We start from the raw sequence: 115,343 nt of genomic DNA on the forward strand, positions 1-115,343 counted from the left end.
AAGCCCACCAGCGCCGATGGTACTGCGAAAGCGGGAGAGTAGGTCGCCGCCAGTCTTTTTTTTAAAGCTCCTTTATCATCCGATAAAGGAGCTTTTTTTTTGTTATATCCTTTTTTACTTTATAAAAAGTAAAATAAAACTTCAATATTCAAAGTTATATATTCCAGTATGAGTTTTTATACGAGATCATAATTAAAAGCTCTGGCTCTAAAATTACAGTTTAAAGTTCATTTTTATTGTATCAAGTACAATATAGTTTTCGGGTTTATTGGGATTGTTGTTAGCAAATAAGTAATTATAGCCATTGCTCTATCGAATAAATAAGCAAACGTCATTCATCTAAATGTTAGAGGAATAGAAATAAAATTACAGGATACAATGAGCTTTAAGAGTAATATTTAAATTATAATTTAATCATTTTGCTTATTAGATTAAATCATAATAATTAATTGATTTCTTAAACCCTTATTTCCATTACTTAAGCCATTGTATATATCTGTCAAATTCAATCTGAAAATATAGACAAAGTTTCATTTAAAAAATAAATAAATACTTAATGAGATTCAGTAAATCCAAATAATTAAAAACAAGTTTAAAATCTACTCAGAATTCCCCAGTGAATTTTAATATCATTGAATTTAAAAGGATTCCCGAATTCGTTACCATTTGATAATTGGAAACTCATCAAGCCTATCGGAATAAAGAAGTTAAAACCAAGCCCGACACTATACAATTTAGGCTTTACATTAAGCGATTTGTTGTTAAGCTGACCATATTGTCCAAAAACGTCAAAAAAAGCCTGATTTCCGATGAGATAGCGGTATTCTAAGCCTCCATAATAATAAAAATCTGCTGCGAGAGAACTTTCATTAAAACCTCGCAGGGAATTCCAGCCACCAAAGCGGTAGAGTTCGTTGGCGGAGAAATCTATTTTAGAATCCATCATCGCACCTTCGGCTTTGATGTTCAGAAAGTGATTTCCGTTGATGTGATAATTGTGTTCTCCAAAAAAGTAAAACTGATTTTGTGGAGCAGTAATATTGTCTTTTGTATAGATCGTGGTAAGATAATCGTATCCTGCATTGATCTTAGTTTTATAGAGAAAAAGATCAATATCTGTGGGTTCCACCATTTCAAACCAGATTCCGATTCCCTTTTTGTTATAATCTTTTCCCTGAACATAAAGTGAGTCAATGATTGTTGAGTTTTCAAAAGTCCCTCGGAGACCAATTTTATTTCGGCTGTTCAGATGATAATATAATGCCGGAAGTGCTTTTACGTTAGCAAAAGTAGAATCCTGTCTGAAGATATTGACTTTCATATTCAAACCGACATTAGATTTAAAAAGGTAAGGAATGTCTGCCTGAAGATCAAAATTCTGACCTTTATCAGGATTTCGCTGCCAATATAAATTCACAGTTTCAAAACCGTTGAACATATTCCTGAAATTGACATTCAGCGTTCCGTTTAAAGTGAATTTTTCCGTTTTATCATTTCCAAAACCAATAACACCGTCAAAACTGTTTGTCTTTTTCTTTTCCATAAAAAGATAAATCTGCGTAGAATCTTTGGTGAAAAGAGTTTGTGGTGGTCGTTCAAGACTTACAAATGCATGACTTTGGAAGTTTTTATTTATCGAAATTAAATTTTTATCGTCGTACGTTTTTCCTTTAAACTCTTTCTCCAGATTTTTTATAAACCTTTTAGGAACTCTTGAGTAGCCTTTTACTACAAACCCATCAATCGTTCGTTTGTCATTTTTATTAATGTCGAGTTCTACAATAGGATAGCCATCTTTCTGACCTTTATATTTAGACTTAATTCTGCTGAATGCGAAACCTTCATCAATATATTTTTTGTTGATTACTTTTTTGGTTGAATCTAAATTTTTAGTGAAAAATTCTCTCTCTGTTTTATGTCTTCTGACAATAGAATCTGAAAGAGTAACAAATGTCTCGTTGAAATTTTTTCCCTTGTTATAAAAGATTTCTGTGCTGTCTCCTTTTACTTTTACGTCTTTTAATTCGGTAAAAAAGTAATTACTTTGCGCCAAAGAATCGAGAAATTTCACCGCAGAAGCAGAATCTTTGACCTTTTTCTTGACCTTCGTTTCAGAATCGATCAGGAAATATTGCTTCTTCTGCGCTTGTACAAAAACGCAGAACAGCACAAAAAATATGTTTAGAAATAATTTCAACTAATAGAAAATATAATTTTTGTTTGTCATTCCGTAGAATCTACGCAGTGGTTATTAAAAATAAAAAGCTTAGATTCCTAAGGAATGACAAAAATGCAGTTTTAATTTGGAAAATTTATATTTAAAACTTGTTTAATAACTGAATCTATGACAGTTTATTATATTTCTTCATTAAATTCTCATAAGTTCCCTGCGGAAGAATCCATTTCAAAGGAACTCCGATTTTCTGACCGAATTTACCGAAATAATAATGAGCTTTCCACTTATTTTTAGTTAAAAGTGTATCAACATATTCTGCAACTTCCAAAGGTTCTGTTCCGTCACCGACATGAGAATTCATTAAAGCATAGACTTTGTCGAAAACATTTCTGTAAGGCTCTGACACTTTTGTTTTCACTCTGTTTTCTGCAATATTTGTTTTGATGTCGCCCAAATGAAGCGAACACACATCAATATTCCAAGGATAGACTTCATATCTCATCGCCTCGGTAACTTTATCTAAAGCCGATTTTGAAGCCGAGTAAAACCCACGAAATGGCAATCCCATCTCACTTCCGATACTGGAAACATTAATGATTTTCCCGAATTTATTTTCTCTCATTTTCGGTAAAACAGCGCTCATCATTTGAACGGCTCCAACCAGATTCAGGTTGAATAATTTTAAAATATCTTCTTTAGTAGAATCCTCTACAGAACCTACCATTCCCATTCCTGCATTGTTGATCAGAACATCAATTCTGGTTTCTGTTTTTAAAACTTCAGCAATAGCATTCTGTACGGCATCGTTGTCTGTAATATCAGTCGGAATTGATTTGAAATATTGACTTTCGGTATATTTTCGGCTCAAACCGTAAACTTTGTGACCTTTTTTCCCGAAATATTCTGCTAAAACGAAACCGATTCCTGAAGAAGTTCCGGTGATGATAATTGTTTGTGACATTTAATAATAGAAATATTTATTTGAATTAGGAATTTTGAATTTATTTTCTCTTGGTGTAAAATTATTCATTTTTACAAGAGAACCGGGTTTATGAATGAATTCTTTATGATAATCATTGAACTCAGTTTCATTTTCTCCACAAGAAGAATATTGTTCATCAATAATTGTTTTTCCAGGTGAAAAATTAATTTCATTTAATTTGAATTTAAAATCTCTGCTAAATCTTCCCAAAACATCGGGTACGATTTTTCCACAACATTTTCATCCTCAATATTTAATTCTTTGACTAAACAAAACGGTGCAAAGCTCATTGCCATTCTGTGATCTTGATAGGTTTTTATGGAAATATTTTTTTCCGCATTCTTAAACGCCAAAGATTTTATCGTTGAATCTGTAATTTCAGTTTCTGTTCCTAATTTTTTTAATTCGTTATGTAAAGCTAAAAGTCGGTCAGTTTCTTTTACTTTCAAAGTTCCCAGCCCTGAAATTTCAAAAGGTATTTTCAATGTTGCCGCTGTTACACAAAGTGTTTGTGCGATGTCCGGACAATTATTCATGTCCAAAACGATGTTTTCAGGGAACTGAAAATTTTCAATGGGTTGAAGCGTCAATTTATGCTCGTCTTCCGTAAAAATGGTTTTAATTCCAAAAAACTTTTCATAGATATCAGCAATCACAGAATCTCCTTGAGTAGATTGTTTGTAAAAACTTTTCAGGTGAATAATTTCTCTTCCAATTGCCGAAAATGAATAAAAATAAGAAGCAGAACTCCAGTCGCTTTCTACTTCGTAATTTATAATTGATGAATGATTATTGATAAATGATTCTACTTTGATTGTGTTACCTTGAAAAGTATTTTTAATTCCGAATCGGGTTAAAATATCCAACGTCATTTCAATATAAGACCTTGAAGTAACTTCACCAACCAAATTAATTTGTAATCCGTTTTCTAATTTTCCAGCAATTAAGAGGAGGGAAGTGATAAACTGGCTCGAAATATTTGCGGGAACATCTACTTTTGACTGAGTAATGTTCTTTCCTGTAATTTTCAAAGGCGGAAAACCTTCATTTTCTAAATATTCAATGTCTGCTCCCAAATTTTGCAAAGCCGAAACAAGATTTTTGATCGGTCGTTCTTTCATTCTTCCGGAACCAGTAAGGATGGTGGTTTTTCCTGCCTGAATCGAATAATAAGAGGTCAAAAAACGCATCGCAGTTCCTGCGTGATGAATATCAACAGTTTCAGAATCTGAAGACAATGCCTTTTTGAGTAATTGTGTATCCTGAGAATTGGATAAATTCCCGATTTTTATATCAGAAAATAAACTTTCCAAAATCAACAAACGATTCGAAATACTTTTCGAACCGCTGATTTGAATGGTTTTATTTCCTGTTAGTTTTGATTTTTCTAGCTTCTTCATTATTTCTTCAGATTTAAGATTCAAGACAGCAGATTTCAGACTTTTAATAATCTAATGTCTGAAATCTGACATCTAATATCTTATTTTAATTTTTCATTATTCTGATGACGGTCTTTATCACGGTCAGTTTTTACTTTCATTTTTTTATCAAAAGCTTCCTGTAAATTCGTTCCGGTTTGGTTGGCTAGACATAAGGTGACAAATAAAACATCAGCCAATTCTTCACCAAGATCTTTGGTTTTGTCGCTTTCCTTTTCGCTTTGTTCTCCGTATCTTCTGGCGATAATTCTTGCAACTTCGCCTACTTCTTCGGTCAGCATTGCCATATTGGTCAGTTCGTTAAAATAACGAACGCCAATGGTTTTAATCCATTCGTCAACTTGCTGTTGGAGATTTGTGATTTCCATTTTAAAGAATAAGGCTAAACGTTTTAAATTATCTTACTGATAAGCTCCCAGAGTTGGATTAGTAGTTCTCGTAACACCTGCAATATCTGTCGGAACAGTTGCAGCGATTAAAACCGAACCCTTATTTCTTGCAGGGGAATCTGCTTTTACACGTAAATCCATCTGGGCTGTGAAATAATTGATAAATTTCGGATCTTCATTTTTAACGGTTTGAATAACACTGTTCGTAGGATTGTTATCAAACATATAACCTGCACCGGAAACTCCGCTGTATTTTATGGATGAGTTTTGAATTAAGTACTGAAACTGGTTCATACCAACTTTTTCCAGAATTATTGAATTATCTCTGTCCGAATAAACAATACTGTTGAGAATATTTAAATTTTGCAATGCTCCGTAAACGGTTTGTCCGTTTTCCTCTTTAAATTCATTGGTTGCAAAAATTCCCAATCGGTTAAGAGAACCCATGGTTCCCGAATAATTCGCAATCGTTGCGTGGGTGTAAGAATGATTTCCTCCTTTGAAAATTCCGATAGCAGATTCTCCACAGTTATTCATGACTAAATTATTTGCATTGACCGTCGATGCAACGGCATAAATTCCGTATTCCTGGAATGTATGGATGAATGAATTTTTAATCGTTGCGGTGCTTTCTCTTAGATCCAGACCTTTTGTTCCTCCGAAAAGCCTAGTGTGATTCATATTTAAAAGAGAACCGGCTGCCATTCTGATAGAGTTCCAGTTTTTAGGAATTGTATCGTAATAAGGATCATTTCTGTCTCCCCGCATGATTACCTGCTCACTCTGAGTCCCATTAATATTTAAAGTTCCCCCTCCGGCAACTTTCATTCCGCTGTTTTTATGAAAATACACTTTTGTTCCCGCCTCAATATTTAAGGTAACACTTTGATCGATGGTAAGATCACCATATATGATTTTAGCTTTATTATTTGTCCAGGTTGTATTATTGCTTAAGATATTAGGATTCGAAGGGGTCTGAATAAAAAACTCCGCATCCTGAACCACAGAAAATAAAGTGACGTGTTGCTGACCAGCCGGACTTGTAAAAATCACGCGGTCTTCAGCAATTGCTTCAGGACCTGTCGCCTGTGGTGCAATTTCAACGAAAATATATAAGCTGTCTTTCTTTCTCAAAGGCACATTGGTAAATTCATGTCCTGTTTTTCCATCAACATTGATCTTATATAAAGAAGCAGAGCCTTTTTCAAGATTGATCTTGGGGATCATGATGTCTTTGTCTTCGTTATTGTAAACTTTCACAGCATAGGTTTCAGATCGTACCTGATGATAAACCGTATCACAAAATACGGTGTCTCTTGAGAAACTCAGTTCCTGAGACGGCGCATCAAAAGAAATCTCATCTTTATTACAAGAAACTGCAAAAACAAGCATCCAGAAAGAACAAAACAGAAGTAATTTGAATTTCATCGAAAGTAAAATTTAATATAGATTCCAAATTTAACGAAAATACTTCAATTTTCATATCCTTAAAAAATTATTGCTCAAGTATTTGTATATTATAAAAAATATTGTATTTTTGCAACCTAAAATTTAGCAGAGAAATACCATTACTATTTCGAAAGCAAAACTTTAATTTTTTTAAAAAATTGTATTATGAAAAAAGGAATTCACCCAGAAAATTATAGACTTGTTGTTTTCAAAGATATGAGTAACGACGAGGTATTTGTAGGAAAATCTACTGCTGAAACAAAAGACACTATCGAGCACGAAGGTGTAGAATACCCATTGATCAAAATGGAAATCTCTTCTAGCTCTCACCCTTTCTACACAGGAAAGACTAAGTTAGTTGATACTGCAGGTAGAGTAGATAAGTTCATGAATAAATACAAAAAATTCTCTAAGTAATTTTTTGTTTTAAAGATATTTAAAGTCTCCTAAATTTTGGGAGACTTTTTTTATTGACTTTTTATTGATGAATTCTTTAAATTGACACATTTTTTAATTTTTAAAGTAACGTTTGTTATTCCGGAGGAATCTAACTCTGTAAATTATTTAATGCTTACATCATAAGAATAACTGAAGTTTTCCCTTTTACTATTTTTAGTATTTGTATTTTTGTTGAACATTGAATATCTCAAATTATAAACTTTAAATTTAAAACTGAACGATGCAATTAGTATTTTCAGATGCACAATATTGGGAAGATTTCCTTCCGCTTACTTTTACCCGTCCTGTTGCAGAAATGCGATGTGGAATTCTTACGTTCTCAGAAAGATGGCAGAAAATCTTGGAAAAATCAGAAGTTTCTTACTTTACCGAAAATTATCTTCAGGGTAAATTTAAAAATCCGGAAGATGTTGAAAGTTTGTTTTTGGTGACGAATTTTTTGCCGACTGAAGCGGTGATTCAGCAAATTAAAGATTTGAAATTGGGTGAAGCTTTGGTTTATGAAGATGAGTTGATTGCTGCAAAGATCAATATGAAAGGTTTTTCTCTGAATCAAATCGAGAAAATGACCGACATCAAAGAAGAATTGATTTTCTTTAAAAAACCAACCGACCTTTTTACATACAACGATAAAGCAATTGATTTTGATTTTGAATTATTAACGAAGGGAAAAGTCTCTCAGCAATTATCTTCAACCAACGGATTTTTAGGTGACAAAAAAGATTTGTTCATTGAAGAAGGGGCGCAAATTGAATTTTCAACAATCAATACAAAACCCGGAAAGATTTATATCGGAAAAAATGCAGAAGTAATGGAAGGCTGCAATCTTCGCGGTCCGATTGCGTTGTGTGAAGAATCCAAATTTAATTTAGGAGCAAAAATATACGGTGCAACTACGGTTGGTCCCCACTCTAAAGTAGGTGGCGAGGTGAATAACATCATTATTTTCGGATATTCTAACAAAGGTCACGATGGTTTTGTAGGGAATTCTGTAATCGGAGAATGGTGTAATCTCGGTGCCGACACAAATTCTTCAAATCTGAAAAATAATTATGCTAACGTAAAACTTTGGAATTACAGAACCAAACATTTTGAAGATACTGGTTTGCAGTTTGCCGGTTTGATTATGGGAGATCATTCTAAAACTGCCATCAATACTCAATTAAATACGGGAACGGTGATTGGCGTCGCTTCCAATATTTTCAGAGAAGGATTTCCGCCAAATTTAATAGAAAACTTTTCTTGGGGTGGATTTAAAGATGATGAAAGATTTAAATTAGACAAAGCCTACGAAGTTGCCGAGAAAGTAATGGCAAGAAGAAAACTGCCTCTAACAGACGATGACAAGGCAATTTTGAAACATATTTTTGACGAATATTAAACAAGATATTAATGAAACTTCAAACTTTTTTGAAGTTTTTTTGTTTTACATGTAATATATTTCAGTTTTTAGATGTCTTACTTATAGAAACAAACTTATGACCCAAGAGACTTTCAAAAATACGGTTTTCACTCTCAAAGATGAGATGTATCGTTTTGCGAAAAGGTTTGTCATGAGCAGCGATGAGGCAGAAGATGTAGTGCAGGATTTAATGATCAGGTTTTGGCAGAAAAAAGAAGAATTGGAACAGTTTGGAAATTTAAAATCCTACGCATTAAAATCTGTAAAAAACGAATGCCTCAACCGATTGAAACACCACGACGTGAAGTTAGGTTTTGCGGATCTGCAGCTTCACAGGTCGGAACTCTACAGTATGGATGTGAATAATCTGAAGGAGCATATTATTGGTTTTATCAATCAGCTTCCTGAAAAACAGAAAATGGTCATTCATTTGAAAGATGTAGAAGAGTATGATGTGTCTGAAATTTCTGAAATGCTGGAAATGGAAGAAAATGCAGTAAGAGTCAATCTTATGCGGGCAAGACAAAAAGTAAAAGAACAAATCTCACAACTGATGAGCTATGAGCAACGAACAATATCAGGATAAATATAAAGAAGTCTTAAAGGACTTAAAAGACGAAAAAATGAACTGGGATTTTGAAGATTTTCTTCAAAAGGCAGAAGGTAATGCCAATGATAATGCTGAAATTATTCCTATCAGCAAAGCAAAACCTTCATTTCCAAAATGGTTTTGGATGGCAGCAAGCGTAGTTTTGATTTTTTCTGTCGGTTTTATTTTTAATAATAACCAAAATGCAGACGTAGAAAATCAGGCACAATTGGTTGCTAATGAAATTCAAAAGCAGAAATCTGATTTTATTAAGGAAAATCACGAGCGTCAGACTCAGGTTGCAGTCCTTAGCAGTGACTCAGTTTCAGGAGCCAAAAAAGATTCCATCTTTCAGGAAAGTTCTCTGGCTGAAGTAGATGTGTTAGATAAAATTCTTTCTAAGAAAAGCAGAATTAAAAAGGAAACAAAGCCAAGATATGTCAGCAATACGGCTGTTAAAAATATAAAAGATTCCACCGGATACAGAGATTCTTATGTCATTGTCAACGGAAAAAGAATCGATAACATGGAAGAGGCCATTAATGTTACAAAATATTCGTTTCAGGTAGTTGCAAACAATGTCAATCAGGCATTGGCACAGCCGAAAGTAATGGATAATGTAGAATACTAATAGAACAATCAATATAGATTACGCAACTGATCAGGCGGCTTGTAGTCAACTAAAATTTAAATTAAAGTCATGAAAAAAATATTCATCATATTCGCACTCGCTTTTTCACATTTTTTCAATGTGTACGGGCAAAAGGAAAAACTGGATCAGCTTTTTGATAAATATCAGGAAGTAGAAGGTGTCACCTCTATCAAAATTGCAAAACCAATGTTTGGGATGCTCAGCAATCTCAATATTGCAGATTCTGAACTGGATCAGATTAAACCTCTGCTTGCCAAAATCAATGGTTTGAAAGTTTTAATCACCGAAGATTCTGACAATGCAAAAAATCTTATCAATATTTCCCAGTTAAATAAAGAAATCACATCTTACCTTAAAAACATGAATTATAGCGAAATCATGTCGGTGAATAATGGTGAAAGCAAAATCAAATTTCTGTCTTCTGAAGCTAAAGACGGAATTCTTGAAGATATTCTGTTGAGAATTGACAGCGGTGGAGGCGAAAATATTCTCGTAATGCTTGATGGTAAACTTTCAATGGATGACGTCAATAAAATCATCAATTCAAGTGAAACTCATACAACTTCATCTATAACTTCGACAACAAGAAGCAGCTTTAATTCAGAAAGCACGTCGTCTTATCTTAACGGAGAAAACAGAAATGTTGGCAATTTTTCAGGAATCGAAGTGAGCACAGGTGTAAATGTGGTTTTCAAACAGGAAAATGCAACCAGCGTAAAGGTTTATGCAGATTCAGATAAACTTCAGAATATTATTACAAAAGTGGATGACGGTGTTTTGAAAGTGTATATTGATAATAAAGGTGCAAAAAAAATGAAATTTAAAAACCTGAGCGTTAATATTTCTTCTCCAAAAATGGATGGTATAAAAACATCTTCAGGCTCTACTTTTACGGTTGTAAATTCTATTAAAGAAAACAATCTGAAAATTGATGCTTCATCAGGATCTAGTGTTGTGGGAAAATTTACGGTCAATAATACAACAGACCTTACCGTAAGTTCGGGTTCTAATGTAAAAGCCAATATCACTTCCGGAAAGATCATGCTGAAAAGCTCAAGCGGTGCAAGTGCAAATGTAGAAGGAAATGCAGATTTCGGAATGTTTGATGTGAGCAGTGGGGCGGTTTGTAAAGCAGAAAACCTTCGTGTAAATGTTGCAGAAGTAGAATCTACATCAGGAAGCAGCGCTTCAGTAAATGTTCAGGATAAAATGAGAGTGAAGGCATCTTCAGGAGGATCCGTAAAATATAAAGGAAACCCAAAAATTGATTCTGATGTCAGTAAAGTATCTGGCGGAAGTCTTTCATCAATCAACTAAATAATTCTATTGCCATGAAAATCTTAAAAACAATCTTCGTTACCATTTGTATAATGTTTCTGATGCAGTCTTGTATCGTCTCAGAAAAACCAAATATGGCTTTTTTCTCAAAATCAGAATATGATTATAAAGGAGCAAAATTCGTAAGCATCAATGTGCCATTATTTTTAGCTAAACCTTACATCAAAAAAGCTTTGAGGGAAGAAGGTGACAATGAAGCCGTCATTGCATTGGTGAAAAAAGTCTCTAAAATAAAAGTGCTCACCGTAGAAAACGGAAACAAAAAGATGCTGAAAGATTATGCCAGTTATTTAAATGATAACAATTACGAAGACTGGGCAACGATAAAACATGATGGCAATAACGTCAACATAAGAGTAAAACAGAAAGGTGAAGACATTAAAAATATGCTGATCACGGTGAATTCAGATAAGGATCTGGTTTTTGTAGATGTAAAAGGAAGTTTTACAGCGGATGATATTTCTCAGATGATCAGTCATGTTTCAGACAAATAATTCATATTAACTTATTTTTATATTGTTGAAAGTTGCAGTCATTAAGATTGCGACTTTTTTAATAAATATAATTGATTGTTAAGTTTTATTTAAACTATTAAATTGGATTTTCGTATCTCGCTAAAAAGCCTTAATTTTGCAAGAAAGTAAAGATGTCTATTCATAACAAAATTGTAGAGACAGCCATCACTTTCGATGACGTTCTTCTCGTACCTTCTTATTCAGAAGTTTTACCTAATCAGGTTTCTTTAAAATCAAGACTTACCGATAAAATCACGCTTAATGTTCCGATAGTTTCTGCAGCGATGGATACTGTAACGGAAGGCGAACTCGCTATTGCACTGGCAAGAGTGGGTGGATTAGGTTTCATACACAAGAACATGACGATTGCTGAGCAGGCTGCACAGGTAAACCGTGTAAAACGCTCGGAAAACGGAATGATCTCTGATCCTGTGACTCTTACAAAAGATCATACTTTGGCTCAGGCTAAAGATACAATGGCTAAATATAAAATCTCAGGTCTTCCTGTTGTAGATCCGGATAATGTTTTAATCGGAATCATTACCAACAGAGACGTGAAATATCAGGAAAATCTTGATATGAAAGTCGAAGAAATCATGACGAAAGAACATCTGATTACTTCCGATAAAAGCACAAACTTAGAAAAAGCCAAAGAAATTCTTCTTAAAAACAGAGTGGAAAAACTTCCGATTGTAGATAAAGAATATAAATTGGTTGGTTTGATTACTATTAAAGATATTGACAATCAGCTAGAATATCCAAATGCAAACAAAGACGAAAATGGTCGTCTGATCGTGGGAGCCGGAGTTGGAGTAGGTGAAGATACAATGGACAGGATCGCTGCTTTGGTAAAAGCCGGAGTAGATATTATTGCCATTGATTCTGCACATGGTCATTCTAAAGGAGTTTTAGATAAAATTTCAGAAATCAGAAAAGCTTATCCGGATTTGGATTTGGTAGGTGGAAATATCGTAACTGCTGAAGCTGCGAAAGATTTGATCAAAGCAGGAGCAAACGTGCTTAAAGTGGGTGTTGGTCCGGGTTCTATCTGTACAACGAGAGTTGTTGCAGGTGTTGGAGTTCCTCAATTATCAGCTATTTACAACGTTTACGAATATGCTAAATCTAAAAATGTAGCCGTAATCGCTGATGGAGGTGTTAAACTTTCAGGAGATATCGTAAAAGCAATCGCAAGTGGAGCAGGAGCTGTAATGGTTGGTTCGCTTTTAGCAGGTACTGACGAATCTCCGGGTGAAGAAATTATTTATCAGGGAAGAAAATTCAAAGCATATCAGGGAATGGGAAGTCTTTCTGCAATGAAAAGAGGCGGAAAAGAAAGATACTTCCAGAGTGAGGCTAAGAAATTCGTTCCGGAAGGTATTGAAGGCAGGGTTCCGCACAAAGGGAAGTTGGAAGATGTGATTTTCCAGTTGACAGGAGGTCTTAGAGCCGGAATGGGTTACTGTGGAGCAAAAGATATCGAAGCTTTACAGAAAGACACTAAAATGGTGATGATCACCGGAAGCGGATTGAAAGAATCTCATCCACATGATGTTATCATTACTTCAGAAGCTCCGAATTATTCTTTATAAGATTAATCATAAATAAAATAAAACTCACAGAATTTTCTGTGAGTTTTTTATTTTGTTGAAAATTAATTTTTTAATTTGAAAGTAAAGAAGAAAGAGAAGCTCCAGTTCCGTCATAGCCTTCCCATTTTTCGCCATTCACGAAAAATGAAGGCGTTCCGTTGACTCCGCTTCTTACACCGCCCTCGAAATCTTCTTCGATTTTCTTTTGTAATCCGTCGCTTTTGATGTCTTCATTCAACATATCATTGTCAAGTCCAACCGTTTTTACCAGTTCTTCTAAAGATTCTTTGTCAACACTACCGTGATTTTGAAAAATCAAATCATGCATTTCCCAAAATTTCCCTTGTTTTGCCGCAGCTTCGGCAGTCGTAGCCGCAGCCATTGCGTTTGGATGAGCATCTTTCAAAGGGAAATTTCTGAAAACAAAAGCGACTTCTTTTATATTTTCATCAACAAATTTTTTAACGACCGGAAAAGCATCTCCGCAATGAGAACACTCATAATCTCCGTATTCCACCAAAACTATTTTTGCGGTATTCGGATCACCTACAATGTGATCATTTTCATTTACTGGTATGGTTAAAGACATATTTATTGATTTTTTGTTAATGTTTCTAATGCTTCGATGATTCCGTCTGCGCCTGGATTAATTCCGTCCGGAGATAAGTAGCTCCATTGGATGATCCCTTCACCGTCGATTACAAATAAGGCTCTTTGTGAGGTTCCGTTTTCTTCATTGTAAACGCCGTACGCTTTCGAAACTTCACCTTTCGGGTTAAAATCTGCTAAAAGAGGATAATGCAGTTTTCTGTCTGAGCTGAATGCATCATGACACCACGAGCTGTCAACAGAGATTCCTACAATATCAGCGTTGTATTTGTGGAAAATACTGAGCATTTCGTTATATAGTACGACCTGATCTCCACAAACGGGGCTCCAGTCTGCTGGATAAAAAACTAAGATTAAATTTTTACCTAAAAAATCAGAACGTTTAAGTTTCTGATCCGGAGTTGCGTTCAGTTCAAAGTCGGGAGCGGAGGTTCCTTTTTCTAGTATCATAGTATTATTTTGTAATTGGGTTTTAATTTAATTAAGATATTTTTCTGAATCTGAATTTTCGTTTGATAACTGCATTCAGAAACTGTCCTTTTGATTTTGCCGCTCTGAATTTCTCAAAAATCTCCTGCGGAACTTTTAAGTAATCATAAATCGAGCCTGACTGATATATAATTCTTAATATTTCAGTTTTGGGGAAATAGAAATAATGATTGACGACACTTGAAGGCATAGTTTGTTGTCTGCAAATAATATTCCTTTCACAAGATTTAGAATAAATTTAATGTTTAGATTTCATTGATTGAAACAAAAAAGCCTTTCAGTTTTATTGAAAGGCTTGTATTAAAATTATTTTTTGAGATTATCTTTAAAATCATCGATCCGGAAATCGGTGAGGTAATTGCCTTTTTCGATTTTTTCTTTTGAATATAATCTGAAGTCATTTTCAGTTTTTTCTAAAAGATAATCATAAGGTCCTACTTGTGAAATCAACTTCACTAAAACTGGAGAAATCTCAAGACAGATAAAGAGTCCCATAATAAATGCAGCAGCTGTTGCAATAATGGCTGAGTTTTTTCCTAATTCATCCAAAGCCTGAAGTCTCGCTGCAAAACCATTAAATTTATCCTCAATAGTTTCTGTGGATTTTCTTTCAGTTTCCAGATTGGTGTAGACTTTAGAAATTTCTTTATCTAGATATTCCAATCTCGGAGCGGTCTGTTTCTGGTAGTTTTCAAGATCAACCCTGCGTTGTTCTTTTAGTTCCTGTTTTCGTTTGGCATTGGGCCCGAAGCCTTCTTTCCCGCTTGTCAAATCTGACTGTTTTCCTAAAATTTCTTTCTCTAATTCCACAGCAGCAGAATCGTACGACTTCTGATATTGAGCGATTTTTTCTGAAATTTGTTTTTTCTCTGTATCAAATGGACCGCTTTGTTGCAGAATTCTTCCGCTCATCTCGCCCTGAAGCTGTTTTTTGTTTCTCTGAATAATGGTATTCAGTTGCTTATTCACTTCCTTTTCGAAAATTTTAAGCTCTAAAGGTTTCGAAATAATAATTCCTAAAAATGTAGCCAAAATCAATCTCGGGATTGACATCAGGATCTGGTTCCACCAAGTACCTGTTTTTTTAATAGATGAAACAATATACCGGTCAAGATTAAAGATCATTAATCCCCACAAAATTCCGAATCCTACGGAAATCCAGAGGTCATCGAATACGGTATACATTGCGTAACCTGCAGAAAGTGTGGCGAATATTGCTGTAAATAATACGATACCGCCGATACCGGAGAATTTATTCCATTCGCTGGGCGTTTTTCTGAGGATATGAATGTTACCCCCTGAGCAGATCATCAGAAATTTCTGAAACCAATTAATGTGATGACTGTTCTGATTTATAGTTTGTTGAATGTTTTTCATTATTGAAAATTTATACAAAATTAGTATTAAAAATCATACCGTTGTTACAAATAGTAATATGTTTTGCCAAGTATAGAGAAATTGCTATTCAAATGTTTAAATTTTAATTTAATATCTATTAATTAATGTTAAATATTAAGGTATTGTTAAATTTTATCACTTTGTATAATTAATAATTGGTAAAAAAATGATAGGTTTGCAGCCAAATATTTAAAAATAATAGGAAAAATGAAAAGAATCAGTACCATTTTAGTACTTATGTTTTTTATTAATTCATTTTCGCAGGATTTACATAAAGACTGTGGATTTGATGTGGTAATGAAAAGAAATGATGAAAGATATCCCGATTTAAAAAGGAAAAGAATAGAAGCTGACCAAAAATTTTATGATGATAAACAATCTCTTCTTACAAAATCTGGGGCTACAACATCATGGAACGGACTTTATACAGGGCAAGTTTATGAAATTCCTGTCGTAGTACATGTTATAGAATCCCAAGCTGCGGCGAATACTAATCTTGCAGTTACTGATCAGGAAATTATTGATTGGATTGGCAGAGCAAACAGTATGTATGCCACAACTTTTGGTAATGGTTTCTATCCGGAGGGGAATGGTCCTACAGGAGGAGCAGTAATGCCTTTCAGACTTGTATTGGCAAAAAGATCACCGAGCTGTATGCCAACTACAGGAATCATACGATACAACGGAAGCACAATTCCTCTGTATGATACGAGAGGTGTAAGAATGTCAAGTAGCAGTGGTGCAAGTGATTATGCTATCAAAAACCAGCTGGCTCCGCATTGGCCGGAAAATTCTTATTTTAATATTTATGTAGTAATCGGTTTTGATGGGCAGCAGCAATTATCATACGGATTAATGGGATATGCAATGTTCCCGGATTCGTATGATTATAGTTACGAAAGTTTCATGAAAGTTGCAACAATCAAGAATACTAATGATACAACGCTTACTCATGAGCTGGGTCATGCCTTTGGTTTGTATCATACCTTTCAGGGGGTTGCTTACACCAACCAAACCAGCTGTCCTGTAAACAATAATTGTGCAACAGATGGTGACAGAGTGTGTGATACCTCTCCATCAAGAAGTATGTATGGCGTGAATGTTCCAAATAATAATGCCATCGATCCTTGTACAAGTCAGAATTATGACGGTACACAGTATAATATTATGAATTATACAAATGTTGAGCGAAAGTTTACTGACGGGCAACGTGACAGAGCAGTTTTGATGATGATGGAGTACAGAAAAAATCTTCTTAATTCATTAGGAGCCAAAGATCCGGCGACAATTATTCCATCACCGGTTTCGGTAGTAAATGCACTATGTAATCCTGCAGGTATTGTGAATGCTGCTAATAATAATTTTGCGATCGGACCGTACAGAGTGGTTTTCGGAAATATCAACAGTCTTACAAACGGATATGATTCTGATGAAGCCAATCCTGTTTATTATGCAGATTATGCAAATGCAAATTGTATACGACCTGCTTATGCTACAGAAATTCCGGCTACAACTGCAACTCCTTTGAAGGTAACCTTTATGAATGGTTTTAATCAGGCAGATAAATTCAGAATTAAAGTCTGGATTGATTACAACAATAACGGATCTTTTGAAGATGCAGAATTGGTTACCAACACTTTGTCTGGTGTTATGACAGCGGGTGCGGCAAGTACGCTGACTGTGAATGTCATTCCATCAGCAACTGCAGTACAAAATACATATTTAAGAATGAGAGTTGGGGTTGATGCTGCTACATTAAACTCTGCGGTTCTTCCGGAATTTACAGCTTGCTCTCAATTACAATACGGACAGGTTGAAGATTATGCAGTTAAAGTATTGGGATCGTTATCAACTTCTGAGATTAAAAATCAATCAGAAACTAAGATTGTTTATGTAAAAGCAGACAACAAACTTCAGCTTTTTGGTAACAGCAATGCTAAGTTTGGTGATTATCAAATCTATGATATGAGCGGAAAACTGATACAGAAAGGAAATGCTAAAACAAATGAAATTCAGATCAACCAACAGTTAACTAAAGGAACATACATTGTCAGTTATGCTGACGGCGATCAAAAAGGATCAAAGAAATTCCTTAATAATTAATTGACAAGAAGCCCTTTTTTTAAAGGGCTTCTTTTTTATATCTAAATTAGCAATATGAAAAAATTGTTGAGCATATTATTTTTTAGCTTACTTACAATTAGCTGTCAATCACAGAAGATTACAAATAACACAACAGATGAAAATAAGGCAAAATTTTTCTTAGGTTCCTGGAAGTTTGTGCAGAAAAACTATAAAGACGGAAATGAAACAAAAATTTATCCTCTTCATGAATGTATGAAAGAATACGAACTGGTTTTTAAAAATGAAAATCAGAAAACACTGATGACTAAAATATTTGCGACAGGTAAAGACTGTAAAATCAAGAGCCAGTCAGATGATTTTCCTGTTACAATCAGTGAAAGTTCTGTTTCTTACACAGAATATGATCTTAAGAAAAACGAACAGTATAAGATCTACTCACAGAATAAGTTTTCAGTCATTTACAATGATATTATTAATGGAAAGGTGACCGAAATTGAAGACGTTTATCAAAGAAAATAATTTACTTCAACCGATCAGGATTTTGCTTCAGAAAGCTATCCCATCCCGTGTAAGACTTGGTATCAGCAATCGTTCCTGAATTAAAATGATGACAGACGGCAACTGCCAATCCATCAGAAGCATCAAGATATTTGGTGGGAAATTCTTTTAAATTTAAAAGGCTTTGAAGCATTCCCGCAACCTGTTCTTTACTTGCATTCCCATTTCCGGTGATGGCCATTTTTATTTTTTTTGGAGAATATTCAGTAATAGGAATATTTCTGTGAAGACTTGCCGCCATTGCAACACCTTGAGCGCGGCCTAGTTTCAACATCGACTGTACGTTTTTACCAAAGAAAGGAGCTTCCAGTGCTACTTCGTCCGGATGAAACTCGTCAATAAGAGCCAATGTTTTGTCGAAAATATATTTAAGTTTTGTTTCATGGTTCGGATATTTTTTCAAAATAAGCTCGTGAATAGAAATCATTTCCATCTTCCCCTTTTTCACCGAAATCAGACCAAAACCCATAATGGCTGTTCCCGGGTCAATACCTAAAATTATTTTCTCTGTTGGAATCATTGGGTCAAAGATATAACATTCTTCATTTTTATTAATTATTTCAATCAACATATCCATACTTTTTATAAATTAGTAAAAAAACTACCATGATAAAGTTGATTAGTATATTGACTGTCAGTATTTTGTTTCTTTGTGGAACAAGTCACATCAAAAGCCAGTCTCAGACTGTACAAAAAACAGGTGTTCAAAGCAAAAATCAAATTTCTTATTTGTTTTTTAAGATCTATAAAGACAGTTCCGGGTCAGAAAAAATTTCTTTAGTGGAAAGAAAAACCGTTCAGGGGAAAATGAAATCAATACCTTTTTTTAATGCTGATGAAGTAAAGAACGGTGATTTATTGATCACCTTGGCTGATTCGAGAGGAAAAGAAATTATAAGACAAAATATTGAAGATCCTTTGAATCCTGAATTGGAAAGCTTTGGTGATAAGATGGAACGACACAAATTGAAACTGAACGAAAGTGAATTTAGCATACGATTTCCATATTCCGAAGAGATAAAGTCTGTGAAAATTGAAAAAATCACCGATTCTACGAAACAATTACTTTTCACTCAAAACTTTTAATCATGAAAAAATATTTATCGATTCTTTTGATGAGCAGCTCATTTTGTTTTTCGCAGACATTTGACACTGTACCATTATTACAAAACGGATCAAATGATAAACGAATCAATATAGCGGTTTTAGGAGACGGTTTTACTTTGGCTCAGCTTCCAGCTTTCGTAACTTCGGCGCAAAGTACTGTTGATTATCTGTTTACAAAAAGTCCTTATACGGAATATAAAAATTATTTTAATGCTTATGCTGTAAAGGTGATTTCTGCTGAAAGTGGTGTAAAACATCCCGGAACCGCAACAGATGTTAATGAACCGGTAATTCCGATATCAAATCCCAATAATTATTTAGGATCTACGTTTGATGTGAATGTTCACAGATGTATTTACAGTAATACCACAAACAAAGTTGCTCAGGTTTTGGCGGCGAATGTTCCGGATTATGACATTACTTACGTTCTTGGAAATTCTACTGAATATGGTGGTTGTGGGGGAACTTATGCTTTTGCATCATTAGCTTCAGCTGCAAACGAAATTGTAGTGCACGAATTAGGGCATTCTTTTGGAAATTTAGCCGATGAATACTGGTTTTCGGGTACCGGAGAATCTCCCAATAAAACCCAGAATTCAAATCCCGCCACGATAAAATGGAAAAACTGGGTGGGTCTGAATTCTGTAGGTATTTTTCCTCATGCTGAAAGCCCGGCATGGTTCAGACCGCATCAAAGTTGTGAGATGAGGTATCTCAATCAGCAGTTTTGCTCAGTTTGTAAAGAAAGAATCATTGAAAAAATCCATACATTGGTTTCTCCGGTAGATTCTTACACTCCTGCAAATACAAGTACAGTCAATGCAAATGCAAACGTTACTTTTACTGTGAATGAAATCCTTCCGATTCCCAATACATTGGTTAATACATGGACTTTGAATGGAACGGCTTTAGCTGCAACTACAAATACATTAACAATCACCCCGGCTCAATTGAATAACGGAAACAATACCTTGCTTTTTTCGGTGACAGATAACACAGCTTTGGTGAAAACCGACAATCACAGCGCTGTGCATTTTACCAACGTTTCCTGGACTTTAAACAAAACGACTTTAGGTACCGCAGAAATAAAAGCGGAAGAAAGAAGATTTACAATGTATCCGAATCCTGCAAGTACAGAATTTTTCATCAGAGGAAAATCGGATTTTTCTAAAGATTTAAAGATTAATCTATATGATGCATCCGGAAAAATGATTCCCGCAAAATTTGAGTTGAAAGATGTTGCAACGGTCTATGTGAATATTCAGAATCTACCTTCAGGAGTTTATACGATAACAGCAACTGAAAATAAAAATTTAATTATTTCTCAGAAAATTATCAAAGAATAAAATTTTTAGATATAATTAAAACTAAAACCGGCTCGAAAAAAGTCGGTTTTTTAATGCTGAGAAAGTTTCTTTTCTGCAATTGGAACCCATTTTCCGTCGTGACGAAGAAGTGTGATTTTATCAACGAGGAATTTAGTTTTAAATTCTTTTTCTTTATAAATTTCCCAGGCATTCAGATAATTTTCCCAGGTCAGATCTCTGTAACCAACCGTAACGTGAGGATTAAAAGAATAATTTTTAAAATTAAATCTTTCTTTTACCTTTAAATATAATTCCGGTAGACTTTGATTTTCTTCCGGTTTTAAAAATAAAACAGGGTTTTTGGGATTCGGAAAACTGCCGAAACCATTTAATGTAATTTCAAAAGGTGAAATGTTGGTGTCAATTTTTTGAAAAGCCTCATGAATATCATTTTCTAAATCCAATTCTCTTTCGAAAGGCGGAAATAAAGTGATATGCGCATCATTTTTCAATGCTTTGGAATTACTAAAATTTAAAGCTAAATCTTCCTTAAAAACCTTTACCTCATCAATAGTTTTCTGAGGCGGATAAATAGCAATGAAATACATTTTTTTCATACTATAAAAATAAACTTTTTAAAATTATTGAGTAAAATTTTATACATAAGAAAATTATACATAGATTTGTTATGTATAAAATCAAAAATTGAAAAAGAACAGTCTTTATAAAGGAACATTACAAAACATTATTTTGAAGTTACTTTCAAAAGAGGTAAAAATGTATGGTTACCAAATGACTCAACGTGCAAAAGAACTGACAGAGGGCGAGCTTGAAATGACAGAAGGTGCACTTTATCCTTTGCTGCACAAGTTGGAAGGTGACGGTTTGATTACTTCTGAAATTCAGAAAATCAACGGAAGAGACCGGAAATATTATCTTTTAACAGATAAAGGAAAAAAACAGCAGGCTACTCAGGAAGCCGAAATGAAAACCTATCTTTTTAACCTTAATACTATTTTCAATATATGATCAGCATTATTCAACAGCAGGAAATCAAATCTTTTCTTCAGAAAAGAAATCTGAGTCCCGTTATTTCTAATGAAATTTACGATCATTTTATTGTTCAGATTTCAGAACTTATGAAAAATAATCTGAGTTTTCAGGAAGCATTTCTCAAAACAAAACTCGATTGGCAATCTGAACTGGAGATGGTAAAAGCAGATCTTTTTTCGTTCAAAAAAATTGCGAAAATTGAGAAAACCGTTTTACAGTCGAGATTCAGAAATATTATTCTTTCATCAACAGTTTTTACGATGTTTGGATTTGCGGTATTATTTTTTTTGAATGATTATTTTTATCTGATGCAGATTGGTCTGTTGGTGACACTGGTTTGTCTTCTTCTTTATAATTTTATTTTCAAAAAAATGAAATTCAGAGAGTATTATGAGTTGAGCTTTCATCCGTTAATTTTACAAAACCTTATTTTAGGATCTGTTTTGTTTTTTGGAGTAGGCTATTTTACTCAAAGTACGAATTTTTGGGAAGTGGGGATCAACAAAATATTTCTGATTTATGCAATAGCAGTACAGATTCAATTATTGTATTTCAGAACTAAAAAAGTAAATGTTTTATTATAAAATTTACAATAATGAACTCTGCAGAAGAAAAAGAAATTGATGATTACCTGATTCTAAACAGACTTCCGCTTGATATTTTGCTGGAAGTGCGTGATCATATGATTTCGCAGGTTTCAGATGTTCAGATCAGGGAAAATCTGAGTTTCGAAAAGGCTCTTTTTAAAACTAAAATTGCCTGGGAGTCTGAATTTAAGATGACGAAATATTTCTTTTTTTATAAAGAAGAAATTCCTGTGATTGTAAAGAAAATTATTAAGGCAAAATATAACAGTATTTTTAGAAAATCTTTGGCGATTGCATCTTTGCTTTTTGTCATCAATTTACTTGTGATTTATCTTTCTGAGACACAGGGATTTTACAGTGTTTTGTTTAAAATTCAAAACGGATTGGTCTTTTTAGTACCTATTACACTATGGTTTTTGTACTATAAAAGAAGAAAATTTTTTAAAACAGATTATAAATACAAAGGGAAATTATTTTATACGATGTACCAGCAGAACATCAATCTGCTTATAGTATGTCTATTCTCAACAGGTCAGCTTATGATGCGCAACGGAGGTTCGACTTTTCAATTTTTCAAAACAGGTTTGCCTGTTGATGCCGTTTCTGTTTTATTGACACTTCTGATTCCTTTTATAACCCATATAATTTTAATTTTTGGAACCATTAATTTTCTTGACCATAACAGGACTTTAGATAGAATTTATAATTTCATTAAAGTTTCGGAAGCTGATTAGGGTTCGAAAATTATTTTTCCTTTGCGCTTCGTGGGGAGTATGAAAAGTAAATCTTCGGATTTTATTTTGAAATCAAATCACAAAACCAGAATACATATTCTTCATTCTCTTCATTATCATTAGCCTTCGGTTTTGAGTAAGTTTTCTTTACAATTTCTCCAATTTTGAAACGAATTGGATTTTTAAAAATCGGTCCATCAAAAGTAAACGTATGAAATTCTCCGTTTTCTCCGCAAGGATCAACGTTATCCGGCAAATCATTAATGAAATCCTTATTAATAATTCTTCCCGCAAAGCTTTTATCCAAATAAGTTTCGTTTACACAAGTTACAATCGTTTTGAAACCTAAATCTAAAAACTCGTTGATGAGGTTGGTTGTATTAATCTTCCAAAGTGGGAAAACGCCTTTCATTCCGATGGATTGTAATTGATCTTCACGATATTTTCTTAAATCTTCCAGAAAGATATCTCCGAAAATAGAATGAGTAACGCCTTGAGATTGTATTTCCTCCATTGTTTTGCTCATAATTTCTCGATATTCTTCCATAGAAGGCTCTTTTGGAAGTTCCATTTTAATTAAAGGAATTCCTAAACTTTCAGCCTGTTTTTCTAATAATGAAACGTGAACACCATGCATCGAGATTCTTTGAAATTCCTGATTTATGCTTGTCAGCAAAGAGGTAACTTCAAATTGGTTTTCTTTTAAAGTTTTGTATAAAGCTAATGCAGAATCTTTTCCGCTGCTCCAGTTGAAGATGGCTTTTGGTTTCATTGAAAAATATTGATTACAAATTTAATTATATGAATCTGTAATTTCAATAATTATTTATTCTTAAATTATCTCTTAGGTTTTTCTATATTTGAAAATATATATTTCGAAATGAAACAAATATTCATTCTGACTTTTCTTATTGCAAGTTTATTTTCCTTTGCTCAAAGTGTTAAAGTGCTAAGGCAGGAAGCCGTTAAAGCGATCAATAATAATGACTTTTCAACAGCTAAAACTTACTATGAAAAAATTTTAGAGAAAGGTCATAAAACCTGGGAGACCTATGTTCTTTTGGGAGACTGCGAGTTTAAATTAGGTAATGTTGATGCAGCTTGGAATTATTATCAAGAAGGGTATAAAAAAGCTAAGGTTCAAGATTATGCAACTATAGATATTAGAACAGGAACTATTTTAATGCAACAAAAAAAATATGAAGATGCTTGGGTGAAATTTCTAAAAGTAGAAATTACAAGACCAAACGATCCTGTCGCAAAAAAATTACAGGCAACTGCTCTGTATCATATGGAGAAATATAATGATGCATTATTTACTCTCAATCAAGCGGAAAAGTATGATGATTCTGACTTAGAAATTAAATATTATAAAGGTCTGATTTTATTTAAACAAAATAAAATTGATGAAGCTTGTGAAAATTTCAAATTAGCAAAAGACTTAGACATTCCTGATCTTAAAATCTTGACAGCACAACATTGTAGCAAGCCCTAATAAAAGAAAAAGCCGTAGAAATTTAATCTACGGCTTTTTTATTTAAATTGTCTGTCTGACACGGACTACATATTCCGTCTATACTTACCACCCACTTCAAACAAAGCGTTGGTAATCTGCCCAAGCGAACAATATTTAACGGCATCCATCATGACATTAAATAAATTTTGTTGATTGATTGCTGCGTGTTGTAGTGTTTTTAAAGCGGCTTCAGATCTGTCTTCATTAGATCTCTGGAAATTATGAAGTGTTTCAATCTGCACCTGCTTTTCTTCCTCAGTCGAACGGATTACTTCTCCCGGACGAACTGTTGGTGAACCGTCTTTTCCAAGGAAAGTATTTACCCCGATGATCGGATATTCTCCTGTATGTTTCAACCATTCGTAATGCATCGATTCTTCCTGGATTTTTGAACGTTGATACATCGTTTCCATTGCACCAAGAACACCACCTCTTTCTGTAATTCTGTCGAATTCTGCATAAACAGCTTCTTCTACCAAATCCGTTAATTCTTCAATAATAAATGAACCTTGAAGCGGATTTTCGTTTTTCGCTAATCCTAATTCTTTATTGATGATCAACTGAATCGCCATCGCCCTTCTTACAGATTGCTCAGTTGGAGTTGTAATTGCCTCGTCATAAGCATTGGTGTGCAATGAATTACAGTTATCATAGATCGCGTAAAGTGCCTGTAAAGTTGTTCTGATATCGTTGAAATCAATTTCCTGTGCGTGAAGCGAACGTCCTGAAGTTTGAATGTGATATTTCAACATCTGGCTTCTTTCGTCTGCTCCGTATTTCAGCTTCATGGCTTTTGCCCAGATTCTTCTTGCCACACGTCCGATCACTGAATATTCAGGGTCGATCCCGTTGGAGAAGAAGAATGATAAGTTTGGTGCAAAATCATTGATATTCATTCCTCTTGACAAATAATATTCAACATAAGTGAAACCGTTTGCCAGTGTAAATGCCAACTGAGAAACCGGATTCGCACCCGCTTCTGCAATATGATAGCCTGAAATAGAAACCGAGTAGAAGTTTCTTACTTTTTCTGTGATAAAATATTCCTGAACGTCACCCATCAATCTCAGGGCAAATTCAGTAGAGAAAATACAGGTATTCTGAGCCTGATCTTCTTTTAAAATGTCAGCCTGAACGGTACCACGAACGGTCGCGATTGTTTTAGCTTTAATTTCAGCATAAGCTTCAGCAGGGATTACTTCATCCCCTGTGATTCCTAATAATTTTAACCCTAAACCATTATTGGAAGGAGGTAATTCACCGTTATATTTTGGTCTTTCTAAGCCTTTATCGTCGAATTTTGCTTTTAAAGCTTTTTCAACATTAGCTTCAAGTTTGTGCTCAGCAATATATTTTTCAACATTCTGATCAATGGCAGCATTCATAAAGAAAGCCAGCAGCATTGGCGCCGGTCCGTTAATGGTCATTGAAACAGAAGTCATTGCATTCACCAAATCAAATCCTGAATACAATTTTTTAGCATCATCTAATGTTGCGATAGAAACACCCGCATTTCCGATTTTACCATAAATATCCGGTGGTAGGGCAGGATCTTGTCCATATAAAGTTACAGAGTCAAACGCTGTTGATAAACGTTTAGCATCCATCTCCGCTGAAACGTAGTGGAATCTTCTGTTGGTTCTTTCAGGACCTCCTTCTCCGGCAAACATTCTGGTTGGATCTTCTCCGGTTCTTTTGAAAGGATAAATTCCGGCTGTGTAAGGGAATCCTCCAGGAAGATTTTCCTGACCTTTCCATTTGATCAAATCACCCCAATCGGTGTATTTTGGTAAAGAGATTTTAGGAATTTTTAAATGTGATAAAGATTCCGTTGAGGTTTCAACTTTAATTTCTTTTCCACGAACGAAATAAGAATAAAACTCAGCTTTGAAAGCTTCTTTCGTATCATCCCAATTTTTTAAGAAGTCGATATTTTCCTGTTGAAGGTCTTTTTCGGCTTTTTGATATTCTGTATCTAAAGTTTCATTGGAAAGGAAACTTTTTACACCTTCAATGTGATACATTTTTCTGGCTAATTCAGCCTGTTTTTCAACGTTGGCGTCGTACTGTCTGTTATTTTCAACGATTTCAGAAAGGTAACGGACTCTTTTCGGTGGAATAATCGTGATATCTTCAGAAACTTCCTGTTCAACAAATCCTTGAAACTTTGGAGCATTGTCACCCTGAGCCTGTCGAAGGGTTTCGTTAACTTTTTCGATTAATCTATTATATAAATCAGTTGTTCCGTGGTCGTTGAACTGAGATGCTTTCGTTGCATAAACCGGCATATCATCCAACGGACTTTCCCACAACAGATGATTTCTCTGGAACTGTTTTCTTACGGCTTGAAGTGCATCTAAAGCACCACGTTTGTCAGATTTATTCAAAGCAACTAAATCTGCATAATCTAACATGTCGATTTTTTCCAACTGCGTAGAAGCTCCATATTCAGGAGTCATCACATACATTGAAACATCAGCAAAATCCGAAACTTCCGAACCTGATTGTCCGATACCCGAAGTTTCCAAAATGATAACATCAGGATGAGCCAATTTCAATACATTCAATGCTGAATGAATGAACGGAGAAACAGAAACGTTGTTTTCTCTTGTCGCCATCGAACGCATATAAACTCTCGGATCATTGATCGCGTTCATACGAATTCTGTCTCCCAACAATGCACCTCCGGTTTTCTTTTTCGAAGGATCAATGGAGATGATCGCGATTTTTTTATCTGTATTGGAACGTAAAAAACGTCTTACCAACTCGTCTGTCAAAGAAGATTTTCCGGCTCCACCTGTACCTGTGATACCGATGATCGGGATATTTAAGTCTTTAGATTTTTCGTCAATCGCTTTTACCAATTCAGGCTTTTCTTCTGAGAAGTTTTCAACCGCAGAAATGATTTTAGCAATGCTTGTTGAGTTTTCAAAACTGATAGAATCTAAATCTTCAGCCGTCACATCTTTTCCTGTTGCGAAATCTGATCTTTTTACCAAATCATCGATCATTCCCTGCAAACCAAGTTCACGGCCGTCGTCCGGAGAATAAATTCTGTCGATTCCATATGACATAATATCTTCGATTTCTTCTGGTAGAATTACACCACCACCGCCACCGAAAATTTTGATTTGCGGAGAGTTTTTTTCTCTTAAAAGGTCGTAGATGTATTTAAAATATTCGTTGTGACCGCCTTGGTATGAAGTTAATGCAATGGCGTTTGCGTCTTCCTGAATGGCAGTGTTTACCACCTCTTCAGCTGATTTGTCGTGACCAAGGTGGATAACTTCGCATCCTGTTCCCTGAATGACACGACGCATGATATTAATCGCAGCATCATGACCATCGAATAACGATGCAGCAGTCACGATTCTTACTTTGTTTGTTGGAGTATATTTTTGGGTTTCCATATTGATTGTAGAAAATTTCTAAGTTCCCAAATATAACAATTTAATAAAAACTTATTTTAAATATTCAAGATGTTGATTTTTAAATATTTAAATAAAATTTTAGAAATGAAAGTTTCCTGTTTTGACTTTTATAATAGCTGCGCCAAATTAATCACCTAATTTAATTCTTATAGTTCCCACTCAAAATAAAATTCGTTATTTTTGCATTATATTAAAATAGTATGCAGAGAGCATTGATGTATTTTGCCTTGGGAACGGTTCTCAGTTTCGTGATCAATTATTTTTTCATGAGCAGTGAAAATATCGCTTTGGATATTTTTTATGCAGTTGCTTTCGGCTTGGCTTGGGGATTATCTTATTATCTGGATACACCTAAATTTACTTTAGTTCAGAAATTGCTCAGTTCTTTCGCTGCAATGGGGCTTTTGGTCTTAATTGGTTCGCTGATATTTAGCCTTGAATTGGCAATTCCTGCCATTCTGAAATTCTCTACAGTCTTTGTAGCGTATTATTTGATTGCAAGTTTCAGGGCTAATAAGTCTTTGCGTAATTAATATTGAGTCAAAAATTCTTCTTGAGAACATTTAAATCTGACCATATATATAGATGCAGATTGATTAAGTTTAAATATGTTTTCACAATCTAAAAATAATTTGTACCTTTGCACACCCTTATGGGGAAAATTATGTTTAATCTTTAACTAAAACGTGTGAATACATTAAGTTACAAAACTGTTTCAGCGAACAAAGCTACTGCAAATAAAGAATGGGTTGTGGTAGACGCTGAAGGACAACCGTTAGGAAGGCTAGCTTCTAAGGTTGCAAAGATTTTGAGAGGTAAGCACAAAGCAAACTTTACACCTCACGTAGATTGTGGTGATAATGTTATTGTTTTGAATGCTGGGAAAGTTACCCTTTCCGGAACCAAGTGGGAAGACAAGACTTACATTTGGCATACAGGTTATCCTGGAGGTCAAAAGTCTATGACGGCTACTGAACTTCTAAAGAAAGATTCTTTGAAAGTATTGGAAAAATCTGTAAAAGGGATGCTTCCAAAAACTAAATTAGGATCTGCTTTGTTCAAAAACCTTTATTTATATGAAGGAACTGAGCACAAGCATGAAGCTCAACAGCCTAAAACACTTAATATTAACGAATTTAAATAATTAATATGTCTATAGTTCACAAAATCGGAAGAAGAAAGACTTCTGTAGCAAGAGTTTATGTAAAACCAGGTTCTGGTGTGATTACAGTAAACGGTAAAGATGCTGCAACTTATTTCTCTACAGACGTAATGGTTTATAAATTAAATCAGCCGTTTATCCTTTCTGAGACTGCAGGTCAGTATGATGTTACCGTAAATGTTTTCGGTGGTGGTAATACAGGTCAGGCAGAAGCTATCAGATTAGGTATTTCCAGAGCGCTTTGCGAAATCAATGCTGAGTACAGATTGTTATTGAAGCCTGCAGGTTTACTTACAAGAGATGCAAGAATGGTAGAAAGAAAGAAACCAGGTCAGAAAAAAGCAAGAAAGAGATTCCAGTTCTCAAAACGTTAATTTTCAGACTTCAGATTCAGGATATCAGATTTCAGAATTTTTTCTGTCTGTTGTCTTATATCTGAAAGCTATTTATCAAAACAAAAAAATTGCCCGTTACGTTTAGCATCCAAACACTTCTCCCATCTAAAGAAGTTGTTGATTGTTTAAGAAACGGAAAGTAAACTAACAAAAACAGAAAACATGGCAAAAGCAAATGTAAAAGACCTTCTAGAGGCTGGTGTACACTTCGGTCACATGACTAGAAAGTGGAATCCAAATATGGCTCCATACATTTTTATGGAGAAAAATGGTATTCACATTGTAGACTTACATAAAACAGCTGTTAAATTGGATGAAGCGTGCAGCGCTTTAGAAAAATTAACTTCTGCAGGTAAAAAAGTTCTTTTCGTAGCTACCAAAAAGCAAGCGAAAGAAGTAGTTGCTAAGCACGCTGCTGAACTTAATATGCCTTATATTACAGAAAGATGGCCGGGAGGTATGTTAACGAATTTCGTTACGATCAGAAAAGCTGTAAAGAAAATGAACTCTATCGACAAAATGAAAAAAGACGGTACGTTCGAAACTTTATCTAAAAAAGAAAGATTACAGGTTGACAGACAAAGAGCTAACTTAGAGAAAAACTTAGGTTCTATCTCTGACATGGTGCGTCTTCCTTCTGCAATCTTCGTTGTAGATATCATGAGAGAACACATCGCTGTAACTGAAGCTAAGAAATTAGGTATTCCAGTTTTCGGTATTGTTGATACAAACTCTGACCCAAGAAAAGTAGATTTCGTTATCCCAGGAAACGATGATGCTTCAAAATCTATCGATATGATCCTAAACGTAGTTTCAGATTCTATCAAAGAAGGTCAGTCTCAGAGAAAAGCTGATAAAGAAAAATCTAAAGAAGAAGGAGAAGTAGTATCTGCTGATAAAGATGCAGATTTCGACGCTGCTGCTGAATAATTAAGGTTTTATCTTTAAAATAATAAAATCCGCTAAACTTGTTTAGCGGATTTTTTATGCTTTAATTTAAATATCTTAATCTGAAAGCTTTACAGAATAAGAATCTGAAATGAATTTCGAGGTCTGATAAGAAGATGTACAAACCATTCCTGAAAGCTTATAGGTCTGATTTTTAGGAATCATTACAGAACCGATTTTTCCTTTACCGATCGGGATTCTTTTAAAATAATTATTTCCGCTCACGGTTAAAACCATATTGCAACGTGAAGTATTTTCTACAGTTAATGCTGTTTTTGGGCTTTCCGGTGCTTCACCATTCAACAGATAAGTCAGCACTTCCGCAGTTTCAGATTTGTATGTTTTTAAAACTTCCTGATATTCCCGTTCTGTGTTTGACGAAGAATTTGAGCCGGGATAATTATTGTATGTGGGAACACAACTGTTTAATATAAATACAATTGCTGAGCATACAAACAATCTTTTCATATTTACTTTTTCTTCTTTTTTTGTTTGGCTAAATTAGTCTTTTTTACTGGATATTTTTCGTCTGAATCCTTTCTTTGATTACTGTTTAAAGCTAAATTTTTATTTTCATTAAACTGTTTATACTCAGGATTATTGATCACGACCTGAATATTTTTCCTGATCTGTTTTTGTGAGGTATATTTTACATCGCAGACATTTCCGGAAATAGAGTAGTTATCTTTATCTAATACAATAAAATTTTCGTTGTGAGAAGGAACAGCGAGATTATAAAACTTTTTACCATTGATTCTTAAAACCATATTGCAATCAGAATTGTTTCTGAAAAGCAATATCGCTTCATTGCTGCTGATGTCTTCATTGAACATCGTATTAAGCAGTTTTATGGTTTTCTCCTTATGCTCAGAAGCCGTTTCGGCGATTAGCTTTTTAAACTCTTCAGAGTCATCAGATAAGCCCTTTCCTTTCAGTTTTTGGGGAAATTCAGTAATGATGGGGCGAACTTCCATTGGTTTGGCTGTAAGAGCGCCTTTCGTCCATTCTTTATTTTTGAGTGCAATCAGCTTAGACTGCAAAATATGCTTTTTAGGATCTTCGGGATGTGCGTTTTTCAAATATTCTTCAATCTCAGTAATGTTTGTGTTTTTTAAAATATCATCCTGATTTGTGGTTTGTGTTGAGCAGGATAAGGTGAGAGAGAAGAATAAAATGATGAGGGAATTTTTTTTCATCAAGTTATTTTTTCATTAATTAATTCTGAATTTTATATAAGTTATTGTTTTTCCTTTAGCAGAAAAAAGTTCTTCGTAATAGGTTCTGATGTCTCTTAAATGAGGTGTATTTGGGTCATATTCCAATGCTCCGTAAATATCATGGTGAGCTGAGATAATTTCGTAGCCTGCGCCCTGCAGATAGCCCAAAGTATACCCATGCAGAAATTCTGAATCGGTTTTGAGATGAATGATCCCGCCTGGTTTCAGGAATTTTTTATATCGTTCAAGGAAGTCTGGGTGAGTCAGTCTATGCTTTGTGCGTTTGTATTTAATCTGCGGATCCGGAAAAGTGATCCAGATTTCGTCAACTTCATTTTCAGCAAAAAAATAGTCTACCAATTCGATTTGGGATCTTAAAAAAGCAACATTCTTCATTCCGCTTTCAAAGGCTTCTTTTGCTCCAAACCAAAATCTGGCACCTTTGATGTCAATTCCGATAAAGTTTTTTTCAGTAAAAGTTTTGGCAAGTCCTACTGTATATTCGCCTTTTCCGCAACCTAATTCTAAAACGATAGGTCTGTCGTTTTTAAAGAAATCTTTTCTCCAATTCCCTTTGAGTTCAAAACCGTTAATGGCTTCTTCTCTTGTCGGTTGAATAACGTTTGGTAATATTTTATTTTCTGCAAATCTTGCTAATTTGTTCTTGCCCATGTTTAAATATGAAATCTGGCAAAATTAGCAAAAATAACACAGAGTTCGTTGTTATTTAACGCTAAAAAGAAATGGCCCAAATCTGTTTTTTGGGAAACTACTTTTTTGATGAGCTTCCCAATGCAACCATAAGCGGTTTTTGGATAGTTTTCTGAGAAGCATACTGAGCACCGCAAACAATACTTGTCAATAGGTAATCACCTTTTTGTATTACCAGAGAATTATCACCTCCGGCAGGAACCGGAAGTCGGTATTTTGTAGTTCCGACACCTTCAATTCTTACGATAATATTGCAATCTGATTTATTTTCAATCATGATGATGCATTCTTTTGCGTTGGGATCATTATCGAATAAGGAATTAAGTATTTTAACCGTCTTATTTTTGTGTTCGACGGGATTATCCGCCATCAGCATATTAAATTCTGAAGCTTCTGTATCGGCAATTGCTGTGGTGGTTTTGGCTACTGCCGGAGACGCTACAAAAACATTTTTTGGTGAACTCGGCGTGTATACAACAGCTGACTGACCAACCTGCAGCTCTCGCTGATATTTTGCAATCTGTTTCTGCTTGATGATGGCATTCATCTCATCAAAAGTAATTTTTGTAGATGGTTTTCTTTTGAGCATAGCCAGCCAATCCTGCATCTGTCTTACTTTCTGATCACCAGGAGCAGCATTTTTGATGTATTCTCTCATCAGATCCATCACTTTGGGTTTCATCACCGATCTTCTTGGGTCATCAGGATGAGCGTCTCTGAGGAAAGCATTGATTTCGTATATGTTTTTACTTTTCAAAATGTTGCTGTAATCTTTACCCTTTTTTTGGGCTGAAAAACAGATAAACATCAGTGTAGTAAAGACTAAAAATATTTTTTTCATTTAAATATTACATTAAGGTCTGAAGTGATTTTCTTCAAATATGTTTTATGTAACGAGGGAATCGTGATTGGTTTAACGCCAATAAAATTAAACATATTTTTTATAGATTGTAAAATAAGACGGTTAAATTTTTTTAAGATTAGGCAGATTTAAGCTTAAAGCAGATATTTTATTTAACAACCTCCTGTAGATGTGAATTTCTCAATCTCCGCTGGTAGATCGGAATGTACTTTTCAATCGGAAGCTTTATAGCTTCAAAATTCCCGGTCTGCACATATACTTCTACATTCTCTGAAGTGTAGACGAATTGAAGAAAATTATCAATCAGATTTTCAGGAATTTTAAATCTTGTGAAATAGTCTTTTCCCAGATAATTTTTGATTGAGGTTACAGAATTGGTCATTCTTTCGTAAGCTACATAACGCTGTTTTTTCTTTCTTTCTCCGGATAATATATCAAATATACTTTCTAAACTGAAAGTAAGACCTCCATCTCTCAAACCAGCGACAGGAAGTTGCGGCGGAGTACCATCACCTTTGGGTTCGGGAAGACCTATCACTTTTTTCAATGCATAAGCTTTGTCTTCTTTTCTTAGTGAATTGACATCATATCTTAAATTTCCTGTAGGGCGGAAACGATTGATCACTACTTCCTGGATGTCGTGATAAGCTACTTTCAGCTCAACTAAATTACGGTTGCCGAAACTTTGTGGTGAAAGCTTTACATCTTTTCTCTCAGTAACGATGGATGTAAAACGGATGATATCCTCTGGATTTGCCTGAATGGTAAAATCCCCATTGTAATTGGTGAGTACGGTTTTATAAGTGGTAAGATTGGTCACATACACCTGATTAAGATACAATACTGAATTGTCTCTTAAAAAAACCTGACCCGAAAAAATCTGTGCATTAATTTTAGCAATAAAAATCAATAACAATAGGGTAATTGCTTTCTTCATATAATGTGCAAAATTACATAAGAAAAGCATCATTTTCTGATATTGCTCCCTTTGAAACAGGTTAAAATTATATTAAACTTTTATTTAAACTGTTAATGAATGTTATAAAAAAGGATTTGTTATTAAAAACTCTGTTTATTTATCCCAAAGGCTGTCATTTCGGTTTTTAACCAAAAGCCAGCTGCTGTATTTCACGGTGGTTACATTTCCAAATTCTGTCCATGAAATAAAATACCAGTACGTAGCCGTAGATACCGGTCTTCCTTTCATCTTTCCGTCCCATGTAAAGTTGTTCGAAGGTGTACCTCTGAAAACTTCTGCTCCATAGCGATCAAAAATCCTGAATTCAAGGTTGTCTTTGCTCATCAGAGATGAATAATCGATATCGTCATTATGACCGTCACTATTGGGTGTGATGGTGTTGATCAAATTGATGATTACAAAATTTTGCTCTACAACATCACATCTTTGAGAATCTCTCACGTATATTTTGTGATTTCCGCGTTGTACATTGTAAAATATATTTGAGCTTTGCCATGTATTGTTATCCAAAGAATATTCGTAAGGTGGTACACCGCCTGTAACTCCTATGGTTACTGTAGTTCCGTTTATATCAATTGAGGTAATGACCGGTAAAACCGATTCTGATACATTAACGAACTGTTTGTAAACACAACCTTCAAAAGTAAGCTCTACCCAATAATTTCCTGCGGCAACATTGGTAATAGATGGAGTAGTGGCTCCTGTACTCCACAGATATGCTGTAAATCCGGATCCTGCATCTAATGTTGTGGTGGTTTTCGGGCAAATGAGTTTATCAGCTAATATATCTGATTTTTTAGGAACTTTTAAAGTGACTCTTAAAGTGGCAACATTCGGGCAGAATCCGGCTTTTTCAAATCTTATATAATAAGTCTGGGTTCCCGTGAGTGATACTGCACCGTTGATCGGAGCTGTATCATTCTGGGCATCGGCTAAAGTTGCATGATAAGTTACTGTTACTAATGGATCTGCCGTAAACTGTGGGATAAACTGCGCAAGATTTACAGGTTTAATTCCATCTAAATCATCGTCACAGAAATTGGTTATTAAAGAAGTTGTCAATAATGGGAGTCTGGTTCCTACTGTAAAGTTGACTGGCTGAATGACAGGTGCACAACCATCGGGAGAATCTACACGAATATAAATTGTTGTATTGGCAGTATAGCTCCAGTTATTGGGGAGTATATTGTTATTTCCGAGATTCGCATCTGCAAGTAATGCATAATATCTTACACTGGTAAAATATGTTGGATTGTTCAGAATCAGAAGGGTAATGTCTGATAAAACCACATTCACGGTTCCATCAAGATTTTCATCACACTGAGCTCCAAAATTCCCAACTGTAACTACAGCAAGAGGAAATAGATTAAGTGTAACCTGCGCAATATTTTTACAACCTGTAGGATTTTTAACTACGACGTAGATTATAGTTCCGTTTGGTGCAGAATAATTGTTCGGTACAAGAATTTGTCCTGTCGCATTTTCTGTTTGTGCTGCCAGTAAGCTCGTATAATATGTCTTGATAACAGGAGTGTTTGTAGTAACATTTGCTGTCGTTAAATCAAATATTCCTACACCATTTACATTACACGCAGTTAATGTGGTGTTGGTAACCGTTACAGGCTGAATGTTTATTGTTACGGTGATAGATTCACAATCAGGAAATTCAAGATCATTTCCACAGAAAGTATAAGTGAAGGTATCTGTTCCGCCTGCTGAAGGATTGGCAGCGGTGTAAGTAATGACACCCGTCGTTGTATTAATAACCGCAGTTCCTAATGTTGGTGCGGTAGTGATGGCTACAGTCGATACTACCGGCGTTTGTGGAGAAGTGGTAAAAGCTGGTACAATGGTTTTAACGTCACAAATATTGTAATTTGCGGTTGTCTGTTTTAGGCAGTTCAACACCTTATACTGTGCCGTTACAAGTGGCGCACAGCTTCCCATTGTTACAGAGCAGGTATAGTATCCGGACTGTGTCGGCGTAAATGATGTGCCTGTTGCACCAGGAATCAGTATTCCGTTTCTGTACCACTGATAGGTTTCATAAATAATAGGATCGACTGTTAAAACGATTCCCGGAACACAGTCTCCTCCGGATTTGATGATAACAGGTTGTGTAGAAAATCCGGCAAAGAAACCTCCGTATCCTACCGCATCACTTCCGGCTGTAATTCCGGCAGTAATTGCTTTTGTAGACACTACGGTAATCGTACCTGTTGTGTTTGGAATGCCATATGTTACCCAGGCATTCAGACCTGTCATGTCAAAAGGTCCTGTACTTGCAGGAGGTGTTACTCCATTTACTGTAACAGTTGCACCGCGTTCGGTTACTAAATTTAATTTTGTAGGAATATTGAGTATTCCGGACGGATTGACGTTAGAATGTACAAAATTCTCGTTAATAAATCCGATTTCATTGATCTGTTTAGGAAGATAACAGCTCAAAGCCGGTATAAAATTGAATCCGCCTGTTGCAATTTCGGTTCCGCTTACAGAATCTCCTGCCAAAAGCTGATAGACATATGCATTTTTGGTGGTTCTGATATACATATTGTAATGGCTGGTTCCTTGCAGCTGATATTTCGTATCAGGAACTACATAATACTGTCCTGTATTTAATGTAGTGATTGGTAATCCTTCATTATTCAGAAAAACCTGGGTATTATCCTGTGTGGCAATTACCAAAGCACCTTCCATATTGCTTCCGATACTTCCATTCCCTTTTACAAGGGCAAACTGAGTGCCCAATTGTTCCACAGGCACAGACTGATCCATTAAAATATCTGAACTTAAAGGTGCATTCCCCGAATATTGTCCGTTGAAATTTCCATTGGTAATATTGACGGGTTTATCTGAGGTAATTTTTGCGCCGATAAAACCGTCAAAATTTCCTGCGATATTTCCGATACCATCGATGATATAAGATTGTCCTTTATTTAAAATAAAAGTCATTGTAGGATTAGTAGCTCCGGTTGTTCCGTTTGAAAACTGTACTGTCGGTTTATATCCTGAAACAGTTACCGTTGTGTTATCTTCCGTTGCCAAAACACTGGTCATAAAATTGAGAATACCATTACTGACCGTAATAGGTGCAGTTGCAACATAGAAATTTTTTCCGGTAGAAGGTATTCCTTTTGAAGTAATGATTTCAGCGTGATTATAAACAGAAAATCTTAAATTGGCGTAAAACGGAAAATCTGCTTTCAGATACAGACCCTTTGTACCCGGAGTGAAAAGATCGGTCTGTAAGGTGGTGATGATATAAGTTCTTAAAACATCAAATTTCTGAGGATTGTTTTTACTGATTGTAACTGTTCCTATTACAACATTATTGTTATATATAGTTACGGCAAATGGTGTTGTACGATTTGTCGAAAGGTATAAGTTTTGATACGGATTCGGGTTTCCTGTTCTGTCTACCATTGGGGCAAACCAATGTTCCCTATCCAATTGTGCGAAAGAAATAGAGAATATATAAAAAATAAGAAAAAAAGATAGAATTTTCTTCATTCTGTATTTGATTTTATCACAAATTTAATAATAATATACATTGAATCATTTAAAATTACACAAAAAAACCACGATTTTGAATCGTGGTTTTAATAATGGTTTTAAAAGAATAGATTATTCTCTGTTTTTAACTAAGATCCAACCGGAGAATTTGATCGGGGTTTTGTTTTTAGATTCGTTCCAGCTGATATTAAACCAGTAATTTCCTGTAGAAACTTTTTTGGTTTTATTGATGGTTCCGTCCCATTTGTAACCGGTGTCTTTATTTCCTTCAAAAATTTTAATTCCGTATCTGTCAAAGATTCCTAAAACTAAATTCGGTTTATTGGCAAGCGCTGAATAGTCTAAGACATCATTTACTCCGTCACCGTTTGGAGTAATTACATTCACAATATTCGGAACTGTGATGGTAACCTCAATCGGTGTACAGTCAAAACTGTCTTTTACATATACTGTAATGTCACCTCGTGAAACATCTGTAAATACATTAGAATCCTGCCATTTGACATTGTCTGTTGAATATCTGTATGGCGCAGTACCTCCCACAACAAGTACAGTGATGTCATTGTTGGTAATATCAATATTAGAAATCACAGGCTGTTGAGTAGGATAAACTTTTACAGTCTGTCTTGTGATACAGTCTCCTGTTTTCAGATCTACCCAGTAGGTACCGACACTTACATCAGAAATTGTTTGAGTTGTTGCACCTGTACTCCAGGTATAACCGTCAAATCCTGGACCGGCATCTAATGTTGTTCTGTTTTCGATACAGATTTCTTTATCAACAAGAACAGTAGATTTTACCGGAGGTAAAACCACTAACGTGATCATAGCCACTCTGTAACAGCCATTGGCATTGCTTACCCTTACGTAGACTACACCGTTTGGCGCAACATAATTTGCCGGAGCTAAAATCTCATTCGTCTGGTTATTTGCATCTGTAAGCGAAGGATAATATTTTTTTGTAACACCGGGCTGAGAAGAGACGATAGCACTGGTAAGATTGAATAATCCTGTTGCGATATTATCTTCAAGGAAACAGGCTCTTAATGTTGCATCATTTACAGTCGGACTCTCAGAAATTGTAAGCGTTAATGTAATTTGCTCACAATCTACAAACTCAGGATCATTTCCGCAGAATTTGTAAGTGATGGTATCTGTACCGGCAAATCCGAAATTCGGAACATATCCGATTACGCCCGTTGTAGGGTTAACGATTGCTGTACCATTGGTCGGCGGGGTAATAATCTGTACCGTACTCGGAACAAAAGTCTGTGTAGAAGAAGTAAATGCAGGAACGATATTTAAATAGCCTTCACATACCGTTTTAGCAGCCGTCGTCTGCTGAAGACAAGTAAATACTTTGTATACAGGTGTGATTGCAGGAGGACAAGAGCCTACTGTGATTCTTACTGTATAATTTCCTGATTGAGTCGGCGTATAAGAATTGCTGTTTGCTCCCGGTATAGGAATGTCATTTCTAAACCACTGGTAGGTGTCATAACTGTCATCAACTTCCAGAACCAAACCGGGAATACAGTCACCAGTCTGTTTTGCAATAAGCGGAATAGAAGAGAAACCTGCAAAATATCCTCCATACCCTGAAGTACTGTACCCGCCGTTGATCCCTGCGGTAACAGCTTTATTTGAAACTATCGTTAAGTTACCGGTTACGCCTTCTAAGGCATAAGTTACCCAGTTGGTATTTCCTGTCACAGGATATGGTCCCTGTGCTGCGGTAGGAGCAACATTGTTAACTGTAACTGTAGCTCCTGCTTCTGTTAAGATATTTAATTTAATGATTGTACCTGAAGGAACTACACTAGCTCCACTGGTTCCTGTAGGCATTTCGTTGATTTTTCCTATTTCATCAATCTTTCTTGGTAAGAAACAGTTTAGAGGAGGGATGTAATTGAAGCCGCACGTTGCATTACTGCCATTTACGGACACCAGTTGATACAAGTACACGTTTTTGGAAGTACTTACAAACATATTCCTGTGTGTGCCTCCCTGTAAGATGTAATCACTCCCGGAAATTCTATACCATTGTCCTGCATTAAGAGTTGCTGCGGGTGTAGCAGAACCGTTCAGGAAAACCTGTGTATTGTTTTCTGTTGCAACAACAATTCCACCTTCAATATCAGAAGCATTAGGAGATCTGCTCTTCACCATTGCAAAAGTATTGCCTAATCTTTCTACCGGAACAGATTGATCTAGAATAATATCAGCACCCTGACTGCTCGCAGCACCGAAATTTCCAAGTACATTTCCGTTGGTTAAAGTGATTGGTTTGTCAGATACGATTTTAGCACCTATAAAACTCTGCATATTTGCAGCCGGGCTTCCCGGTCCTGCGAAAATGAAAGATTGTCCCTTATTAAGGGTAAAGGTATGGGTGTTTGTTACTGGGGTTGCTCCGTAAAAAGCTACAGAAATAGTATTGCTCCACGTAGCGGTTACGGTTGTATTGTTTTCCGTAGCCAAAACTCCTGCCGTAAAGTTGTTACCGGTGCTTGTAAAAGGAGAGGGTGTGGCAGCAACAAAAAATTCTTTGCCGATTCCTGCCTTACCTTTACTCGTGAGGATTTCGGCGTGTGTTGTACTGCTTACGATTCTTAAAGTACAATAGAAAGGTTTATCCCCATTCAGGTACAATCCTTTATTAATCACTGCGAAGCCCTCTGAAGTACTTGTTGCAGAAATGTTAGCAGCAGACACAATATAAGTCTGCGGACTCCCCTTACTGATTGTTACTGTACCCAATGCAATATTATTACTATAAACGGTTACCACAAAAGGAGTTACCGAATCTGTAGATAAATAAAGTGATTGTGTTACACTGGAAGAAGCGTAAAAAGGGGCGATCCAATGCTCTGTGTCTCTCTGAGCAGAAACATTGATGCCCGTAATCATTAATAGAAGAATGAGTAGAAATTGTTTCATAAGCGTAGAATTAGGATTTTTACAAAAATAATGTAAAAAATGATATGTTTTCAGAGTTTTTTGTAAATATTCTTATAGATGTTTGAAAAAAGGAGCCACAACTGTTTGTTGCGGCTCCTTTTTATGATAAAAATATTTTTTTATTCTCGGTTTTTTACCAGAATCCATCCTGTGTATTTTACAGGTGTTTTCTGAGAGTTTGGCTCAGTCCAGTTGATATGGTACCAATATGTTCCGGTAAGAATTCCTTTTCCTGCAAATTTTCCGTCCCATTTGTAATTATTCAGCTTATCGCCGGTGAATAATTTATTTCCATACCTGTCATAGATTACAAATGTAAGATTTCCTTTGTAGGCTAATTCGCTGTAATCCAATACATCATTTACGTTGTCTCCGTTAGGTGTGATCGCATTGACCAAATTGGGCACTGTGATTTCTATAGAGATAGGCGTACAATCTAAAGCGTCTTTCACATAGAATGTATGCTGACCTCTTGAGAGGTTGGTAAACACATTAGAATCCTGCCATGTCGTTGGTACATCAACAGCATATTTGTATGGTGCAGTTCCGCCTTCTGCGGTTATGGTCGCGGTATTATTAGAAATTTCAATAGATGTTACAACAGGTTCATTAGCTTTTTTAACGCTCACAGATTGTTTTATATAACATCCTTCATTTTGAAGAATTACCCAATAATCTCCTACCGGAACTCCCTGGATAGTCTGAGTCGTTGCACCGGTGTTCCATTCATAAGACTGATATCCTGGTCCTGCGTCCAAAGTCGTTCTGTCATCAATACAGATAAATTTATCTTTTAATACTGTTGATCTTTTCGGAGGAGTTACTTTCAGATTGATTTTTGCAATTGCATAACAGTCGTTTGAGTTGTATACTCTTGCATAAACAGAACCGTTAGCTGAGATATAAACCGTAGGAATAGGGCTCATAATTTCGTTGGTTCCGTTACTTGCATCTGTAAAAGTAGGATAGTATTTTTTAGTAACCGGAGTTTCATTTGTAATTACTGCTGTCGTAAGATCAAAAGCTCCTTTAGTTTCATTGTTTTCGATGAAGCATACCGTCAATGTTGCCTCGTTCACTACAGGAGTAGGGTAGAAATCTAACGTGATTTTCGCATTACCAACACAACCTTCCGAGGTAGTCACTCTTACATATACAGATCCGGCTCCTGAGAAATAGTTTGTCGGATTGCTGATTTGATTTGTATTTGCATTGAGATCGGCTAAAGTCGGATAGAATTTTTTAGTTGTCGGTACAGAATTATCTGTAACATTTGCGGTTGTAAGATCAAAATAGCCTTTTCCTGCATATTGACATGCCTTAATCGTTCTGTCTGTCAATACAAATGGTACTAAGTTTAAATTTAAAGTGATTTGCTCACAATCAACAAATTCTGGAGCGTTACCACAAAATTTATAAACAATTACATCTGGTCCCAAATATCCTGGTTGAGGAATGTAAGTAATCACTCCAGTTGAAGGATTTATTGTTGCTGTACCGTGTGCCGGCTGAGTAGTGATCGTAACAGTACTTGCTAAAGGTGACTGGGTAGAGTTCGTAAAGGTAGGCGTAATCACTTTGGTTCCACAAATATAGACTGTCTGAGTAGTTTGTGTTAAGCAGGTAAATACTTTAAATACGGGTGTAGTTAATGGAATACAGCTTCCAACTCCTACTATTACGGTATAATCACCTGCTGCCACAGGAGTATAAATATTTGATGTTGCACCAGGAATTGCTACTCCATTCAAATACCATTGATAAGTTTCATAACTGTCATCAACCTCAAGAACAATGCCGGGAACACAGTCACCAGACTGTTTAGCAATTACAGGAATTGATGAGAAACCTGCAAAATATCCGCCATAGCCATAAACTCCGCTACCTCCAATAATTCCAGCTGTAACAGCCTTAGTCGATTGAATTGTTAGGTTTCCGGTTACTGCAGGTACGGTATATGAAACCCAGTTTGTAGTACCTGTTACTGGGAATGGTCCTTGTGAAGCTGGAAGAGGAAGCGTGTTTACAAGAACAGTTGCGCCTGCTTCAGTTAATATATTTAATTTAACATCCGGAGTAATTCCGGGCATCTCTCCAATTTTTCCTATTTCGTCAATTTTTCTTGGTAAGAAGCAGTTTAACGGAGGTACATAATTATAACCAAGCGTTGCGCTATTTGTAGGAACACCGGCAAGTAATTGATATACATATACATTTTTACTTGTCTTTATATGCATATTGTAATGACCACTTGCAAGTTGGTTGATCCACATATCATCATTAATACGATAACTCTGTCCTTCATTAATAGTAGCAGCTGCTGTTCCGGAACCATTAATGAAAATCTGAGTATTATCCTGCGTTGCAATGATTAACGCACCTTCCATCCCTTGTCCTATATTTCCATTTCCTTTTACTAAAACGAATTCATCTCCAAGTCTGTTAACAGGTACTGATTGATCCATAACTATATCTGAACCACCAAAACTTGTTGCAATGGCAAATTGACCATTCATATTCCCGTTTGTTACTGAAATCGGCTTATTTGAAACGATTTTAGCTCCTATAAAGCCTGTACTATTTGTTGCATTACTTCCCGAACCTTCAATGATGTAAGATTGACCTTTATTTAAGGTAAACGTTAATGTTGCTGGTGTAGGTGTTGGTCCGGAAAAAACAACAGTTGGGCTATAGCCTGAAACGGTAACAGTTGTAGCGTTTTCTGTAGCCATGATGCCGGTTGTGAAATTATATATGGTGCTGGTTTGTGTTAATGGTGCATTAGCTGCATAAAATAAAGTACCAATACCAGCTTTTCCTTTAGAAGTAATGATTTCGGCATGACTTGCTACTGAGAATCTTAAAGTTACATAAAATGGTTTAGTACCTTTCATGTATAAACCCATGGGTTTAGCAGTGAAACAGTCAGATGCTGAAGTAGTAATAATCTGAGTTCTTTCTGTAATAGGAAAGGTTTGCGGACTTCCTTTACTTACGGTTATAGTTCCAATTACAATATTATTATTGTAAATGTCAACAGGAAAAGGTGTTACAGAATCTGTAGAAAAGTAAAGCACTTGTTGACCGGTTATTGAAGCCCTATCCATCATGGGGGCAATCCAGTGTTCTGTATCTCTTTGTGCAAAGAGAGAGCTGAACGTCATAAAAACTAATACTAAGCTGAGTAGAAATCTTTTCATAAATTATGGAATTAGGATTTCTACAAAATTAGGATAATATTTAATATATTGTTAATAAATGCTAAAGAAAATTTAAAATTTATTCTCTATTCTTAATTAATAACCATCCTGAATATGAAACTGGTAATTTTGTGTCTGGCTCTGTCCATTTCAGAATATACCAGTAAGTTCCTGTTGAAAGGGTTCTTCCGCCAACTTTTCCGTCCCAGATGTAATTTTTATCTGAAGATTTATAAACAGGTGATCCATAGCGGTCTACAACTTCAATGCTTACATTTTGTTTTAATCTGAGCTCAGAATAGTTTAAAGCATCATTATGACCATCACCATTTGGAGTGATTGCATTCACAAGATTGATAATCAGAAACTCTTTTATCACTGGTCTGCAACCATCGGCTCCTAAAACATATACTGTGTGTGGTCCTCTTGTAAGTCCACTGAATGTATTTGACGATTGGTAATCAATTCCGTTTAGTGAATATTGATAAGGAGCAGTTCCTCCCGTAACGTTGACTGTAGCATTTGATCCTGTTACCTGAATGCTTGTAATAATAGGAGATTGGGCAGTGGTTACTTTCACCTCCTGTCTATAAATACAGCCATTAAACCCTAAATCAACAAAATAAATTCCTTCACCAACTGTGATTGAAGACGTTGTTGCTCCGGTACTCCACAGATAAGAAGTAAATCCGGCTCCTGCATTCAAGGTTGCCTTTTCATCAGAACATACAATCTGATCTCTTAAAGTATCTGACTTCTTTCCTGATTTTAAGGTGATAGTCAACGTTCCGGTATTCGGACAGGCGTTACTACTGGTGAATCTTATGAAAAATGTTCCGGTATTTGTAATTACCTGTTGTGCAGGAATTGCATTTGTTCCGGCTTGTGCATTGGCTAAAGTCGTATGAAAGGTTAAAGTAACTGCAGGATCTGTTGTAAACTGATTTTTATAATCATTAAGATTCACATTTTCAGAACCGTTGAGATCATTATCACAAACTTGTGTGTTTACTGTATTTGTGATCAGAGTCACTTTATTTCCGATTGTAAAGTTGATCTGTCCGAAAGCCGGAGGACAATTGGTATTGCTTTCAACTCTTACGTAAACTGTTGTGTTGGTAATGTACGTCCAGTTTACTGGTAAAGTATTGTTGTTCCCTGCGTTTGCGTCGGTTTGATTCAGGTAATATTTGACTGTGAAATTAGCAGAGTTGGTGACAATCTGAGGCGTTACAGTGCTGAAATTGACAGATATAATTCCATCAAAATTATCATCACAGATATTTGCGTTAAAATTAGCAGTATTGATATTAGCAACTGCATTTACCTTTATAGCCAGATTTCCGGTATTGAAACATTGGGTTGCATTGGTAAATCTTAAATAATAAATTCCGGTTGCCCCATTATTGATGATTTGTGTTGCCAATATAGCGTTTGTTCCTGCCTGTGCATCAGCTAAAGTACTGTGGAAAGTTACAGTGGTTGCAGGATCAGTTGTAAATAGATTTTTGTAAGTATTTAAATTCACGGTTTCAGAACCATTATTGTCTGTGTCGCAAATTTCTGTTGTGTAAGTAGGGGTAAGTAAAGGAATTTTATTTTTAATTTTAAAATCAATCTGTCCGAAAGCAGGAGGACATCCGTTTGTGCTTTCAACTCTTACATATACGGTTGTGTTGGAAGTGTAACTCCAGTTAACAGGTAAAGTATTGTTGTTTCCGGCAGTTGCATCAGCTTGATTTAAGTAATATTTTACGGTAAAACTTGCTGAGTTGGTTACAATTTGTGGCGTAACGGCAGCAAAATTTATATTAATAATTCCATCGTTGTCATCATCACAAATGTCAGCATTATAGCTGGTTGTATTGACATTCGGAGCAGAATTTACCGTTAAAGTAATCTGTGCAGTTTTTGAACATCCGAAAGATGAGGTTACCTTAACATAAACAATCCCCCCGTTTGAAACATAAGAAGCAGGAGCAATTGGCGTAGTTAACGCTACATCCGAAAAATAGGTTTCCGTAGTTCCGGAATCAGGTGTAACTACTGCTGTGGTTAAATTAAAAGTTCCGTTGGTTCCGCTGTTTGTACATACGCTCAATGAAGTGTTGTTTACCTGCAGAACGTCAATATTGATGATGACCTTAAAATATTCAAAAGCAGCAGGAGTTCCGTTACCTTCAATGTAATAAGTAAATGAATCTGTCGTATCATTTGTCAGACCTGGATTTGGAGTATAAGTAATCTGACCGTTCGAGGGATTTACAGTCGCAGTTCCTGATGTTGGCTGTACAACGACATTAGTATGAATGGGTGCAATTACCTGTGTAGAATTTGTAAATGCAGGAATTACTGTCTTAGTATTACAAGATCCGATGTTGTAGGTTGTCGTAGAGATTGGTGGACAGACTGTATAATTATAAACATTGGTAAGTTTAGACTCACAATTGTTTTTCGTGACAAGACAAGTATAATTTCCGGCACCATAAGTTTCAGGATTTATGAAATAAGTAGTGGCTCCGGGAATAGGGTTTCCGTTAAGAAACCACTGGTAAGCGTCATATGTATTATCCACCTGAAGAATAATTCCGTTTAGGCAATCTCCGGTTTTTGAAATTACAGGAACCGATGAAAATCCTGCAAAATATCCGCCATAACCAACTGCGCCGCTTCCTCCGATGATTCCTGCGGTTACAGATTTTGTGGAGTTTACGGTAACATTCCCTGTGATATTCGGAACAGAATATGATACCCAGTTTGCATTTCCTGTAACAGCATAAGGCCCGTTTCCAGCTGCGATAGGGTTTCCGTTAATGGTAACAGTTGCTCCGGTTTGAGTGATGATATTTAGTTTTGTGTTGTAAGTCTGAGATCCTATATTGTTGATAAAGCCAATCTCATCAACTTTATTAGGTAAAAAACAGCTTAAAGGCGGTATATAATTAAATCCTCCTGTTGCGTAGATTGTTCCTGTTGCCACACCCGCCAACAATTGATAAACATACATATTTTTGGTTGAGGAAATTCCCATGTTGAAATTGTTATTCCCCTGATTGATGTAAGAATTACCGGGAATCATAAAGTATTGACCAGCATTCAACGTTACTCCTGATGGTGCGCCATTCACGCTAAAAGTCGTATTGTCTTCGGTGGCAATTACCAATATGGTTTCCATCCCGGAAGTTGCGGGACCATTTCCTTTTACCACAACAAAATCTTTACCCAATCTGTCGACAGGAACAGCCTGATCCATCAGAATATCATTGTTGGTGAAATTCTGATTGGTGTAAATTGCATTAAAATTTCCGTTGGTTACCGAAATGGGTTTTGTTGCAACAATTTTTGCTCCCACCAATCCTGTAAAATTTTCAGGACCATCGATACTTACAGCATCTAAAATATAAGATTGTCCTCTATTGAGTGTAAACGTTCTCGTAGGTGATGAAATTCCGTCTGCGAAAACGACAGCAGGATTATAGCCAGAGACAACCACCGTTGTATTGTCTTCAGTTGCGGTAACTCCTATTGTAGAGTTGATATAATATTCTCCGGCAGTAAGCGGAGCCATTGCTGCATAAAAAGTGGTTCCTAATCCGGCTAAACCTTTTGAGGTTATAATTTCCGCATGATTGGTGACAGAAAATCTATAGTTTGCAAAGAATTTTTTAGGGCCTTTCACATACATTCCCATTGAAACAGGAGTGAAAAGATCTCCCGGATTGGTTGCTAATAAAAAAAATTGCGGAATACTTACCTGTACAGGATTTCCTTTGCTTACCGTTACTGTATTGTAAAGTATATTGTTGTTGTAGATCTGTACCGCAAATGGAGTAGTTTCGTTGGTCGATAGATAAAGAAAACTCTGCAGACCAGACGTTCCTGCTCTTGCCGATATTGGGGCAAACCAATGATCAGTATCCAATTGAGCATTCACTAATAAACAAAGAAATGTACAAATACTTAGTAAAAATTTTTTCATGCCGGATTTAAAAGGGCGACAAATTTAAGTATTAATAATCAAAATATTATATTAATTTTTTAACATATTTTAATATTTTTTCAAAATGTGAATTTTTTAAAGTAAACTTCATAATTTATTAATGTTTGCAATTTGCATAAAGCAAAAATCCCGATGAAAAAACTTCACCGGGATTGTATATTTATCTGAAAGAATGATTAAGCTAAGCTTACTCTTACAAATCCTGTCACCTGCAGGTCTCCGTTTACAGATTTTACATAATCAGCTACAGATACAGAGCTGTCTTTGATGAAATCCTGGTGTACCAAAGTGTTGTCTTTGTAGAATCTCTGCATTTTACCTTTCAGGATATTGTCGATAATGTTTGCAGGCTTACCCTCTTCAGTAAGTTTGTGTCTTTCGATTTCCAATTCTTTGTCGATAGTTTCCTGAGAAACTTTAGTCTCGTCAAGAGCAATCGGGTTCATTGCAGCAACCTGCATAGAAACAGCTTTAGCAGCTTCGTCAGCACCGTCTACTTTTGCAGAAAGCGAAGTGATTGCAGCGATTTTGTTTCCGGCATGAATGTAAGCTCCCAAGAAAGGTCCTGTGATTCTTTCGAATGCACCGATCTCGATTTTCTCACCGATAACTCCAGTCTGCTCGATCAATTTTTCAGCAACAGTCATTCCGTGGAAATCTGTAGCCAATAATTCTTCTTTAGTAGCAGCGAAAATAGCCATTTCAGCAATTTCGTAAGCTAACTCGATGAACGCTTCGTTTTTAGCAACAAAGTCAGTCTCACAGTTTAAAGAGATGATAGTACCTAAAGTGTTATCTTCATTTACTCTTGCGATTACAGCCCCTTCAGAAGAATCTCTGTCAGCTCTGTTAGCAGCTACTTTTTGTCCTTTTTTTCTAAGGATATCTACTGCTTTTTCGAAGTCTCCTTCTGCTTCAACTAAAGCTTTCTTGCAGTCCATCATACCTGCACCTGTTTGGTTTCTCAATTTTGCTACGTCTGCAGCAGCTGGTGAATAAGACATAATATTTATTATTTTTTTATTTAAAATTATGATTAACTTTAATAGTTTATTTTAAAGATGTGCAAAGATAATGATTTTAATGATAAACTAAAAAATGACTTTTCACGTTATAGTATTATTTAATAAATTTTTAAAGGTTTTTACTACATGAAGAAATTATTTCTAATCTTATTCCTCTCTATATTCTGTCTGGGCTTCTCTCAAAAAAAGAAAAAAGCCAAAACCAAAGTGGTTGCCGAGAAAGAAACGGTCATTATCTATACAGAAACTGAAGCTGAAACTTCTAATGAGCCAAGAATCATCGCAGGATTTCTGAAGCAGAATCCGGGTCATGCACGCACAGATTTTTTTAAGAAAAGACTGATCACTATTATTATGGCAGACAATTCTCCTGAAGCGAAGCCGACAATCAAACCTTTAAGCAAAAATAAAATAGAAAAGATTGTAAGCAACAGTGAGCTTAATAAAGGAAAAGAGATTGCAGCCAGTACAGGAAGTGCTGCCAAACCCGAAAGAAATGTGAGCTATGCAAGCTTGGGAAGCACCAGCAAGAAAGCTGAACCAAGTGATAAAGCAAAGAAAACAGCTAATATGCTTACTCATATTTTCAATCATGATCCCAGTGATAAAGAAGCCTACATCAATATCAAGAATAAATCGAACTGCCGGTTGATTGTAAAAATAAGCGGAAAAAAATATTATAACATTGATGTTCCTGCCAAAGGGCAGAATTTTATTCTCATAGAAAAGGGAGAGTATGTTTTGACCACAATGGTATGTGACGCCAAATATTCTTCGCTGAAAAAAATACACAGAGATATTGAGATCCAGCTGGATGTAGCAGAGTAAAAGATAAACTTGAATCTTTAATTATTTATTTTTTCATGCGTAAAGTTTGTCATTCCGCAGGAATCTAAATAATTTGGATTTACATCGGTAAGATTCCTACAGAGTGACAAACTAAGCGGTAAAAAACGAACACAAAATATAGATTTTAAAACAAAAAAGCCTTGCAAATTTGCAAGGCTTTCCTTATTAACTTTAAAAAATTAATTAATGAAAAATTATTTTATCCTTTAAATTGCCCCATCGCAATAAATTTGTCTTGTCTCTGGGTTTCCAGTTCTTTGCCTGTGAATTTTGAGAATGCTTTGATGTTTTGCAAAATCGAAGTTTTCAGATTCAGATACGTAGTTTCCGGATCGTAATGTGCTCCACCAAGTGGTTCTTCAATGATTCCGTCAATAAACTTTTCTCTTAAAGCATCTTTCGGAGTCAGATTCAATGCGTTTGCCGCATCTTCTTTGTGATCCCAGTTTCTCCATAAAATTGATGAGCAGCTTTCCGGTGCGATTACGGTGTACCAGGTGTTTTCAAGCATATATACTTTGTTACCTACACCAATTCCTAAGGCTCCGCCACTCGCTCCTTCACCAATAATGTACGTGAAAATAGGAGTTTTAAGCATCGTCATTTCAAAAATATTTCTTGCAATGGCTTCACCTTGTCCTCTTTCTTCAGCTTCCAGTCCTGGGTAAGCTCCCGGTGTATCGACTAAAGTGATCACAGGAATTTTGAACTTTTCGGCTAATTTCATTAGTCTTAAAGCTTTTCTGTATCCTTCAGGATTCGGCATCCCGAATCTTCTGTGCTGTCTTTCTTTGGTCGTTCTCCCTTTCTGAGTCCCGATAATCATTACTTTTTGACCGTCTAAAGTCGCCAAACCGCCGATCATCGCAGGATCATCTGCAAAGTTTCTGTCACCGTGAAGTTCCAGGAAGCTTCCTTTGTCTACCATTCCTTTGATATAGTCGATAGTATAAGGGCGATCCGGATGGCGCGATAACTGTACTCTTTGCCAAGGTGTAAGATTTCCATAGATTTCTTTTTTCTTATCTATAATCTTATCCTCGATCTGACTGCATGCTAATTTTACATCAACACCACTTTCTTCTCCTACCAATGAACAGGTTTGATACTGATCCATCAGTTCTTTTATAGGAAGTTCGAAACTTAAATATTCCATTCTTGAAGTAAATTAAATCTTTCAAATTTATGAAAAATTATGCAACTCTATTTAAAATTATTTACAGCATTGTTTATTCTGGCTGTACTTTCTTCTTTACCAACGAGTTCCAGAATGTCAGGAACGTCCGGACCTTTCAATTCTCCAACTAAAGCTAAACGCAACGGCATCATCACTTTTCCCATTCCTATACCTTTGTTTTCGGCAAAATCGTGTAAGTTTTGTTTAATATTTTCTGAAGTAAAATCATTAATTGAATTAAAACTTTCAGCAAATTCAGTCAAAAGATTTGCGGTTTCATCGTTCCATGCTTTCTTAGACGCTTTTTCATCGTAAGATATTGGAGCTTCAAAAAAGAATTTTCCGTTTTCGTAAATATCTTTCGGGAAAGTGGCTCTTTCTTTCATAAGATGAATGATCTTCAACAATTTTTCGTCTTCAATATTTAAATTTAAATCTGAATTTTTTAAAATTTCAAGCAATTCTTCATCCGATTTTAATTGAATATACTGATGATTAAACCATTCTGCTTTCTCTTTACTAAATCTTGCTCCGGCTTTGTGAACTTTATTTAAATCAAATTCTTTTGCCATTTCGTCTAAGGTCAAAATTTCTTTATCATCAGCAGGAGACCATCCCAAAAGTGCAACCATATTGATGAATGCTTCAGGCAAATAACCACTTTCTCTGTATCCTTGAGAAACGTTTCCAGTCGCAGGATCTGTAAAATTTAAAGGGAATACAGGAAATCCAAATTTGTCGCCGTCTCTTTTGCTTAATTTTCCTTTTCCTTCTGGTTTCAAAATCAAAGAAAGGTGGGCAAACTCAGGAGCTTCCCAACCCATTGCTTCATATAATAAAATGTGTAAGCCTAATGATGGCAACCATTCTTCACCGCGGATGACGTGGGAAATTTCCATTTCGTGGTCATCGATGATGTTGGCGAAGTGATAAGTTGGCATTCCGTCATTTTTCACTAAAACTTTATCGTCTAAAGTATTGGTGTTCACTGCAGAATTTCCGCGTATAATGTCAACTAAACCTAAAGTTCTGTCAACAGGCATTTTGAATCGTACAACATAAGGAGTTTTTGCATCCAAAAGTTTTTGAACTTCATCTTCAGAAAGTGCAATGCTGTTTTTAAGACGATTTCTGGTCTTGTTATCGTAAGAGAAAACATCACCTTTGGCTTCGTATTCGGCACGAATGGCGTCCAGTTCTTCAGCAGTATCAAAAGCAATGTAAGCGTAATCTGTTTTTAAGATCTGCTCGGTGTATCTGTCGTAAATATCTCTTCTTTCAGATTGTCTGTAAGGAGCAAATTTTCCGCCTTTTTTAGGGCTTTCATCGGGGATGATTCCGCACCATTCAAGAGCTTCTTCAATATAATCTTCGGCTCCTTCAACGTATCTTGCAGTGTCGGTATCTTCAATTCTCAATACAAATTCACCACCCTGATTTTTAGCGAAAAGATAATCATACAATGCAGTTCTTACCCCTCCCAAATGCAACGGTCCTGTAGGACTTGGTGCAAAACGGACTCTTACTTTATTCATTTCTTTGAAATTAAGGTGCAAATTTAAGCATTTCAAAAAAGTTTATGAGTAAAAGAAAGTCTTTTTTAGAAAAAACTATTTGATGTTTTTTAGTAAAATATAATTTTTGTATTCGCCGATTCTTATTTTAAGCAAATCTTCTAAAGGCTGTACCAGTTTATCTTTCTTGTCCCAAACTGCCTGAGATTTATCGTGCTCAAAAACAAAATCGTGATCGGCAATTGCCTGCGTCATTACTTTTGGGTGAGTTCCTAAGAATTTTCCAACTCTGTCAACAGTATGATAATTGTATTCTTCTTTCGGTGTCTCAACCAATTTTTCATCTTTATGACCGTAGTAATATTCAAAATTATTGGCTTTGAGCATCATTTTTTTTCTTGATCTCACAGAATTATAATGGTAAATCGGAGCATCAAGACGTAAAACTTTTAACTTTTCTCCCCTTTCACTGCCATTTAAATAGCCTTCATTAGATTTAAACTTTCTAAAACCTTGTGAATCGATGTAAGATCTGATCTCAGGATTATTTTTAAAAATTCTGATCTCGTTTTTATGTACAGCTCTACTGTTTCTGATGTGATTATAATCTCCCCAAAAGTGAAGAAATGGCTGTAAGAAACCTTCGACAATAGGATTGTTATTGTATTTTTTAATATTTTCAAGAATTTTGGGCAAATCATTTTCGTGAATAACTTCGTCTGCCTGAATATGAAAAACCCAGTCACCAGTAACATGATCTAAACCAATATTGGATTGTTGTGCAAAAATTTTACCGTGCTGTTTCAGATTGTCATCCCAAATGGTATCAACGATTTTAATTTTAGGGCTGTTTAAATTTTCAATAGCTTCACGGGTTCCGTCTGTGGAATCACCTACAACAGCGATGAATTCGTCACAAACAGGTAAAACCGATTGAATGGATTCTAAAAAAGGAACACCATACTGGAAGCCGTTTCGTACATATCCGTAGCCGCTAATTTTCATTTTATTAATTTTATGCAAAATTCTTATTTTTTTTTAAATAATACGGGATTTATAATTTAAGTTTTTACTTTTGTATTTAAAGATTACAAATAATGTTAGCAATTGGTGAAAGGCCGTGAAGAAATAAGTAAATCCGGAACAAAATTATCCTATCAGTATCATCACAAAAGGCTGGAACAATTGACAATCATTGAAGGTAATGCTACAATTATACTTGATGACAAAGAAATCAGATTGTCATACGGAGAATGTATTTTCATTCCGTTAGGAGCAAAACACCGCATAATGAATCTAACTGAAAAACCTGTTATATTTATAGAAGCACAAACCGGAACTTATTTTGGTGAGGATGATATTGTGAGGTTGGGGGATGAATATGAGAGAAGATAAATTGAATCCGTCTCATAACTAAATGATATGGTTTAAGAAAATCTACTGTATGAAAACCATTCTCCGACAAGAGGTCAAGAAAATCATAAAAGTCCGTTTTCACGAGTTTTGAGAAGGATTCAATTTTTTAATACTATAGCTTAAAAGCTTGGTTGCGCATAAAATGGAATGCCTTCATATATGTATCGGTTGCTTCTTACACCAAATTCGTTCCAATTTGTCGTGAATAAGTGCCCCACCTTTTGAAGATCTAAAATATCTATAAACTGGTACACTTCCATTAACGTCTGAAGTAGAAGTAGCCTAAAACTTCTACTTGAACACAACAATTGTTTTTTACAATTTATATTTCTTGTGAGTTTGTTGTAAGTAGATTATCTAAATTAGAATTTAAAAGACTTACAACTTGATCATAAGATCCGAGAATAGGGAATTTGCTCAATATAAAGGCGTTTCTGTAGTATTGGATTGCGAACCTATTGGCTGGCTTTACTCCAAAAAAATGTTTCTTTTTTTCTTCACTATAAAATCTTTTAACTTCTATTATAGAGAATTTTTTTCAGTTTCATCATGTCTACATGAAACTATTGACAACGTACAAGTCAATATTAAGATAGATTTTTTCATTGATTAATTTGGTAAATTTATGAAAAATTCTCTTGTATGTGATAATTGAGTTGTGTTTTTATTTACTATGTTTTCAATTGTTTTTTAATTCATTGGTAGTTGAAAATTATGATTTCTGGAAATATTAATATCCTCTTAGTGTATTTAGTTTTTATCTAAAGCTTACTTCTTAATAAAAAACATAATTAAATAAAATCATTCCAGATATTGAGTATGTCTTTTTCTTCATTTTCTGAATTATAATTCAATTGAACAAAATCTGATGCAAGTTTTCCCTTATGGATCATTTCATAAAAATTGTTATCAAAAGTTTTTATTGCATCTTCAATTTTTTTCACATAATCAATTATATCGCCTTCGTTTACAGATGTACTGAATTCTGGATTGAAGTATTCTTTTCCTGCCTGACCTTTATATCCTATAACATAACACCCACAAGACATTGCTTCTACCGGTGGTAAACCAAATCCTTCTCTATGGTTGAAGCTTAAGAAAATACTACTTTTTCTCAGTATTTGAGCAACTTCATTTTCTGACATATTATCAATGGGAGTAAATTCCCAATCTGAATTTGGATTTCGTAATCGGAAGATATTAATTACTTGATTAATATCATCAGTGAGTTTTCTAGGCATAAAAGCAATCTTTTTTTCCTTTTTATCAGAATAATAAAAGATTTCACAATTAATTCCTAATCTTATTCTTTTAATGTTAGAATTAGGAAAAGTATTAAGAAGATATTTCAGGGAGTCATCAGAAACTGTAATTGTTCCTATAGTTTTTTCATTAATGTAAGGTAAATTATTTAAATTACTGTCTGGTAAAAATTCATTAAATGTGTAATAACAATTCTGATTAAAAATGACTTTTTTGATTTGAGGCTCAATTGCACTAATATTGCCATAAACTTCAGGAAATACTAAAATTGAATCACTCTCTAAAATAAAACTAATTTTTTTTAAATAAGCTAATTTTATTTTTTTGCTAAAACTTATTTTTTTATCTAAATATTTTATCAGTTTAAATATATATGGATTATGAGTGACTTTTGTACTGTTATGAAACCATGTTTCTCTTTGCTGTTTTTTGTGTAAAACAAATGCATTGTATCCATTGTTATTTAAAATATCAACCATTCTATAAATTTGTTTTACGCCTCCAATCGGATTAGAATTAGTGGGGCATACAAAGTAAATTTTTCTTGATGTCATAAATCTAAAATGTTATTTATCCAACTCTTGAAACAATATTTCTGCTGTATATCCATTGATAATTCTTTGTAGGGTGATGTAAAAAAAGACATAGGTATATTTATATGATTAATATCTTCTATTACAAAAATGTTGTTGGAATCATAAAAATCATAATTTATTATGTTTTTATTTGTGGTAATAAGTTTTCTCTTACAGCCCAAAGCTTCAAAAGGTCTAAAAGATAAGCCAGATTGATTTTCATGTGCTAAATCTAAGAAGATTTTCCCTTTTTCATTAATTTTATATGACTCTTTGAAAGGAATGATTTTTGAGAGTTTAGTGATGTTGTCTTTAATTTCATCTTCAACAATAAAATCCCTATGATGATATATGAATGAATGAATATTAATATTCTGTTTTTTTAGAGTATTTGTAATAATTGTTAAATCATTAAAACGATTATCAAATGTACCTAAAAAGACAATGTCAAATATAGGATTGTTATTATAGAGCTGTTCGTTGAAATAGAAATTGTTAATTTTTTTTAAACCAAATTCTCTGCAATTTTCAGCGTCGAAACTATACTTTACATCATAGTATTTTAATGTCTCTTTTTGTCCAGGTATTTTTTCTAAGCTATCCCAAAGCAGAACAACTTTTTTCGAAGTTTTGGTCTGTATTAAATTGTAAATTTCGGCATCTAAAATATCAGGTCTATTTACAAGTATTACATCATAAAAATTATGGGTATTAATATCAGAAATAAATTTCCTACGCTTGTGTATTTTTTTTAAATTTTTATTTAGAAAAGTTTTAGAAAGGAAATTTTTAAATCTTTCTCCAAAGTTTCTATAAATATATCTTTTTGTTGAGATACTTACTGCCATTGTAGTTTCGTAGCCAGAATATTCATTCAGACCGGATAGAATTACCTCATCAAACCCATAATAATCTGGAGCAATAAAAAGTATTTTTTTTTTCATTTTGAGAGTACTGTTTTTATCCAGTTAGTAAAACTATATTTTTCATATATATCAGAAGATAAATTTTCGTAAGGTGCATTTATGAAGTTCTCAATTCCTTCAAATTTGTCATTTTCGATCAAAAAAACATTATTGGGATTATAAAAATCAAACTTTTTCACCAACGAGTTATTAGTAATCAGTTTTTTTCTAAACCCGATACTTTCAAATACTCTCATTGAAAGTCCGTTATGTACTTCATTAGTAAAATCGATTATAACTTTAGATTGAGAAGAGATAATTAAATTTGTTTTAAACGATATCGGCTTATCAATTATTGTTATTAAATCTGGGTTAGGATTTTTAAATTTGTCTGAAGAATTTACGCTTAAATTAATAGATAATTTCTGTCCCAATTCATGCAGTTTTTTTGACAAATTGAGTAGAAGGGTGATTCTGTTTTTCATAAAAGAGCCAACGAAATATGCGTCTATAAAATTTTTTTCGGATTTAATATCGTCAAAATAAAAATTGGTAATAGGTAAAACATTTTCACTTTTATTGATATCGTCTTCATCAAAAACAAAAAATCTGTCGAAAAAATCAATTTTTTCATAGGCAGAAGGAAATCTATCTAAACCATCCCATTGGTAAGCACACATTACGTTTGACTTACTTTTTAAACTTAAAAGTAAATGGTTACTGAATAAATCTGGACGTATAACCAACACGTAGTCAAATTTTGTGCTTGATTCTTTATTAATTAAATCAATTTGTTTTTGAGTTCTAAATTCTATTTTCTTCTTTCTTTTAAAAGATTTTGTTTTAGTGAAGATTTTTTTAATTATATGAATTACTTGATTCTGAATTCCTATACTAACATTTATGTCATCTGGAATAGCAATAGTTTCAAATCCTATTGCTTCGAGGTTTTCTTTGAATCTATACAATAACCCGTAATGATTAGGAGCTGCAATAATTATTGATTTACCTTTGAATTCATACATACATCAAATATTCTATCATTAGCCAAAAGGCTCAGTATTTAGTAATCTTCAAATTTACAATTTTTTATTCAATCAATTCATTCACCCAGTTTTCAATCAGATATTTATTCAAAATATTGTGAGTTATATCAATATAGGAGGTTTCAAAAAAAGCTGCCGGAATTGTTATATCATCTACATTTTCAATCACAAATATATTTTCAGAATTGTAAAAATCATAGTTGACGATATCTTTATTTGTGGTAATCAGTTTTTTCTTTAAACCTAAACTTTCAAAAACTCTGAAGCTTAATCCTTCCTGACCGTTTCTGCTTACATCGAGCATTATTTCTGATTCTTCCAAAAGCTGATTGTTTTCCTCGATTGACAGAGGCTTTTTTGAAAATTCGATGTATGGTTCTTTGTTTTCTTTTGATGTGAAAATAATAATTTTACTTTTTACTTTCATATCATATAATGCTTTGGCTATTTTTTTGATAACCGGAAATCTATTATCAAATGAACTGATATTGAAAACTTTATACTTATAATTTTCTGGTACACTGTCAATAGCTTTGTAAATGAAATTGGTCTTAAATCTGAGATTGTATTTTTGGCAGTCCTTTTTTTCGAAAGAAAAAACTTTATCAAAAAGGGAGAGAATATTTTTGGTTTTCGGATATCTGTTGATAGAATCACTGATAATCAATACAGACTTACGGGATTTTTTGTTAACGGTTTCTATCGTTTTTTCAGATAAAAAATCAGCCTTTATATAAATACTCGTATCAATTGATTTTATATTTTTAATCTGATCTAAAATAACTTGGTTGTAATGAATATGTTTCAGATTGGCTATTCCTAAGTTTTTTGTAAAAAAATTAAGAGCTTTATGATAGAAACTTGGGTATTTGTACCTGAAACTGTGGAAATTAATATGTTTTACTTCATAATTTTTTTTCTCCAGAGCATCGGCAATGTATTGATTAAATCCCCAATTATCGTATGTAATCAGCAGTATGATTTTTTTGTCTCTTTGCATTCTTTATTTCAGTTGTTCCCCAATAGTATGATCCAAAAAGTCTTCCAAATCGTTTTTTAAAAAACTAGGTTTAAAGTCTGTATAGTTTTTAGAATCTGGTACAAAGTCTGTTATATGCAAAAATTTATCCAATTCCGGTTTGCTGGTCCATGCCCAGTCTGATTTACGAATATGCGGTGAAAAAATAGTAAAAGTAGGAATACCAAGAGCTTTACTCACATTTGTTGCTCCGCCTTCATTGCCGATCAGGCATTTGCACAAACTTGTGACCGCAGCAAATTCACGGAGATTTTTAGTATCAAAATTTTTTACGATTGAAGTTTTTGCCTCTTCAGAAAGTTTGGAATATAAAGCTTCAAAAAGTTCTTTCTGAGGCGGAATATAGTTACACAAAATTTTTGCGTTTGGCTTATAATTTACAATATATTCAAGCAATTCTGCCATATATTCAACAGGATAAGTTTTCTCGTCTGAACTTCCAAAAGTGCTTATCATGATCACATCATCATTTGCTGATAATCCGCTTTCTTCTAAGATTTTATGTGCATTTTCAAGCTCATCTTTTTGTATGTAAACTTTTGGAAAAGCTTCCTGAAATGGAATTCCTAATGGCTCCAACATCTGCAAACGGTGTTCAATTCCTAAAGTCGTATTTTTTGATTTTACTTTCGTAGATCTTTTTACAGCATTATTATAGAAAAACTGGGTGTATTTTTTGAAAAAACCGATTCTTGTTTTCGCTCCGGAAAAAAAAGTAATGATCGCCGTCTCTATTTTCGAGTACAAATCAATCACCAAATCAAATTTATACTGATTCAGTTCAGACAAAGTTTTGCTCGGACCATCATTACTAAAGTACAAAAAATGATCAATATAAGGATTTCCGATTAAGATCTGAGCGTGCTTTTCTTCCAAAAGAAAGCTGATTTCAGACTTTGGATATTTTTTTTTCAGTAATGGCAGAATTGTGCTTGTCACGAGCACATCGCCCATGAATTTTTTCTGAATGATTAAAATCTTCATATTATCCGCCAAACTCCAAAACCGTTTTTTCGATTATTTTTACACAGTCCCGTAACTGTTCTTCTGTGATAACCAAAGGTGGTGCCAATCTGATGATATTTCCGTGGGTTGGTTTTGCAAGAAGTCCGTTTTCTTTTAATTGTAAACAAAGATTCCATGCAGTTGAACTTTCCGGAGTATCGTTGATCAGAATGGCGTTTAACAATCCTTTTCCTCTCACTTTGGTAATCAAATCTGATTTCTCGATTAATTTCCCAATTTCGGATCTGAAAAGCTGACCCAATTCTTCTGCTCTTTCAGATAATTTTTCATCTTCCACCACATCCAAAGCGGCAATTGCAACTGCACAGGCAATCGGATTTCCACCGAAAGTAGAACCGTGCTGCCCTGGCTTGATTACACTCATGATTTCATCATTTGCCAAAACTGCCGATACAGGATACATTCCGCCGGAGATTGCTTTTCCTAAAATTAAAATATCAGGTTGCACGTTTTCGTGATGACAAGCGATCAATCTTCCTGTTCTTGCAATTCCGGTCTGAACTTCGTCTGCAATAAAAAGAACGTTGTGCTTTTTGCATAATTCGAAAGCCGTTTTAAGGAAGTTTTCGTCCGGAACGTAAACTCCGGCTTCACCCTGAATCGGCTCGACTAAAAATGCTGCAATATTTTGAGCATCATTTTTCAGAACTTCTTCTAAAGCTACAAGATCATTATATGGAATTTTTACAAATCCAGGAGTGAAAGGACCATAATTTTTATTGGCATCAGGATCGTTTGAGAAAGAAACAATAGTAGTCGTTCTTCCGTGGAAGTTGTTTTCACAGACAACAATCTTTGCTGCATTTTCTGAAATTCCTTTTACCTCATAACTCCATTTTCTGGCTAATTTCACCGCAGTTTCCACAGCTTCAGCACCGGAATTCATTGGTAAAACCTTATCAAAACCAAAAAGAGTAGTGATTTTTTTCTCGTATTCTCCCAAACTTGAATTGTAGAATGCTCTTGATGTTAAAGCCAATTTCTTAGCCTGATTAACCAAAGCTTCCACAATTTTCGGGTGAGAATGTCCTTGATTAACAGCAGAATAAGCTGAAAGGAAATCGTAATATTTTTTACCTTCAACATCCCAAACAAAAACACCTTCACCTTTATCTAAAACTACAGGAAGCGGATGGTAGTTATGTGCGCCATGTTTTTCTTCGAGCTCGATGAAGTATTGTGAATTTTTTGTTTGTTCTGCTGTTGACATATAGTTTTGATTTGTTACAAAGTTAATAATTTAATGCTAAAAAGGAGAAACATAAAAACCGCCTCATTTTGAGACGGTTTATATTTACCAAGAATCTTAAAATTTGTCTATTCCTTCCTTTTTATAAAAACACTTGTTTCGATACCTTCAACTTGCTCCATCTGTATTTATCTTTAGAAATCTTTTATATTCGCACAAAAAACTGAGCAGGAATATTATTTTATCTTATCTAAATTTATATTTTTGTTTTTTAGAGCACTTCCCATTTTTACTTTTATTAAATCTTTAATATATACTCCCATTAAAGGAACAGCCTTATCTCCTATCAATCTGTAGTATGGTGCTTCATATTTTTGAATTCTTCTATCATCATCGGGTGGAATTGTATTTATTCTTATGAATGGATCAAAATCAATAGACTGGGCTTTTATAGTTTTGTTTTCCTGATATTTATCAAATTTATAAGGATCACCAGGACTTGCCCATCTTCCATCTTTAGTTTTGTACAAATCAAAGAATTGATATTTTTCCTGATACAACTTGCCACAATACTCACCAACAAAAAGCAATACTGTATCGTAATATTCAATCATAGGTCTACCAAGATGACTATAAGACTTAAACACAATCGTATCTTTAGGATAATCACCATAAATTTCTTCTTTAATTTTATAGGTATATTTCATTCCGCCTCCATCTAACATCTTTACTTTACAATAATAAGGATCTGCTTCATATTCTCCTGATATTTTTTCCGCAACAAAAATGTAAAAATTGGAAGGTTGTTTTTGTTCACATGCAACATAAGGTACACAAGGCTCTGGTTTTAGTTGGACTTTTATTTTATTTTTTACAATATCGGCTACTTTATATTTTTGCTCGTAATATTTTTCTTTATAAAAATACAAAGTGTCCGTAAGTTTTGCTTTTATTTCATAATACCCAAATTCATTTGTAAGTCTATGATATTTTTTACTATCAATTAGCTTATGATAACTATCCCAATCTTTAGTTTTAAACGAGACATCACTTTGCTTTCTTACTGTATCATTTACGGCAACCATTACGTAACTATTTGCTTTTGAAGAATCTTTTACAATACCTCGAACAGTCACTTTTTGTGATTTATAAAATATTGTAGAAAAAACAAGTAAGAATAAAAATATCTTTAATAATATTGATTCCATAATCTGTATTTAAAAAGATTAACCGCCAACTTATTTTGGCGGTTAATTACTTTATTTAAGACTTCTATCCTGACTATTATATCCATTCATACCAATAAATTCAATTTTTTCAATTTTCATATTAGAAAAATATTGTACGAAATTAGAATTCCATTTTGAATCAGCTTGTTTTACCATACTACTTATTTGCGAGGGAATCTGATTCTCAAAAGTAATATCTAAAACTGGAAATCTATAAAAATTATCTGATGCAACGTCCCACATATTGACATCAGAAAAAAATAATCTTAATGTATAATATTTTTCACTAGTATCTGTCTTACTATCATAACTAAGCATAACAACATTTATATTTTTATTTTGCAATTCATTATAAAAATTGGAGAAATTTTGCCCATAATATTGTGTTTTGTTTGGAACTAATAGATTAAGTTTAGGAACCACATCGTTGTAAAAATTTATATAATCAGTTATTGTTTGCGCTTTACAATTGTACATACAAAATAAATTGATTATAAGTAAAGTTTTGATCAGTATTGATTTCATATTTTTATTTTTAAAATTAAATTTAATTATGGACATTTAGAAACTTTTGCTCGTAGTCCTTTGGTTCCATCCGGATTGGTTATTTCTTCCAATATTACATTAATTTTTTTCAAATTGCCATTATTATCTACTTTTGCAAGACTTATACCTGCATTGAGATTCTCTAAAATATAAGCCATTGCTATAGCTTTAGGATGATAATCTTCTCCTGATGTATTTATTGTTGACATTTTATTATAGATAACTCTTACTTTTTCAGCTGCATTCCAAAGATCACTATCTTTTAAAAATCCATGTTTAATAGGATCATAATTTGCACTTTCAAGATAAGTATCTCTGAACTGTGTGGCGGCGACTCTGTCATTTAATACCAAAGCATATACTTCTGGTGTTCCTAGATCAGAATCTCCATATACATATCGATACTTAAAATTAGCATTATAAAATACTTCTGTCAGCATTCCATATAAATCTCCTGCAGAAGGTTTTCCAGGATCTCCGGAATGTGTATGACCGTCAGCAAAAAAAGACGCGGGATTATTCAACAAATCATCAGGAGTGTTTCCGCTATTTTGTTGCTGTTCTATAGCAGGAGTTACGTCATACGTACCATCACTTTTTATTCCTAAAGCCGTTGACCATTCGTTTATTAAGATTCTTTTCCCTTTTAATACCGCATCCATTTGAGATTGCACAGTAGGGTTTTTCAAAACTGTATTAGCAGCGGTGATTGATGTTTTTGTTTTCTCGCAGGGGTCATCCACAAGATCATTCCCGTTTCCTGCACCTAAACAATTTTTTATAATCCTGTAAAAAGTACCTTCTGCTGCACAAGGGTCTGTAGGTTTTGGGGGAGTATTGGGATTAGGTGAAGATCCACCGCCACCGCAGTCAGGTCCACAACTTGGGTTTGATGGGTAAGAGGATACAGGATCATCTACCCAGCCTACAGTATTAGCACATGATTTCCACACCTTACACTTCCCTCCGTGCTGGCAATTATTATAATCACAGGTTGATAATGGGCAGCTATTGGCACAAACGTGAAGCGTTGCGCAAGTAAAATTGTAGAAGAATTTACCATTGTTGGCGCTTTCCTTGGTCACCTCCATAATATCCAATCGGTTATATTCGCCGTAGCCATCGTACAGATCGGTTGGAAGATTGGTATAAAGCTGCCGCCCAAAACACAGGAAGTCCATCTGTAGAAAAATATCCATCAGAAACTTTCTTTTATCGGCAGGATATTCCGGATTGTAGACAAATTTTTCCAAATAATCATTGGTAAAGTTTCTGAGTATATACACTTCATTATTTTCATCCAAATTAATCAATAATAAAGAGCTGAGAGAAGCATCATCTGAAGAAAGAGGCACATACAAGACCGTTTTTTCGGCAACATCCAAAACCTGCATCTTCTCCCAAATAGGCATTCCTTCCTGATCGGGCATCGTAGAGAGAAAATCTTTTTCCCGGTTGTATGCTTCAAGAATCGCAATGTAATCTACACCAGATTTAGCATTAAGACCACCGGTTTTAGAATGATTAAAGAAATCGGCAGCATTTCTTTGGGAACCAGCTTCCTGACTGGCAAGATCTTCGTTGCGGCAGGAGTAAAGTGACAGCACAACAGCCATCATCAGGCAAAGCCTGAGAAATAAATTTCTTTTCATAAACATTTGATGTTTTTTAAGTGGTTAAATATATAAAAAAATTCACATTACAAAGATGTAAAAATTACTGATACGGCAATGCCCTATTTTTGATGCATGATTTTGTCTGAAAAAAAATTATATTTGTCTCAGCTAAACAGACCTCATGAACGCAACCATAGGAAAGAGAATAAGAACCTACCGAGAAGAAAAAGGTTTTTCACAGGAAGAGCTGGCAGAAAAACTGCATATCTCGCGCTCAACTTATCAAAGAATAGAAAACGGTGAGACCAATTCATGGATTAATCATATTGAAAATATTTGTACTTCGCTTGATGTGAAACTTGATGATATTTTAAAACCGGAAGAAGGATATACTCAAATAAACAGAGAAAACACTTCAAATGAAAATTCTAGTAATAATATGATTCAGAACCAGACAAATAATTATCATACTTCAGATAAATTATTAGAAAGTCTTCAGGACCATATCGTTTTACTGAAAGAAGAAAATCAAAGGTTGAGAGAAGAAAATCAGATTCTAAAATCTCAGAAATAAATCATAATAAAAAAAGCATCTAAGGATCTTTTTTTATTTCAACATTCAGTTTAACACTCTGTTTGTCATTCCGATTCTTTTTCATTATCATTCACTGTTGAGATTCCTCAGGAATAACAAAGATTGGAAGAAGCTAACAAACAAATCACGAAAAAAAATATTAAGAATTATCGTTATTAGCATGCCCCAATCACGCACAATGTGAAAGCAGCACTCAGAAGCTATAAAGATGCCTTCCCAAATGCTTCGGAATACTACTCTAAGATTTAGGACTGTAAAACCTCAGTTTCAGAAAATCACCAGTCAGCTTTTAATCATTAATTAATACCGGATAATAGTTATCCTTATCTTTATAAAGGTAAACTAAGAATTAATAACTTATATTTTAACATTTTAATGAAATTTTTTTATTTTTGTTTTAATAAAATTAAAATTTTAAAATATGAAAAAACACGAAGTTGTAAGATTGTATAATTTTTCTGATGCAAAATTAGTAGAGGTAGGGAATGAAAAAATAGCTTTTATGAGAAGAGATATAGATGCTTTTGCATCTTTCGGGCTTGATGAAACAAAATTTTCCGAACTGGAAACTAAAATCAACGATTTTTCTAATCTGGTAACCGATATAGAAACTTCAAATGAGCAGGTACAGATTACCGAGCAAAAAGATGCAAAAGCCGAAGAATTGCGGGTTGCTATACGAAGCGTCATGACGCGTGCAGCCCAAAAGTACGGAAATCCAAGTGCAAGATATGCAAATTACGGAACAGATATATTGAGTAAGCAAAGCGATTCTGATCTCATCATTACTGCAAAACGTGTAGTGAGAGTAGGAACAGCAAATCTAAACGATCTTGCTAGTGAAGGATTGCAAAACACACATTTAGATAAAATAACTACACTTACTGATGATTTTGGTATTTTGCTTATCAACCAAAAATTAAAAATAGGGGAAAGAGATATTAAACAAGAAGATAGAGTAGAAGATGGTAATGCTATATATTCACTTTTGATAAAGTATACGCAGACAGGTCAAGATATTTGGGAAACCGATGATGTAGCAAAATATAATGACTATATCATTTACAATACGCCTTCAGGAGAAGAAATTTCTGAAACTCCTGTTATATAATAAAAAAACCGCCTCAAAATTGAGACGGTTTTAAATTTATATAAAATAATCTTAATGATTATCATATTTCTTATCCATTACAAAGCTCTCCATGAATTTTGTCGTGTAGTTTCCGGAAAGATAAGCTTCATCTTCCATTAACTGTCTGTGGAAAGGAATAGTTGTTTTCACACCTTCAATATAGAATTCTTCCAAAGCACGTTTCATTTTTGCAATTGCTTCTTCGCGGGTTTGTGCCGTTGTAATTAGCTTTGCAATCATAGAGTCGTAGTTAGAAGGAATAGTGTATCCAGAATAAACGTGAGTATCAACTCTTATTCCGTGTCCGCCAGGAATATTTAATCCTGTGATTTTTCCTGGAGACGGTCTGAAATCGGCATAAGGATCTTCCGCATTGATTCTGCATTCGATAGAATGTAATTTCGGATAGTGGTTAATTCCTGAAATAGGAGTTCCTGCTGCCAAAAGAATTTGCTCTCTGATCAAGTCATAATCAATAACCTGCTCAGTAATCGGGTGCTCAACCTGAATTCTGGTGTTCATTTCCATGAAATAGAAATTTCTGTGCTTGTCCACAAGGAATTCGATTGTTCCAACCCCTTCATAACCGATAAATTCTGCCGCTTTCACCGCTGCTTCACCCATTTTCTCACGAAGCTCGTCAGTCATGAATGGGGAAGGCGTTTCTTCAGTTAATTTCTGGTTTCTTCTCTGTACAGAACAATCTCTTTCAGAAAGGTGACAAGCTTTCCCAAATTGGTCACCAGCAACCTGAATCTCGATATGTCTTGGCTCTTCAATCAGTTTTTCCATGTACATCCCTCCGTTTCCGAAGGCTGCCACAGCTTCCTGAATTGCAGATTCCCAGTGATCTTTAAGGTCTTCAGCTTTCCATACAGCTCTCATTCCTTTACCGCCACCTCCTGCGGTAGCCTTGATCATAACAGGATATCCTGTTTCTTCTGCAGTTTTTACAGCATGTTCATAAGATTCAATCAATCCGTCAGAGCCGGGTACGCAAGGCACGCCTGCTGCTTTCATGGTTGCTTTTGCATTGGCTTTGTCTCCCATTTTCTCGATTTGCTCAGGACTTGCCCCAATAAATTTGATGCCGTTTTTCTGGCAGATTCTTGAGAAGTTAGCGTTTTCAGATAAGAAACCGTAACCTGGGTGAATTGCGTCTGCATTTGTGATTTCTGCTGCTGCAATAATGTTCGGAATTCTCAGGTAAGAATCTTTGCTCATTGGCGGACCGATACAAACGGCTTCGTCAGCAAATCTTACATGAAGACTGTCTTTATCCGCAGTAGAGTATACTGCAACAGTTTTGATTCCCATTTCTTTACAAGTACGTAAAATACGCATTGCAATTTCGCCACGATTGGCAATTAATATTTTTTTGAACATCTCCTCTGAAATTTTAAATTTTAAATTTTGAATTTTAAATTATTTTAAATGAAACAATTTTCATCTAAAATTTATAATCTTTCATCTAAAATTCCTTAAGATGGATCTACTAAGAATAATGGTTGGTCATATTCTACAGGTGTAGCATCGTCAACTAAGATTTTAACGATTTTACCGCTTACTTCAGACTCGATTTGGTTGAATAACTTCATTGCTTCGATTACACAAACTACTTTTCCGTTGGATACCTCATCACCTACGTTAATAAAAACATCTTTATCAGGAGATGGCTTTCTGTAGAAAGTTCCGATCATTGGAGATTTAATAGTTACATATTTACTATCATCAGAAGCCGCTTCAGTTTTTTCCGTAGATGGAGAAACAGCAGCAGGAGCGTGACCCGGAGCTGTTTGCTGAGGAGCTTGCTGATACATTGCCGGTTGAGCAACATAACTTACTTCGTTTCCTCCAAGCGGCGTTTTAATAGTAATTTCGAAATCTTTAGTCTTGTATTTTACTTCTGAAACCTCAGCTTTAGATACAAACTTAATAAGATTCTGTATGTCTTTAATGTCCATAAAATTGATATTTGATTTGTCGTCAAAGATACCAAAAAAAGACAAAAAGCAACAAAAAACCACTCATTTTTATTAAAATTGAGTGGTTTTTGTATTAAATAGAGCTTTTTAAGGTAAAAAGCTCTTAGTTTTCTTCTGTAGTAGTTTCTACTGTTTTTTCCAATACTACTTTTCCTCTGTAGTACAATTTTCCTTCATGCCAGTGAGCTCTGTGGTATAAATGCATTTCTCCTGTAGTTGCATCTTTTGCCAATTGAGGAACTACTGCTTTGTAATGAGTTCTTCTCTTATCTCTTCTTGTAGACGACTGTCTTCTCTTTGGATGTGCCATTTTGTAATAACTTTTTTAATTTGATGAGCGATGAGATCTTTGCATCATCTCATCATATTATTATTATTTTTAATTTTTATCTTTTAATTTCTTCAAAGCTTCCCATCTCGGGTCAACTTCCTGTTCTTTTTCCTCAATTTCTTTCGGACTGAATTTTTCAAGAATTGCCAAATCTTCATCGCTTATATTTGGCGATATTTTTTTCATGGGTATTGAAAGTGCTACATTCTCATACATCAAATGTGCTACGTTGAATGCATGATCGTTCGCCGGAATTGTAATTACATCTTCCTCGCTGTCGTCATATTCTTCTCCGAATTTTACTAAAATACCGATCTGGTTTTCAATAGGGTAGTCAAAATTATCGTTTGTAATGTCACAAACCAATTCTACTGTTCCATTTACTTTTACTTCAAATTCTAAAAATGTAGTGTGTTTATTTAAAAATACTTCTACATCGATTTTAGGATTTGTAAATTCCTGTTCAGTGTCAAATAATTGAAAGAACTCTTTATCTATCTCAAACCTGAACTCGTGCTTACCGATTTTCAGTCCGGAAAAGCTTATATCGTAGTTTCTTAACTTGTCCATAAAATGAGTGTGCAAAAATATGCATTTATTTTAATATTACAAATAAAATAGGTAACAAAATTAATTTTAATTAGTTCAACGATTTACATTTCGCTTTCTACAGGAAGATCTTCATCTATTCCGTTGTCTGAAGGCATTCTTCTTGGCTGAAGTCTGTTGCTCATCATTTCTTTATAATCACTCCTGTTTTTAAAAATCTTAATCGCCATGAAAATTGCTTCCATAAAACTCTGTTCATCGGCAATATTTTTCCCTGCAATATCATATGCAACACCATGATCAGGTGAAGTTCTGATAAAAGGAAGTCCTGCAGTATAATTTACGCCTTCTTCATAAGCTAGAGTTTTAAATGGAGCCAAACCTTGGTCATGATACATTGCTAAAACGGCATCAAAGTTTTGATATTTGCTCGGCTGGAAGAAACTGTCAGCAGGAAATGGTCCGAAAGCCAGAATTCCCTGGTCAGAAAGTTCTTTAATGGCAGGTGAAATGATTTCAATTTCCTCATTTCCGATCACGCCACCGTCTCCGGAATGTGGATTTAAACCTAAAACTGCAATTTTAGGTTTAGATATAGAAAAATCTTCAATCAAAGTTTGGTTTAAAGCCTTAATCTGTTTCTTTATTTTTTCTTTTGAAATATTTTCAGCAACCTGAGAAATCGGAATATGATGCGTAGAAACGGCAACTTTCAAACCATCCGTCACCAAAAACATCAATCCTTTTTTGTTAAATTTTTCTTCAAAATAACCAGTGTGCCCTGCGTGTTTGAAACCCATTTTCACCATTTCGTCTTTATTGATCGGTGCGGTAACCAGAACGTCAATTTCACCTTTCATCAAAGCTTCGGTTGCAGCTTCTAACGAGTCAATGGCCATTTTGGTAGATTCTTCTGACGGTTTGCCCAATTCCACATTAGAATTATCTTTCACCAGATTCAGCATATTCAGCTTTCCGTTCTGAGCCTGCGAGGTCTCTGTGATATAATTAAAATTAAGATTTAGCTTGAAAATATTCTTCTGGTAAGTGAATAATTTTCCTGAGCCGAAAATAATTGGGGTAAAAAAGTCGGTGATGGTTTTGTCTTTCAGAGATTTCATGATGATTTCCGGACCGATGCCGTTGAAGTCACCAATTGAAATTCCTACTCGTACTTTATGGTTTTTTGGGCTCATTTTGATTATCTTTGAAGATTATAATTTTACAAATTTAGCAAAAAATAATATGTTCACAGGAATTATTGAAGCGGTGGGAGTTATTGAAAAAATTGAAGAAAAAGGCAGCAATATTAATTTTACTTTAAGCTGTCCGTTTACCCATGAATTAAAAATTGATCAAAGCCTGGCTCATAACGGTTGTTGTCTTACGGTAGTTGAAATTACCGGGAGTCAATACGTTGTTACTGCGATCAATGAGACTTTAGAAAAAACCAACTTAGGAAAATGGGAAGTAGGAAGTGTGGTGAATCTTGAGCGTTGCATGATGATGAACGGAAGACTTGATGGTCATATTGTTCAAGGGCATGTAGACCAAACTGGTGAAATTGTTGGCATTGAGAACAAAGATGGCAGCTATTTTGTTACTGTACAGTATAATTCAGAAGGAGGCTTCGTAACGGTTCCGCAAGGTTCGATCACAGTAAACGGAATCAGTCTTACTGTTGCCAAAAGCGGCGATTTTCAGTTTTCTGTTGCTATTATTCCTTATACCTGGGAATTTACCAATATGAAAAATATGAAGGTAGGAGATAAAGTCAACCTGGAGTTTGATATTGTTGGTAAATACATTGCTAAATTAATTAACAAGCAGAATGTCGTTTAATAAATATAAAGGATATAGTTTAAGAAACCGGGTATTTTTTGGTTTCCTACTCGTATGTCTTTTGAGTGTTGCTGCTTCTTCATTGGTTCCGTACTTTGTTTTGAGAAAAAATTCTCTGAAGCAGAGTAAAATCGATATGCAGGATAAAACCAATGCGGTGATGAGATTTTTAGATTATGCAGTCAGTCAGTCGACGGTGCATACAGAAGATCTTCCGGCAGTTTTAAAAAATAAAATTTTTGAAATTGCCGATATCAACCAACACGATATTATTATTTACGATCTTAAGGGAAATTATTTACTTTCCAACAGAGATGAAAATTTAGTTGATAAAAAACAAATTCCCATAAAAATTGTCAATAAACTTCTTTCAACCGAAGCCAGATATGATTTCAGGGAAGTTGACGAGTCAAAAGATGCAGTTTTTACATCTTCGTATTTACTCTTAAAAAATAATATGCTGGAGCCGGTAGGAATAATTTATATTCCTCTATATCATGACGAATCGGCTTATCTGGATGTTCTTCACAAATATGTAATCTACATTCTGATCGTAGATGTTTTACTTATTATTTTCAGCATTTGGCTGAGTTGGGTAACATCTAATAATCTTGCGAAAAATATCACCAAGTTTTCTGATATGATCACCAGGATAACGCTTTTTGAAAACGAAATGCGTCCTATCAAATATTATAAAAATGATGAGCTGAATGCTTTGGCAAGAGCTTATAACAGGATGATTCTTCAGATTCAGGATCAGAAAGAAAGACTTCGGTTCAAAGCTTCCGAAGAAGCTTGGCGCGAAATGGCAAAACAGGTTGCGCATGAGGTAAAAAATCCTTTGACACCTATGAAACTGACCATTCAGAATTTTGAAAGAAAATTTGATCCGCAAGATCCGAATGTCAACGAAAAAGTAAAGCAATTAAGCAAAACAATGGTTGATCAGATCGATTTGATTGCCACCGTAGCTTCAGCATTCTCTGAATTTGCCAAACTGCCTGAAAAAAATAACGAGATCATCAATCTTAATACTGAAATTGAAGATATTCTAAGAGTTTTCAACGATGATCTGATTTTTGTACATTCTAATAAGAGCAATATTATGATTAACATGGATAGGATTTATCTGTCCAGAATCATTACCAATCTGGTTACAAACGCACAACAGGCGCAAAGTGATGACCGAAATCTCCTGGTAAATGTGGATATTGAGCAACACCAAAGAAAAGTGATTATTTCCGTTCAGGATAATGGAATCGGGATTGCCGAAAATATGTTTGAAAGGATTTTCGAGCCCAATTTTACTTCGAAAAACAGCGGAATGGGCTTAGGTTTATCAATGGTCAGGAAAATGGTGGAAGACTACAAAGGTCAGATCACTGTAAAATCTGAGCTTGGAAAAGGCTCTACATTTATCATTACACTACCTACAAATCTTTAGTGAAATCTTTTAAATTTAAACAATTTGAAATTCAACAATCTGCCGAAGTTTTCCGAGTGGGAACAGATGGTGTTTTGCTGGGTGCTTTGGCAAATGTTGATGTTGCTGAAAATGTGTTAGAAATTGGAACAGGAACGGGTTTGGTTTCTTTAATGCTTTCCCAAAGGAATGTATCGGCTGATTTTTTAGGAATTGACATCAATGAAGAAGCGGTACATCTTACAAAACTCAACTTTGAAAATTCTCCATTTAATGTAAGATTAAAAAATATACTTCAGGATTTTAAAACTTTTGAAACTGACAAGAAATTTGATCTTATTATTTCAAATCCACCTTATTTTGAAACTTCAGATTCTGTAAAGGATAAAATAGCAAGGCAAACCGTTGAGTTAAATTTTCGACAATTGATCTCAAAATCAGCTAATTTACTTTCAGAAAATGGAATTTTTTCTGTGATTATTCCTTATGAAGCAGGAGGGGATTTTATAGAAATAGCAAAAGAAAATCAATTGCTTCTAAACCGAAAAATTAATATTTACGGAATTGAAAATTCAAAAATAAAAAGATTGGTTTTAGAATTTTCTTTAAATGAAAGTGATCTCTATGAATCTGATTTTATCATAGAAAAAAGTCCGAGAAAATACTCAGACCATTATCTTGAACTCACCAAGGAGTTTCATGTCTTTAAAGAATAATCTTATTCAAATAATTCTGCAGTATCAAGTACAGAAACTTTGCCGTCTTCACATCTGATCGCTTCTCCGGGGAAGTTCTGAATCATATGATAGTCGTGTGTTGCCATTACAACAGCAGCTCCGTTATCGGCAGCAACCTGCTTTAATAGAGTCATAATTTCGTTAGAAGTTTCAGGATCTAGATTTCCTGTTGGTTCATCGGCTAAGATCAAATCAGGATGATTCAATAATGCTCTTGCGATCGCAATACGTTGTTGCTCACCTCCGGAAAGTTCGTGCGGCATTTTGTGCTTTTTACCTTTCATATTTACACTTGAAAGCACTTCGTTGATGCGTTCGTCCATCTTTGCTTTATCTTTCCATCCGGTAGCTTCCAAAACGAATTTCAGGTTTTTTTCAACCGTTCTGTCAGATAGCAATTGGAAATCCTGAAATACAATTCCCAGTTTTCTTCTCAGATTGGGAACATCAGAAGCTTTTAATTTGGCTAAATCAAATCCTACCACTTCGCCAACTCCTGCAACCAAAGGAATATGTCCGTATAAAGTTTTCAGAAGTGAGCTTTTTCCGGAACCTGTTTTCCCGATAAGATAGCAGAATCTGCCTTTCTTGATGTTCAGATTAACATCAGTAAGCACGGTAAAATTTTTCTGTGTAATTTTTGCGTGCTTCAGATTGATGATATTGTCTCCGGAGATATTTGTATGTGGCATAAATTCAATTTTTAGAGGCTTTTTCTAAAATATTTTTTCAGATTTTAAAAATAGAAAAAAGAAGCTTTATAAACCTAAAATTTAGGAAAATTTAACAACAAAAAATGCCTGAAAAAACTTATTTTCAAGCATAATCTGTATATTGTAAAGTTAAGAATTATCTCTTAGCTCTTGCAGAACTAACAGTAAGGCTTTTTCTACCTTTAGCTCTTCTCGCTGCCAATACTCTTCTTCCGTTTGGCGTAGACATTCTTTCTCTGAAACCGTGTTTGTTTCTTTTCTTTCTTTCTGATGGCTGGAACGTTCTTTTACTCATTACTATATATTTTAGTCGTAATTATCTATTAATTTTCAGGTTGCAAATATATGTATATTTTTATTAAGTGCAAACTTCTGGAATGTTTTTTTGAATATTTATTCTACAATCCCTTTTAATGTTAGAGGGTAGATTGTATCATATTTTGAAATAGTCTTATTGGTCACTAAAAATATTTGTTTTACAGTGAGTCCTTTGTCTTTATATTTATTTGGATTGTAGTTAGTCTCAACTTTTATAGTATCATTTCTGTGATAAATTCCTTCTTTCACTTTACTTATGGTACAGTCACACCCATCAAGAACACCATAGACTTTTAGAATATCATGCATATTGTTTACATATTTGAAAGTATAGTTTTTTGACGGAGTATTTTTTTTCTTTAATGTTCCAAAGTCAACAGTAGTTCCATCTTCCTTTTTTTTCATAACTAAAGTGACTGTTTTCTCATGAGTTGCAAAGCCAATTATGACAAGAACTAATATTCCTATGATGATATATAGATGTTTTTTACTCATTTTTTATCTTTTTTAACATAAACTTCTAATCCCATCATCATATTGACAAAGCTTTTAGTACGTGGGTTTTGACCACCTTTTAAACCCCAATCTCCATACAGTCTCACGTAAGTAAGTTCTTCTTCTGATGCTAATGTATATCTTGCTGATGGTCCTAGTTTCCTATCATTAAATTCATTTGGAAGCCATTTCATACTGGCAAAAACACCATCATCAGGAAAAGGAATGTTATATGTTTCCACATCTATCACAACTTGCTTTCTGCTTTTACTGGTTGGTGTATAGATAATTTTATTTTTGTTAAGTTTAGTCTTAGGTTTACCGGTGAGAGAATCTATGGTATAAAAATTTATTTCTACATTCGTATTTCTTACTTCTGGATCAGTTTTATGCAGATATAAAGTTACATGACTTACAAAACCTGACTTTCCTAAGTTATTTTTAAATTTCATACCCATTTCATAATTTGGAAAAGGTATTAATCTATTATTACCTTTCTGTTTAAGAGCAAAATGATGACTTACTTTTTTATATTTTTTCTCGTTAATAGTCACTGCTTCAATATCTGTATATTTTAAAGTGTCATTTTTAAATTTCTGTCCATTGACGAAAACAGTTAAAAAAAACAAAAAGCATTTTATTATAGCTCTCATACTCACTCATTTTTTGTTTTTTTTACATAAACTTCCAACCCCATCATCATATTAACAAAGCTTTCTTTACTTGGGTTCTGCCCACCACTCAATCCCCAATCTCCGTAAAGCCTCTCATAAGTAAGCTTTTCTTCTGATGAAGTTGTATATCTAATAGATGGGCCTAATTTTTTATCATTGAACTCATTGGGAAGCCATTTCATACTTACAAAAACACCATTAAGATAGAAAGGTATTTTGTGTGACTCTACATTTATTACAGCATGTTTTCTGCTTTTGCTGGTTGGCGTATAGATAATTTTATTTTTGTTAAGTTTAGTCTTAGGTTTGCCGGTGAGAGAATCTATAGTGTAGAAATTTATTTCAACATTTGTATTTCGTACATCAGGATCAGTTTTATGCAAGTATAGGGTTACGTGGCTAACAAAACCTACTTTTCCTAAATTATTATTAAATTTCATACCCATTTCCCAATTTGGATAAGGTATGAATCTTATATTTGCTTGTTTTTTCAAAGCATAGTTATAATTTACTTTTTTGTAATCTTTTTCATTAAATACTACAGCTTCAATATCATGTATTTTTTCTAAAACAATTTTGTAATCTTGTTTGGTAAAATCTTTTGTCAGAATATCTTTTGTCAGATATCCACTTTTACTAAATGATATGGTGTCTGATTCTTTGAATTGATTGATTAGGAAATAGCCTTTTTCATTACTGTGTGTAATAATTTTATTATTAATACTTAGGGCTACATTTTCGATTTCTCTTGAGTTTTCATCAGAAACAAATCCCTGAAAATTTTGACAGAAATAACTTCCAAAAATAAAAAAGAGAATGATCTGTAATAATTTTTTCATAAAATATTTAAATTTTTGATATAAGATTTTGATGCAGTAAACTTGGTATTGTAAATAAGTTTTTACAATACCAAGTGCTGTTTTTTTTTACTCTAATGAAGACGAAAGTCCTGTTGAAGGTTTATCGCAACCAGCAATATCTACAGTATTCCATTGAAAGAGTCCAAAAAATGCTCTATGATGCGTTACTCGCATGTAACATTTGGTTGAAGCATCATAATACAAACAACTTGTTCCGTCTGGTCCTACATAGCCATCTTTTGAGCAATTCCAATCTGCTTTTAAATCAGTAACAAAAATTGAGCTTGTCAAAATCACAAATAATGATAAAATTGCATTTTTTTTCATTTTAAAAAAATATTAATGTGTTAATCCCTACTTATTCAATTATCTATTTCTCCTTGAAATTTTTAATCTTCCTTTCGGAGGCAGCTTTCGGGTTATCCTGCCTTTTTGTATCATATTTTTTATTCTAACATTCGGTTTTTTAAAACTTTCTATACTCTCTTCTTAGTTTTGCGCAAAGTAAAAACGGAACCTCGTTAAAAATATTTTACAAAAGTTCCGTTTATTTTCTTCTTAAAGTTTTAAATAGAAAAAGCGTGGAACTATGTTTACCGTTAAGGAGGCACTGTCATACCCAAGCAACAAATAAACAATAGCCCACGCCGTAGCGTGAGCATTGCATATTCTTGTTGCTTTTGAAAATTGACAGTTTTCCTTAACAAGAAATAGCTAATGCTAATATTTTTTTCGTTAAAATCTTGGGGCTAAATTATAAAATAAAAATCAAAAAGCAAATTTTGTATGAGAAAATTTATAAAATTTTACTTTTTGTGATAAAATTTTTGTCATAGAACCGGCTAACATTAGATTTATGAAATGAAGCGATATAAATGATTACTCTATTGATGATGAAAGAGATTTTCTTCAAAGTGTCAAGCCGTTGTAAAACAGTAAATTATTGATGATTACATACAATCATATAAAATTTAATCTTTATCCAAATCAAAAACTTTATCTTTGGAAACTTAAATTTAAAAAAAAATGTTTACACCTGCCGAACTTTTAGAAATCAATCAGCTTCTTATTCCGGAAAATAAAATCGTTATTCTTACTCATTATAATCCGGATGGTGATGCTATTGGTTCAAGTCTAGGTCTAAAACATTACTTACGTGCAAAAGGAATTGAAGCCGAAATCGTTACTCCAAATGATTTTCCGAAGTTCCTGAAATGGATGCCTGAAGCAAAGAAAAACATCATTGGAGAATACAAAAGAAAAGTAGCTTTTGATCTCATCAACGAGGCGGATGTGATTTTCTGTTTAGATTTTAACTCTCCCGCAAGAATCGGGCTTTTAGGAGATTGGCTGATGAAAGCAAAGGCGAAAAAAATTCTTATCGATCATCATCAGCAACCTGAAGATTTTGATTTTGTGTATTCAGATACGATTATTCCTGCAACTTGTCAGATGATTTATCATTTCATTGAAGCGATGGATGACGAAGATTTGGTCAATAAAGAAATTGCAGAATGTTTGTATACAGGAATTATGACTGATACAGGAGGTTTTCGTTTCCGTTCGACAAGTGCAGCGACCCATAGAATTGTGGCAAATTTAATTGAAAAAGGAGCAGATCCTTCTGTGATTACTTCAAATACATGGGACACAAATACAGTTTCACGTTTACATTTACTGGCTTTAGTTTTAGGTAGAATTGAGGTCGTAAATGATGGTACAGTAGCAGTTTTATCTTTAACGAGAAAAGAACTTCAGGAATACGGTTTCCAGAAAGGTGATACGGAAGGTTTTGTGAATTACGGACTGAGTATTGTCGGCGTAAAAATGTCGGCGTTCTTCATGGAAGATCTGTATGAAGATTTTATTAAAATTTCTTTCAGAAGTAAAGACGATGTAGATGTCAATCAATTCTCCAGAAAATATTTCAGTGGTGGTGGTCACATCAATGCAGCCGGAGGAAAATCTATGGAATCTTTAGCTGATACAATTGAGACTTTCAAAGCGAGAGTATCTGAAGAGAATTTGTAGACAATATAATTGCCCTGTTTGTCATGCTGGAAGCATCTAAGCAATATTAAGAAACTGTTGAGAGACAAACTGTTTTGACAATAAATATTGAAAATTTAACTTAGATTTTACGATATCCTTTTTTCTCAAGCTCTTTACAGGTATAATCATAAACCTCAGAAAACATATCATCAAGAAATTTTTTGTTGAATAGACTGAACTTGGTCATTTTCGGCGGATCTAAAAATATATCGCACGACTGAGCTTTTGAATAAACAGATTTGGCAATGGCTAAATGTAAAATACGGTCAAATTCTTTCATCAAACTCATATTTTCAAGGCTGTCATAGCTTATAGAATTGACATGGGAGCCAATCAGGAAATCACATTTATCAATAATGGGTTCGATCGGCAAATTATCTAAAACTCCGCCATCCACATAAATTTTTTCACCTATTCTTACGGGAGGTAACACAAAAGGAACACTCGACGACGCCAAAAGCGGACCAAACAATTCGCCCTCAGAGAAAAAATCAACAATACCGTGAGTCATTTCTGTAGCCGCAACATAAACAGGAATTTTTAACACTTTAAAATCATCTTCAGGAAAATAATCCATTAATAATTTCATGATAAATTTTGAACTGAAAATTCCGTTTTTCGAAAGCTTTAAATAAGAACGTGAGAAAAAAGTGGTTTTTTTGACGATTTCCATCATTTCATCAGGCGATGTCCCGATAGAGTAGAATGCAGCTATGATAGATCCAGCGCTTGTTCCTGATATGATCTGAGGTTTCAGATCATATTCTTCAAGAGCTTTGAGAACGGCAATGTGGGCAATTCCGCGCATTCCGCCGCCAGATAAAGTGAGACCGATTACCGGTTTCTTTTTTTTGAAAGAGAATAATCCCATTTACAGAAGAAATTTTTTCGGAAGATGGTGAAGCAATTCTGTGTTGATGATTTCTGCACAAATTTTTGGTTTTTCCCAATGCCCGTTGTGTCCGCAATCGAGAACGTAAGATTTAATGTTGGTTCTGTCCGGAAGATTTTTAATGGTGTTGTCAGTTTTCACGGCGTTGTCGTGCTTTCCGGCAAGAATTAAAATTTTTGCTTCCAGATTTTCAAGAACATGCTTTTTATCTGTTCTCGCAACCATACCTTTTACACAGGCTAAAGCTCCTAGATTATTGGTAGAAAGTGCAACTTCTAAGGCGGTTTCTATTTTACCTTCCAAAACATCTCTTTCGTTTTGATTAAATAAATTAGGAACTCCGGCTCTTGCATAGTGAGCAAATGCATCTTTGATAATTCTATAGCTTTTTATTCGTTGCTCTTTTTTCTCTTCGTCATCTGCAAAATAGGTTGAAAAGAATAAAGTCAGACTCTTCAGATTTTCAGGGAATTTTTCGGCAAAAGCTAAAGACGTGTAACCTCCCATAGAATGACCGAGAAGGTGAATTTTATCTAAATTTTCATGATCAACTACTTTTTTTACTTCTTCAGCCATGAGTTCCATTGTATGAACTTCTGCTAAAATATCAGATTTTCCGTGACCGGGAAGATCGATTTTTAATAAAGTGAAATCTTCGGAAAGATGAGTTTCCATATCACTCCAGATGCTGAGGTTTTCCATAAAACCGTGAAGCAAAACCAAAGTTTCTTTTCCGTTTCCTTTTTTTTCGAAGTTGAGCATAGTTTAGATTTTAAAAATGAATATCAATATAATCTACAAAACCTGAACCATTGACCATATCCTGAAGTCTGTAAGTTTTTCCGCCATCTTTTGACATGAAAGTTTTTGTCCCTTTTCTTTTGTATGGCTTTCCATTATCATTGTCAGAAATTTTTTGGATGATTTCTCCTGTGAAATTCATGTGCTTTGCCGAAACGACCTGTACAAACCCTTTTAATACAACAGAATTATTACCGGATTTTATATCTCCTGATACATTGTAATTGTCTCTTTCTCCTTCAATTTTGGTGAAATTTACCGATCCTGAATATTTAGGTGAACTGTCATTCTGATAGACAAATTTGTGACTTCCGCTGAAATCTCTGAAGCGGTTTTTGCTGTTTAATGCTTTTATGCTGTCATTAATTTTCGTTCTCGCTGCATTGATGGAGTCCACTGTTTTTGTACTGTCAGAAGTATTATCTGTTTTTTGAGATTCTTTTTTAGAACAAGAGAATGTGAGGATTCCTGCGATGGCTATGATTAAAGTTTTTTTCATCAATTCAAATAAATTATATGCTCAAATTTAAATAAAAAAAGAGCATTATAAAAATGCTCTTCAGTTTATTTTGTTACGTGTTCGTAAACTTTCTTTTCCCAGGGTTTGATGTCTGTGATTCCGTATCGTTCTTTTTTGGAGATGGCAATATTGTCTAAAACATCAACGAAATTTTTATAGTTTGCATCATCAGTTGGTTTTACAATGATGGTAAAGTTTTCTGGAACCGGTGCTTCCTTATAAGCTTCAGAAATGATGTTTGATATTTTTACTCCACTGAAATCTGTTTCTTTTAAATTTTTTTCAGTCAGTTCTTTCTCATTACTCTGATGATAGAAAACCCGATTGTCTTTTCCGAGAATAAATGTAACTTGATTTTTGTCGTCGATGAATTTATCACGAATTGGATTTGGATTCGGATCTTTTGCGGGTAAACCAAGATCCATCACATTAGGTTTTGTAAAATTGGTGGTAAACATAAAGAAGGTAATTAATAAAAATCCTAGATCCACCATTGGAGTCATGTCAACTCTGATTGGGTTTTTCTTTTGTTTTCCTCCTTTTTTTTCTTGTACGATCACTTCAGCCATAGTAGTATTTTTTAATGTTAAACGGTTTTTAATAAAGATTGGTATATTGTTTCTTAATTTTAAAAATCAATGCAAAGTTTATACCTAAAATTAAGAATCGTTAACTATTATTTATTTTAATAAAATGTTACGCATAATGGTGAGTTGGAAAAATTCAGACAACAAAAAACTCACACCTTTCGATGTGAGTTTTAGATATTTTAAATCTAAGATTATTTATTCTTTTTGTAGAAATTTACCCCGCATTCTAAGAATTTTTTAAAGTCATCTTTTGGCATATATCCGGAAACTGGGGTATTGATCACTTTTCCGTCCGGAGTTATTAATACATAATGTGGTTGAGAATTATTATTAAAATTTACCTGCTGAAATAAGCTCCATCGGTCACCGATTGTTTTTACTCTTTTTACTTGCCCCTCACCCAAATCAATTTTGGTTTTCTGATCTTCAGGAAGTTCTTCTTTGTCATCTACATAAAGAGAAGCAAGAACAATATCGTTCTGAAGAATCGGTAAAATGTCCGGCTCGCTCCAGACAAATTCTTCCATTTTTCTACAGTTTTCACAACCGTAACCTGTGAAGTCAATCAGGATGGGTTTGTTTTCTTTTTTAGCTAATTCAATGGCGTTAAAGAAATCGTGTTCGGGTTTCATTCCTAAAATTCCGTCTTTTTCATCATGGAAATAGCTTACATTCAAAGGAGGCAAAATTCCACTCAACAATTGCATTTTTGGTCTTTCTGCAGGAACTAATCCCTGGATTAAATAAATTACAAAACCAATTCCCAAAACTCCCAAAACCTTTCTTGTCAAAGAAATTTTCGGTTTTTTGTCATCGTGCGGGAATCTGATTAATCCAAATAAATATAAAGCCAGACCAATCCCGACAACAATCCAGATTGCAATGAAAAGTTCTCTTTTAATTAAGAACGTTTTCGAAACTAAATCTGCTTTTGAAAGGAATTTTAAAGCTAAAGCCAATTCGATGAAACCTAAAACAACTTTCACAGTATTCATCCACCCTCCCGATTTCGGAAGACTTTGTAAAGCCTGTGGAAATAATGCTAAAAGTCCGAAAATAATTGCCCAGGCTAAACCAAAACCTGTTAAAGCCAAAGTTAAAAGTGTCGGAATATGAGACGAACCGGATAACGATCCTCCCAATAAACTTCCCAAAATAGGACCTGTACAAGAGAAAGATACAATCACCAAAGTCAGCGCCATGAAGAAAATACCGATAATTCCTCCTGCTTCTTCTGCTTTTGAAGATTTGTTGGCAATTGAACTTGGTAACGAAATATCATAATAGCCGAAGAAACTTCCCGCAAAGAAAATAAAGATGATGAAGAACACTACATTCAGCCAAACACTGGTAGAAATTTCATTAAAAATATTTCCCGCAATTCCGTCAATTAAATGGAAAGGAACACTTAATAAAACAAAAATCATCAAAATGAAAAATCCGTAGATCAATGCATCTCTTTTTCCTTTTGCTTTGTTTTGACTTCCTTTTGTAAAAAATGAAACCGTCAAAGGTATCATCGGAAATACGCATGGAGTCAATAAAGCGATCAATCCGCCAATGAAACCTAGGAATAAATACATCCAGTAATTTTCAGATGCTACAACCGCTTCAGTTCCGCAATCCGTCAAAGGTTTTTTGAAATCAATTGATGCAATTTTTAATTGTTTTGGGTCAAGTTTTGAAGTTTCCGTTGCAGTAATTTCACTTTTTGCCGTATTTTCAACGACAGTTTCCGTGGTTTTTACAGAATCTTTTACCTCTTCAGTTGGCGCAACAGCATCTTCTGAAACTCCTTTTGGCGTAATTTTTTGAGTGAATTCTAAAGTATTCGGAGCCAGACAAACTCTGTCATCACAAGTCTGGTAAGTGATTTCAGCGATAACTTCTCCGGGTTTTGTTCCGTCTTTTAATTTGAATTTCTGTTTAAAACCTGCAGCGTTAGAATAATAAATGATGGTTCCGCCGAAAGCTTCAGAAAATTCTTCGTGCTTTTTTCCAACTTCCTGGAATTTACCAATCAGTTCGATATTTTTCCCCGAAACAATGTATTCTGTAGGAATTCCAGTGTCTTCAGGAATATCTCTCGAATAAATATGCCATCCACTTTCCAAAGTTGCATTTAAAACAGCTTCGTATTGATTATTGCCAAGTTCGTTGACAGTGAATTTGAATTTTACAGGATTTTTTATTTGTGCATTGATTCCTGTGAATAAGAACAGGAGAATGAGTAAAAACCAGTTTTTGAATTTCATTTTACTTTTCATTAAAAATTGTGAGAATGTTTTTAGTTCTCTCATCTTTTGCGTAGCGTTTGTCTTGTCTGAAAGGAAGAATGCCTAAAACACTATTGTTTCCGTCTGTCAGAAGCCAAATTTTTTGCTTGGCTAAAATAGACAATTTTTCGTCCCTAAAAAACTTCGAAACTTTCTTTTTTCCCGAAAAACCGATGGGATAAAAAACGTCACCTTCCTGTTTTCTGCGCAGTTGTAGAGGAAATGTAAGTTTTTCAGCATCAAAATCCCAACTTATAGTTTTATTGATTCCTTCAATGCTTTCAATTGTATCTTCGAGATTAATGATGATTTGGTTTTCAGAAAGTTTTATTTTTTCAATTAAAATAATTTCGTCCCTATTTTCTTTTTTTTGATTCAATGGATTAAAAATTAATTCATATCTATTGATAATTAATTGATAATGAGTAGCAAAAAAAGAACTTCCGGTCTCTGCGGTGAAGATTTTTTTAATCTCCTCCTCTTTATTAAAACCATATTTTTTCAGGATTTCAAATTTCACAAAATCACTTTCCAGATTAAGCTTTCCTTTATCTAAAATTTTATTTTCTTTACTTGAAATTGTAATTCTGTTTTCAATTTCTTCAATCTGTCGCTTAACAAAATCTTTTGTCTGATTTAAATAAGATAAAGACTTCTTAAAATTCTCCAAAAAATGATCATTCGTTTCCAAAAGTTTCGGAACCACTTCGTTTCTGATTTTATTTCTTAAATAATCACTTTTTTTATTGGAAAGATCTTCCCGATATTCAATTTGATTCTTTTCAGCGAAATTGTAAATTTCGTTTTTAGAAAAATGTAAAAGCGGACGGAGGATATTGTTGTCATTCGCAGGAATTCCGCTCAAACCTTTGATTCCGGAAGCTTTAGATAAGTTAATGATAAAAGTTTCAAGCTGGTCGTTCAGATGATGCGCAGTCACCAAAAATTCAAGATTTTCTTTTTCCTGAATGTGTTTAAAAAAATTATATCGAAGGTCTCTCGCCCAAAGCTGAATAGAATTCTCAGGTTTTTTATCTTTTTCTGAAACTTCATATAAATGAAATTTAATATCATGTTTTTGGCAAAAATCTTCAACGATTCTTTGATCAGAATCAGAATCTTCCCCACGAAGTTTGTAATTCACATGAGCAACCTGAAAACTTAAACCTAAAGCCTTAAAAACGAAAGCCAAAACCATAGAATCTGCACCTCCGCTTACTGCTAAAAGATACGTTTGATTTTCGGGGAATGAGATGAGATTTTCGAGTTGTTTCTTAAAGGTTGATCTTTCAAGCATGAGGCTTAGAATTTCTTTTGTGCAAAGATAAACCATATAATTAAAATGAATTTTCCTAAATTTGACTCGTCTAAAAAAGATTATTTATGAAGATTTTTAAAATTTTAGCAGTTTCTGCAATGGTGTTGGGCGTAACATCTTGTGTAAGTAAAAAGCAGTATGACGCATTGAGCGGCAACTACAAACAGTGTATCGAAAATATCGGCGAAAGACAGAGAGAAATTCAGGATCTGAAAGGTCAGAATTCTACGTTGACCGCAGAAAATAACTTATTAAAAAGTCAGCATGATGCTCTGAAATCATCTTTGGATGCGTGTCTTTCAAATACAGGGAAAAGCTCTGCAAACATTGATAAATTGGTGGGAGAAATTAATTCTTCTAATATGTACATCAAGCAGCTTATTTCTTCTAATGCGAAAAATGACAGCTTAAATTTAGCTTTGTCAAACAAGCTGAAGAGATCTTTGGATAACGTCACTGACGATGATGTTCAGGTGAAAGTTCTGAAAGGAGTTGTAATGATTTCACTTTCAGATAAAATGTTATACAAAGTAGGAGATTACAATGTGCTTCCTGCGGCTCAGGAAGTTTTGGGAAAAGTAGCTAAAGTGATCAACGATTACGATAAATATTCTGTATTGATCGAGGGTAATACAGATAATTCTCCTTTAAGTTCAGCAAATTTACCAAGAGACAACTGGGATCTTTCTGCATTGAGAGGAACGTCAATTGCCAAAGTATTGCAAAGCCAGTTTGGCGTCGATCCGGCAAGAATTACTGCGGGTGGTCGTTCAGAATACAATCCTAAAGCAACAAATATGAGTGTTTCCGGGAGAGCTGAAAATAGAAGAACAGAAATCATTATTATGCCTAAGCTTGATGAGTTTATGAAATTAATGGATATTGCTCCCAAAAAATAGCGATAATGAATAACAGAAAATCCCGATAAATTTTATCGGGATTTTTTTTAATTACGTCTTCTCTTTAAAGTTTTAAGAAGATTTCTTTTAAAGCGAATGACATTCTTTTTTGAGGGAATTTTTCTGAAGGCTCGAATTGTTTCATCACTTAATCTTCAGTCTGGGTTTCTTTTAAATTTTTTCTCATCATCATGTCAGATGGCTTCTTTATTTGGCAAAGCTACCGCTAAAAAAGATTATAAAACATCCGTGTTTTTACGGTATTTGGATTATGATTGTTGATTTATATTATTCAAAAAAATTATTTATATTTAAGTAAATTTGAAGCTTAAAAATTATTATCATGAGCTTTTTCGAAGACAAAAACCCCGAAATGGACAGGTATTTGGAAAATCATGCTTCTGCAGAGCCGGAAATTCTCAGGAAGCTGAGAAGAGAAACCTTTCAGAAGACTACTCAGCCCCACATGATTTCAGGGTATCAGCAAGGGAGACTACTGACGATTATTTCAAAAATCCTTCAGCCAAAGAATATTTTAGAAATCGGAACTTTCACAGGCTATGCATCCCTTTGCTTAGCAGAAGGTTTGTCTAAAGATGGTAAGCTGATTACTTTGGATGTGAATGAAGATTTGGCTTATCTGCCCAAAAAGTATTTTTCAGAAAGTGAATTTTCAGATCAGATTCACTTTAAACTTCAGGACGCAAAAGAATTTTTAAAGGAAACGGATGAAGTTTTTGATCTTGTTTTCATTGATGCTGATAAAGAAAACTATGCTGAGTATTTCAGATTGATTAAACCTAAAACAAAATCAGGATCAGTGGTGATGTTTGATAATGTGCTTTGGTACGGAAAAGTTTTAGAAGAAAACCCAAAACAGAAATCTACGCAGGTCATTAAAGAACTTAATGATTTGGCAGCGAAAGACGATGATTTTGAAAATCTTATTTTACCTTTGCGTGACGGAGTAAATCTACTTCGAAAGAAATAATTAAAAGATTTAAATGTTAAATAATTAAAAGATTTGTATCTCTAATTTTTAAATTTTTAAATCCTTCAATCTTTTAATATAAATAAATGGATAAAGGAATTTGTGTTGTGACAGTAGCACCTGTGCGTGCAGAAAATTCTGACAAGGCAGAAATTGTTACAGAAATATTGTTTGGTGAAAGTGCAGATATTTTGGAAGTCAATAAAAACTGGACCAAAATAAAGATGCATTACGACGGTTATGAAGGCTGGATGGATACCAAGCAAATAAAACCTGTTGCCGATGAATATCTTACGAGTCGTAGAATTACTTTGATTACAGAAGATTTTGCTTCTATAATGACCAATGACGGGCGTACTTTGCTTTCTATGGGCTCTGAAGTTGAATATCCTGCTGTTGCATCAAGACGCAGCCATGATGTAAGAGAAAGTATTGCCTTAACTGCCAAAGAATTTCTGAATGTTCCCTACTTATGGGGTGGGAAAAGCTTTTTTGCTGTCGACTGTTCTGGTTTTGTACAGTTGGTTTTTAAAATTCACAATGTAAAACTTCCGAGAGATACTTATCAGCAGGCTGAAGTTGGCGAAGTTCTGAGTTTTGTGGAAGAAAGTCAGCCTGGAGATCTTGCATTTTTCGAAAATTCCGAAGGTAAAATTATTCATGTCGGAATTATGCTTGAAAATCAAAAGATCATTCACGCATCCGGAAAAGTGAGAATCGATACGTTGGATTCTACAGGGATTTTTAATAAAGAAATGAATAAGCATACTCATAAACTGAGAGTAATAAAGAATGTTTTATAGATATGGAAAATAATATATTTTTAGCATTTGATTTTGTCAACTTTGCTTTGATCATATTGTTGTGGTGGATTACTGTTAAAAATTATAAAATTTTACCAGCAGTTATTCCAACTCATTTCGATTTTGAAGGAAAGGCAGATCGTTTCGGAAACAAAAAGTTTATCTATCTAATGCCCGTATTCGGTGTAGTTGCCTATGTCGGATTTTTAATTGTATTAAATTACCCTGAAGCCGTCAATTTTCCTGTAAAAATTACGGATCAAAATAAAGATAATCAGATATCAATTATGATGTTCTTTATGAAATGGCTGCTAACACTCGTTTTAATAATTTTTTTAAATAATCAGGACTATATGATAAGATATAGTTTTAACGAAAATGCTAAAACGCGAATTCCATTTTGGATACCATTAGTTTTGATTTTCCTGAGTCTTATAACTACAATAATTTTAGCATCAGTTTTTAAATAAATGATGAGTAAAGTTTACCACATATTCATTCATCTTCTCATCTTCGGTATGAAGGTTTTTTCGTTGTTTAACGATAAAACTAAAAAAGGCGTTGAAGGAAGGGAGGAATCTGTGAGTCTTGTGAGATCTGCTTTTTCGGCTTCAGATAAAATTATCTGGATGCATGCTGCAAGTTTAGGTGAATACGAACAAGGATTGCCCGTTCTGGAAAAGCTGAAAGATCAGTTTCCTTCTTATAAAATTTTGGTGACTTTCTTCTCACCTTCCGGTTATGAAAATGTTGTTAAAAAGAAAAATATTGCAGATGTAATCTGCTATTTACCTTTTGATACAAAGAAAAATGTGAGAGAGTTTTTGTCTCAAATCAATGCTGAACTATTTTTTACGGTGAAGTATGATTATTGGTATAATCTGCTTGAAGAACTGAAAAATAAGAATGTAAAAACATTTGTAATCTCAGCATTGTTCTATGAAAGTCAATCATTTTTTACTTCTTATGGAAAATGGTTTGTAAAGCAGCTACAAAAAAATATAGACTGGTTTTTTCATCAGACACAGCATTCTTATTTTCTGGCTAAAAGTATTGGTTTAACAAAGGCTTCGGTTACTGGTGATACAAGATTTGACAGGGTGAAACATCTGAAAAGCCGGGATAATCATGTTGATTTTATTAAAGAATTTGTAGGTGATGAAAAAGCAATTGTCTTTGGAAGTTCGTGGCAGGCAGAAGAGAAAATTTTGAAAATGGTTTTTGAGAAAAATCAGAAGGTAAAGTTGATCATTGCTCCACACGATTTAAGAAGAGTTGACAATCTGAAAGCAATGTTTTCAGATGCAATTCTCTACAGCGAAGTAAAGAACTCTCAAAACCTCCAACTCTCCAACTCTTCAACTTTAATAATCGACAGTATAGGATTGTTGTCAAAATTGTATTCTTATGCAGATATTGCCGTTGTGGGGGGAGGATTTCATGATTCCGGACTGCATAATATTCTTGAGGCGGCAACTTTTGGGGTTCCTGTAATTTTCGGGAATCATTACATGAAAAATCCGGAGGCGGATGATTTAATCAAAGCTGATGGCGGAAAATCTTTTGAACATGAAAATGAAGCTGCAGAATTTGTGCTTTATCTCTTAAATAATAATGAAGAGTTAGACAGTATGTCAGATAATGCCGGAAAATTTGTGGCTGAACAACCCAATTCGTCAGAGCTGATTATAAAGAAAATTCTTTCATTTTAGAAATCCCTGACTTTTAATATCTTTTACGATCAAATCCAGATGGTCAGGAATTTTATCGATGGTTAACCAATTAAAATCAAAACTATTATTGATACAGAGTTTTTCCAAGTATCTGTTTTCATGAATTTTTGATTCTATGCTTTCTAATATTTCGTTAAGCTCCATCCAATAATCTTCGTCAAGTTTTTTAATCGAAATAAGGGCTTTCAAAAGTTTATTAATCATGTAAATATAAAGCTTATAAATATTGTCAAACCTTTGATGATTGAGTTTGTCATTACTTTGTAAAATTTGATTGACAAGAAATAGTTGCAGATAGATGTCCCCGAATTTATCAGTTGTTATTTTGACGTGTTCCGTAATTTCTGCGCTTATTTTTCTGATCAGAACCAAAAAATATTTAGGATTTCCAATGTATTTTGACGCCAGAAGAATTCTTTCTTCAATCTGCTCTTCCATCTGAGATCTTTTCTGATCTGTTGTTTCGGTATCAATCAGTTCAAAATAAAGTTTTTTTGATAAAAGTTTATCCTTTTTCAGCAAACGGAAAATCAAACGGTCTTTTTCAATAGCTGAAAAATTGCTCAGCGCAGCTTTAAATTCTTTAGAATATTCCATTAATTAAATATTTTCGAGTATTTCAAAAATCCGTTAAATGCCCAATTTGCGGTGTAATACAAAGATTTCACAGTAGAAAATTTCATGAAATCTTTATATACCAAATATTGATCCTTTATAATATTCTGTTTTTTTCTTGAAACGCTTGTAGGATGCATCCTGTATTTTGCCATAGTTTTCCGGAGAGGTTTTCCTTCAGGAATTTTTTTAAGCAAATTCAACCACATCACATGATCTTCGCGTTTACTTCCTTCCGGGAAAAATTCTATGCCAACTCTTTTAGAATCATACATAGATGAAAGGAGAGAAAGACGGCAGGTTTTCAATAAATTTTTAAAAGTCACCACTTTATCTGCTTTGAAATCCTCAATTTTAGGATCTAAATTCTCATCACATCTTGCATATGTGGAGTAGGCAATCTCGGCGTTTTCTTTTTTCATAAAAGCGACCATTTCCTCAAGAAATTCAGGTTCCCAAAAATCATCGGCATCCAGAAATGTGATAAATCTTCCTGTTGCATTTTTTAGCGAAATATTCCTTGCGTGTCCTGCTCCGCCATTTTTTTCTGCAATGGTGAGTTTTATCCTGGGATCATTGATTTTCTGAATAATTTCTACAGAATTGTCAGTCGATCTGTCATCCGTAATCAGCCATTCCCAGTCGGTAAAAGTCTGATTCTGCACAGAGCCGATCGTTTCTTCTAAAAATTTTGAAGAATTGTAGCAGGGCGTTATGATCGAAACTTCAGGCATTCAGTATTTTTTGCAAATATAGAGTTTTGAAAATGGTCTTTAAAAGAGCTGTTTTTGAAAAAATGTAAATTATGATTCCAAAATTCAAAAAAAATGATGGAGTTTTAATAAAAAATCATAATTTTATGCCTTGAAAAATTTGATCTATGAAGAAATTAGCATTATTGTTTGCAGGTTTATCATTAATGGTAGCTACTACCGCATGTAACGATGACGACGAAACTGTGCAGGAGTTTCCAATCGTGGGAACCTGGAAACCGGTAGCAGAAGTGAGAACTGAGGTTGATCTTGACGGTGTCGGGGTTTCTGATGAAATTACTTATACTACCTGTCAGAAAGAATCTACATGGGTTTTTAGTGAAAATGCTACAGGTAAAAGAACAGATAAAGATGAGGTAGGGTCACCTTTGGCTTGTACAACAGTTAATCAACGTAACTTCACTTATGTTTATACCAAATCTGATAAGAATTTCGAAATAAAATATCAGGGAACTGTAGTTCCTGAAAAAGGTCAGGTTGTGGATCTTAATGCCGAAACGATGAATATCAAATTTGTGGATGATACAGATCCTACTGTTTATAAAACTACGACACGTACTTTTAAAAGGATAGCTCAATAATATTTTAGAACTTTATTGTAATCATATGAATCTCATCTTCGGATGAGATTTTTGTTTTTTAGATCTGTAAGAACTTATTTTTTATTTGGTTGAATATAGACTCATCAGAAACTGAGTAGTATTCGTTATTTTAAATGATTTTTAAAATAAATTGATATTTTGTAAGAGTTAAAGTGTATATGTTGTTGATTATTCATTAATTTTACTAAAGAATAATATAATTCATATGTCTAGTTTAATACAAAAAACCACAGTTTTAGGCGCTTTCAACGCCTATCATCTTCTGCGTAGAACGACGTATAACATTACGAAGGCAAGAATTAATGAATATGCTTTAAAAACTCCGGATCAGGCACTTACGGAATTGTTTATTTTTGATACTCCGACTCCGCCTAGTCCGCTTAATGATAATGGCGAAACCATCGTTCCTACATTTGCAGTTCCTACGATTACCGATACTTTGAATACCGCTAATTCTGTGTTGTATGATAATTATTGGTGGATGTATCAGGCTTTGAAAAGCCCTTCCGCACAATATAAAATCGTTTATTGGCTGCATTTGCTTTTTGTTACAGATAATGATGCCAGTTTTTTTACAAATTTTGATTATAAAGAGCTTTTAAGGTTTCACGCCAATGGAAGTTTAAAAGATTTAGCCATCAGAATGACGCTCAATCCAAGAATGCTTACTTACCTAAATAATAATGTAAATCAAAAGAACAGCCCGAATCAAAACTATGCGCGTGAATTTCTAGAATTGTTTACCATTCTCAAAGGTCCGCAAATCGCAACAGGAAACTATACAAATTATACAGAAACCGACGTGCAGATGGCGGCGAAAGTTCTTACGGGATTTACACTCACCTCTTCTGTTCAGCTCAATAAAACGGCAAGAATAAATACTGTAGATCCTATTACAAAGATTCCCCAAGGTTTTATTAATGTAAATACGCACGATTTAACCAATAAAACATTCAGCTCTGCTTTTAATACAACAATTAATGGCGGGACGACTGTAGATACGATTCAGACAGAGTTTCAGAATTTCATCAACATGATTTTTAATCAAAATGAAACCGCTAAAGCATATTGCAGAAGAATGTACAGATATTTTGTTGGGAGAACAATCACAACAGATATTGAGGATAATATTATAGCTCCTTTGGCAACTCAATTGAAGAATAATAATTATCAGATTTTACCAGTCATAAAAACTTTACTATCAAGTAAACACTTTTATGATGAAGAAGATTCAATTTATGCAGATCAAACAATAGGCGCACTGGTTAGAAATCCTTTGGAACTGTACTTTCATATGTTTTCATTGTTAAATCTTTCAATGCCTACATATTTAGCGAATCCAAAAGCGCTGCACGGTTATCTATCTCTCTTTTCCAGCTATTCGCAAAATACGGGAATGCCGGTTTTCAGACCTCAAACGGTGAATGGTTATGCTGCGTATTCCAGCAGTCCGAATTATGATAAAAACTGGATCACCACATCGTCTCTTAGAATCAGATACAATAATTCTATTGATATTTTAATTAATGGAAATACCCAAAACGGTTTTTTATTTAAATTAAATCTTCCTGCTTTTGTAAAAGACAGCGGGTACTTTCAAAATCCTGGTAATGCAGATATTTTAGTTTCAAATTTTTGTGAACTCTTATTTGTAGATATTCCTCCGACTGATAGGTTGAATTATTTTAAAACAGTATTCTTAAACGGACTGAGTCTTACAAACTGGCTTAATGAATGGAATAATTTCATTAATACAGGTACAGCTACCAATGTGAAAATTCCAATTGATCGATTGGTGAAAGCGCTTATTAAATCTCCAGAATTTCAAGTAATGTAATCATGAACAGAAGAAAATTTTTACAGATGGCTTCTATGGCGGGAGTGGGAACGCCTTTTCTGCTCAATGGGATGCCGACAAGATTTTTAAATCAGTTTCTGGATTTCAATGTAAATTGTGATGCGGTAAATGACAGGGTTTTGGTGATTTTACGGATGGCCGGAGCCAATGACGGACTCAATACTGTAATTCCAGTAAGTCAGTATGATACTTATGCGAATCTTCGTCCGAATATCAAAATAGCAAATACGGGAACCGGATCGTATATTAATTTGGATAATACTGTTGCTTCTGCCAAGCAAGTGGGGCTTCATCCTTCGATGACGGGTTTCAAATCGCTTTATGATTCAGGAAAGTTGACTTTAATGAATGGAGTAGGATATCCGAATCCAAATTATTCGCATTTCAGATCCGAAAATCTGATGTTTGCAGGGAAAGACGGTTCGAATAATCAGGATCTTCTGGATGGTATTTTTGGAAGATATTTGGGTGGGCTTTATCCCGGACTTGCAGGTAATCCAACAACTCAAAGTCCGGATCCTCTCGCAATTCAGCTGGGAAATCTGAATCCTTGTCTTTTCTATGAACATACGGTAGAAAAAAATATTGAATACAACCTTACTGGTTTTCAAACTACGCTTTTCAATACGCTTACGATACCTGTAAATTCCGAATACAATGATCTTTTAGATTATATAAAAGGTGTTGCTACAAGTATGGACAGTTATTATAATCGTGTGATGCAGGTTTTCAATGCAGGAAATAATTCTACAGTCACTTACCCGAATTCAAGTTTAGGAAAACAGCTGAAAGTTGTTGCCAGATTGATAAAAGGTGGCAGTAAAACTAAAATTTTTCAGGTAAATTTGGGAGGTTTTGATACGCATGTCAATCAAATTCAGTCAGGAAGTACACAGTTGGGAAATCATTCTAATTTATTGGGTGATATTTCCAATTCGATAGCGGCTTTCCAGACGGATATCGAAGCTTTGGGAATCGGAAATAAAATCTTGACGGTTTCTTTTAGTGAATTTGGAAGACAAGTTAGAGAAAATGCCAGTTTAGGAACAGATCACGGAGATTTGGCTCCTTTCTTTATTGTCGGAACTAATATTTCCGGTGGTATTATGGGAGATCATCCTGTATTTACCAATGCTACAAGTTACTACTACAATCAAAACCAGAGAAGATACGATTACAGACAGATTTTCGCATCTTTAATGCAAGACTGGCTTGGTGCGGATTCCGGGTTGATTGCTTCTGCCGAACTTCAAAGTTTTGTTGCTCCAGGAACAAAGGTTAATTTAGTGAAAACAGCCAGCGTTGCATCTACGGTCTGTAGCACTTTGGGCACTTCTGAGACTAAATCTGTACAGAATGTTAAAATTTATCCTAATCCTGCAAAAGATTATATTAATATTGAAATCCCAGATTTTAATAAAAATGCTGAGATTATTTTATTCGATGTTTCCGGAAGGAAAGTTCATTCAGAATTTAAATCATTTTTAAATGGGAAAACAAACATCTTTGTAGGAAACCTTACAGACGGAAATTACATTTTAAATATAAATCACGACGGACAAATATCATCTGCGAAAGTTATTGTTTCAAAATAATTCAAAATTAAAAAATATTAATAGGTCTAAAATTTTTATCTAATGTTTAAATTAATATCTTTAAGTTAAATTTACCTCTGGACTGATATTTTAGTCCAGATCTTTTTTATAAAAAACACTAAATTTGTGAAATCAATATAATATACAATTAACAGAATGTTTTACGATCATCAGCAGATAGAAAAAAAGTGGCAGAAATACTGGGAAGACAATCAAACTTACAAAACTTCCGATAAAACAGACAAACCGAAATTTTATGTTCTCGATATGTTTCCTTATCCTTCCGGAGCAGGACTTCATGTTGGTCATCCTCTCGGATACATTGCGTCAGATATTTATGCGAGATACAAAAGACATCAAGGTTTCAATGTTCTTCATCCTGTTGGTTACGATAGTTTCGGACTTCCTGCTGAGCAGTATGCAATTCAGACCGGGCAACATCCTGCAATTACTACTGAGCAAAACATTACGAGATACGAAGAGCAATTAAGAAAAATCGGATTTTCATTTGACTGGAGTAGAGAAGTGAGAACTTCCGATGCTTCCTATTATAAATGGACACAGTGGATTTTCATTGAATTATTCCATTCCTGGTATAATAAAGATACAGACAAGGCAGAATCGATCACAACTTTGATCAAGCATTTTGAAGAAAAAGGAACAGCAGATTTAAATGCCAATCAAAACGATGAATTACATTTCACAGCAGAAGAATGGAAATCTGCTTCTGAAATTGATAAAGAAGATATTTTATTAAATTATCGATTGGCTTACAGAGCTGAAACGACTGTAAACTGGTGCCCTGCTTTGGGAACGGTTTTGGCAAACGATGAGGTGAAAGACGGAAAATCTGAAAGAGGAGGTTTCCCTGTTTTTCAAAAGAAAATGATGCAGTGGAGCATGAGAATTTCTGCATATTCTGAAAGATTATTGCAAGGTTTAAAAACTTTGGACTGGCCACAACCTCTGAAGGATTCTCAGGAATACTGGATCGGAAAATCTCAGGGAGCACAGGTGAGATTCAATGTTGAAGGTCATGATGAGATCGTTGAAGTATTCACGACAAGACCAGATACAATTTTCGGAGCAACCTTTATGGTTTTGGCTCCGGAAAATCCTTTGGTAGAAAATATCACAACGGCAGAACAAAAAGCTGAGGTTGATTTTTATATTGAAGAAACTTCAAAGAAAACCGAGCGTGATAGAATGGCAGATGTGAAAAACGTTTCGGGTGCTTTCACGGGAAGTTATGCGATCAATCCTTTCAGCAATGAAAAGATGCCAATCTATATTTCAGATTACGTATTGATGGGTTACGGAACGGGAGCTGTAATGGCGGTTCCTGCACATGACGAGCGTGATCACAGATTTGCAAAGAAATTTAATTTAGAAATTAAAAAGGTTGTAGAAACGGATGAAGACATTCAGGAAAAATCTTTTGATTCTAAAGATTCTGCCTGTGTAAATTCTGATTTCTTAAATGGTTTAAATTATAATGATGCAAAAGCATTAATAATAGATGCGATTGAGAAAAAAGGAATCGGTCACGGAACGACGAACTATAGACAGCGTGATGCGATTTTCTCAAGACAGCGTTATTGGGGAGAGCCGGTTCCTATTTATTATAAAGATGGAATGCCTTACACGTTACCAACTTCTGCTTTGCCTTTGGAACTTCCTGAAGTTGAAAAATATTTACCGACTGAAGATGGAGATCCGCCATTGGGAAATTCAAAAACTTTTGCCTGGGATGAAGCGAATCAAAAAGTAGTTGCGACAGATCTTATTGATGATAAAACTATTTTCCCGTTAGAATTATCTACAATGCCGGGTTGGGCAGGAAGTTCTTGGTATTTCCTTAGATATATGGATCCTAATAATGATGAGGTTTTTGCGAATAAAGAATTATCAGATTATTGGGGGCAGGTAGATTTATATATTGGAGGTAGCGAGCACGCAACCGGTCACTTATTGTATTCCCGTTTCTGGAATATGTTCTTAAAAGACAGAGGATATATCAGTCAGGACGAGCCTTTCCAGAAGTTGATCAATCAAGGGATGATTTTGGGGATGAGTGCTTTTGTTTATAGAGTTGTTGGTACAAATCAATATGTTTCTAAGAATCTTATAAATGATTATATAACTCAAGTGTTACATGTTGATGTATCTTTATTAAAAGGAACATCTGACGAATTAGATATTGAAGCTTTTAAATCTTGGAGACCGGATTATGCAGACGCAGAGTTTATTTTAGAAGACGGAAAATACATTACAGGTCGTGAAGTAGAAAAAATGTCCAAATCAAAATACAACGTAGTCAATCCGGATGATATTTGTAACGAATACGGAGCTGACGGTTTAAGATTGTATGAAATGTTTTTGGGTCCATTAGAGCAATCCAAGCCTTGGAACACACAGGGTCTAAGCGGAGTTTATGGTTTCTTGAAAAAATTCTGGAATTTATATTTTAATGAAGATACTTTTGAAGTCTCTGAAGAAGAACCTACAAAAGCTGAATATAAAATTTTGCACACCTTAATAAAAAAGGTGGTGTATGATATTGAAAATTTTTCTTTCAATACGTCAGTTTCTTCATTTATGATCGCTGTTAACGAGTTACAGAAAATAAAATGCAACAAACGCAATATTTTGGAACCTTTAGCCGTTATTATCTCCCCGTATGCTCCGCATATCTGTGAAGAGGTATGGAATTTGCTTGGTCACAGCGGGTCGATTGAATTTGAAAAGTTCCCGGAACTGAACGAAGAATATTTAATTGAAGACGAAATTAATTATCCGGTGAGTGTAAATGGTAAGATGAAATTTAAAATTTCTCTTTCAGCTCAACTTTCGGTACAAGAAGTTGAAGTTTTAGTGCTTCAAAATGAAAAAATGAAAGAGATTTTACAAGGGCAAACACCAAAAAAGATTATTGTGGTGCCTAAAAAGATTGTAAATATTGTAATTTAAAACAAATTTAACATTGGTAATTTCAAAAAATTAAGCCCTTAATATTTTTGATTTTTTAATGTAATTTCAATTAATGATAAAAATCAGTAAAATTTTTAAATATAATTACAGTATCGGAATCGTATTAAATTTTCGTTATCAAAAAAAGACAAAATGTTTATTTAAGACTATTGCATTTTAAGTAATTTTGCCTTTATTTTACAACTTTAAAATTTTTAAACAATATAATTTAGTTAAATATGGAAATGAATGTTTCAAAAAATGATGAGCAAGTAGTTGCTAAAAAAGCAGGGGGTCTTAATCCGGCTGTAATTATTCCTATTCTATTAGTTATAGGGATTTGTATTTATTTATTCGTTCTTGGTAGCCCAGGAAACTTTAAAGATGCAGACAAACTAGGAAGTGGTTCTGTTGCTTTTTCAAGTGTTGAAGGGAAAGACATTCACCCAGAGTCGTTTTTGGGAATTATCTACAAAGGAGGAGTTATCGTACCGATCTTGATTACTTTCATGATCACTGTAATCGTTTTCTCTTTCGAAAGATATTTTATTCTTAGCAAAGCTGCTGGAAAAGGTAACTTAGATAATTTCGTAGTAAAAGTAAGAAGCTTACTAAACCAAAACAGAGTTGACGAAGCTTTAGAAGAGTGTGACAGACAGGAAGGTTCTGTAGGTAACGTAGTAAAAGAAGGTCTTACAACTTACAAGGCTCTTTCTAATGACACTACATTAAACAAAGAGCAAAAAATGGTTGCTTTGAACAAAGCGATCGAAGAGGCTACTACTCTTGAAATGCCAATGCTTGAGAAAAACATGATGATTCTTTCTACTCTAGGTACAGTTGCAACATTGATCGCACTACTTGGTACAGTAATCGGGATGATCAAGGCGTTCTTCGCATTAGGTTCTGGAGGTGGTACTCCTGATGCTGCTGCACTTTCTACAGGTATCTCTGAAGCATTGATCAACACAGCTTTAGGTATTGGTACTTCTGCAATTGCGATTATGCTTTATAACTTCTTTACATCTAAAATTGACGGATTGACTTACAAGATCGACGAGATCGCAATGAGCATCCAGCAGTCTTTCGCAGAATTCAACTAAGAATTTTGTAGCAAGATATTTGCATTGTAAAAAGAAGTTTAATTAAAAATAAATAATATAATGGCGAGAGTCAAACCAAAAAGACATGGGGTAGTTACGGATATGACGGCAATGTGTGACGTTGCATTCCTACTACTTACGTTCTTTATATTGACCACTCAGTTTAAGAAACCTGACGTGGAGCAGATCAAACCGCCATCTTCAATCTCAGAAAAATTACTTCCTGATGCTAGTTTAATGACTATCAATGCCACTCCGGACGGAAAATTTTATTTCCAACCTGTGGATAATGCATCAGAAAGAGTACAGCTTTTAGATAAAATGGGCCAAAAGTACGGCGTTGCTTTTGATAATAAACAAAAAGCTGCATTTCAAAGAGTTCAGGCAATTGGGGTTCCTATGAACCAGCTGAAAAGCTATTTGGATTTGCCGGAAGATGCGCAGAAAAGTTTTAAGAGTCCCACAGGGATTCCTATGGATAGTACGAATAAACAGTTAGTTGACTGGGTAGAGCAAAGTCTAAGCGTTAATCCTGATTACAAATTAGCAATCAAAGGTGACGTTACGACGGAGTATCCTAAAGTTAAAAGTTTATTTGAGGGTTTAAGAGATATCGATTTTCTTAAATTTTGGTTGATAACGTCACAAGAAGGTAAACCTAATGAATAATAATATCATTTAGAAATGGCAGAAGTACAAGTACAGGAAAAAGGCGCCAAAGGCGGCAAGGTACGTTCCAAGAAACAGAGTACCAGAGTTGATATGACTCCGATGGTGGACTTGGGTTTTCTATTGATTACCTTCTTTATGTTCACAACCACATTCTCTAAACCGAATGTTATGGATTTGGGCCTTCCGGCAAAACCGAAAGAAAATACTCCGAAACCACCTCCAACCGAGATTAAACTTTCAAATTCAATTTCGTTATTATTAGGTAAAGACAATAAGATTTTTTGGCATCAGCAGGATAATACGTCTTTGACTGACCAAAACCTTAATGAAACTAATTTTGACAGAGAAGGGATCAGAAAGATCATAGAGCAAGCAAAAGCTAATGCGGCTGATAAAACTAAATTTACAGTGATTATCAAACCGACTGACGATGCAGTGTATAAGAACTTTGTAGATATTCTTGACGAAATGGCAATCACCAAAAGTGAGCAGTACGGTGTTACTGATCTTAAGCCTTGGGAAAAAGCTATTTACGATAGAAAGGTAGGGAACCCAGCTGGTGCTGCTCCTGCAACAAAGTAATTTAACCATTAAATTTGAATTACAATGGCAGATGAAAATGTGTACAGTCAGAATCTTTCATTAGATGAGATTGTATTCGAAAATAGAAATAAAAGTTATGGTGCATATGATATCAGAACTCAGTATCCTAGATTACTGACAAAGTCTTTTATCATTGGTACATCATTATTCCTTGTGGCTGCTTTATCTCCTTTTATCTATCTTACTATTAAAAATATGAATGCGGCTGACGAAGTTCAGGTGAAAGCAGATTTAGTAGAAATTTTACAGGAAGATAAAATTATAGAAGAGCCAAAAGAAGAAGAACCACCTCCACCACCTCCTCCAAAAGAGGAAGAAAAAATTGAGGTAATCCAAAACGTAGTTCCGGAACCGGTGAAAGCTCCCAAAATTGAGACGCCACCACCGCCAATTTCTAAGCAATTAGAAACTACTACTGGGCTTCAGAATCAGGAAGGAGTAAAAGCTCCTGCATATACGCCACCACCGCCACCGCCATCTACAGGAACCAAAGCTTCAACGGCTGAAGTTAAACCTCAGGTGAGTGATACTCAGGTGTATAGCGAGGTAGAGCAGACAGCAGAATTCCCTGGAGGAATCAATGCTTTCAGAAATAAATTTCAAAATAGCTTTGACGGTTCAGCGATGAACGGTGATGAAGGAGCTGTTAAAACTGAAATTACTTTCGTAGTTGAAAGAGACGGAACTATTACCGATGTAAAAGCTAATGGTAAAAATTCTGACTTTAATTCTGAAGCGGTTAGAACTATTAAGTCAATTAAAAATAAATGGACCCCTGCAAAAATCAACGGTCAATCTGTTCGTTACAGATTCAGATTCCCGGTATCAATGAATTTTGAAGGATAAGATTTATCTTAAATACTATTAAAAAAGAGAAGCAATCGCTTCTCTTTTTATTTTTTTTAATACTTTTGTTATATGATGTTCAATTGGTTATCCTTAGTCACAGGATTGTTTTATATAGTTCTTGGAGTAGTAATTATTGTTTATAAATTTTTCTTTACTCTTTTAGAACCTGCTGTAGCTTATCCGCTTGGTGGATTGGTAATATTGTACGGTGTTTTCAGAATATGGAGAGCTGTTTCAAAAATTAAAAATACAGATGATCATGAATAATCTGAAATTATTTATCATTCTTCTGCTTGCTTTCACTGTAAGTTGCTCAAAAAAGGAAGATAAATCTCCGTCTTACCATAAAGGTGAAATGACCATATTTACAGATGAATCTTTTAAAAGCGTTACTGAAGCCTTAGCTGATGGATATATGATCAATTATCCTGAAACTAAAATTAAGGTAGTTACTAAAAAAGAAGATTTAGGTTTCTTAGATCTTTTAAATGACAAGGCTAGAATTGTTGTAATGTCAAAAGAACTTTCTGCCGAGGAAGTAAAAGCTTACGAAGAGCAGGCTGACCTTAAATTCTTACCCGCAAAATTTGCAGCGGACGCTGTAGTTTTTGTTGTTCCTAAAAATTCTTCGAAAACAAGTATTACGATGGAGGAAATTGCTCAGGGAATGCAGTCTGATGATAAAAAGTTTATTTATGACGGAGCAAACTCAAGTAATTTAAATTTTGTGGCACAAAAACTTAAGAAACTTCCAAAGGATTTAAAATATTCTATCATTCCCGGAAGTACGAATGTTATTGAGGAATTAAATAAATATCCGGACAAAATAGGGGTGGTAGGCTTAAATACAATTAGCAGGCCTTATGATAAAAATGCTGAAAAATTGAGAGAGCTCATCAAAATCTTGCCAGTTGAGACTGAAGGGAAATTGTATTCGCCAGATTTTGAAGGTTTACGCGAAATGAAATATCCTTTTACAAGAGTATTGTATTTCTTAACAAATGAAGGAAATTTTAACATTGCAAGCGGATTTATAAGATACTCATGCACACAGCTAGGACAAATAATCGTGCAAAAAGAAGGCTTACAGCCATATAATATTTACAGACGAGAAGTTCAGATGCGTTAAATAATATTAAATTAACCTCATTATCAGAATATTTCATTTATTTTGGTCTGAAAATTGTGGGTTGATAAAAGTTCAATTTAGAAAATATATAATGAAAGATATAATGATTATGAATGTAAAGAAGATTGCTTTTGGAGCAGCGGTTGTATTTTTTAGCAATTTTACAATTGCACAAACGTTACAAGATGGTATTAACAGCATTGACAGTGATAAATTTGCTCTGGCAAAAAACAATTTCACTCAGATGATTGCTAAAGAGCCAAAAGCAGAAAATTATTTCTATTTAGGAAATACTTACTTAAGACAATCAGAGCCGGACTTTGCTCAGGCAACTGAAAATTTTAATAAAGGTCTTGCTGCAGACAGCAAAAGTTATTTAAATAAACTTGGTTTAGCTACAGTTAAATTAGGCAAAGGTGATAAAAGTGCTATTGCTGAAATTCAGAAAATAGTAACTGACTCCAGAGAAAAAGATGCTGAAGTTCTTTTCAGAGCTGCTGAAGCATTAACCTTATTTGAAAAAAATAACTCTCCTGATTTAGCAATTCAATTTTTGAATAAAGCAATTGAAAGAGCGGCTAAAAAAGAAGTTCCTGCAAACTATTACTATACTTTAGGAGATGCTTACAGATTGAAGAGAATTCCTGGTGATGCAATGTCTGCGTATGACAAAGCTTTACCTTTAGCTAAAAACAAAGCTTCGGTTTATACAAGAATCGGAACACTTTGGATGGCAGCTCAACAATGGCAACAAGCTAAAACAAGTATTGAGAAAGCAATTTCTACAGACCCGACTTATGCGCCTGCGTACAAAGCTTTAGCGGCTTATAACATCAAATACCAGGAAAATGCAAAAGCAACTCAGGATTTGATTAATTATACAAAATATGCTGATGAAGATCCTTATACTCAGTTGGAGATTGCTAAATTGTATTTTACCAATGAAGATTATGCCAACTCAAAACTGATTTTAGATAAGATTTTTGATAAAATTAATGATCCTATTAAATTCAAATTGAGAGCATATGTAAACTATGCAGACGGGCAGTATGCAGAAGCGAAACAAAATATGGATACATTCGTTTCTCAAGCCGAGAAATCGAGAGTGCAGCCTGCAGACCAAGGTTTGCAAGGTCTTATTGCTGCAGGTTTGGCAAAAACAGAAACTGATGCTGCGAAAAAAACAGCTTTAATGACTGAAGCTCAGCAAAAAGTAGCAATTGCTAAAGCGGCAAAAGATGAAACGATGAAGTGGGATATGGAACTTGTAAAAATTGCTGGTGGTGGAGCTTCTCAATCAGCTGTAGATGCAGGACCAACTAATCCTCAAATTGAAGCATTGAAAAAGCAGGTTGCTGCAAATGCTCAGGATTCTGATGCTCTATATAAATTGGCAACCGCTTATCAGGATGCTAAAAACTGGAATGGTGCTATTGTAACATGGCAGAAAATGAGTACGCTTTTACCGGACTGGGCTCCTGCGTATTACAGTTTAGGATATGCATACCAACAGGCTACAAATAACGATGCTGCAAAGATTGCTTATGAAAAATATATTGCTACCGTAAAACTTGCAGAAGTAGAAGCTAACAAGCAGACTTTGGCTTATGCTTACTTTGCGGTTGCATATTTATCTAAAGATTCTGATGTAGCAAAAGCAAAAGACTATGTTGCTAAATCTTTACAGTTAGATCCTACTTATCAGGATGCTGTAAAATTAAATACAGAGATCAACAAATAATTTAATTTTTAAATTATATATTAAAACTTCCCATTCTCAATGTTTGGGAAGTTTTTATTTTAAATCTTATATTTGAAACTATGAAAACAGACATACTTGCTTTTGGTGCACATCCGGACGATGTTGAATTGGGTTGTGGCGGAACAATTGCCAAATTAATTTCGGAGGGTAAAACCTGTGTAATTATTGATCTTACTAAAGGTGAACTTGGAACTCGCGGAACTGATGAGATAAGACATGAAGAGGCAACCGAATCTGCAAAGATTTTAGGAGTTTCTGCAAGAGAAAATTTAGGAATGAAAGACGGCTTTCTTGTTAATTCTGAAGCGTATCAATTGGAAATTGTAAAAATGATCCGCAAATACCGTCCGGAAATCGTGTTAGCGAATGCAATTGATGACAGGCATCCGGATCATGCAAAAGCGGCGAAATTAGTATCGGATGCATGCTTTTTAGCTGGATTAAGAAAGATAGAAACAATGGTTGATGGAGAAAACCAGGAAGTTTGGAGACCAAAACAAATTTTCCATTATATTCAGTGGAAAGATATTAAACCGGAATTTGTAATTGATATATCAGAACATCTTAATAAGAAATTGGAAGCCTGTATGGCTTTTAAAACACAATTTTACGATCCGAAATCTACAGAACCGGAAACTCCAATCACCTCAAAAGACTTTTATGAAAGCCTGACTTATCGTGCTCAGGATTTAGGAAGGTTATCAGGAGTTACTTATGCTGAGGGATTTACGACAGAGAAGCTGATTGCGATGAAAAATTTTGACGGAATTGTTTTGTAATTAAAAAATATATCCTATATTTGCACCACCAAAAACGGTGATTGTAGCTCAGTTGGTTAGAGCGCCGGATTGTGGTTCCGGAGGTCGGGGGTTCGAGACCCCTCATTCACCCCATGCAAACACATTTTCAAAAGAAAATGTGTTTTTTTATGCCAAAAAAAGCATCTGAGAAGATGCTTGTGTTTTTTATATAATTAGTTTAGGATTAAACTTCATCATCAGAATCGATCGTGTATGTTCTGCTTTTGAAATCTTTATCATGTTTTTCAGATATTACATCTTCACCTTTTTCGTTAATGATAAAATCTGTTGATTCATTAAACATCTCCTGAAAGCTTTTAAAATCCTCTTTATAAAGGTAAATTTTATGCTTTTCGAATGTAGCCTCTCCATTCTCCCCGAAATTCTTTTTGCTTTCGGTAATTGTAAGATAATAATCTCCTGCTTTCGTCTCGCGCACATCAAAGAAATACGTTCTTCTTCCTGCTTTTAACACCTTCGTGAAAATTTCATTCTCATGGCGTTCCTTGTATTCACTCATTATTAGATATTTTTTAATCTTGTTAAGAACAAATATAAAATATTTCTTTTAATCACAAAATTTTTTTTATGATTTATTTAACAATTCAAAAAGAAATGGCTAAGCGGTTACAGAATTGGTAATTTCAGTAAGATTGATAATTTTATCTGCTCTTTGAGCGCTTGATTCTCTGTGAGTGATAATTATAGAGGTTGCATTATGAATTTTCGTGTCTATATTCTCCAGAATATTCTGCTCGGTTTCTGTATCTAAAGCTGACAACGAGTCATCGAAAATGATAATATTCGGATCTTTTATTAACGCTCTTGCAATACAAATTCGCTGTTTCTGACCTCCGGAAAGCATTACTCCGCGTTCTCCGACCATTGTTTTGTAACCTTCTTTAAATTCTATAATATTTTTGTGCACATCTGCTATCTTAGAGTATTCTACCACCTTTTCGTGGGAAGGATTGTCGATTGAAAAACCAATATTATTTTCAATAGAATCTGAAAAAAGATAACTTTCCTGTGGAATATAACCAATAAAATCTCTGTAATTATCAAGGTTGTGATCCTTAAGATTTTTTCCGTCAACTAAAATTTCACCTTCTGTCGGATCAATTAGTCTGCATAAAAGCAGAGCGATAGTCGATTTTCCGCTCCCGGTTTTACCCATAATGGCTAAAGATTGTCCTGCGCTTATTGTAAAACTTAAATTTTCTAAAGCTTTAATTCCCGTATTCGGATAAACGTATGATACATTTCTGAATTCAATATCCCCTTTTATTGGGTACTTCTCGAAATTTTTATTTAAAACTTCAGATTTTTTATCTAAAAACTCATTGATTCTCTGCATAGAAGCTTCTGCTCTCTGATTAACAGAAGTTACCCATCCTACCATAGAAAACGGCCAGATCAGGATATTGATGTACATGAAGAAGTCTGCGATTTTCCCTACCGTTAATTCTCCTGCAATATATTTTTGCCCACCAATTAAAATGATAGCGACGTTGAGCAATCCGATTACAAATAAAATGATTGTGAAGAAGTAGGCTTCAGTTTTTGCTAAATCTAAAGCTTTATCCTGGTAATCGGTAACCTTTGCGCCGTAATTTTTTTTAATGTAATTTTCTTTAGCGAAAAACTTAACGACACGAATTCCTGAAAAGCTGTCCTGTACAAAAGTGGAAATCGCAGATTGGCTTTTCTGCATAATTTTCGACTTCTTATTGATGATTGAGCTTACTTTGAAAATGATGTAAGAAAGAATGGGTAATGGGAATAAAGTCCATACAGTCATCGATACATCAGTTTTCAGCATATAAATACAGGTGATCGTCAACAAAATTAATAAGTTCACCACATACATTACACCGGGACCAAGATACATTCTTACTGCAACAACGTCTTCACTTAAACGGTTCATCAAATCGCCGGTAGTGGTTGTTTTATAATCTGTTAATGATAAATCCTGATAATGTCTGTAAATTTTATTTTTAAGTTCGTATTCTATCCTTCTTGATGCTACGATAATGGTTTGTCTCATCATAAAGGTGAAAAATCCTGTAAGAAGCGAGCAGCCCACAATAATTGCAACATAAATAAGCACTTGTTTGTTAAAACCGAGGCTTCCGTTTTTTGTAAGCTCATCTACAGATTTTCCTACAAACTGTACTTTATATATGTTAAAAAAATTGCTGGCAATGATGAAGAATAACCCCCAAAACAATAATATTTTGTGTTTCCAAAAGTAAGGGTTCAGAGTTTTTAAAGCTTTCATAAACTTTTGCAAATTTACAAAAATAGAGTCAGAGTACGAATTCATAAATTTTAAATTTTGTATCTTTGCACCCATAAAAAGCTCTTTGAATGTTAGGAAGAAGACAAATCCGTGAAAAAGTAGTAGAAAGTGTATATTCTTACTACCAAAATCCAATAAAATTTGATGTTTTAGAGAAAAACATGTTCTATGGAATAGAGAAAATCTATAATCTCTATATTCTTGAGATCAACTTTTTGGTATCGCTGAAAAATTTAGCAGAAAACCAGATGGAAATTGGTAAGAATAAATACCTTAAAACTGATTCTGAGATCAATCCCAATCAGAAGTTTATTAATAATCAGGTATTAATAAAATTGGAAGAGAACCCTGAAAGACTTTTCTTTTCCGGGCAGCATGCAGATTTGAAATGGGATCTTCATGACGATTTTCTGGTGAGAACATTCCAAAGAATGACCTCGGGAAAACGGTATCAGGATTTTATGAAAGAAGATGGATATTCTTTTGATGAGGATCAGAAATTCATAGGTAAATTATTTTTAAGATACGTTGCAGAGAATGAAGATTTTCATGATTATGTAAGCGACAGAGAATTGACCTGGGCGGATGATATTCACATTGCAAACTCGATGGTCCAAAAAACAATTGGTTACATTAAAGAAAATGAGGAAAGCAAAACTTTAATTAAAATGATTAAAGATGAAGAAGATAAAAGTTTTGCAGCAAAATTGCTGAGAGATACCTTGAATAATTGGGAGGTAAATGAGAAAAAGCTTTCGGAAAGATTAGAAAACTGGGATTTGGAAAGAGTAGCACTAATGGATAAAGTAATCCTTACAACAGCTATTTCTGAACTTGATAATTTTCCTTTTACACCTTCAAGAGTTATTATCAATGAATATATTGAAATTGCTAAAATATTTGCAACTGACCGCTCAAATATATTCATCAACGGAATTTTAGATAAATATTGTAAAGATTTAAACAGAATATAAACAAAATAAAAATGAAAAAGTCGTTATCAATTATCGCTTTGTCTATCATAGGCTTTGGTTTGGTTTCTTGTAAAAAAGAAGAAAACAAAGAACTTCAAAATTCAGAAACGATTGCACCAGATTCTACGAATACATTGTCGGGTGATTCTTTGTCTCATAAGGCACACACTTCTGTAGCAGGAGAAACAGCTACACCTGCAGCTTCTAATCAGCCATTAACGACAGTTGCATTGTCAGAAAGCAATTTTAATTTTGGAAACATCAAAAAGGGTGATAAAGTAAATCACGTATACGAAATTACCAATACAGGAAAAAATCCTTTAGTTATTTCTGAAGTGAAGCCAGGATGTGGATGTACTGCTCCTGAATTTACTAAAGATCCTATCTTACCCGGTGAAAAAGGAAAAATTACACTAAGCTTCGATTCATCAAGCTTTGATGGTGCCGTACAAAAGTATGCAGATGTTTTTGTAAACGTTGAAAAATCTCCTATTAAGTTAACGTTCAATGCGAACATTCAACCTAAATAATATGCTAACAGTATTTTTACAAGCCGCACCAGGTGGAGGATTTTCTCCGATGATGCTTATCATGATGGGGGTGATGTTTGTCGGGTTTTATTTCCTGATGATCAGACCTCAGATGAGAAAACAGAAGCAGGAGAAAAACTTTCAGGAAACGTTGAAAGTTGGAACCAGAGTAGTTCTTACTTCCGGACTTCATGGAAGAATAGCCCAGGTTCAGGATGATGGTTTTGTAATTGAAACATTATCAGGGAAATTAAAATTCGAAAAAGCGGCTGTATCAAGAGAGTTTACAGAAGCCCGTTTCGGAGATAAAGCAAAAGCTGCTGAGAAAACGGCAGAGAAAAAAGAAATAGAAATTGAGAAGAAGTAATTATTCCGGTTTTTAAAATATTTAGTTTCGGCGGGGTGAGCAAAGCTCACCCCGCCGAAACTTTTTTAGATTATACAGTATAATTGTCATTCTGAAAAGCCTGTATATTTTAAAATGAACGATTCGACTCTGCGCAGCCTTTCCAAATCATCATGTAGTTATTCGTGAAAACATTTGTGAAATTTGTGTTTAAAAAATATCTTTACCCGATGAATCAAAACACAAACAAAACCGTTCTCATTTTAGGTGCCAATTCCGATGTTGCGAAACAATCTATTTTACAATATTTATTAAAGGGGTTTTCCATTATTGCAGCTTCCCGAAATACAAAATCATTGGAGGATTTTATTACTTCTAATAATGTAGACCAATCAAAAATCATGGTTTTATCTTTTGATGCGGCAGATTTTGATTCACATCAGAAATTTTATAACGAACTTCCCATAAAACCTCATATCGCGGTTTACGCAGCAGGTTTTTTAGTAGATAATGAAAAGGCTTTGAAAGATTTCAAAGGAACTCAACAAATGATGATTACGAATTATATGGGAGCCGTTTCCATTCTGAATATTATTGCTATGGATGAAAGCAATAAGAATTTAGAAAGAATCATCGGATTATCTTCACTTTCCGGAGTGAGAGGACGAAAAAGTAATTTCGTTTACGGAAGTACAAAAGCTGCTTTTACAACATATTTAGCTGGTTTGAGACAGGAATTAGCTTCAAGCAATATTAAAGTCAATGCTTTAGTGATCGGTTATATCAGAACAAAAATCAATGAAGGATTACAATTGAATGAATCTTTAATTATGGAGCCGGATTATGTAGCAAAGTTTATTGTCAATGCCGGAAATTCTTTCACTATTGTTCCGAATTTTAAATGGAAATTGATTTATTTGATTTTGAAAATATTGCCGGAGAGCCTGGTTGCGAAACTTCCTTAATTATATATTTTTAGTTAAGTGGCAGTCAGTTTTGTCATCCCGTAGGGATCTAAACATAGCATTAGAGAATCAATATGTAACAATTCGTGCTTAGATTCTTTCAGAATGACAGGCATACCGTAAAAAACAAATTGCTTTTATTTAAGAATATCAATTTATTCCTCCAACAATTCCAACGCCTTCATCATATCAATTCCCTTACCCAAAACAGGCTTAAACAAATCACCGTTTGTTTTAATTCTTTCCAATGCATTATGAATGTTAAAATCAGTCGGTTTCAAACCTGGCTTTAATTCTTCCCATTCCAAAGGCATGGAGACAGAAGCGCCTTCTTTTGGTCTTAAACTGTAAACACTTGCTAATGTTTGTCCGGTTCTGTTTTGCAAATAATCAAGATAGATTTTCTTGTCATCTCTTTTTTGCAGACTTCTTTCTAATGTTGTGATTTTCGGTAATTTTTCATTGACCTGTTTCATTAAAATATGAGCAAAATCTTTCACTTGGTCAAAATCATATTTCCCGCCCATCGGAATGTAGATGTGAATTCCCGTACTTCCCGAAGTTTTGCAATAGCCTTTGACTTTAATTGAATTTAAAACCTCATTCACCTGTAAAGCAGTCTCAATCACATCATCAAAACTATTTTTCTTCGAAGGGTCAAGATCTAAAACCAAAAAATCAGGATGCTCCAAATCAGGAAGCGAAGAGTTCCACGGATTTAGATCAATACAACCTAAATTATTCAGATAAGCCAACGTCGCCTTGTCATTACAGTAAATATAATCAATGTATTTATCATTAGACTCGGAGTAAACCTGCGTCGTTTTTATCCAATCGGGAATATTATCACTCGCATCTTTTTGATAGAAACTTTGTTCATCAATTCCGTTCGGAAAACGGTTTAATGATAACGGACGGTTTTTCAAATGAGGTAAAATATAAGTGGCAACAGACTGATAATATTCAATCACATCACCTTTTGCAATCCCATCTTTCGAAAAATAAATTTTATTCTGATTGGTCAGTTTTACTTTATGCTTGTCTAAAGTGATTTCCTTTTCTTTTTCGGAAGTTGAAGTCTTTTTTGCTGGTGTTTTGGCTTTCATTTCTTTAGGTTTTTCGTTCGTATCTTCGGGGTTTTTATCTTCACGGATCGCAACAAAAACAGGATGCCGGAAAATTCCGTCTTTGGTAATCTCAGAATATTTGATTTCGCAGACCAATTCAGGTTTTGTCCATGTTACAGGCATATTTGTTTTAGGAATAGTTTCAAACGGCGAAGTTTTGCTGACGAATTTTTTCAGTCTTTCATGAAGCAAATTCAGTGATTCTTTATTAAAACCTGTTCCCGTATGTCCGGCATAAATCAATTTTCCGTCAATATATTTTCCTAAAATCAATGCTCCGAAGCCTTGTCTTGACCCTCTTGGTTCAGTAAATCCACAAATAATAACTTCTTCCGTATTGGTGAATTTTATTTTAAGCCAATCGCTACTTCTGCTGTTTTCAATGTAAAGGCTGTCTGCTTTTTTGGCGATCATTCCTTCCAGCTGCATTTTTTTCATTTGATTGAAAAAGTCAATACCTTTTTCGAGAATATGATCACAATATTTGATAACATCCGTTTCAATCAAAGCTTCTTTTAAAAGCTCTTTCCGCTGAATTAAAGGGATTTCTTCCGTAGAATGACCATTGAGCCAAAGCAAGTCAAAAACTTGATACACTAAGGCTAAATTGGGATTGTCTCCAATTTGTTGTAATAATTGAAAATTAGGTCTTCCGTTTTCGTCGTAGGCTACGATTTCGCCATCGATAATCATTTTATGTTTCTGTTGATCAAAATCATTGGAGACTTTGTCGAATTTTGATAAAAAAGAAATTCCGTTTCGGGAGTAGAAGAGTGGTTGGTCTTTGCTCAAATCTGCAATTGCCCGATAACCGTCCCATTTTATTTCAAAAATCCAGTTTTCATCGTCGAATGCTTTTTCAAAAGATTTGGCAAGCATCGGTTTAGCGAAATTCTCTAATTTTTTTTCATCAACTAAAGAATTAAATCGTTGAAATTTAGGCTTTGTTTCAGAAGTTATAGCTTCTTTTTGCTGCTTTTTAGGCTTTTTTTTTCCTCTAAAAATTGGGTAACCTGAGAATTTTTTGCGGTATTTTCTTCAGCATCATAATTTTCTTGGGCAAAATCATCTTTATGTTTGATCAATAACCAAGCGTTGTTTTCGGCATTTTTCATTTTAACCAAAGCAAATTCACCTTTCAGTTTTTTACCGTGTAAAATGAATTTTAATGAGCCAGCTTTTAATTCTTTCAACAATTCTTTTTCATTCGAAAGTTTGCTGGTTTGATCCAAAGGATCATACGTTCCGTTGTCCCAGACTTCTACTTGTCCGGCTCCGTAATTTCCTTCGGGAATATTTCCTTCAAAATCTTTATAATCGTAAGGGTGATCTTCCACCATCATCGCCAGACGTTTGTCTTTCGGATCCAGTGACGGACCTTTCGGAACTGCCCAACTTTTCAAAACGCCTTCCATTTCTAACCTGAAATCATAGTGAAGACGCGACGCAGCATGCCTTTGGATCACAAAAATAAGATTGTCTTTACTCTTTTTTGTTTTGCCTTTGGGTTCGCTTGTTTCGTCGAACTTACGTTTTTCGTTATAATCTTTGAGAGCCATTATGAAGCATTTTTAGATTTTGGACTTTGTAAACTGGCTTTTAATTGAGCCATCAAATCAATCACTTTCCCTTGTTTGGCAGGTTCAGACTTTTTAAGCTTTACAGATTTACCTTTTGCTTTTTTCTTAATAATTTTCAATAATTCTTCGGAATATGTATTTTTATAAAAAGTTGGATCAAATTTTTCGGATAATTGTTGAATAAGATTTTTCGCCATTTTAAGTTCGGCAGGTTTCGGAGCTTTCTTAGCAGGAATTTTTAAATCTTTGTAATCTCTGATTTCCTGAGCAAACCGCAATCTGTTTAAAACCAAAATTTCATCGTTGTAAGGACGGATCATTCCGATCGCTTCACTGTCACGAAGAACAAAAGTTCCTATACCGACCATTTTTGTTTCAGATAAAGCTTTTATCAGCAGTCTGTAAGCGTTTTCTCCATTTTTTTGAGGCTCAAGAAAATAAGGATTTTCAAAATAAACACTGTCAACTTCAGCTTCTTTTACAAAATGTTCTATGGAAAGAATTTTTGATTTCTCAGGACTTGCAGCTTCATAGTCTTCTTCATCCAAAACGATATATTTATCGTCCATAAGATAGCCTTTTACAATGTTTGCCCACTTGACCTCTTTGCCTGTTTTTTCGTTGACTCTTTTGAATTTGATATTCGAAAAATCAGATTTATCAAGCATATCCAGATCCAGTTTGCTGGTTTCTGTAGCAGAATAAATCTTCACAGGAATATTGACTAAGCCAAAACCAATGGCACCGTTCCAAATTGCTTTCATTGTCTTATTTTTAGTAAAACTTGCAATGATTGTGCCGTTGGAAATTTATTTATTTAATGGTATGTTTAAGTTTTAATTTAAAATAATTGAAATTTATTCATAAATGGAACTGCCTTTCAATATATCTGCAAAAACTTTCCAGTCAATTTTTTCTACGTCAATATCCTGATTTGTGTTTTTGTAATATCCATCAATGTCTTCAACATAACGAGACATTCCTTCCAGAAAATCTTCGATGGTTTTGTTTTCCCAATTTTCTTTATTCTCAGTAAAATCTATTCTGAGATTTTCTATAAATAGAATGAATTCTGATTTATTCATAATTATTGCGAATCAATAGTGTCTTTTTGAATATAGTCGAATTTAGAAGTCCTTATATCCCCAATATCAGCATCCATGTAATACTTTTTAGAAATAATGATATATCTGTTTCTTTCATAACAGTGCCTGATGATCTCAATAGGAATAGTTTTATTGTTTTCCAAATTTATAAAACCTTTAAAATGATCACACCTGTAACGTCCCTCTGTTCCTTCAAAATTATTGAAAACACCATTTAAATCATCTTGACTAAAGAATATTCCATTTATTTCAGCATTGATAATTTTATTATGTTTTAAAGTGTTATGGAAGTCAAATTTTATGATTTGTTTTCCACCTAAAAAACAAATAGTACTTACTGTAATCAGAGTTCCTGCAATATAAAAATTCTTTGAGATTTTCTCTGAAGCTTCTTGCTGTATATTGGGAGGATAATAAAGCATTTTCTTTGCAAAAGCTATTAATAAATATACAACTCCAATTATTGCGAAAATAAATCCAAAGGCTGAAAGTATAGGGATAAGTGTATTCATAACAAAAAAGCGGAGAAAAAATCTCCGCTTCTAATTTATGCTTTTAAATTTAATTTCAATTCCAGTTCATCAAGCTGTTCGTCAGCGATTGCAGCCGGTGCATCGATCATCACATCTCGTCCTGAGTTATTCTTAGGGAAAGCGATGTAATCTCTGATCACCTCATTTCCGTCAAGAATCGCTACCAAACGGTCAAATCCGAAAGCCAAACCACCGTGTGGCGGTGCTCCATATTTAAAGGCATTCATTAAGAACCCGAACTGAGCTTCTGCTTCTTCTTTTGTAAATCCTAAAAGATCAAACATTCTTGATTGAAGATCTCTGTCGAAAATTCTTATGGAACCACCGCCGATTTCGTTTCCGTTCAGCACCATATCGTAAGCGTTGGCTCTTGCTTTTCCCGGATCGGTGTCCAATAAATGGATATCTTCTGGTTTCGGAGAAGTGAAAGGGTGGTGCATCGCGTGGTAACGTCCGCTTTCTTCGTCAAACTCCAATAACGGGAAGTCAACAACCCAAAGTGGTGCGAAAACGTCGCCTTTTCTTAATCCTAAACGATTTCCAAGCTCCATTCTCAAAGCTGAAAGTTGAGTTCTTACTTTGTGCTCGTTTCCTGAAAGAATTAACATTAAATCTCCTTCTTTCGCTCCGAATTTTTCGATGATTTTCGCTAAATCTTCTTCGTTGTAGAATTTATTCACAGAAGAAGTTTTTACACCGTCATTCTGAAATTTAGCCCAAACCATTCCTGAAGCTCCGATTTGAGGTCTTTTTACCCAATCCACAAGCTCGTCGATTTGTTTTCTTGTGTAATCTGCACAACCTTCAACATTGATTCCGACAACCAATTCTGCATCATCAAATATTTTGAAATCTTTTCCTTTTACTAATTCATTCAACTCCACGAATTCCATTCCGAAACGGATATCCGGTTTGTCGTTTCCGTATTTTTGCATGGCATCTGCGAAAGTCATTCTTGGAAAAGCTCCGAATTCCTGACCAGTGATGTCTTTAATTAACGTTTTGGTCATTCCTTCAAAAACATTCATCACATCTTCCTGTTCTACGAAAGCCATTTCGCAGTCGATTTGTGTAAATTCCGGCTGTCTGTCGGCTCTCAGATCTTCATCACGGAAACATTTCACAATCTGGAAATATTTATCCATTCCACCGACCATTAACAATTGTTTGAAAGTTTGTGGAGACTGTGGCAATGCATAAAACTGTCCCGGATTCATTCTGCTTGGTACAACAAAATCTCTCGCTCCTTCCGGAGTAGATTTGATTAAAACCGGAGTTTCAACCTCGATAAATCCTTCGTCTGAAAGATAATTTCTCACTTTCTGCGCCATTTTGTGACGGAAGATCAGTTTATCTCTTACCGGAGCTCTTCTGATATCCAGATAACGGTATTTCATTCTGAGTTCTTCACCACCGTCCGTTTCGTCTTCAATGGTGAAAGGCGGAAGTTGAGATTCATTAAGAACTTCTAATTTTTCAACTAAAATTTCAATTTCTCCAGTTGGAATATTGGGGTTTTTGCTTACTCTTTCGATTACTTTTCCGGTAGCCTGAATTACAAATTCACGTCCCAGTTTTTTTGCATTTTCCATCAATTCCGCTGTAGAACGGTCCTGATCAAAAACCAACTGAGTAATTCCGTAACGATCCCGAAGATCTATCCAAATCATAAATCCTTTATCACGAATGGTTTGTACCCATCCTGAAAGTGTAACTTCTTCATTAAGATTTTTGAGAGATAATTCTCCGTTTGTGTGCGATCGAAACATTTTTTTTAGATGTTAGATATTAGACTTTA

Annotated in this window: 110 protein-coding genes and 1 tRNA gene; 49 read left to right on the forward strand and 62 right to left on the reverse strand. The window is 34.5% G+C overall.

Annotated features, from left to right (window positions below):
- Positions 1-592 precede the first annotated feature (592 nt).
- The 5 genes from AC4FQ5_RS12600 to AC4FQ5_RS12620 form a co-directional block, all read right to left on the reverse strand.
- Positions 593-2,170 (reverse strand): BamA/TamA family outer membrane protein, encoded by a 1,578-nt coding sequence (locus tag AC4FQ5_RS12600; RefSeq protein WP_491143807.1) that lies wholly within the window; start codon positions 2,168-2,170, stop codon positions 593-595.
- A 172-nt stretch (positions 2,171-2,342) separates the two neighbouring features.
- Complete coding sequence (locus tag AC4FQ5_RS12605; RefSeq protein ID WP_491143809.1) at positions 2,343-3,137, reverse strand: SDR family oxidoreductase; 795 nt, start codon at positions 3,135-3,137, stop codon at positions 2,343-2,345.
- Positions 3,138-3,331: 194 nt separating this feature from the next.
- Positions 3,332-4,558, reverse strand: coding sequence for a 3-phosphoshikimate 1-carboxyvinyltransferase (locus AC4FQ5_RS12610; RefSeq protein WP_491143810.1), 1,227 nt, complete (start codon positions 4,556-4,558; stop codon positions 3,332-3,334).
- A gap of 80 nt (positions 4,559-4,638) precedes the next feature.
- Positions 4,639-4,965 (reverse strand): nucleotide pyrophosphohydrolase, encoded by a 327-nt coding sequence (locus AC4FQ5_RS12615; protein ID WP_229986198.1) that lies wholly within the window; start codon positions 4,963-4,965, stop codon positions 4,639-4,641.
- Positions 4,966-4,998: 33 nt separating this feature from the next.
- Entirely contained in the window at positions 4,999-6,414 is a 1,416-nt protein-coding gene (locus tag AC4FQ5_RS12620; RefSeq protein WP_491143812.1) for a hypothetical protein, read from the reverse strand.
- Between the two features lie 186 nt (positions 6,415-6,600).
- Here AC4FQ5_RS12620 and AC4FQ5_RS12625 point away from each other — a divergent pair, with 186 nt between their 5' ends.
- From AC4FQ5_RS12625 to guaB, 7 genes are all read left to right on the forward strand, one after another.
- On the forward strand, positions 6,601-6,852 hold the full coding sequence (locus AC4FQ5_RS12625) for a type B 50S ribosomal protein L31 (protein WP_129535844.1): 252 nt from the start codon (positions 6,601-6,603) through the stop codon (positions 6,850-6,852).
- 262 nt (positions 6,853-7,114) lie between these two features.
- On the forward strand, positions 7,115-8,275 hold the full coding sequence (locus tag AC4FQ5_RS12630; protein WP_491143814.1) for a GlmU family protein: 1,161 nt from the start codon (positions 7,115-7,117) through the stop codon (positions 8,273-8,275).
- Positions 8,276-8,372: 97 nt separating this feature from the next.
- Positions 8,373-8,882 carry a GFO_1088 family ECF-type sigma factor gene (locus AC4FQ5_RS12635; protein WP_300352389.1) on the forward strand — a complete coding sequence of 170 codons (510 nt, stop codon included), beginning with the start codon at positions 8,373-8,375 and terminating at the stop codon, positions 8,880-8,882.
- Entirely contained in the window at positions 8,857-9,516 is a 660-nt protein-coding gene (locus tag AC4FQ5_RS12640; protein ID WP_491143816.1) for a hypothetical protein, read from the forward strand. The genes AC4FQ5_RS12635 and AC4FQ5_RS12640 overlap by 26 nt, the downstream gene beginning before the upstream one ends.
- A gap of 69 nt (positions 9,517-9,585) precedes the next feature.
- Positions 9,586-10,854, forward strand: a complete 1,269-nt coding sequence (locus AC4FQ5_RS12645; RefSeq protein WP_491143817.1) for a DUF4252 domain-containing protein — start codon at positions 9,586-9,588, stop codon at positions 10,852-10,854.
- A gap of 14 nt (positions 10,855-10,868) precedes the next feature.
- The gene (locus tag AC4FQ5_RS12650; RefSeq protein ID WP_491143819.1) at positions 10,869-11,369 is read left to right on the forward strand and encodes a DUF4252 domain-containing protein; all 501 of its coding nucleotides are present in this window, start codon (positions 10,869-10,871) and stop codon (positions 11,367-11,369) included.
- Positions 11,370-11,521: 152 nt separating this feature from the next.
- Positions 11,522-12,982, forward strand: coding sequence for an IMP dehydrogenase (guaB, locus tag AC4FQ5_RS12655; RefSeq protein ID WP_491143821.1), 1,461 nt, complete (start codon positions 11,522-11,524; stop codon positions 12,980-12,982).
- Between the two features lie 70 nt (positions 12,983-13,052).
- On the opposite strand, the gene AC4FQ5_RS12660 is transcribed toward guaB, so the two are convergent.
- The 4 genes from AC4FQ5_RS12660 to AC4FQ5_RS12675 all read right to left on the reverse strand — a co-directional run bounded on the left by AC4FQ5_RS12660 (position 13,053) and on the right by AC4FQ5_RS12675 (position 15,457).
- On the reverse strand, positions 13,053-13,571 hold the full coding sequence (locus AC4FQ5_RS12660; protein WP_491143823.1) for a DsbA family protein: 519 nt from the start codon (positions 13,569-13,571) through the stop codon (positions 13,053-13,055).
- Positions 13,572-13,573: 2 nt separating this feature from the next.
- Positions 13,574-14,041, reverse strand: coding sequence for a redoxin domain-containing protein (locus AC4FQ5_RS12665; protein ID WP_491143825.1), 468 nt, complete (start codon positions 14,039-14,041; stop codon positions 13,574-13,576).
- A gap of 31 nt (positions 14,042-14,072) precedes the next feature.
- Positions 14,073-14,270 carry a KTSC domain-containing protein gene (locus AC4FQ5_RS12670; RefSeq protein WP_491143826.1) on the reverse strand — a complete coding sequence of 66 codons (198 nt, stop codon included), beginning with the start codon at positions 14,268-14,270 and terminating at the stop codon, positions 14,073-14,075.
- Between the two features lie 116 nt (positions 14,271-14,386).
- Positions 14,387-15,457 carry a DUF4407 domain-containing protein gene (locus AC4FQ5_RS12675; protein ID WP_491143828.1) on the reverse strand — a complete coding sequence of 357 codons (1,071 nt, stop codon included), beginning with the start codon at positions 15,455-15,457 and terminating at the stop codon, positions 14,387-14,389.
- Positions 15,458-15,685: 228 nt separating this feature from the next.
- On the opposite strand from AC4FQ5_RS12675, the gene AC4FQ5_RS12680 reads away from it, so the two are divergent.
- Entirely contained in the window at positions 15,686-17,581 is a 1,896-nt protein-coding gene (locus AC4FQ5_RS12680; protein WP_491143830.1) for a zinc-dependent metalloprotease, read from the forward strand.
- Between the two features lie 54 nt (positions 17,582-17,635).
- Complete coding sequence (locus AC4FQ5_RS12685; protein WP_491143832.1) at positions 17,636-18,082, forward strand: hypothetical protein; 447 nt, start codon at positions 17,636-17,638, stop codon at positions 18,080-18,082.
- Position 18,083: 1 nt separating this feature from the next.
- Here the strand turns inward: AC4FQ5_RS12685 and ruvC are convergent, their stop codons facing one another.
- Positions 18,084-18,638: a crossover junction endodeoxyribonuclease RuvC gene (gene ruvC, locus AC4FQ5_RS12690; RefSeq protein WP_491144092.1), complete on the reverse strand. Its 555-nt coding sequence runs from the start codon at positions 18,636-18,638 to the stop codon at positions 18,084-18,086.
- 89 nt (positions 18,639-18,727) lie between these two features.
- On the opposite strand from ruvC, the gene AC4FQ5_RS12695 reads away from it, so the two are divergent.
- Together AC4FQ5_RS12695 and AC4FQ5_RS12700 are read left to right on the forward strand one after the other, a co-directional pair.
- Positions 18,728-19,207 carry a hypothetical protein gene (locus tag AC4FQ5_RS12695; RefSeq protein WP_491143834.1) on the forward strand — a complete coding sequence of 160 codons (480 nt, stop codon included), beginning with the start codon at positions 18,728-18,730 and terminating at the stop codon, positions 19,205-19,207.
- A gap of 2 nt (positions 19,208-19,209) precedes the next feature.
- The gene (locus tag AC4FQ5_RS12700; RefSeq protein ID WP_491143836.1) at positions 19,210-20,574 is read left to right on the forward strand and encodes a M64 family metallopeptidase; all 1,365 of its coding nucleotides are present in this window, start codon (positions 19,210-19,212) and stop codon (positions 20,572-20,574) included.
- A 50-nt stretch (positions 20,575-20,624) separates the two neighbouring features.
- On the opposite strand, the gene AC4FQ5_RS12705 is transcribed toward AC4FQ5_RS12700, so the two are convergent.
- Complete coding sequence (locus tag AC4FQ5_RS12705) at positions 20,625-21,152, reverse strand: 2'-5' RNA ligase family protein (protein ID WP_491143838.1); 528 nt, start codon at positions 21,150-21,152, stop codon at positions 20,625-20,627.
- 88 nt (positions 21,153-21,240) lie between these two features.
- On the opposite strand from AC4FQ5_RS12705, the gene AC4FQ5_RS12710 reads away from it, so the two are divergent.
- Genes AC4FQ5_RS12710 through AC4FQ5_RS12720 form a run of 3 tightly spaced genes read left to right on the forward strand, consistent with a single transcriptional unit; the run spans position 21,241 to position 22,909 of the window.
- Positions 21,241-21,564 (forward strand): PadR family transcriptional regulator, encoded by a 324-nt coding sequence (locus AC4FQ5_RS12710; protein ID WP_491143840.1) that lies wholly within the window; start codon positions 21,241-21,243, stop codon positions 21,562-21,564.
- Positions 21,561-22,172, forward strand: coding sequence for a hypothetical protein (locus tag AC4FQ5_RS12715; protein ID WP_491143842.1), 612 nt, complete (start codon positions 21,561-21,563; stop codon positions 22,170-22,172). Before AC4FQ5_RS12710 ends, AC4FQ5_RS12715 begins: the two co-directional genes overlap by 4 nt.
- An 11-nt stretch (positions 22,173-22,183) precedes the next feature.
- Positions 22,184-22,909, forward strand: a complete 726-nt coding sequence (locus AC4FQ5_RS12720; protein ID WP_491143843.1) for a hypothetical protein — start codon at positions 22,184-22,186, stop codon at positions 22,907-22,909.
- Positions 22,910-22,970: 61 nt separating this feature from the next.
- On the opposite strand, the gene AC4FQ5_RS12725 is transcribed toward AC4FQ5_RS12720, so the two are convergent.
- Positions 22,971-23,681, reverse strand: a complete 711-nt coding sequence (locus AC4FQ5_RS12725) for a Dph6-related ATP pyrophosphatase (protein WP_491143844.1) — start codon at positions 23,679-23,681, stop codon at positions 22,971-22,973.
- A 108-nt stretch (positions 23,682-23,789) separates the two neighbouring features.
- Between AC4FQ5_RS12725 and AC4FQ5_RS12730 the strand changes: the two genes are divergently transcribed.
- The gene (locus AC4FQ5_RS12730; RefSeq protein WP_491143846.1) at positions 23,790-24,404 is read left to right on the forward strand and encodes a tetratricopeptide repeat protein; all 615 of its coding nucleotides are present in this window, start codon (positions 23,790-23,792) and stop codon (positions 24,402-24,404) included.
- Positions 24,405-24,469: 65 nt separating this feature from the next.
- On the opposite strand, the gene AC4FQ5_RS12735 is transcribed toward AC4FQ5_RS12730, so the two are convergent.
- Positions 24,470-27,835 carry a methylmalonyl-CoA mutase family protein gene (locus AC4FQ5_RS12735; protein ID WP_491143847.1) on the reverse strand — a complete coding sequence of 1,122 codons (3,366 nt, stop codon included), beginning with the start codon at positions 27,833-27,835 and terminating at the stop codon, positions 24,470-24,472.
- A 221-nt stretch (positions 27,836-28,056) separates the two neighbouring features.
- On the opposite strand from AC4FQ5_RS12735, the gene AC4FQ5_RS12740 reads away from it, so the two are divergent.
- The 4 genes from AC4FQ5_RS12740 (at position 28,057) to rpsB (ending at position 30,343) form a co-directional block, all read left to right on the forward strand.
- A complete protein-coding gene (locus AC4FQ5_RS12740) occupies positions 28,057-28,389 on the forward strand; it encodes a hypothetical protein (protein WP_491143849.1) in 333 nt (110 codons plus the stop codon).
- Between the two features lie 155 nt (positions 28,390-28,544).
- On the forward strand, positions 28,545-29,000 hold the full coding sequence (gene rplM, locus AC4FQ5_RS12745) for a 50S ribosomal protein L13 (protein WP_047445148.1): 456 nt from the start codon (positions 28,545-28,547) through the stop codon (positions 28,998-29,000).
- Positions 29,001-29,005: 5 nt separating this feature from the next.
- Entirely contained in the window at positions 29,006-29,392 is a 387-nt protein-coding gene (gene rpsI / locus AC4FQ5_RS12750) for a 30S ribosomal protein S9 (RefSeq protein WP_047445146.1), read from the forward strand.
- A gap of 183 nt (positions 29,393-29,575) precedes the next feature.
- A complete protein-coding gene (rpsB, locus tag AC4FQ5_RS12755) occupies positions 29,576-30,343 on the forward strand; it encodes a 30S ribosomal protein S2 (RefSeq protein WP_047445142.1) in 768 nt (255 codons plus the stop codon).
- 75 nt (positions 30,344-30,418) lie between these two features.
- Here rpsB and AC4FQ5_RS12760 read toward each other — a convergent pair whose 3' ends face one another.
- The 10 genes from AC4FQ5_RS12760 to tsf form a co-directional block, all read right to left on the reverse strand.
- Positions 30,419-30,829, reverse strand: coding sequence for a DUF6759 domain-containing protein (locus AC4FQ5_RS12760; RefSeq protein ID WP_491143852.1), 411 nt, complete (start codon positions 30,827-30,829; stop codon positions 30,419-30,421).
- Between the two features lie 2 nt (positions 30,830-30,831).
- Positions 30,832-31,557, reverse strand: a complete 726-nt coding sequence (locus tag AC4FQ5_RS12765) for a DUF6759 domain-containing protein (protein WP_491143854.1) — start codon at positions 31,555-31,557, stop codon at positions 30,832-30,834.
- Positions 31,558-31,572: 15 nt separating this feature from the next.
- Entirely contained in the window at positions 31,573-32,250 is a 678-nt protein-coding gene (trmB, locus tag AC4FQ5_RS12770; RefSeq protein ID WP_491143856.1) for a tRNA (guanosine(46)-N7)-methyltransferase TrmB, read from the reverse strand.
- Positions 32,251-32,347: 97 nt separating this feature from the next.
- Entirely contained in the window at positions 32,348-33,130 is a 783-nt protein-coding gene (locus tag AC4FQ5_RS12775) for a DUF6759 domain-containing protein (RefSeq protein WP_491143858.1), read from the reverse strand.
- Positions 33,131-33,299: 169 nt separating this feature from the next.
- Complete coding sequence (locus AC4FQ5_RS12780; protein WP_491143859.1) at positions 33,300-34,088, reverse strand: hypothetical protein; 789 nt, start codon at positions 34,086-34,088, stop codon at positions 33,300-33,302.
- Positions 34,089-34,223: 135 nt separating this feature from the next.
- Positions 34,224-37,643, reverse strand: a complete 3,420-nt coding sequence (locus AC4FQ5_RS12785; RefSeq protein ID WP_491143861.1) for an FIDD domain-containing protein — start codon at positions 37,641-37,643, stop codon at positions 34,224-34,226.
- Positions 37,644-37,757: 114 nt separating this feature from the next.
- Entirely contained in the window at positions 37,758-40,586 is a 2,829-nt protein-coding gene (locus tag AC4FQ5_RS12790) for a T9SS type B sorting domain-containing protein (RefSeq protein WP_491143863.1), read from the reverse strand.
- A gap of 140 nt (positions 40,587-40,726) precedes the next feature.
- A complete protein-coding gene (locus tag AC4FQ5_RS12795) occupies positions 40,727-43,807 on the reverse strand; it encodes an FIDD domain-containing protein (RefSeq protein WP_491143864.1) in 3,081 nt (1,026 codons plus the stop codon).
- 79 nt (positions 43,808-43,886) lie between these two features.
- Positions 43,887-47,786: an FIDD domain-containing protein gene (locus AC4FQ5_RS12800; protein WP_491143865.1), complete on the reverse strand. Its 3,900-nt coding sequence runs from the start codon at positions 47,784-47,786 to the stop codon at positions 43,887-43,889.
- A gap of 197 nt (positions 47,787-47,983) precedes the next feature.
- Positions 47,984-48,811, reverse strand: a complete 828-nt coding sequence (gene tsf / locus AC4FQ5_RS12805) for a translation elongation factor Ts (protein WP_491143867.1) — start codon at positions 48,809-48,811, stop codon at positions 47,984-47,986.
- A gap of 147 nt (positions 48,812-48,958) precedes the next feature.
- Between tsf and AC4FQ5_RS12810 the strand changes: the two genes are divergently transcribed.
- The gene (locus tag AC4FQ5_RS12810) at positions 48,959-49,660 is read left to right on the forward strand and encodes a DUF6759 domain-containing protein (RefSeq protein WP_491143869.1); all 702 of its coding nucleotides are present in this window, start codon (positions 48,959-48,961) and stop codon (positions 49,658-49,660) included.
- 220 nt (positions 49,661-49,880) lie between these two features.
- Here the strand turns inward: AC4FQ5_RS12810 and AC4FQ5_RS12815 are convergent, their stop codons facing one another.
- From AC4FQ5_RS12815 to AC4FQ5_RS12825, 3 genes are all read right to left on the reverse strand, one after another.
- Positions 49,881-50,837 carry an acetyl-CoA carboxylase carboxyltransferase subunit alpha gene (locus tag AC4FQ5_RS12815; RefSeq protein WP_491143871.1) on the reverse strand — a complete coding sequence of 319 codons (957 nt, stop codon included), beginning with the start codon at positions 50,835-50,837 and terminating at the stop codon, positions 49,881-49,883.
- Between the two features lie 47 nt (positions 50,838-50,884).
- Positions 50,885-52,393 (reverse strand): glutamate--tRNA ligase, encoded by a 1,509-nt coding sequence (gene gltX / locus AC4FQ5_RS12820; protein ID WP_491143873.1) that lies wholly within the window; start codon positions 52,391-52,393, stop codon positions 50,885-50,887.
- A gap of 75 nt (positions 52,394-52,468) precedes the next feature.
- Positions 52,469-53,377, reverse strand: a complete 909-nt coding sequence (locus AC4FQ5_RS12825; RefSeq protein WP_491143874.1) for a glycosyltransferase — start codon at positions 53,375-53,377, stop codon at positions 52,469-52,471.
- A 105-nt stretch (positions 53,378-53,482) separates the two neighbouring features.
- On the opposite strand from AC4FQ5_RS12825, the gene AC4FQ5_RS12830 reads away from it, so the two are divergent.
- Positions 53,483-53,767 (forward strand): phosphomannose isomerase type II C-terminal cupin domain, encoded by a 285-nt coding sequence (locus AC4FQ5_RS12830; RefSeq protein WP_491144094.1) that lies wholly within the window; start codon positions 53,483-53,485, stop codon positions 53,765-53,767.
- A gap of 812 nt (positions 53,768-54,579) precedes the next feature.
- Here the strand turns inward: AC4FQ5_RS12830 and AC4FQ5_RS12835 are convergent.
- The 9 genes from AC4FQ5_RS12835 to AC4FQ5_RS12875 all read right to left on the reverse strand — a co-directional run bounded on the left by AC4FQ5_RS12835 (position 54,580) and on the right by AC4FQ5_RS12875 (position 64,258).
- Positions 54,580-55,605 (reverse strand): glycosyltransferase, encoded by a 1,026-nt coding sequence (locus tag AC4FQ5_RS12835; protein ID WP_491143876.1) that lies wholly within the window; start codon positions 55,603-55,605, stop codon positions 54,580-54,582.
- Positions 55,602-56,570 (reverse strand): WaaS/CpsH family glycosyltransferase, encoded by a 969-nt coding sequence (locus AC4FQ5_RS12840; protein WP_491143878.1) that lies wholly within the window; start codon positions 56,568-56,570, stop codon positions 55,602-55,604. Before AC4FQ5_RS12840 ends, AC4FQ5_RS12835 begins: the two co-directional genes overlap by 4 nt.
- The gene (locus AC4FQ5_RS12845; RefSeq protein WP_491143880.1) at positions 56,567-57,556 is read right to left on the reverse strand and encodes a WaaS/CpsH family glycosyltransferase; all 990 of its coding nucleotides are present in this window, start codon (positions 57,554-57,556) and stop codon (positions 56,567-56,569) included. The genes AC4FQ5_RS12840 and AC4FQ5_RS12845 overlap by 4 nt, the downstream gene beginning before the upstream one ends.
- Before the next feature lie 64 nt (positions 57,557-57,620).
- Positions 57,621-58,577: a WaaS/CpsH family glycosyltransferase gene (locus AC4FQ5_RS12850; RefSeq protein ID WP_491143882.1), complete on the reverse strand. Its 957-nt coding sequence runs from the start codon at positions 58,575-58,577 to the stop codon at positions 57,621-57,623.
- Between the two features lie 3 nt (positions 58,578-58,580).
- Positions 58,581-59,600 carry a glycosyltransferase family 9 protein gene (locus AC4FQ5_RS12855; RefSeq protein ID WP_491143883.1) on the reverse strand — a complete coding sequence of 340 codons (1,020 nt, stop codon included), beginning with the start codon at positions 59,598-59,600 and terminating at the stop codon, positions 58,581-58,583.
- A gap of 1 nt (position 59,601) precedes the next feature.
- Complete coding sequence (rocD, locus tag AC4FQ5_RS12860) at positions 59,602-60,852, reverse strand: ornithine--oxo-acid transaminase (RefSeq protein WP_491143885.1); 1,251 nt, start codon at positions 60,850-60,852, stop codon at positions 59,602-59,604.
- 215 nt (positions 60,853-61,067) lie between these two features.
- A complete protein-coding gene (locus AC4FQ5_RS12865) occupies positions 61,068-62,039 on the reverse strand; it encodes a hypothetical protein (protein WP_491143886.1) in 972 nt (323 codons plus the stop codon).
- Between the two features lie 51 nt (positions 62,040-62,090).
- Complete coding sequence (locus tag AC4FQ5_RS12870; protein WP_491143887.1) at positions 62,091-62,585, reverse strand: hypothetical protein; 495 nt, start codon at positions 62,583-62,585, stop codon at positions 62,091-62,093.
- Between the two features lie 26 nt (positions 62,586-62,611).
- Positions 62,612-64,258, reverse strand: a complete 1,647-nt coding sequence (locus tag AC4FQ5_RS12875) for a hypothetical protein (protein ID WP_491143889.1) — start codon at positions 64,256-64,258, stop codon at positions 62,612-62,614.
- Positions 64,259-64,403: 145 nt separating this feature from the next.
- Between AC4FQ5_RS12875 and AC4FQ5_RS12880 the strand changes: the two genes are divergently transcribed.
- Entirely contained in the window at positions 64,404-64,796 is a 393-nt protein-coding gene (locus AC4FQ5_RS12880; protein ID WP_491143891.1) for a helix-turn-helix transcriptional regulator, read from the forward strand.
- A gap of 442 nt (positions 64,797-65,238) precedes the next feature.
- Complete coding sequence (locus AC4FQ5_RS12885; RefSeq protein WP_491143893.1) at positions 65,239-65,928, forward strand: hypothetical protein; 690 nt, start codon at positions 65,239-65,241, stop codon at positions 65,926-65,928.
- Positions 65,929-65,979: 51 nt separating this feature from the next.
- Here the strand turns inward: AC4FQ5_RS12885 and accC are convergent, their stop codons facing one another.
- The 5 genes from accC to pdxA all read right to left on the reverse strand — a co-directional run bounded on the left by accC (position 65,980) and on the right by pdxA (position 70,010).
- On the reverse strand, positions 65,980-67,335 hold the full coding sequence (gene accC, locus AC4FQ5_RS12890) for an acetyl-CoA carboxylase biotin carboxylase subunit (protein WP_491143894.1): 1,356 nt from the start codon (positions 67,333-67,335) through the stop codon (positions 65,980-65,982).
- A 95-nt stretch (positions 67,336-67,430) separates the two neighbouring features.
- Entirely contained in the window at positions 67,431-67,913 is a 483-nt protein-coding gene (gene accB / locus AC4FQ5_RS12895) for an acetyl-CoA carboxylase biotin carboxyl carrier protein (protein WP_300352300.1), read from the reverse strand.
- 124 nt (positions 67,914-68,037) lie between these two features.
- Complete coding sequence (gene rpmF, locus AC4FQ5_RS12900) at positions 68,038-68,244, reverse strand: 50S ribosomal protein L32 (protein WP_047445089.1); 207 nt, start codon at positions 68,242-68,244, stop codon at positions 68,038-68,040.
- A gap of 69 nt (positions 68,245-68,313) precedes the next feature.
- Positions 68,314-68,835, reverse strand: coding sequence for a YceD family protein (locus tag AC4FQ5_RS12905; protein ID WP_491143897.1), 522 nt, complete (start codon positions 68,833-68,835; stop codon positions 68,314-68,316).
- An 83-nt stretch (positions 68,836-68,918) separates the two neighbouring features.
- A complete protein-coding gene (gene pdxA / locus AC4FQ5_RS12910) occupies positions 68,919-70,010 on the reverse strand; it encodes a 4-hydroxythreonine-4-phosphate dehydrogenase PdxA (protein WP_491143899.1) in 1,092 nt (363 codons plus the stop codon).
- 49 nt (positions 70,011-70,059) lie between these two features.
- Between pdxA and AC4FQ5_RS12915 the strand changes: the two genes are divergently transcribed.
- Genes AC4FQ5_RS12915 through AC4FQ5_RS12925 form a run of 3 tightly spaced genes read left to right on the forward strand, consistent with a single transcriptional unit; the run spans position 70,060 to position 72,795 of the window.
- Positions 70,060-70,656 (forward strand): riboflavin synthase, encoded by a 597-nt coding sequence (locus tag AC4FQ5_RS12915; protein WP_491143901.1) that lies wholly within the window; start codon positions 70,060-70,062, stop codon positions 70,654-70,656.
- Positions 70,646-72,100 (forward strand): sensor histidine kinase, encoded by a 1,455-nt coding sequence (locus AC4FQ5_RS12920; protein ID WP_491143903.1) that lies wholly within the window; start codon positions 70,646-70,648, stop codon positions 72,098-72,100. The genes AC4FQ5_RS12915 and AC4FQ5_RS12920 overlap by 11 nt, the downstream gene beginning before the upstream one ends.
- Positions 72,100-72,795, forward strand: a complete 696-nt coding sequence (locus AC4FQ5_RS12925) for a tRNA1(Val) (adenine(37)-N6)-methyltransferase (protein WP_491143905.1) — start codon at positions 72,100-72,102, stop codon at positions 72,793-72,795. The genes AC4FQ5_RS12920 and AC4FQ5_RS12925 overlap by 1 nt, the downstream gene beginning before the upstream one ends.
- A 2-nt stretch (positions 72,796-72,797) precedes the next feature.
- On the opposite strand, the gene AC4FQ5_RS12930 is transcribed toward AC4FQ5_RS12925, so the two are convergent.
- From AC4FQ5_RS12930 to AC4FQ5_RS12955, 6 genes are all read right to left on the reverse strand, one after another.
- Positions 72,798-73,508 (reverse strand): cell division ATP-binding protein FtsE, encoded by a 711-nt coding sequence (locus AC4FQ5_RS12930; RefSeq protein WP_491143907.1) that lies wholly within the window; start codon positions 73,506-73,508, stop codon positions 72,798-72,800.
- Between the two features lie 157 nt (positions 73,509-73,665).
- Positions 73,666-73,824, reverse strand: a complete 159-nt coding sequence (gene rpmH / locus AC4FQ5_RS12935) for a 50S ribosomal protein L34 (protein WP_034679005.1) — start codon at positions 73,822-73,824, stop codon at positions 73,666-73,668.
- Positions 73,825-73,922: 98 nt separating this feature from the next.
- Entirely contained in the window at positions 73,923-74,342 is a 420-nt protein-coding gene (locus AC4FQ5_RS12940; RefSeq protein ID WP_491143910.1) for a DUF1573 domain-containing protein, read from the reverse strand.
- A complete protein-coding gene (locus AC4FQ5_RS12945) occupies positions 74,339-74,995 on the reverse strand; it encodes a hypothetical protein (protein WP_491143911.1) in 657 nt (218 codons plus the stop codon). The genes AC4FQ5_RS12940 and AC4FQ5_RS12945 overlap by 4 nt, the downstream gene beginning before the upstream one ends.
- A gap of 2 nt (positions 74,996-74,997) precedes the next feature.
- Positions 74,998-75,855, reverse strand: a complete 858-nt coding sequence (locus AC4FQ5_RS12950; protein ID WP_491143913.1) for a hypothetical protein — start codon at positions 75,853-75,855, stop codon at positions 74,998-75,000.
- An 87-nt stretch (positions 75,856-75,942) separates the two neighbouring features.
- On the reverse strand, positions 75,943-76,203 hold the full coding sequence (locus tag AC4FQ5_RS12955; RefSeq protein ID WP_491143915.1) for a hypothetical protein: 261 nt from the start codon (positions 76,201-76,203) through the stop codon (positions 75,943-75,945).
- 699 nt (positions 76,204-76,902) lie between these two features.
- On the opposite strand from AC4FQ5_RS12955, the gene AC4FQ5_RS12960 reads away from it, so the two are divergent.
- Positions 76,903-77,907, forward strand: a complete 1,005-nt coding sequence (locus AC4FQ5_RS12960; RefSeq protein ID WP_491143917.1) for a DHH family phosphoesterase — start codon at positions 76,903-76,905, stop codon at positions 77,905-77,907.
- A gap of 100 nt (positions 77,908-78,007) precedes the next feature.
- Here the strand turns inward: AC4FQ5_RS12960 and AC4FQ5_RS12965 are convergent, their stop codons facing one another.
- The 6 genes from AC4FQ5_RS12965 to tilS form a co-directional block, all read right to left on the reverse strand.
- Positions 78,008-78,799, reverse strand: coding sequence for a patatin-like phospholipase family protein (locus AC4FQ5_RS12965; protein ID WP_491143919.1), 792 nt, complete (start codon positions 78,797-78,799; stop codon positions 78,008-78,010).
- Positions 78,800-79,582, reverse strand: coding sequence for an alpha/beta fold hydrolase (locus AC4FQ5_RS12970; RefSeq protein WP_491143921.1), 783 nt, complete (start codon positions 79,580-79,582; stop codon positions 78,800-78,802).
- Positions 79,583-79,592: 10 nt separating this feature from the next.
- A complete protein-coding gene (locus tag AC4FQ5_RS12975) occupies positions 79,593-80,120 on the reverse strand; it encodes a hypothetical protein (protein ID WP_491143923.1) in 528 nt (175 codons plus the stop codon).
- Between the two features lie 65 nt (positions 80,121-80,185).
- Positions 80,186-80,710, reverse strand: coding sequence for a biopolymer transporter ExbD (locus tag AC4FQ5_RS12980; RefSeq protein WP_491143925.1), 525 nt, complete (start codon positions 80,708-80,710; stop codon positions 80,186-80,188).
- 212 nt (positions 80,711-80,922) lie between these two features.
- Positions 80,923-82,986 carry a protein-disulfide reductase DsbD family protein gene (locus AC4FQ5_RS12985; protein ID WP_491143927.1) on the reverse strand — a complete coding sequence of 688 codons (2,064 nt, stop codon included), beginning with the start codon at positions 82,984-82,986 and terminating at the stop codon, positions 80,923-80,925.
- A 1-nt stretch (position 82,987) separates the two neighbouring features.
- On the reverse strand, positions 82,988-84,304 hold the full coding sequence (gene tilS / locus AC4FQ5_RS12990) for a tRNA lysidine(34) synthetase TilS (protein ID WP_491143929.1): 1,317 nt from the start codon (positions 84,302-84,304) through the stop codon (positions 82,988-82,990).
- 86 nt (positions 84,305-84,390) lie between these two features.
- Here tilS and AC4FQ5_RS12995 point away from each other — a divergent pair, with 86 nt between their 5' ends.
- From AC4FQ5_RS12995 to AC4FQ5_RS13015, 5 genes are all read left to right on the forward strand, one after another.
- On the forward strand, positions 84,391-85,224 hold the full coding sequence (locus tag AC4FQ5_RS12995) for an OmpA family protein (RefSeq protein ID WP_491143931.1): 834 nt from the start codon (positions 84,391-84,393) through the stop codon (positions 85,222-85,224).
- Between the two features lie 343 nt (positions 85,225-85,567).
- Positions 85,568-86,215: an O-methyltransferase gene (locus tag AC4FQ5_RS13000; protein ID WP_491143933.1), complete on the forward strand. Its 648-nt coding sequence runs from the start codon at positions 85,568-85,570 to the stop codon at positions 86,213-86,215.
- Between the two features lie 86 nt (positions 86,216-86,301).
- Positions 86,302-87,018 (forward strand): C40 family peptidase, encoded by a 717-nt coding sequence (locus tag AC4FQ5_RS13005; protein WP_491143934.1) that lies wholly within the window; start codon positions 86,302-86,304, stop codon positions 87,016-87,018.
- Positions 87,019-87,020: 2 nt separating this feature from the next.
- A complete protein-coding gene (locus tag AC4FQ5_RS13010) occupies positions 87,021-87,488 on the forward strand; it encodes a DUF1648 domain-containing protein (protein ID WP_491143936.1) in 468 nt (155 codons plus the stop codon).
- 3 nt (positions 87,489-87,491) lie between these two features.
- A complete protein-coding gene (locus AC4FQ5_RS13015; RefSeq protein WP_491144095.1) occupies positions 87,492-88,730 on the forward strand; it encodes a 3-deoxy-D-manno-octulosonic acid transferase in 1,239 nt (412 codons plus the stop codon).
- Here AC4FQ5_RS13015 and AC4FQ5_RS13020 read toward each other — a convergent pair.
- Complete coding sequence (locus tag AC4FQ5_RS13020; RefSeq protein WP_491143938.1) at positions 88,722-89,348, reverse strand: deoxyuridine 5'-triphosphate nucleotidohydrolase; 627 nt, start codon at positions 89,346-89,348, stop codon at positions 88,722-88,724. The two genes, AC4FQ5_RS13015 and AC4FQ5_RS13020, sit on opposite strands and share 9 nt — an antisense overlap.
- A complete protein-coding gene (locus tag AC4FQ5_RS13025) occupies positions 89,348-90,100 on the reverse strand; it encodes a glycosyltransferase family 2 protein (RefSeq protein WP_491143940.1) in 753 nt (250 codons plus the stop codon). Before AC4FQ5_RS13025 ends, AC4FQ5_RS13020 begins: the two co-directional genes overlap by 1 nt.
- A 146-nt stretch (positions 90,101-90,246) precedes the next feature.
- Between AC4FQ5_RS13025 and AC4FQ5_RS13030 the strand changes: the two genes are divergently transcribed.
- The 13 genes from AC4FQ5_RS13030 to AC4FQ5_RS13090 all read left to right on the forward strand — a co-directional run bounded on the left by AC4FQ5_RS13030 (position 90,247) and on the right by AC4FQ5_RS13090 (position 104,175).
- The gene (locus AC4FQ5_RS13030; RefSeq protein WP_491143942.1) at positions 90,247-90,720 is read left to right on the forward strand and encodes a lipocalin family protein; all 474 of its coding nucleotides are present in this window, start codon (positions 90,247-90,249) and stop codon (positions 90,718-90,720) included.
- A gap of 226 nt (positions 90,721-90,946) precedes the next feature.
- The gene (locus tag AC4FQ5_RS13035; RefSeq protein ID WP_491143944.1) at positions 90,947-92,578 is read left to right on the forward strand and encodes a DUF1800 family protein; all 1,632 of its coding nucleotides are present in this window, start codon (positions 90,947-90,949) and stop codon (positions 92,576-92,578) included.
- Positions 92,579-92,580: 2 nt separating this feature from the next.
- Positions 92,581-94,194, forward strand: coding sequence for a DUF1501 domain-containing protein (locus AC4FQ5_RS13040; protein WP_491143946.1), 1,614 nt, complete (start codon positions 92,581-92,583; stop codon positions 94,192-94,194).
- Between the two features lie 156 nt (positions 94,195-94,350).
- Positions 94,351-97,164 carry a leucine--tRNA ligase gene (leuS, locus tag AC4FQ5_RS13045; RefSeq protein WP_491143947.1) on the forward strand — a complete coding sequence of 938 codons (2,814 nt, stop codon included), beginning with the start codon at positions 94,351-94,353 and terminating at the stop codon, positions 97,162-97,164.
- Positions 97,165-97,403: 239 nt separating this feature from the next.
- Positions 97,404-98,267 carry a MotA/TolQ/ExbB proton channel family protein gene (locus AC4FQ5_RS13050; RefSeq protein ID WP_047445039.1) on the forward strand — a complete coding sequence of 288 codons (864 nt, stop codon included), beginning with the start codon at positions 97,404-97,406 and terminating at the stop codon, positions 98,265-98,267.
- Between the two features lie 60 nt (positions 98,268-98,327).
- Positions 98,328-98,936 carry an ExbD/TolR family protein gene (locus AC4FQ5_RS13055; protein WP_300352245.1) on the forward strand — a complete coding sequence of 203 codons (609 nt, stop codon included), beginning with the start codon at positions 98,328-98,330 and terminating at the stop codon, positions 98,934-98,936.
- A 15-nt stretch (positions 98,937-98,951) separates the two neighbouring features.
- On the forward strand, positions 98,952-99,521 hold the full coding sequence (locus tag AC4FQ5_RS13060; protein ID WP_491143949.1) for an ExbD/TolR family protein: 570 nt from the start codon (positions 98,952-98,954) through the stop codon (positions 99,519-99,521).
- A gap of 24 nt (positions 99,522-99,545) precedes the next feature.
- Complete coding sequence (locus tag AC4FQ5_RS13065) at positions 99,546-100,388, forward strand: energy transducer TonB (RefSeq protein WP_491143951.1); 843 nt, start codon at positions 99,546-99,548, stop codon at positions 100,386-100,388.
- A 72-nt stretch (positions 100,389-100,460) separates the two neighbouring features.
- Positions 100,461-100,658 (forward strand): C4-dicarboxylate ABC transporter, encoded by a 198-nt coding sequence (locus AC4FQ5_RS13070; RefSeq protein WP_491143953.1) that lies wholly within the window; start codon positions 100,461-100,463, stop codon positions 100,656-100,658.
- The gene (locus AC4FQ5_RS13075; RefSeq protein WP_491143955.1) at positions 100,651-101,520 is read left to right on the forward strand and encodes a PstS family phosphate ABC transporter substrate-binding protein; all 870 of its coding nucleotides are present in this window, start codon (positions 100,651-100,653) and stop codon (positions 101,518-101,520) included. The genes AC4FQ5_RS13070 and AC4FQ5_RS13075 overlap by 8 nt, the downstream gene beginning before the upstream one ends.
- A 91-nt stretch (positions 101,521-101,611) precedes the next feature.
- Positions 101,612-103,261 carry a tetratricopeptide repeat protein gene (locus AC4FQ5_RS13080; protein WP_491143957.1) on the forward strand — a complete coding sequence of 550 codons (1,650 nt, stop codon included), beginning with the start codon at positions 101,612-101,614 and terminating at the stop codon, positions 103,259-103,261.
- Between the two features lie 80 nt (positions 103,262-103,341).
- Positions 103,342-104,061, forward strand: a complete 720-nt coding sequence (gene bshB1, locus AC4FQ5_RS13085) for a bacillithiol biosynthesis deacetylase BshB1 (RefSeq protein ID WP_491143959.1) — start codon at positions 103,342-103,344, stop codon at positions 104,059-104,061.
- A 37-nt stretch (positions 104,062-104,098) separates the two neighbouring features.
- Positions 104,099-104,175 (forward strand) — tRNA-His (locus AC4FQ5_RS13090).
- Positions 104,176-104,266: 91 nt separating this feature from the next.
- Here the strand turns inward: AC4FQ5_RS13090 and AC4FQ5_RS13095 are convergent.
- Both AC4FQ5_RS13095 and AC4FQ5_RS13100 read right to left on the reverse strand, forming a co-directional pair.
- Positions 104,267-104,602 (reverse strand): DUF3276 family protein, encoded by a 336-nt coding sequence (locus AC4FQ5_RS13095; RefSeq protein ID WP_029295477.1) that lies wholly within the window; start codon positions 104,600-104,602, stop codon positions 104,267-104,269.
- Between the two features lie 99 nt (positions 104,603-104,701).
- The gene (locus tag AC4FQ5_RS13100; RefSeq protein ID WP_491144097.1) at positions 104,702-106,363 is read right to left on the reverse strand and encodes an ABC transporter ATP-binding protein; all 1,662 of its coding nucleotides are present in this window, start codon (positions 106,361-106,363) and stop codon (positions 104,702-104,704) included.
- Between the two features lie 89 nt (positions 106,364-106,452).
- On the opposite strand from AC4FQ5_RS13100, the gene nusB reads away from it, so the two are divergent.
- From nusB to AC4FQ5_RS13120, 4 genes are all read left to right on the forward strand, one after another.
- Positions 106,453-107,358, forward strand: coding sequence for a transcription antitermination factor NusB (gene nusB / locus AC4FQ5_RS13105; RefSeq protein ID WP_491143961.1), 906 nt, complete (start codon positions 106,453-106,455; stop codon positions 107,356-107,358).
- 11 nt (positions 107,359-107,369) lie between these two features.
- The gene (locus AC4FQ5_RS13110) at positions 107,370-107,888 is read left to right on the forward strand and encodes a DUF1573 domain-containing protein (RefSeq protein WP_491143963.1); all 519 of its coding nucleotides are present in this window, start codon (positions 107,370-107,372) and stop codon (positions 107,886-107,888) included.
- A gap of 1 nt (position 107,889) precedes the next feature.
- Positions 107,890-108,255 (forward strand): preprotein translocase subunit YajC, encoded by a 366-nt coding sequence (gene yajC, locus AC4FQ5_RS13115; RefSeq protein WP_491143965.1) that lies wholly within the window; start codon positions 107,890-107,892, stop codon positions 108,253-108,255.
- Positions 108,256-108,464: 209 nt separating this feature from the next.
- Positions 108,465-109,199 (forward strand): SDR family NAD(P)-dependent oxidoreductase, encoded by a 735-nt coding sequence (locus AC4FQ5_RS13120; protein ID WP_491143966.1) that lies wholly within the window; start codon positions 108,465-108,467, stop codon positions 109,197-109,199.
- A 155-nt stretch (positions 109,200-109,354) separates the two neighbouring features.
- On the opposite strand, the gene ligD is transcribed toward AC4FQ5_RS13120, so the two are convergent.
- From ligD to aspS, 6 genes are all read right to left on the reverse strand, one after another.
- Positions 109,355-111,205: a DNA ligase D gene (gene ligD, locus AC4FQ5_RS13125; protein WP_491143967.1), complete on the reverse strand. Its 1,851-nt coding sequence runs from the start codon at positions 111,203-111,205 to the stop codon at positions 109,355-109,357.
- A gap of 77 nt (positions 111,206-111,282) precedes the next feature.
- Positions 111,283-111,885 (reverse strand): DNA polymerase ligase N-terminal domain-containing protein, encoded by a 603-nt coding sequence (locus tag AC4FQ5_RS13130; protein WP_491143968.1) that lies wholly within the window; start codon positions 111,883-111,885, stop codon positions 111,283-111,285.
- Positions 111,885-112,670 (reverse strand): non-homologous end joining protein Ku, encoded by a 786-nt coding sequence (gene ku, locus AC4FQ5_RS13135; RefSeq protein WP_491143969.1) that lies wholly within the window; start codon positions 112,668-112,670, stop codon positions 111,885-111,887. Before ku ends, AC4FQ5_RS13130 begins: the two co-directional genes overlap by 1 nt.
- Before the next feature lie 93 nt (positions 112,671-112,763).
- A complete protein-coding gene (locus tag AC4FQ5_RS13140) occupies positions 112,764-112,991 on the reverse strand; it encodes a DUF7660 family protein (protein ID WP_491143970.1) in 228 nt (75 codons plus the stop codon).
- A gap of 2 nt (positions 112,992-112,993) precedes the next feature.
- The gene (locus AC4FQ5_RS13145) at positions 112,994-113,524 is read right to left on the reverse strand and encodes a hypothetical protein (RefSeq protein WP_491143971.1); all 531 of its coding nucleotides are present in this window, start codon (positions 113,522-113,524) and stop codon (positions 112,994-112,996) included.
- A 35-nt stretch (positions 113,525-113,559) separates the two neighbouring features.
- The gene (gene aspS, locus AC4FQ5_RS13150) at positions 113,560-115,314 is read right to left on the reverse strand and encodes an aspartate--tRNA ligase (protein ID WP_491143972.1); all 1,755 of its coding nucleotides are present in this window, start codon (positions 115,312-115,314) and stop codon (positions 113,560-113,562) included.
- Between the last annotated feature and the right edge of the window lie 29 nt (positions 115,315-115,343).

It is taken from the genome of Chryseobacterium sp. DT-167, assembly GCF_058310155.1.

What these genes read in the sequence shown, in the direction of transcription:
- AC4FQ5_RS12605 (WP_491143809.1), bottom strand. Translation starts at nt 3,137, where the DNA reads ATGTCACAAACAATTATCATCACCGGAACTTCTTCAGGAATCGGTTTC.
- AC4FQ5_RS12610 (WP_491143810.1), bottom strand. Translation starts at nt 4,558, where the DNA reads ATGAAGAAGCTAGAAAAATCAAAACTAACAGGAAATAAAACCATTCAA.
- AC4FQ5_RS12615 (WP_229986198.1), bottom strand. Translation starts at nt 4,965, where the DNA reads ATGGAAATCACAAATCTCCAACAGCAAGTTGACGAATGGATTAAAACC.
- AC4FQ5_RS12620 (WP_491143812.1), bottom strand. Translation starts at nt 6,414, where the DNA reads ATGAAATTCAAATTACTTCTGTTTTGTTCTTTCTGGATGCTTGTTTTT.
- AC4FQ5_RS12625 (WP_129535844.1), top strand. Translation starts at nt 6,601, where the DNA reads ATGAAAAAAGGAATTCACCCAGAAAATTATAGACTTGTTGTTTTCAAA.
- AC4FQ5_RS12630 (WP_491143814.1), top strand. Translation starts at nt 7,115, where the DNA reads ATGCAATTAGTATTTTCAGATGCACAATATTGGGAAGATTTCCTTCCG.
- AC4FQ5_RS12635 (WP_300352389.1), top strand. Translation starts at nt 8,373, where the DNA reads ATGACCCAAGAGACTTTCAAAAATACGGTTTTCACTCTCAAAGATGAG.
- AC4FQ5_RS12640 (WP_491143816.1), top strand. Translation starts at nt 8,857, where the DNA reads ATGAGCAACGAACAATATCAGGATAAATATAAAGAAGTCTTAAAGGAC.
- AC4FQ5_RS12645 (WP_491143817.1), top strand. Translation starts at nt 9,586, where the DNA reads ATGAAAAAAATATTCATCATATTCGCACTCGCTTTTTCACATTTTTTC.
- AC4FQ5_RS12650 (WP_491143819.1), top strand. Translation starts at nt 10,869, where the DNA reads ATGAAAATCTTAAAAACAATCTTCGTTACCATTTGTATAATGTTTCTG.
- guaB (WP_491143821.1), top strand. Translation starts at nt 11,522, where the DNA reads ATGTCTATTCATAACAAAATTGTAGAGACAGCCATCACTTTCGATGAC.
- AC4FQ5_RS12660 (WP_491143823.1), bottom strand. Translation starts at nt 13,571, where the DNA reads ATGTCTTTAACCATACCAGTAAATGAAAATGATCACATTGTAGGTGAT.
- AC4FQ5_RS12665 (WP_491143825.1), bottom strand. Translation starts at nt 14,041, where the DNA reads ATGATACTAGAAAAAGGAACCTCCGCTCCCGACTTTGAACTGAACGCA.
- AC4FQ5_RS12670 (WP_491143826.1), bottom strand. Translation starts at nt 14,270, where the DNA reads ATGCCTTCAAGTGTCGTCAATCATTATTTCTATTTCCCCAAAACTGAA.
- AC4FQ5_RS12675 (WP_491143828.1), bottom strand. Translation starts at nt 15,457, where the DNA reads ATGAAAAACATTCAACAAACTATAAATCAGAACAGTCATCACATTAAT.
- AC4FQ5_RS12680 (WP_491143830.1), top strand. Translation starts at nt 15,686, where the DNA reads ATGAAAAGAATCAGTACCATTTTAGTACTTATGTTTTTTATTAATTCA.
- AC4FQ5_RS12685 (WP_491143832.1), top strand. Translation starts at nt 17,636, where the DNA reads ATGAAAAAATTGTTGAGCATATTATTTTTTAGCTTACTTACAATTAGC.
- AC4FQ5_RS12695 (WP_491143834.1), top strand. Translation starts at nt 18,728, where the DNA reads ATGATAAAGTTGATTAGTATATTGACTGTCAGTATTTTGTTTCTTTGT.
- AC4FQ5_RS12700 (WP_491143836.1), top strand. Translation starts at nt 19,210, where the DNA reads ATGAAAAAATATTTATCGATTCTTTTGATGAGCAGCTCATTTTGTTTT.
- AC4FQ5_RS12705 (WP_491143838.1), bottom strand. Translation starts at nt 21,152, where the DNA reads ATGAAAAAAATGTATTTCATTGCTATTTATCCGCCTCAGAAAACTATT.
- AC4FQ5_RS12715 (WP_491143842.1), top strand. Translation starts at nt 21,561, where the DNA reads ATGATCAGCATTATTCAACAGCAGGAAATCAAATCTTTTCTTCAGAAA.
- AC4FQ5_RS12720 (WP_491143843.1), top strand. Translation starts at nt 22,184, where the DNA reads ATGAACTCTGCAGAAGAAAAAGAAATTGATGATTACCTGATTCTAAAC.
- AC4FQ5_RS12725 (WP_491143844.1), bottom strand. Translation starts at nt 23,681, where the DNA reads ATGAAACCAAAAGCCATCTTCAACTGGAGCAGCGGAAAAGATTCTGCA.
- AC4FQ5_RS12730 (WP_491143846.1), top strand. Translation starts at nt 23,790, where the DNA reads ATGAAACAAATATTCATTCTGACTTTTCTTATTGCAAGTTTATTTTCC.
- AC4FQ5_RS12735 (WP_491143847.1), bottom strand. Translation starts at nt 27,835, where the DNA reads ATGGAAACCCAAAAATATACTCCAACAAACAAAGTAAGAATCGTGACT.
- AC4FQ5_RS12740 (WP_491143849.1), top strand. Translation starts at nt 28,057, where the DNA reads ATGCAGAGAGCATTGATGTATTTTGCCTTGGGAACGGTTCTCAGTTTC.
- rpsI (WP_047445146.1), top strand. Translation starts at nt 29,006, where the DNA reads ATGTCTATAGTTCACAAAATCGGAAGAAGAAAGACTTCTGTAGCAAGA.
- rpsB (WP_047445142.1), top strand. Translation starts at nt 29,576, where the DNA reads ATGGCAAAAGCAAATGTAAAAGACCTTCTAGAGGCTGGTGTACACTTC.
- AC4FQ5_RS12760 (WP_491143852.1), bottom strand. Translation starts at nt 30,829, where the DNA reads ATGAAAAGATTGTTTGTATGCTCAGCAATTGTATTTATATTAAACAGT.
- AC4FQ5_RS12765 (WP_491143854.1), bottom strand. Translation starts at nt 31,557, where the DNA reads ATGAAAAAAAATTCCCTCATCATTTTATTCTTCTCTCTCACCTTATCC.
- trmB (WP_491143856.1), bottom strand. Translation starts at nt 32,250, where the DNA reads ATGGGCAAGAACAAATTAGCAAGATTTGCAGAAAATAAAATATTACCA.
- AC4FQ5_RS12775 (WP_491143858.1), bottom strand. Translation starts at nt 33,130, where the DNA reads ATGAAAAAAATATTTTTAGTCTTTACTACACTGATGTTTATCTGTTTT.
- AC4FQ5_RS12780 (WP_491143859.1), bottom strand. Translation starts at nt 34,088, where the DNA reads ATGAAGAAAGCAATTACCCTATTGTTATTGATTTTTATTGCTAAAATT.
- AC4FQ5_RS12785 (WP_491143861.1), bottom strand. Translation starts at nt 37,643, where the DNA reads ATGAAGAAAATTCTATCTTTTTTTCTTATTTTTTATATATTCTCTATT.
- AC4FQ5_RS12790 (WP_491143863.1), bottom strand. Translation starts at nt 40,586, where the DNA reads ATGAAACAATTTCTACTCATTCTTCTATTAATGATTACGGGCATCAAT.
- AC4FQ5_RS12795 (WP_491143864.1), bottom strand. Translation starts at nt 43,807, where the DNA reads ATGAAAAGATTTCTACTCAGCTTAGTATTAGTTTTTATGACGTTCAGC.
- AC4FQ5_RS12800 (WP_491143865.1), bottom strand. Translation starts at nt 47,786, where the DNA reads ATGAAAAAATTTTTACTAAGTATTTGTACATTTCTTTGTTTATTAGTG.
- tsf (WP_491143867.1), bottom strand. Translation starts at nt 48,811, where the DNA reads ATGTCTTATTCACCAGCTGCTGCAGACGTAGCAAAATTGAGAAACCAA.
- AC4FQ5_RS12810 (WP_491143869.1), top strand. Translation starts at nt 48,959, where the DNA reads ATGAAGAAATTATTTCTAATCTTATTCCTCTCTATATTCTGTCTGGGC.
- AC4FQ5_RS12815 (WP_491143871.1), bottom strand. Translation starts at nt 50,837, where the DNA reads ATGGAATATTTAAGTTTCGAACTTCCTATAAAAGAACTGATGGATCAG.
- gltX (WP_491143873.1), bottom strand. Translation starts at nt 52,393, where the DNA reads ATGAATAAAGTAAGAGTCCGTTTTGCACCAAGTCCTACAGGACCGTTG.
- AC4FQ5_RS12825 (WP_491143874.1), bottom strand. Translation starts at nt 53,377, where the DNA reads ATGAAAATTAGCGGCTACGGATATGTACGAAACGGCTTCCAGTATGGT.
- AC4FQ5_RS12835 (WP_491143876.1), bottom strand. Translation starts at nt 55,605, where the DNA reads ATGACATCAAGAAAAATTTACTTTGTATGCCCCACTAATTCTAATCCG.
- AC4FQ5_RS12840 (WP_491143878.1), bottom strand. Translation starts at nt 56,570, where the DNA reads ATGAAAAAAAAAATACTTTTTATTGCTCCAGATTATTATGGGTTTGAT.
- AC4FQ5_RS12845 (WP_491143880.1), bottom strand. Translation starts at nt 57,556, where the DNA reads ATGTATGAATTCAAAGGTAAATCAATAATTATTGCAGCTCCTAATCAT.
- AC4FQ5_RS12850 (WP_491143882.1), bottom strand. Translation starts at nt 58,577, where the DNA reads ATGCAAAGAGACAAAAAAATCATACTGCTGATTACATACGATAATTGG.
- AC4FQ5_RS12855 (WP_491143883.1), bottom strand. Translation starts at nt 59,600, where the DNA reads ATGAAGATTTTAATCATTCAGAAAAAATTCATGGGCGATGTGCTCGTG.
- rocD (WP_491143885.1), bottom strand. Translation starts at nt 60,852, where the DNA reads ATGTCAACAGCAGAACAAACAAAAAATTCACAATACTTCATCGAGCTC.
- AC4FQ5_RS12865 (WP_491143886.1), bottom strand. Translation starts at nt 62,039, where the DNA reads ATGGAATCAATATTATTAAAGATATTTTTATTCTTACTTGTTTTTTCT.
- AC4FQ5_RS12870 (WP_491143887.1), bottom strand. Translation starts at nt 62,585, where the DNA reads ATGAAATCAATACTGATCAAAACTTTACTTATAATCAATTTATTTTGT.
- AC4FQ5_RS12875 (WP_491143889.1), bottom strand. Translation starts at nt 64,258, where the DNA reads ATGAAAAGAAATTTATTTCTCAGGCTTTGCCTGATGATGGCTGTTGTG.
- AC4FQ5_RS12880 (WP_491143891.1), top strand. Translation starts at nt 64,404, where the DNA reads ATGAACGCAACCATAGGAAAGAGAATAAGAACCTACCGAGAAGAAAAA.
- AC4FQ5_RS12885 (WP_491143893.1), top strand. Translation starts at nt 65,239, where the DNA reads ATGAAAAAACACGAAGTTGTAAGATTGTATAATTTTTCTGATGCAAAA.
- accC (WP_491143894.1), bottom strand. Translation starts at nt 67,335, where the DNA reads ATGTTCAAAAAAATATTAATTGCCAATCGTGGCGAAATTGCAATGCGT.
- accB (WP_300352300.1), bottom strand. Translation starts at nt 67,913, where the DNA reads ATGGACATTAAAGACATACAGAATCTTATTAAGTTTGTATCTAAAGCT.
- rpmF (WP_047445089.1), bottom strand. Translation starts at nt 68,244, where the DNA reads ATGGCACATCCAAAGAGAAGACAGTCGTCTACAAGAAGAGATAAGAGA.
- AC4FQ5_RS12905 (WP_491143897.1), bottom strand. Translation starts at nt 68,835, where the DNA reads ATGGACAAGTTAAGAAACTACGATATAAGCTTTTCCGGACTGAAAATC.
- pdxA (WP_491143899.1), bottom strand. Translation starts at nt 70,010, where the DNA reads ATGAGCCCAAAAAACCATAAAGTACGAGTAGGAATTTCAATTGGTGAC.
- AC4FQ5_RS12915 (WP_491143901.1), top strand. Translation starts at nt 70,060, where the DNA reads ATGTTCACAGGAATTATTGAAGCGGTGGGAGTTATTGAAAAAATTGAA.
- AC4FQ5_RS12920 (WP_491143903.1), top strand. Translation starts at nt 70,646, where the DNA reads ATGTCGTTTAATAAATATAAAGGATATAGTTTAAGAAACCGGGTATTT.
- AC4FQ5_RS12930 (WP_491143907.1), bottom strand. Translation starts at nt 73,508, where the DNA reads ATGCCACATACAAATATCTCCGGAGACAATATCATCAATCTGAAGCAC.
- rpmH (WP_034679005.1), bottom strand. Translation starts at nt 73,824, where the DNA reads ATGAGTAAAAGAACGTTCCAGCCATCAGAAAGAAAGAAAAGAAACAAA.
- AC4FQ5_RS12940 (WP_491143910.1), bottom strand. Translation starts at nt 74,342, where the DNA reads ATGAGTAAAAAACATCTATATATCATCATAGGAATATTAGTTCTTGTC.
- AC4FQ5_RS12945 (WP_491143911.1), bottom strand. Translation starts at nt 74,995, where the DNA reads ATGAGAGCTATAATAAAATGCTTTTTGTTTTTTTTAACTGTTTTCGTC.
- AC4FQ5_RS12950 (WP_491143913.1), bottom strand. Translation starts at nt 75,855, where the DNA reads ATGAAAAAATTATTACAGATCATTCTCTTTTTTATTTTTGGAAGTTAT.
- AC4FQ5_RS12955 (WP_491143915.1), bottom strand. Translation starts at nt 76,203, where the DNA reads ATGAAAAAAAATGCAATTTTATCATTATTTGTGATTTTGACAAGCTCA.
- AC4FQ5_RS12960 (WP_491143917.1), top strand. Translation starts at nt 76,903, where the DNA reads ATGTTTACACCTGCCGAACTTTTAGAAATCAATCAGCTTCTTATTCCG.
- AC4FQ5_RS12965 (WP_491143919.1), bottom strand. Translation starts at nt 78,799, where the DNA reads ATGGGATTATTCTCTTTCAAAAAAAAGAAACCGGTAATCGGTCTCACT.
- AC4FQ5_RS12970 (WP_491143921.1), bottom strand. Translation starts at nt 79,582, where the DNA reads ATGCTCAACTTCGAAAAAAAAGGAAACGGAAAAGAAACTTTGGTTTTG.
- AC4FQ5_RS12975 (WP_491143923.1), bottom strand. Translation starts at nt 80,120, where the DNA reads ATGAAAAAAACTTTAATCATAGCCATCGCAGGAATCCTCACATTCTCT.
- AC4FQ5_RS12980 (WP_491143925.1), bottom strand. Translation starts at nt 80,710, where the DNA reads ATGGCTGAAGTGATCGTACAAGAAAAAAAAGGAGGAAAACAAAAGAAA.
- AC4FQ5_RS12985 (WP_491143927.1), bottom strand. Translation starts at nt 82,986, where the DNA reads ATGAAATTCAAAAACTGGTTTTTACTCATTCTCCTGTTCTTATTCACA.
- tilS (WP_491143929.1), bottom strand. Translation starts at nt 84,304, where the DNA reads ATGCTTGAAAGATCAACCTTTAAGAAACAACTCGAAAATCTCATCTCA.
- AC4FQ5_RS12995 (WP_491143931.1), top strand. Translation starts at nt 84,391, where the DNA reads ATGAAGATTTTTAAAATTTTAGCAGTTTCTGCAATGGTGTTGGGCGTA.
- AC4FQ5_RS13000 (WP_491143933.1), top strand. Translation starts at nt 85,568, where the DNA reads ATGAGCTTTTTCGAAGACAAAAACCCCGAAATGGACAGGTATTTGGAA.
- AC4FQ5_RS13005 (WP_491143934.1), top strand. Translation starts at nt 86,302, where the DNA reads ATGGATAAAGGAATTTGTGTTGTGACAGTAGCACCTGTGCGTGCAGAA.
- AC4FQ5_RS13010 (WP_491143936.1), top strand. Translation starts at nt 87,021, where the DNA reads ATGGAAAATAATATATTTTTAGCATTTGATTTTGTCAACTTTGCTTTG.
- AC4FQ5_RS13015 (WP_491144095.1), top strand. Translation starts at nt 87,492, where the DNA reads ATGAGTAAAGTTTACCACATATTCATTCATCTTCTCATCTTCGGTATG.
- AC4FQ5_RS13020 (WP_491143938.1), bottom strand. Translation starts at nt 89,348, where the DNA reads ATGGAATATTCTAAAGAATTTAAAGCTGCGCTGAGCAATTTTTCAGCT.
- AC4FQ5_RS13025 (WP_491143940.1), bottom strand. Translation starts at nt 90,100, where the DNA reads ATGCCTGAAGTTTCGATCATAACGCCCTGCTACAATTCTTCAAAATTT.
- AC4FQ5_RS13030 (WP_491143942.1), top strand. Translation starts at nt 90,247, where the DNA reads ATGAAGAAATTAGCATTATTGTTTGCAGGTTTATCATTAATGGTAGCT.
- AC4FQ5_RS13035 (WP_491143944.1), top strand. Translation starts at nt 90,947, where the DNA reads ATGTCTAGTTTAATACAAAAAACCACAGTTTTAGGCGCTTTCAACGCC.
- AC4FQ5_RS13040 (WP_491143946.1), top strand. Translation starts at nt 92,581, where the DNA reads ATGAACAGAAGAAAATTTTTACAGATGGCTTCTATGGCGGGAGTGGGA.
- leuS (WP_491143947.1), top strand. Translation starts at nt 94,351, where the DNA reads ATGTTTTACGATCATCAGCAGATAGAAAAAAAGTGGCAGAAATACTGG.
- AC4FQ5_RS13050 (WP_047445039.1), top strand. Translation starts at nt 97,404, where the DNA reads ATGGAAATGAATGTTTCAAAAAATGATGAGCAAGTAGTTGCTAAAAAA.
- AC4FQ5_RS13055 (WP_300352245.1), top strand. Translation starts at nt 98,328, where the DNA reads ATGGCGAGAGTCAAACCAAAAAGACATGGGGTAGTTACGGATATGACG.
- AC4FQ5_RS13060 (WP_491143949.1), top strand. Translation starts at nt 98,952, where the DNA reads ATGGCAGAAGTACAAGTACAGGAAAAAGGCGCCAAAGGCGGCAAGGTA.
- AC4FQ5_RS13065 (WP_491143951.1), top strand. Translation starts at nt 99,546, where the DNA reads ATGGCAGATGAAAATGTGTACAGTCAGAATCTTTCATTAGATGAGATT.
- AC4FQ5_RS13070 (WP_491143953.1), top strand. Translation starts at nt 100,461, where the DNA reads ATGATGTTCAATTGGTTATCCTTAGTCACAGGATTGTTTTATATAGTT.
- AC4FQ5_RS13075 (WP_491143955.1), top strand. Translation starts at nt 100,651, where the DNA reads ATGAATAATCTGAAATTATTTATCATTCTTCTGCTTGCTTTCACTGTA.
- AC4FQ5_RS13080 (WP_491143957.1), top strand. Translation starts at nt 101,612, where the DNA reads ATGAAAGATATAATGATTATGAATGTAAAGAAGATTGCTTTTGGAGCA.
- bshB1 (WP_491143959.1), top strand. Translation starts at nt 103,342, where the DNA reads ATGAAAACAGACATACTTGCTTTTGGTGCACATCCGGACGATGTTGAA.
- AC4FQ5_RS13095 (WP_029295477.1), bottom strand. Translation starts at nt 104,602, where the DNA reads ATGAGTGAATACAAGGAACGCCATGAGAATGAAATTTTCACGAAGGTG.
- AC4FQ5_RS13100 (WP_491144097.1), bottom strand. Translation starts at nt 106,363, where the DNA reads ATGAAAGCTTTAAAAACTCTGAACCCTTACTTTTGGAAACACAAAATA.
- nusB (WP_491143961.1), top strand. Translation starts at nt 106,453, where the DNA reads ATGTTAGGAAGAAGACAAATCCGTGAAAAAGTAGTAGAAAGTGTATAT.
- AC4FQ5_RS13110 (WP_491143963.1), top strand. Translation starts at nt 107,370, where the DNA reads ATGAAAAAGTCGTTATCAATTATCGCTTTGTCTATCATAGGCTTTGGT.
- yajC (WP_491143965.1), top strand. Translation starts at nt 107,890, where the DNA reads ATGCTAACAGTATTTTTACAAGCCGCACCAGGTGGAGGATTTTCTCCG.
- AC4FQ5_RS13120 (WP_491143966.1), top strand. Translation starts at nt 108,465, where the DNA reads ATGAATCAAAACACAAACAAAACCGTTCTCATTTTAGGTGCCAATTCC.
- ligD (WP_491143967.1), bottom strand. Translation starts at nt 111,205, where the DNA reads ATGCTTGCCAAATCTTTTGAAAAAGCATTCGACGATGAAAACTGGATT.
- AC4FQ5_RS13130 (WP_491143968.1), bottom strand. Translation starts at nt 111,885, where the DNA reads ATGGCTCTCAAAGATTATAACGAAAAACGTAAGTTCGACGAAACAAGC.
- ku (WP_491143969.1), bottom strand. Translation starts at nt 112,670, where the DNA reads ATGAAAGCAATTTGGAACGGTGCCATTGGTTTTGGCTTAGTCAATATT.
- AC4FQ5_RS13140 (WP_491143970.1), bottom strand. Translation starts at nt 112,991, where the DNA reads ATGAATAAATCAGAATTCATTCTATTTATAGAAAATCTCAGAATAGAT.
- AC4FQ5_RS13145 (WP_491143971.1), bottom strand. Translation starts at nt 113,524, where the DNA reads ATGAATACACTTATCCCTATACTTTCAGCCTTTGGATTTATTTTCGCA.
- aspS (WP_491143972.1), bottom strand. Translation starts at nt 115,314, where the DNA reads ATGTTTCGATCGCACACAAACGGAGAATTATCTCTCAAAAATCTTAAT.